This window comes from Sphaerisporangium rufum, from assembly GCF_016863395.1.
GTDB classification, from domain to species: domain Bacteria; phylum Actinomycetota; class Actinomycetes; order Streptosporangiales; family Streptosporangiaceae; genus Sphaerisporangium; species Sphaerisporangium rufum.
In genome coordinates this window covers 1-96,689 of record NZ_BOOU01000076.1, presented here as the reverse complement: position 1 = coordinate 96,689, position 96,689 = coordinate 1, and the positions used below count along the sequence as shown (strand labels likewise).

The 96,689-nt window shown below is 73.7% G+C and carries 86 protein-coding genes, 1 pseudogene and 1 riboswitch; of the genes and pseudogenes, 47 read left to right on the top strand and 40 right to left on the bottom strand.

Annotated elements, in window-relative coordinates:
- Both Sru01_RS28020 and Sru01_RS28015 read left to right on the top strand, forming a co-directional pair.
- Window positions 1–661: hypothetical protein (locus Sru01_RS28020; protein WP_373869549.1), on the top strand; the 661-nt coding region annotated here is incomplete at its 5' end.
- 148 nt (window positions 662–809) lie between these two features.
- Window positions 810–1,487: an ATP-binding protein gene (locus Sru01_RS28015; RefSeq protein WP_239137791.1), complete on the top strand. Its 678-nt coding sequence runs from the start codon at window positions 810–812 to the stop codon at window positions 1,485–1,487.
- Window positions 1,488–1,664: 177 nt separating this feature from the next.
- Here Sru01_RS28015 and Sru01_RS28010 read toward each other — a convergent pair whose 3' ends face one another.
- A complete protein-coding gene (locus Sru01_RS28010; protein WP_203991654.1) occupies window positions 1,665–2,789 on the bottom strand; it encodes a hypothetical protein in 1,125 nt (374 codons plus the stop codon).
- On the bottom strand, window positions 2,786–3,334 hold the full coding sequence (locus Sru01_RS28005; protein WP_239137790.1) for an RNA polymerase sigma factor: 549 nt from the start codon (window positions 3,332–3,334) through the stop codon (window positions 2,786–2,788). The genes Sru01_RS28010 and Sru01_RS28005 overlap by 4 nt, the downstream gene beginning before the upstream one ends.
- 113 nt (window positions 3,335–3,447) lie before the next feature.
- On the opposite strand from Sru01_RS28005, the gene Sru01_RS28000 reads away from it, so the two are divergent.
- Both Sru01_RS28000 and Sru01_RS27995 read left to right on the top strand, forming a co-directional pair.
- On the top strand, window positions 3,448–4,695 hold the full coding sequence (locus Sru01_RS28000) for a hypothetical protein (protein WP_203991652.1): 1,248 nt from the start codon (window positions 3,448–3,450) through the stop codon (window positions 4,693–4,695).
- Between the two features lie 254 nt (window positions 4,696–4,949).
- Window positions 4,950–5,555, top strand: coding sequence for a superoxide dismutase (locus Sru01_RS27995; protein WP_203991650.1), 606 nt, complete (start codon window positions 4,950–4,952; stop codon window positions 5,553–5,555).
- A gap of 183 nt (window positions 5,556–5,738) precedes the next feature.
- Here Sru01_RS27995 and Sru01_RS27990 read toward each other — a convergent pair whose 3' ends face one another.
- Window positions 5,739–6,191, bottom strand: coding sequence for a hypothetical protein (locus Sru01_RS27990; protein ID WP_203991649.1), 453 nt, complete (start codon window positions 6,189–6,191; stop codon window positions 5,739–5,741).
- A gap of 181 nt (window positions 6,192–6,372) precedes the next feature.
- Here Sru01_RS27990 and Sru01_RS27985 point away from each other — a divergent pair, with 181 nt between their 5' ends.
- A complete protein-coding gene (locus tag Sru01_RS27985) occupies window positions 6,373–6,651 on the top strand; it encodes a hypothetical protein (RefSeq protein WP_203991648.1) in 279 nt (92 codons plus the stop codon).
- Between the two features lie 70 nt (window positions 6,652–6,721).
- Here the strand turns inward: Sru01_RS27985 and Sru01_RS27980 are convergent, their stop codons facing one another.
- From Sru01_RS27980 to Sru01_RS27960, 5 genes are all read right to left on the bottom strand, one after another.
- On the bottom strand, window positions 6,722–7,225 hold the full coding sequence (locus Sru01_RS27980) for a GNAT family N-acetyltransferase (protein WP_203991647.1): 504 nt from the start codon (window positions 7,223–7,225) through the stop codon (window positions 6,722–6,724).
- A gap of 207 nt (window positions 7,226–7,432) precedes the next feature.
- Complete coding sequence (pip, locus tag Sru01_RS27975; RefSeq protein WP_203991646.1) at window positions 7,433–8,401, bottom strand: prolyl aminopeptidase; 969 nt, start codon at window positions 8,399–8,401, stop codon at window positions 7,433–7,435.
- Window positions 8,402–8,470: 69 nt separating this feature from the next.
- A complete protein-coding gene (locus tag Sru01_RS27970) occupies window positions 8,471–9,793 on the bottom strand; it encodes a hypothetical protein (protein WP_203991644.1) in 1,323 nt (440 codons plus the stop codon).
- Between the two features lie 309 nt (window positions 9,794–10,102).
- A complete protein-coding gene (locus Sru01_RS27965) occupies window positions 10,103–12,169 on the bottom strand; it encodes a hydantoinase B/oxoprolinase family protein (protein WP_275412220.1) in 2,067 nt (688 codons plus the stop codon).
- A 97-nt stretch (window positions 12,170–12,266) separates the two neighbouring features.
- Window positions 12,267–14,456, bottom strand: coding sequence for a hydantoinase/oxoprolinase family protein (locus Sru01_RS27960; protein ID WP_203991642.1), 2,190 nt, complete (start codon window positions 14,454–14,456; stop codon window positions 12,267–12,269).
- A gap of 277 nt (window positions 14,457–14,733) precedes the next feature.
- Between Sru01_RS27960 and Sru01_RS27955 the strand changes: the two genes are divergently transcribed.
- Window positions 14,734–15,177, top strand: coding sequence for an SRPBCC family protein (locus tag Sru01_RS27955; protein ID WP_203991639.1), 444 nt, complete (start codon window positions 14,734–14,736; stop codon window positions 15,175–15,177).
- Between the two features lie 61 nt (window positions 15,178–15,238).
- Window positions 15,239–16,183 carry a thymidine kinase gene (locus Sru01_RS36375; protein ID WP_275412219.1) on the top strand — a complete coding sequence of 315 codons (945 nt, stop codon included), beginning with the start codon at window positions 15,239–15,241 and terminating at the stop codon, window positions 16,181–16,183.
- A gap of 16 nt (window positions 16,184–16,199) precedes the next feature.
- On the opposite strand, the gene Sru01_RS27945 is transcribed toward Sru01_RS36375, so the two are convergent.
- Entirely contained in the window at window positions 16,200–17,072 is an 873-nt protein-coding gene (locus Sru01_RS27945; RefSeq protein ID WP_203991636.1) for a hypothetical protein, read from the bottom strand.
- Window positions 17,073–17,117: 45 nt separating this feature from the next.
- On the opposite strand from Sru01_RS27945, the gene Sru01_RS36370 reads away from it, so the two are divergent.
- On the top strand, window positions 17,118–17,243 hold the full coding sequence (locus Sru01_RS36370) for a hypothetical protein (RefSeq protein WP_275412218.1): 126 nt from the start codon (window positions 17,118–17,120) through the stop codon (window positions 17,241–17,243).
- A 293-nt stretch (window positions 17,244–17,536) separates the two neighbouring features.
- Here the strand turns inward: Sru01_RS36370 and Sru01_RS27940 are convergent, their stop codons facing one another.
- The 5 genes from Sru01_RS27940 to Sru01_RS27920 form a co-directional block, all read right to left on the bottom strand.
- Window positions 17,537–18,439, bottom strand: a complete 903-nt coding sequence (locus Sru01_RS27940) for a hypothetical protein (RefSeq protein ID WP_203991632.1) — start codon at window positions 18,437–18,439, stop codon at window positions 17,537–17,539.
- Window positions 18,440–18,530: 91 nt separating this feature from the next.
- Complete coding sequence (locus tag Sru01_RS27935) at window positions 18,531–19,268, bottom strand: SRPBCC family protein (RefSeq protein ID WP_203991629.1); 738 nt, start codon at window positions 19,266–19,268, stop codon at window positions 18,531–18,533.
- Between the two features lie 254 nt (window positions 19,269–19,522).
- Window positions 19,523–21,019 (bottom strand): tetratricopeptide repeat protein, encoded by a 1,497-nt coding sequence (locus Sru01_RS27930; RefSeq protein WP_203991626.1) that lies wholly within the window; start codon window positions 21,017–21,019, stop codon window positions 19,523–19,525.
- Window positions 21,020–21,099: 80 nt separating this feature from the next.
- Entirely contained in the window at window positions 21,100–21,831 is a 732-nt protein-coding gene (locus tag Sru01_RS27925; protein WP_203991623.1) for a hypothetical protein, read from the bottom strand.
- Between the two features lie 52 nt (window positions 21,832–21,883).
- A complete protein-coding gene (locus Sru01_RS27920; protein ID WP_203991620.1) occupies window positions 21,884–22,627 on the bottom strand; it encodes a Crp/Fnr family transcriptional regulator in 744 nt (247 codons plus the stop codon).
- A 338-nt stretch (window positions 22,628–22,965) separates the two neighbouring features.
- Between Sru01_RS27920 and Sru01_RS27915 the strand changes: the two genes are divergently transcribed.
- Complete coding sequence (locus Sru01_RS27915) at window positions 22,966–24,360, top strand: cytochrome ubiquinol oxidase subunit I (RefSeq protein WP_203991616.1); 1,395 nt, start codon at window positions 22,966–22,968, stop codon at window positions 24,358–24,360.
- Window positions 24,361–24,377: 17 nt separating this feature from the next.
- Window positions 24,378–25,310 (top strand): cytochrome d ubiquinol oxidase subunit II, encoded by a 933-nt coding sequence (gene cydB, locus Sru01_RS27910; protein ID WP_203991613.1) that lies wholly within the window; start codon window positions 24,378–24,380, stop codon window positions 25,308–25,310.
- 120 nt (window positions 25,311–25,430) lie between these two features.
- Here cydB and Sru01_RS27905 read toward each other — a convergent pair whose 3' ends face one another.
- The 8 genes from Sru01_RS27905 to Sru01_RS27870 form a co-directional block, all read right to left on the bottom strand.
- Window positions 25,431–26,888, bottom strand: coding sequence for a glycoside hydrolase family 16 protein (locus Sru01_RS27905; protein WP_203991610.1), 1,458 nt, complete (start codon window positions 26,886–26,888; stop codon window positions 25,431–25,433).
- A 41-nt stretch (window positions 26,889–26,929) separates the two neighbouring features.
- Entirely contained in the window at window positions 26,930–27,082 is a 153-nt protein-coding gene (locus Sru01_RS27900) for a hypothetical protein (protein ID WP_203991607.1), read from the bottom strand.
- 83 nt (window positions 27,083–27,165) lie between these two features.
- A complete protein-coding gene (locus tag Sru01_RS27895) occupies window positions 27,166–28,665 on the bottom strand; it encodes a glycoside hydrolase family 16 protein (RefSeq protein ID WP_203991605.1) in 1,500 nt (499 codons plus the stop codon).
- Window positions 28,666–28,788: 123 nt separating this feature from the next.
- Window positions 28,789–31,179 carry an aerobic carbon-monoxide dehydrogenase large subunit gene (gene cutA / locus Sru01_RS27890; protein WP_203991601.1) on the bottom strand — a complete coding sequence of 797 codons (2,391 nt, stop codon included), beginning with the start codon at window positions 31,177–31,179 and terminating at the stop codon, window positions 28,789–28,791.
- Window positions 31,176–31,700 carry a (2Fe-2S)-binding protein gene (locus Sru01_RS27885; protein ID WP_239137789.1) on the bottom strand — a complete coding sequence of 175 codons (525 nt, stop codon included), beginning with the start codon at window positions 31,698–31,700 and terminating at the stop codon, window positions 31,176–31,178. Before Sru01_RS27885 ends, cutA begins: the two co-directional genes overlap by 4 nt.
- Window positions 31,697–32,590 (bottom strand): FAD binding domain-containing protein, encoded by an 894-nt coding sequence (locus Sru01_RS27880; protein ID WP_203991598.1) that lies wholly within the window; start codon window positions 32,588–32,590, stop codon window positions 31,697–31,699. The genes Sru01_RS27885 and Sru01_RS27880 overlap by 4 nt, the downstream gene beginning before the upstream one ends.
- Window positions 32,587–33,975, bottom strand: a complete 1,389-nt coding sequence (locus Sru01_RS27875) for a uracil-xanthine permease family protein (RefSeq protein ID WP_203991595.1) — start codon at window positions 33,973–33,975, stop codon at window positions 32,587–32,589. Before Sru01_RS27875 ends, Sru01_RS27880 begins: the two co-directional genes overlap by 4 nt.
- Window positions 33,976–34,329: 354 nt before the next feature.
- Window positions 34,330–35,184: a LysR family transcriptional regulator gene (locus Sru01_RS27870; RefSeq protein ID WP_203991593.1), complete on the bottom strand. Its 855-nt coding sequence runs from the start codon at window positions 35,182–35,184 to the stop codon at window positions 34,330–34,332.
- A 70-nt stretch (window positions 35,185–35,254) separates the two neighbouring features.
- Between Sru01_RS27870 and Sru01_RS27865 the strand changes: the two genes are divergently transcribed.
- Window positions 35,255–35,980 (top strand): SDR family NAD(P)-dependent oxidoreductase, encoded by a 726-nt coding sequence (locus Sru01_RS27865; protein WP_203991590.1) that lies wholly within the window; start codon window positions 35,255–35,257, stop codon window positions 35,978–35,980.
- A gap of 150 nt (window positions 35,981–36,130) precedes the next feature.
- Here Sru01_RS27865 and Sru01_RS27860 read toward each other — a convergent pair whose 3' ends face one another.
- The gene (locus Sru01_RS27860) at window positions 36,131–36,766 is read right to left on the bottom strand and encodes an ATP-binding protein (RefSeq protein WP_239137788.1); all 636 of its coding nucleotides are present in this window, start codon (window positions 36,764–36,766) and stop codon (window positions 36,131–36,133) included.
- 136 nt (window positions 36,767–36,902) lie between these two features.
- Here Sru01_RS27860 and Sru01_RS27855 point away from each other — a divergent pair, with 136 nt between their 5' ends.
- The 3 genes from Sru01_RS27855 (at window position 36,903) to Sru01_RS27845 (ending at window position 40,328) form a co-directional block, all read left to right on the top strand.
- Window positions 36,903–38,480, top strand: a complete 1,578-nt coding sequence (locus Sru01_RS27855) for an NsdA family TPR-like regulatory protein (RefSeq protein WP_203991587.1) — start codon at window positions 36,903–36,905, stop codon at window positions 38,478–38,480.
- Window positions 38,481–38,637: 157 nt separating this feature from the next.
- Window positions 38,638–39,699, top strand: coding sequence for a biotin synthase BioB (bioB, locus tag Sru01_RS27850; RefSeq protein WP_203991584.1), 1,062 nt, complete (start codon window positions 38,638–38,640; stop codon window positions 39,697–39,699).
- Window positions 39,700–39,857: 158 nt separating this feature from the next.
- A complete protein-coding gene (locus Sru01_RS27845) occupies window positions 39,858–40,328 on the top strand; it encodes a hypothetical protein (RefSeq protein WP_203991581.1) in 471 nt (156 codons plus the stop codon).
- A gap of 100 nt (window positions 40,329–40,428) precedes the next feature.
- Here Sru01_RS27845 and Sru01_RS27840 read toward each other — a convergent pair whose 3' ends face one another.
- A complete protein-coding gene (locus Sru01_RS27840; RefSeq protein WP_203991578.1) occupies window positions 40,429–41,994 on the bottom strand; it encodes a PucR family transcriptional regulator in 1,566 nt (521 codons plus the stop codon).
- Between the two features lie 170 nt (window positions 41,995–42,164).
- Here Sru01_RS27840 and Sru01_RS27835 point away from each other — a divergent pair, with 170 nt between their 5' ends.
- The 4 genes from Sru01_RS27835 to Sru01_RS35950 all read left to right on the top strand — a co-directional run bounded on the left by Sru01_RS27835 (window position 42,165) and on the right by Sru01_RS35950 (window position 48,800).
- On the top strand, window positions 42,165–43,109 hold the full coding sequence (locus Sru01_RS27835; protein ID WP_203991575.1) for an oxamate carbamoyltransferase subunit AllH family protein: 945 nt from the start codon (window positions 42,165–42,167) through the stop codon (window positions 43,107–43,109).
- Window positions 43,110–43,171: 62 nt separating this feature from the next.
- Window positions 43,172–44,614: an AllF/FdrA family protein gene (locus tag Sru01_RS27830; protein ID WP_203991572.1), complete on the top strand. Its 1,443-nt coding sequence runs from the start codon at window positions 43,172–43,174 to the stop codon at window positions 44,612–44,614.
- Window positions 44,611–45,993, top strand: a complete 1,383-nt coding sequence (locus Sru01_RS27825) for a YlbE family protein (RefSeq protein WP_203991569.1) — start codon at window positions 44,611–44,613, stop codon at window positions 45,991–45,993. Before Sru01_RS27830 ends, Sru01_RS27825 begins: the two co-directional genes overlap by 4 nt.
- A gap of 140 nt (window positions 45,994–46,133) precedes the next feature.
- Window positions 46,134–48,800 carry a serine/threonine-protein kinase gene (locus Sru01_RS35950; RefSeq protein ID WP_239137787.1) on the top strand — a complete coding sequence of 889 codons (2,667 nt, stop codon included), beginning with the start codon at window positions 46,134–46,136 and terminating at the stop codon, window positions 48,798–48,800.
- A gap of 132 nt (window positions 48,801–48,932) precedes the next feature.
- On the opposite strand, the gene Sru01_RS27815 is transcribed toward Sru01_RS35950, so the two are convergent.
- Together Sru01_RS27815 and Sru01_RS27810 are read right to left on the bottom strand one after the other, a co-directional pair.
- Entirely contained in the window at window positions 48,933–50,561 is a 1,629-nt protein-coding gene (locus tag Sru01_RS27815) for a metallophosphoesterase family protein (protein WP_203991566.1), read from the bottom strand.
- A gap of 238 nt (window positions 50,562–50,799) precedes the next feature.
- Window positions 50,800–52,401, bottom strand: a complete 1,602-nt coding sequence (locus tag Sru01_RS27810) for an FAD-binding oxidoreductase (protein WP_203991665.1) — start codon at window positions 52,399–52,401, stop codon at window positions 50,800–50,802.
- 167 nt (window positions 52,402–52,568) lie between these two features.
- Between Sru01_RS27810 and Sru01_RS27805 the strand changes: the two genes are divergently transcribed.
- The 3 genes from Sru01_RS27805 to Sru01_RS27795 all read left to right on the top strand — a co-directional run bounded on the left by Sru01_RS27805 (window position 52,569) and on the right by Sru01_RS27795 (window position 55,807).
- A complete protein-coding gene (locus Sru01_RS27805) occupies window positions 52,569–54,152 on the top strand; it encodes a glycerol-3-phosphate dehydrogenase/oxidase (RefSeq protein ID WP_203991563.1) in 1,584 nt (527 codons plus the stop codon).
- Between the two features lie 306 nt (window positions 54,153–54,458).
- On the top strand, window positions 54,459–55,379 hold the full coding sequence (locus Sru01_RS27800; RefSeq protein WP_203991662.1) for a sucrase ferredoxin: 921 nt from the start codon (window positions 54,459–54,461) through the stop codon (window positions 55,377–55,379).
- A gap of 116 nt (window positions 55,380–55,495) precedes the next feature.
- Window positions 55,496–55,807, top strand: a complete 312-nt coding sequence (locus tag Sru01_RS27795; protein WP_093171423.1) for a WhiB family transcriptional regulator — start codon at window positions 55,496–55,498, stop codon at window positions 55,805–55,807.
- Window positions 55,808–56,019: 212 nt separating this feature from the next.
- Here the strand turns inward: Sru01_RS27795 and rsgA are convergent, their stop codons facing one another.
- The 4 genes from rsgA to Sru01_RS27775 form a co-directional block, all read right to left on the bottom strand.
- Window positions 56,020–57,120 (bottom strand): ribosome small subunit-dependent GTPase A, encoded by a 1,101-nt coding sequence (gene rsgA, locus Sru01_RS27790; RefSeq protein WP_203991560.1) that lies wholly within the window; start codon window positions 57,118–57,120, stop codon window positions 56,020–56,022.
- A gap of 220 nt (window positions 57,121–57,340) precedes the next feature.
- Complete coding sequence (glyA, locus tag Sru01_RS27785; protein WP_203991556.1) at window positions 57,341–58,594, bottom strand: serine hydroxymethyltransferase; 1,254 nt, start codon at window positions 58,592–58,594, stop codon at window positions 57,341–57,343.
- A gap of 22 nt (window positions 58,595–58,616) precedes the next feature.
- A riboswitch (ZMP/ZTP riboswitch) is annotated at window positions 58,617–58,697 on the bottom strand.
- Window positions 58,694–59,692 (bottom strand): YihY/virulence factor BrkB family protein, encoded by a 999-nt coding sequence (locus Sru01_RS27780; protein WP_203991555.1) that lies wholly within the window; start codon window positions 59,690–59,692, stop codon window positions 58,694–58,696. (Overlaps the previous riboswitch by 4 nt.)
- 145 nt (window positions 59,693–59,837) lie before the next feature.
- Window positions 59,838–60,635 (bottom strand): TIGR03084 family metal-binding protein, encoded by a 798-nt coding sequence (locus Sru01_RS27775; RefSeq protein WP_203991552.1) that lies wholly within the window; start codon window positions 60,633–60,635, stop codon window positions 59,838–59,840.
- Between the two features lie 64 nt (window positions 60,636–60,699).
- Here Sru01_RS27775 and Sru01_RS27770 point away from each other — a divergent pair, with 64 nt between their 5' ends.
- The 11 genes and pseudogenes from Sru01_RS27770 (at window position 60,700) to Sru01_RS27720 (ending at window position 70,636) form a co-directional block, all read left to right on the top strand.
- Complete coding sequence (locus tag Sru01_RS27770) at window positions 60,700–60,867, top strand: hypothetical protein (protein WP_203991549.1); 168 nt, start codon at window positions 60,700–60,702, stop codon at window positions 60,865–60,867.
- Window positions 60,868–61,238: 371 nt separating this feature from the next.
- Window positions 61,239–62,921 carry a nitrite/sulfite reductase gene (locus Sru01_RS27765; protein ID WP_203991546.1) on the top strand — a complete coding sequence of 561 codons (1,683 nt, stop codon included), beginning with the start codon at window positions 61,239–61,241 and terminating at the stop codon, window positions 62,919–62,921.
- A 19-nt stretch (window positions 62,922–62,940) separates the two neighbouring features.
- Window positions 62,941–63,084 (top strand): Insertion element protein, encoded by a 144-nt coding sequence (locus Sru01_RS27760; protein WP_203991544.1) that lies wholly within the window; start codon window positions 62,941–62,943, stop codon window positions 63,082–63,084.
- A 52-nt stretch (window positions 63,085–63,136) separates the two neighbouring features.
- A complete protein-coding gene (locus Sru01_RS27755; protein ID WP_203991542.1) occupies window positions 63,137–63,865 on the top strand; it encodes a phosphoadenylyl-sulfate reductase in 729 nt (242 codons plus the stop codon).
- 71 nt (window positions 63,866–63,936) lie between these two features.
- On the top strand, window positions 63,937–64,644 hold the full coding sequence (locus Sru01_RS27750) for a sirohydrochlorin chelatase (RefSeq protein WP_239137786.1): 708 nt from the start codon (window positions 63,937–63,939) through the stop codon (window positions 64,642–64,644).
- A 27-nt stretch (window positions 64,645–64,671) separates the two neighbouring features.
- Complete coding sequence (locus Sru01_RS27745; RefSeq protein ID WP_203991538.1) at window positions 64,672–65,088, top strand: hypothetical protein; 417 nt, start codon at window positions 64,672–64,674, stop codon at window positions 65,086–65,088.
- 2 nt (window positions 65,089–65,090) lie between these two features.
- A complete protein-coding gene (locus tag Sru01_RS27740; RefSeq protein WP_239137792.1) occupies window positions 65,091–67,817 on the top strand; it encodes a KGGVGR-motif variant AAA ATPase in 2,727 nt (908 codons plus the stop codon).
- 209 nt (window positions 67,818–68,026) lie between these two features.
- Window positions 68,027–68,587, top strand: coding sequence for a GNAT family N-acetyltransferase (locus Sru01_RS27735; RefSeq protein ID WP_203991534.1), 561 nt, complete (start codon window positions 68,027–68,029; stop codon window positions 68,585–68,587).
- A 146-nt stretch (window positions 68,588–68,733) separates the two neighbouring features.
- A complete protein-coding gene (locus Sru01_RS27730) occupies window positions 68,734–69,639 on the top strand; it encodes an SPFH domain-containing protein (protein ID WP_203991660.1) in 906 nt (301 codons plus the stop codon).
- A pseudogene (locus Sru01_RS27725) lies at window positions 69,636–69,827 on the top strand (type II toxin-antitoxin system antitoxin); the annotation flags it as partial. The gene Sru01_RS27730 and the pseudogene Sru01_RS27725, both read left to right, overlap by 4 nt.
- Before the next feature lie 176 nt (window positions 69,828–70,003).
- Window positions 70,004–70,636, top strand: coding sequence for a GOLPH3/VPS74 family protein (locus Sru01_RS27720; RefSeq protein ID WP_203991531.1), 633 nt, complete (start codon window positions 70,004–70,006; stop codon window positions 70,634–70,636).
- Between the two features lie 6 nt (window positions 70,637–70,642).
- Here the strand turns inward: Sru01_RS27720 and Sru01_RS27715 are convergent, their stop codons facing one another.
- The 3 genes from Sru01_RS27715 to Sru01_RS27705 form a co-directional block, all read right to left on the bottom strand.
- Complete coding sequence (locus Sru01_RS27715) at window positions 70,643–71,473, bottom strand: DUF1707 SHOCT-like domain-containing protein (protein WP_239137785.1); 831 nt, start codon at window positions 71,471–71,473, stop codon at window positions 70,643–70,645.
- 70 nt (window positions 71,474–71,543) lie between these two features.
- Window positions 71,544–72,485, bottom strand: a complete 942-nt coding sequence (locus Sru01_RS27710; protein WP_203991525.1) for a maleylpyruvate isomerase family mycothiol-dependent enzyme — start codon at window positions 72,483–72,485, stop codon at window positions 71,544–71,546.
- A 2-nt stretch (window positions 72,486–72,487) separates the two neighbouring features.
- Window positions 72,488–73,042, bottom strand: coding sequence for an RNA polymerase sigma factor (locus Sru01_RS27705; protein ID WP_203991523.1), 555 nt, complete (start codon window positions 73,040–73,042; stop codon window positions 72,488–72,490).
- A 327-nt stretch (window positions 73,043–73,369) separates the two neighbouring features.
- Here Sru01_RS27705 and Sru01_RS27700 point away from each other — a divergent pair, with 327 nt between their 5' ends.
- Entirely contained in the window at window positions 73,370–74,998 is a 1,629-nt protein-coding gene (locus tag Sru01_RS27700) for an isovaleryl-CoA dehydrogenase (protein WP_203991520.1), read from the top strand.
- Window positions 74,999–75,067: 69 nt separating this feature from the next.
- Here the strand turns inward: Sru01_RS27700 and Sru01_RS27695 are convergent, their stop codons facing one another.
- From Sru01_RS27695 to Sru01_RS27680, 4 genes are all read right to left on the bottom strand, one after another.
- Window positions 75,068–75,934 (bottom strand): carbohydrate ABC transporter permease, encoded by an 867-nt coding sequence (locus Sru01_RS27695; protein WP_203991519.1) that lies wholly within the window; start codon window positions 75,932–75,934, stop codon window positions 75,068–75,070.
- Entirely contained in the window at window positions 75,931–76,875 is a 945-nt protein-coding gene (locus tag Sru01_RS27690) for a carbohydrate ABC transporter permease (protein ID WP_203991518.1), read from the bottom strand. The genes Sru01_RS27695 and Sru01_RS27690 overlap by 4 nt, the downstream gene beginning before the upstream one ends.
- A gap of 66 nt (window positions 76,876–76,941) precedes the next feature.
- Window positions 76,942–78,303 (bottom strand): ABC transporter substrate-binding protein, encoded by a 1,362-nt coding sequence (locus Sru01_RS27685; protein ID WP_203991517.1) that lies wholly within the window; start codon window positions 78,301–78,303, stop codon window positions 76,942–76,944.
- Between the two features lie 174 nt (window positions 78,304–78,477).
- On the bottom strand, window positions 78,478–80,646 hold the full coding sequence (locus tag Sru01_RS27680; RefSeq protein WP_203991516.1) for an alpha/beta hydrolase: 2,169 nt from the start codon (window positions 80,644–80,646) through the stop codon (window positions 78,478–78,480).
- A 423-nt stretch (window positions 80,647–81,069) separates the two neighbouring features.
- On the opposite strand from Sru01_RS27680, the gene Sru01_RS27675 reads away from it, so the two are divergent.
- From Sru01_RS27675 to Sru01_RS27645, 7 genes are all read left to right on the top strand, one after another.
- Window positions 81,070–81,303, top strand: coding sequence for a hypothetical protein (locus Sru01_RS27675; RefSeq protein ID WP_203991514.1), 234 nt, complete (start codon window positions 81,070–81,072; stop codon window positions 81,301–81,303).
- 42 nt (window positions 81,304–81,345) lie between these two features.
- A complete protein-coding gene (locus tag Sru01_RS27670) occupies window positions 81,346–81,774 on the top strand; it encodes an OsmC family protein (RefSeq protein ID WP_203991512.1) in 429 nt (142 codons plus the stop codon).
- Between the two features lie 337 nt (window positions 81,775–82,111).
- Window positions 82,112–84,253: a glycogen debranching protein GlgX gene (gene glgX, locus Sru01_RS27665; RefSeq protein WP_203991510.1), complete on the top strand. Its 2,142-nt coding sequence runs from the start codon at window positions 82,112–82,114 to the stop codon at window positions 84,251–84,253.
- Between the two features lie 143 nt (window positions 84,254–84,396).
- Window positions 84,397–85,119, top strand: coding sequence for a pyrimidine reductase family protein (locus Sru01_RS27660; RefSeq protein WP_203991507.1), 723 nt, complete (start codon window positions 84,397–84,399; stop codon window positions 85,117–85,119).
- Window positions 85,116–86,258: an ATP-dependent DNA ligase gene (locus Sru01_RS27655; protein ID WP_239137784.1), complete on the top strand. Its 1,143-nt coding sequence runs from the start codon at window positions 85,116–85,118 to the stop codon at window positions 86,256–86,258. Before Sru01_RS27660 ends, Sru01_RS27655 begins: the two co-directional genes overlap by 4 nt.
- 52 nt (window positions 86,259–86,310) lie before the next feature.
- On the top strand, window positions 86,311–86,553 hold the full coding sequence (locus tag Sru01_RS27650; RefSeq protein WP_203991504.1) for a helix-turn-helix domain-containing protein: 243 nt from the start codon (window positions 86,311–86,313) through the stop codon (window positions 86,551–86,553).
- Window positions 86,550–87,104 (top strand): hypothetical protein, encoded by a 555-nt coding sequence (locus Sru01_RS27645; protein WP_203991502.1) that lies wholly within the window; start codon window positions 86,550–86,552, stop codon window positions 87,102–87,104. Before Sru01_RS27650 ends, Sru01_RS27645 begins: the two co-directional genes overlap by 4 nt.
- A 46-nt stretch (window positions 87,105–87,150) precedes the next feature.
- On the opposite strand, the gene Sru01_RS27640 is transcribed toward Sru01_RS27645, so the two are convergent.
- On the bottom strand, window positions 87,151–87,777 hold the full coding sequence (locus Sru01_RS27640) for a CGNR zinc finger domain-containing protein (protein WP_239137783.1): 627 nt from the start codon (window positions 87,775–87,777) through the stop codon (window positions 87,151–87,153).
- 92 nt (window positions 87,778–87,869) lie between these two features.
- Here Sru01_RS27640 and Sru01_RS27635 point away from each other — a divergent pair, with 92 nt between their 5' ends.
- The 3 genes from Sru01_RS27635 to Sru01_RS27625 all read left to right on the top strand — a co-directional run bounded on the left by Sru01_RS27635 (window position 87,870) and on the right by Sru01_RS27625 (window position 90,301).
- A complete protein-coding gene (locus Sru01_RS27635; protein WP_203991497.1) occupies window positions 87,870–88,616 on the top strand; it encodes a metallophosphoesterase in 747 nt (248 codons plus the stop codon).
- Between the two features lie 3 nt (window positions 88,617–88,619).
- Window positions 88,620–89,258, top strand: a complete 639-nt coding sequence (locus tag Sru01_RS27630) for a LysE family translocator (RefSeq protein ID WP_203991495.1) — start codon at window positions 88,620–88,622, stop codon at window positions 89,256–89,258.
- Window positions 89,259–89,386: 128 nt separating this feature from the next.
- Window positions 89,387–90,301 carry a hypothetical protein gene (locus Sru01_RS27625; RefSeq protein ID WP_203991493.1) on the top strand — a complete coding sequence of 305 codons (915 nt, stop codon included), beginning with the start codon at window positions 89,387–89,389 and terminating at the stop codon, window positions 90,299–90,301.
- Window positions 90,302–90,425: 124 nt separating this feature from the next.
- Here Sru01_RS27625 and Sru01_RS27620 read toward each other — a convergent pair whose 3' ends face one another.
- Together Sru01_RS27620 and Sru01_RS27615 are read right to left on the bottom strand one after the other, a co-directional pair.
- Window positions 90,426–91,775, bottom strand: coding sequence for a 6-phospho-beta-glucosidase (locus tag Sru01_RS27620; protein WP_203991491.1), 1,350 nt, complete (start codon window positions 91,773–91,775; stop codon window positions 90,426–90,428).
- Window positions 91,772–92,569, bottom strand: a complete 798-nt coding sequence (locus tag Sru01_RS27615) for a DeoR/GlpR family DNA-binding transcription regulator (protein WP_203991489.1) — start codon at window positions 92,567–92,569, stop codon at window positions 91,772–91,774. Before Sru01_RS27615 ends, Sru01_RS27620 begins: the two co-directional genes overlap by 4 nt.
- Before the next feature lie 134 nt (window positions 92,570–92,703).
- Between Sru01_RS27615 and Sru01_RS27610 the strand changes: the two genes are divergently transcribed.
- The 4 genes from Sru01_RS27610 to Sru01_RS27595 all read left to right on the top strand — a co-directional run.
- A complete protein-coding gene (locus Sru01_RS27610) occupies window positions 92,704–93,849 on the top strand; it encodes a PfkB family carbohydrate kinase (protein ID WP_203991487.1) in 1,146 nt (381 codons plus the stop codon).
- Window positions 93,850–93,854: 5 nt separating this feature from the next.
- Window positions 93,855–95,228 carry an extracellular solute-binding protein gene (locus tag Sru01_RS27605; protein WP_203991483.1) on the top strand — a complete coding sequence of 458 codons (1,374 nt, stop codon included), beginning with the start codon at window positions 93,855–93,857 and terminating at the stop codon, window positions 95,226–95,228.
- 3 nt (window positions 95,229–95,231) lie between these two features.
- Complete coding sequence (locus tag Sru01_RS27600) at window positions 95,232–96,185, top strand: carbohydrate ABC transporter permease (RefSeq protein ID WP_203991480.1); 954 nt, start codon at window positions 95,232–95,234, stop codon at window positions 96,183–96,185.
- The coding region (locus Sru01_RS27595; protein ID WP_203991477.1) for an ABC transporter permease family protein at window positions 96,182–96,689 on the top strand (508 nt) is incomplete at its 3' end. The genes Sru01_RS27600 and Sru01_RS27595, both read left to right, overlap by 4 nt.

Below are 96,689 nucleotides of genomic sequence, written 5' to 3'. Positions count from 1 at the left end.
CGCACAGACCGACGTCACCGGCGTCTGGGGCGTCCCCCGCCGGCGCCGCTACCGCGTCTACCTCGCCGGCATCGCCTGGGACCTCCTGCTCATGGCCGGGCTGATTCTGCTGGTCGCCTACCTCCCCCTCGCCGACCTCACCAAAGCCGTGCTGCAGGCCCTCATCGTGACGGTACTGCTGTCCATCCCGTTCCAGCTCCAGGTCTACATGCGCACCGACCTCTACTACGTGCTCCGCGACCTGCTCCGCAGCCACAACCTCTTCGACGACGGCCTCGCCTACTCCGCCTACCTCAAAGACCGCGCACTCGCCCGGCTGCGCCGCCGCCCCTTCAGCCGGCCGGACCCGACCGCCGGACTCGCCCCGCACGAGCGGCGCGCCACCCGGCTGTACGCCGTCTTCCTCATCGGCGGCGCCGCTATCAGCCTGGGCACGCTGGCCGGGTACGGCGTGCCCATCGCGCTCGGAGCGCTCGTCGGCTCGCTCGGCGCCATCGCCGGCGGGCTGAACGGCGGGCCGGTCCTCCCCGCCCTCGACTCGGCGCTGTTCCTGCTCATCGAAGCCGGCATCCAGCTGCTGTTCGCGGTCACCTTCGTCCGCACCCACCGGCATTGGTTCCGCCGCCAGGCCACCGGCGAATCGCCGCACACCTCGCGGTGACCGCACTGCCGGCCCGGCGGTGACCCGCCATGGCCCGGCCACGACACCGGCGCGGCGGTCGCCCACCGGCCCGGTCCCCGTGCCATCGCGGCACTCCAGTGACCGGCCACCCGGCAGGGCGAGAGGACGACACCGGCCAGGATGGCCGATGCCCACCCGGGACACCCCCGGGCGCTGGGACGGACCCGCCGGGGCGCCTAGCGTCGCCTCGCTGGAGACGGATGCGAGCGCGACGGAGGTCGCCTTGATGATGACCGGTGACGGCGGCCCCCGGCCGGCGGACGCGGACCGGGTGGACGACGCGGTCGGCGAACCCGCTGGAGGGGATACCGGCCGCGGCCCGCGGCCGGCGGGCGTGGAGTGGTACGAGCATGCGGCGGGCGGCGGGGACGCCGACCGGTGGCGGGTGCGGACGCTGGACCGGGCGGCGTTCCCCGCCACCGAGGCGGCGGTGGGCGAGGCGCGGCGCCGGCTGCGCACGCTGCTGGCCGGCCACCCGCGCCAGGACGACGCGGTGCTGCTGCTGTCGGAGACGTTCACCAACGCGGTGCTGCACACCCGCTCGGCGGCGATCGGCGTGGTGGTGCTGCTCGGGGTGGACGGGCACGTGCAGGTCGAGGTGGTCGACCAAGGCGCCGCCACCTCCCCCTGCGCCCGCCCGGACCCGGCCGGCGAGCCGGCCGAGTCGGGGCGCGGCATCCACCTGGTCCGGACGCTGGCCGCCCGCTGGGGCTTCTTCGCCGAACCCGGCCGGTGCGTCACCTGGTTCGCCCTCGACCGCCACCCCCTACGCCGCACCCCGCCCGGCACCGCTACCGAAGGTTGAGGGCCGCCACCTCGACCGGGGACCGCCACGCCCGGCTCTGACCCTCCCGGGCGCCCGGCCCGCCAGGGCGCGAGCAGCGGGGATGACCGGCCACCGGTTCCGCCGCCACCTCACACCGGTGATCTCGGGTGGTGGCGTCCGGGCGGGCCGCGGCGGGCGCCCGGCCCGTTCGACGGGTCACCATGCGGCCCGCAGGGCGTGCGGGCCGGGCTTGTCAACGAGATCGCCCAGCGGGCCGAGAGTGCCGCGCGTGAGGGAAAGGACCCCGAATGGACGATCGATTCCTCGCACCAGCGCCTGGCTTCCGCCGGCGTCGTACTGAAGGACGCCCAGCCACCCGGTGGTCCGGTGCAGCCTGATGGCGAACACGGACCGGATCCTCCGGCCACCGCCGGTGGTGGCGTACTCGTCGATGGAGTAGTCGAGCGCGTCCGGTGCCCGCATGGGGCCGGCGAGCACGCGGGCGCCGTCCGGGCTGATCGCCACCCCGCCCATCGTGGTCGGGATTCCGAGCACGCGCGCCTGGGACAGCAGCCCGCCCGGGCCGGACACGTCCAGCAGCCACGTCTTGTTGGCGTCCGACAGGGCGAGCGTGCGGCCGTCCGCCGTCAAGGACAGGTCGAAAATCGGATACGGGAGACCGGTGGTCCAGGTCCGGGTCACCTTGGTCGCCACGTCGACGACCGCGATCCGGCCGTCCACGCTGTAGGCGAGGTGGGTGCCGTCCGCGGACACGGCCATGGTCGCGACCTGGCCGAGGATGGGCGGAACGACGTCGCTCTCCCACTTGAAGCCCTTGCCCCGCTCGCTCACCTGGATGCGGTAGATCCGGCCGGTCGGCCGGGAACCTGGTTTCGCGCCGGAGCGGGCGACGTAGAACAGGGTGCCGGTGCCGTTGCCGGCCACCACGTACTCGTCCCCGCGCCGATGCTTCGGCAGCACCGGCGGGGCGACGTCGGTGACCACTGCGCCGGTGCGGGTGTCGCGGATCTTCACGCCGTCGTCGTCGGCGGTCATCATGAACCGGGGCGCGGGCCGCGGCGGCACGGACGGCGCGGCGGTGGCGGGGCCGGCGGGGATCGGGCCGGCGGGGATCGGGGCGGTGCGGCGGCCGGCGGTGGTGACGACCAGGCTGGTGAGCGCGACGAGCAGCGCGGCGGCCAGCGGGACCACCAGGGCGAGCCGGCGGCCGCGCGGGCCGCCCCTTACGGGCGAGGGCTCCGCCCGCAGCGAGCCGGGGGTGACCAGGTCGGCGCCGGCGGCGAAGGCGTCGCGCAGCCGGTCCTCGATCGGCGGGGTCATCGGGCTGCCTCCAGTTTCGTGGCCAGGGACGCGAGCGCCCGGGAGACGGTGGACTTGACCGTGCCGCGGCTGACGCCCATCACCTCGGCGATCTCCCCCTCCGGCAGGTCGAGGTAGTAGCGCAGCACCAGCGCCTCGCGCTGGCGGCGCGGCAGGGCGCGCACGGCCACGAACACCTCGCGGCGGGTCTCGCCGAGCAGCGCCGCCGCCTCCGCCGACCAGAACGGCTCCACCCGGTCGCCGATCAGCCGGCCGGCGATCGCCCGGCGGCGGTGCACCATCCGGCAGCCGTTCACCACACAGGTGCGCAGGTAGGGCAGCACCCGGCCGTGGTCGGCCAGCCGGTCCCAGCGCCGGTGCACCGCGGCGAACGCGTCCTGCACGACGTCCTCGGCGGTCTCCTGGTCGCCGAGCAGCAGGAATGCCAGCCGCACCAGGCCGAGCCGGTGCGCGTGGAACAGTTCGGCGATGCCGTCCGGGTCCGGTGCCAGGGGCGGCGGGGACGGCGGCGCGACGTCCGTCGCGCGTCGCGTCTCAGATCTCATGCCCTTTCCATGCGGAAGCGCCGGTTCCGGTTGCCTGGTGCCGGGCCGCCTTTCCGAACCGGAGCGGCCGCGGCGGCGTCACAGATCATGACGGTAACGGGACGGGAGGACGGGTGCGAGGAGAACGGGCCGGCGCCGGCCGGGTTGTGGGCTACTCGGTGGTGACGGCGGCGCTGGTGGCCGGCCTGGCCGCTGACCTCGCAGACCGCCCGGGCCAGGACCTCGGCGCCGGCCCGGCGGGTGACCTGGCAGCCGGCCCGCGGGTCGCCGCCGGGAGACCTGCCGGGGCGGCGGGTACCGAGGACGCCTGGCGGCTGGTGCATTCGGCGGACTACGGCGGGCTGGACGCGATCACCGGCGGGGTGATGTTCGGGCCGGCCGCCGGGTGGGCGGCCGGGCAGACCGAGGACGCCGATGACGGGCCGTCGGCGCCGGTGTTGCTGCGCTGGGACGGCCGGACGTTCCGGCGGGTCCGGGCGCCGCGCGGGCTGTCCGGCGGGATCGGCGCCGTCTCGGCCGCCGCCCCGGACGCGATCTGGGCGTCGGGCGACGACCAGACCGCCTCCTACCTGATCCGGTTCGACGGGCGCCGCTGGCGCCGGGTGCCCGGCGTGTCCCGGCAGGCGTACGGGCCGGCGGCCGTGGACCGGCGGCGGGTGCTGGTCATGGACGGGGGCGGCCCGCTGCTCCTGGACGGCGCCCGCCGGCACCGGTTGCCCCGGCCGGGCGGGGGCGCGGAGGTGCACTGGATGACCGCGGGTCCGGACGGGGACGTCTGGGCGTTCGGCGCGCTGCCCGGGAAGGGGGAGGAACCCCGGCCGCCGGTGTCGCTGCGCCTGGCGGGTGACCGGTGGCAGGTCCGGCCGTTCGCCGGCGGGCTGCCCCCGGACGCGGTGTCCTGGTCCACCGAGGTCGTCAGCATGTGCGTGCTCGCCGCCCGGGACGTGTGGGTGTTCGGCCTGCGGACCGGCGTCCAGCAGGGCCCGCCGGTCCAGCCGGGCGGGTCGGAACACCACAACGTGCGGTTCCCGGTGGCGGCGCGCTGGGACGGCCGGCGGTGGTCGCCGGTGCCGATGCCGGCCGGCTGGTGGCTGGGCGGGTGCGCCGGGGACGCCACCGGCCGGGTGCACGTGATCGCCACCCGGATGGGGCTGCGCACCCCGGGTTCGGACGCCGTGTTCAGCCGCTCCCCCGGCGGCGGCTGGCGGGTCCGGCCGCTGCCCGCGCTCCCCGGCGCGGAGATCCGGCTGCGCGCCCTGGCCACCGTCCCCGGCACCGGCCAGGTCTTCGCCTTCGGCGCGACCGAGTCGCTCGGTGACGATCCCGACGACCACTCGGTGATCTACACGAGCACCGGGTGACCGCCCGCCGGCCGGACACTCCTTCGGCCGTTAGCAGGGCTCACGGCCCCGGCCGCACCACCGTGTGGCGGGCGGCCCGCCGGGGAGCCGGCCCGGCCGGGTCCTGGGCACTACTGCACCTTTATAGTTGTTGCGAGTAGTGTGCAATAAGCTGCCGATGCGCGGCGGGTGTCTCGTCGCCGGGATGCCACCTCGCCCACGGGCGAGGCGTGAACGCACTTGTGACCATTTCGTCCCAGCACCGAGGAGACAGTGTGGGTCAGTACACGCTGCCGGATCTGCCCTACGATTACGCGGCCCTGGAGCCGGCGATCACCGGAGAGATCCTGGAGCTTCACCACGCCAAGCACCACGCCGCCTACGTCAAGGGCAGCAACGACACCCTGGAGCGGCTGGCGGAGGCCCGGGACAAGGGCGAGTTCGGCAACCTGGTGGGCTTGGAGAAGACATACGCGTTCAACCTCTCCGGCCACGTGCTGCACACGATCTTCTGGCAGAACCTCTCCCCGGACGGCGGCGACCGTCCCGACGGGGCGCTCGGCGACGCCATCACCGAGCACTTCGGATCGTTCGAGTCCTTCGCCAAGCAGCTGACCACCGCCACCAGCACGGTGCAGGGCTCCGGCTGGGGGGTGCTGGCGTGGGAACCGCTCGGACGGCGGCTGATCGTCGAGCAGATCTACGACCATCACGGGAACGTGGGCATGAACACCACGCCGCTGCTGGTGTTCGACGCCTGGGAGCACGCCTACTACCTGCAGTACCGCAACGTGCGCCCCGACTACGTCGAGAAGCTCTGGTCCCTGGTCGACTGGGACGACGTGGCCGCGCGCTACGCCCTGGCCCGCGGCACCGCCTGAGCGGTCCGCGCACCGGTGCACGTCCCGCGGGCCCCGTCTCCTTCCTTGAGACGCACTATCCGGTACCGGCCCGCGGGGCGTGCCCGATGAGCCGCGGGCGCGGGGGTGCTCACGGGCCCGGAACCTTGCCGGTGAGGATCCACCGGGCCGAGGACAATCCGCGCGCGCCGTCCAGGCCCCGGATCAGGCCGAAGGGACGAGGATCGGTGCCGGCAACCCCCGGAGTCCATGAGTGATCGCGGGAGTCGCCCCGAGCGCCGCCGCGACGACGGGATCGGTGTCGAGGAGTCGGGCCAGGTGCCACAGGGCATGCGCCACCACGTTCTCCAGGCGAAGGTGCTCAGGGGTCGGACCGGCCGGCACCGCCCCCCGGGCGATCCGCAACTCCGCCGGCGCCTCGGCGGGCTCATCGGGGTCCGGATCGGGACAGACCGCGTAGGTGAGCACCAGCCGGCCCCGCGGCTCGTAACGCCAGCTCGTGGAGTGCACCACCGTGACCTCGCTGCCGGCGTCGACCCCGGCCTGACGGCGCACGGCCGCGTCCGGCGTCTCGCCGTCGCGCAGCGCGGTCACCAGGCGGCGGTACCGCCAGCGACCGGCCTCGTCCACCCGCAGGACGAGAATCTCGATCGACAACGGCACGAGGCCGTGGCCGGGCCGGTCCTCCACGCACACCTGCCTCTCCGAACAATTGCGATCAGTATGCAGGAGCAGCAAGGTCGCGATAACACCGGGGCCTCGTTCGCCGCCGGAGCGACCGCATCGCCCGAGCCGCCGGTCCACGACCACCGTGCCGGCCCGACAAAGGGAGATTGGGATGAACGACGTCGAGACGGGCCGGCTTTTCGGGCACGCACAGCGAGCCGCCGGAGTCATCGCGGCCAAGCATCGCGGTGACCTGGCGGGCGCGGAGGCGCTGCTGTCCGCGTTCCCCGACGACGCCACCCGCGTCCGTGGATTCTGCCTGCTCGCCGAGCTGGCGCTGTCCCTCGTCCGTTCCCAGACCGGACAGAGCATGGACGAGCTGGTGCAGGAACTGTCGCTCACCATGGCCGCCGCCACCATGCAGGCGCCGCCGGACGCCGCGAGCCCCTGACCCGCCGTCCCGGCCGGGCGCGGCCGATGGCCGGCGGCCGGGCCGGGCGGCGGATGATGTGGCGGCGGAGTCAGCGAGGGCCGGCGGTGGTGAGGTCGGCCCAGGCGGTGACCTCGTCGCCGTGCACCTCCATGGTGGCGCCGAGCCGGGCGAGCAGGCTGCGGGCGGCCTGGTTGCCGGCGGTGGTGTCCGCGTGCAGGCGGGTGGCGCCGGCGGCGCGGGCCTCGGCGACCAGCAGGCCGAGCACCGCCCGGCCCACCCCGGTGCCGCGGCGCGGGCGGTCGATCCACACCCCGGTCTCCACCGCACCCGGCACGCCGTCGACCGGCCGCAGGCGGGCGGCGCCGGCCACGGTGCCGCCGGCCACGATGGCGTAGGTGGTCTCCACCGGCGTCGCCGACAGCGACCTGGCCCGGTGGAAGTCCAGGAACGCCTCGCGGCGCTCGGGCGTCCAGCCGGGCGGGCCGGCCACCGGCGGCATGACCTCCAGCGGGTCGGCGCCGGCCACTGCGGCGGCCAGCAGGTCGGCCAGCACGTCCTCGTCCAGCCGGCGCAGGGTCACGTCAGTTCGCATGCCCGCCATGCTCGCGCCGGCGGCGGCGCCGGCTCCACCCCTTTTCAGCCCGCTCTCAGCCGGTTCGCACGCCCGCCATGCTCGCGCCGGCGGCGGCTGCACCCTTTCTCAGCCCGCTCTCAGCCGGTTCGCATGCCCGCCGTACCGGCGCCGACTCCCCTTTCAGCCCGCTCTCGGCCGGACCAGGCGGCACCGGGGCGCGGCCCGTCACGGGGTCGGACCGGCGGCGAAGCGGTCGGTGGCCTCGATGAGGTGGTGCAGGATGCCGGGTTCAAGATAGGCGTGGCCGGCGTCGTCCACCAGGTGGAACTCGGCCTCCGGCCAGGCGCGGTGCAGGTCCCAGGCCGTCCGCGCCGGGGTGCACATGTCGTACCGGCCCTGGACGATGACGGCCGGGATGTGCCGGATCCGGTCCACGTCACGGAGCAGCTGGTCGCCGTCGAAGAAGCCGTTGTGGACGAAGTAGTGGCATTCGATCCGGGAGAAGGCCACCGCGTAGTCATCGGCGGCGTGCTGGGCGATGATGTCCGGGTTCGGCCGCAGGGTGACCGTGGAGCCCTCCCAGACGCTCCAGGCGTGCGCGGCCGGCAGGCGTACCGCCGGGTCAGGGTCGTTGAGGCGGCGGTGGAAGGCGCCGATGAGGTCGCCGCGCTCGCCCGGCGGGATCGGCGCGACGTACCGCTCCCACAGGTCCGGGTACACCAGCGAGGCGCCCTCCTGATAGAACCAGCGCAGCTCCAGCGGGCGCAGGGTGAAGATGCCGCGCAGCACCAGCTCGGTGACCCGGTCCGGGTGGGTCTGGGCGTAGGCCAGCGACAGCGCGCTGCCCCACGAGCCGCCGAACACCTGCCAGCGGTCGATGCCCAGGTGCTCGCGGAGGAGTTCCATGTCGGCCACCAGGTGCCAGGTGGTGTTGGCGGCCAGCGAGACGGCCGGGTCGGCGGCGTGCGGGCGGCTGCGGCCGCAATTGCGCTGGTCGAACAGCACGATGCGGTACGCCGCCGGGTCGAACTGGCGGCGGTGGTCGGGGGTGCAGCCGCCGCCCGGGCCGCCGTGCACCATGACCACGGGCTTTCCGGCGGGGTTGCCGCAGACCTCCCAGTAGATCTGCTCGCCGCCGCCCGCGTCGAGCAGGCCGGAGTCATGCGGTTCGATCGGCGGATACAGCGTTCTCATGACCAGCCATGGTGGCAGCACCGGCCGCGCCAGCCATCAGGGGCACGCCGCGACGCCGCGCGGGCACGATCAGATCAGGCTGAGATCCAGGACGGTGATCCGGCCGGGCGTGGCGGGGTCGGCCCAGCCCCACCAGGGACGAAGCTCGGCGCTCAGGTCCGCCGCCGGCACCCAGGCCGGCCTCCCGGTGACGAGGTCGACCACCACCTGGCCCGGCATTCCGGTGATCGGTGAATCCCCCGGCGCGCCGGCCTCGGGCGTGCGGAGCGGAGGCGGAGTGGGGTTGGGGGTGGGTGAGATGACGCCGGTCCCGGCATCGGGCGGCGGGTCCGCGAAGACGCCGGGCGCCGTCACGACCGCGAACCGGTCGAGCAGCAGGCCCGCGGGCAGGCCGGCGGTGCGCAGTGGCCGCTGCCCCGAGCCGTCGAGCCCGCGGGCGACCAGCCGTCCCAGCAGATCGGGCCGGCACCTGCTGATCACGTCGGCCGGTGGCGGTGACCCGGTCATGACATCGTGCGGCCGGTCCGGCTCGCCCCATTTCTGGCACACCGGGTCCCTCTCGGTGGACCTGCCGACGCACCGGGTCGGCCCGCAGAACGGCTCCTCCAGACCGGCCTCGCTGACCGGCCGGGTCGCACCGGTCTCCAGGTTCACCAGGCTCGGCGGCGGTTGCGGCGCCGCCTCAGGGGTGGCGCCGGAGCCACGGGTGGCGTGTTCGCCGAGCCCGTCGAAGGCGTCCCGCAGGTCCTCGGGGCGCTCGAGCATCGGCACGGTCCGGGTGGTGGCCCACGGCCAGTCCAGCAGGCGCAGCTTCTCGCTACCGGGCAGCACGGCGGGCCGGCCGCCGTCCAGCGGCACCCGCACCACCCCGCCGGTGGACAGGCCGAGCACCAGTCCGTCCCCGGCGAAGACCAGCCGCTCGGGCGCGGAGTAACGAAGCTCCACGGGTCCGAACCGGCCCAGCTCGACCGGCGTGCCGCCGGCCGGCGGAACCGTCCAGAACCGCACCCTGATCGAATCGTCGTCGATCCGCTCGGTGGCGGCCCAGGCGAGCCGGGTCCGGTCGGCGGCGGCGAGCGTCACGCCGGCGGCTCCGGCCGGCAGCCGGGCCACGGTGGTGAACTCGCCGGTGGCCCGGTCGTAGCGGTCGAGCCGGACGATCTTCTTGGTACCCGGCCGGCCGGCGCCGTGCACGGCGAGCACGACCCGGCCGGCACCGGCGGTGGCGACCAGCTCATGCGAGTGCCCGTCCGGAGTGCGGTCCGGCAGGTCGTACACCGCCTGCGGCCAGACGGCCCGGGCGTCCCCCGGCGGGCCGGTCACCGCCGCCCGGCCGGCCGGCGGCCGCGCCGGATCGGAGGCGGCGAGCCGGACGGCGGTCACGCCGGCCACGGCGAGCGCCACCACCGCGGCGGCGGCGATCAGCAGGAGCCGACCGCGCCGCGGCCGACCGCCCGGCTCCCCGCCTCCTTCCCCGTTCGCAGGCTCGGCCGGTACCCGCCGACCCGGCTCTCCGGTTCCGCTCCCGCCCCCGGGCCCGCCGGGCTCAGCCGGTAAGTGGACTTCCTGTCCATTGTCGATTTCGTCCCCCATGCTGTCATTGTGAGCGCCGATCCCGGTACGGCAACGGCGCCGCCCCGTTCGTGGCGCACCCGTTAGCCCGCCGAGACCGGCGTCGGCGGGAGACGCCCATCCTTGCCGTCAGAGCAGGTCGACGTCGGGGTGGGCGTGGCCGCCGGAGAGGGTGGGGTAGCCGGGGCCGCGGTCGAAGAAGGCGGGCGGGCCGGCCGCCCGCAGCTCGGCGCGCAGCGCCGCCGTCGCCCCGGCGTCCACCTCGGGCAGGCCCTCGGTCCAGACGAGCCCGGGCGGGTCGTCCGACGGTCCGGCCGGCGGCGCCTCCGGGCCGGCGGTCCCCGGCGACGCTCCCGGCCCACCCGCCGGCGGCAGATCCCGGCCGACGGCGCCCGGCGAGGTTGCCGGAGCACCCGCCGGCGGCGTCCCCGGGGTGGGGACGCCGGGCAGGGGTCCCGGGGCGGCGCCGGTCCCCTCCACCGGCGCCGCCCCGGGGCCATCGCCGCCGGGCCTCGTGGTGCGGAACACCACGCCGTAGTCGGCGCGGGCGCCGGCCGCCGACACCTTGCCGTCGCGGACGTCCGCCGCCACCAGGGCCGGGTCGCGGTCGTAAGGGGATCCCCAGCCGCCGCCCCCGGTGGTGCGGACCCGGACGATCTCGCCGGCCGCCACCGGGAAGTCGTCCACCAGCCCTTCCATGGCGCGATCGCCGACGGTGACCAGGAAGGGGCGGCCGGCCCGGCCGCCGTTCACCCCCCAGCAGGACAGGATGGACCGGTCGGCGATCGACATGAACGAGGCGTCGCGCAGCATCCGGATGTGCTTGTCGTAGCCGAGCCCGCCGCGGTGCAGGCCGGGACCGCCCGAATCGCGGGCCAGGCCGAGCCGCTCGACCCGCAGCGGCCAGCGCGACTCGGCGAACTCCACCGGGATGTTGCGCGAGTCCGGGACGACGTGGATGGTGTCCTCGCCGTCGGCGTACCAGCGGCCGCCCGAGCCGCCGCCGAGCACCTCGCGCATCAGGTACGGGCGCCCGTCGTGGTCGGTGCCGTGCACGCCGGTGTAGCGGATGGTCTCCTGGTCGGCGGGCATCCGGCCGCCGGTGGCCTTGGCCAGCACCCCGGCCAGCACGCCGAGCAGCCGCAGGATGACGAACGTGCGGGCGTTGGTCGGCGCGGGGAAGACCGGGGTGAGCAGCGTGCCCTTGCCGGGGAAGCGCATCTCGATCAGCGGGACGACGCCCTCGTTGACCTCCAGCTCGGCCATCCGCTCGGGGGTGTCGGCGAGGTTGCGCAGGATCGGCGCCAGCCACTTCTTCAGGAAGACGCCGCCGGCGTAGTCGCCGGCGTGGTTGATCGGGCCCTTGGCCTGCGGCGAGGTGCCGGTGAAGTCGATGACCAGCGGCCGGTCGGCGGCGTGGTCGACGGTGAGGGTGATGCGCTGGGCGTGCAGCCGGGGCGGGTCCACCCCGTCGTGCTCGGCGTAGTCCTCCCAGACGTGCACGCCCTCGGGGATGCGGGCCAGCAGCTCGCGGCGGAACGTCTCGGTCGTCTTGTCGATGATCGCGTCGAAGCAGGCCTCGACCGCCCCGCGGCCGTAGCGGGCGAACAGCTCGGCCAGCCGGCGGGCGCCCATCAGGCAGGCCGAGCACTCGGCGTCCAGGTCGCCGGCCAGCGAGTCGGGCATCCGGGAGTTGCGGGTCATGATGGTGAGGGCCGCCCGGTTGGGCACGCCGCGGTCCCACAGCTTGATCGGCGGGACCATCAGGCCCTCCTCGAAGGCGCTGCGCGCGTGGGAGGGCATCGAGCCGGGAACGGCGCCGCCGATGTCGTCGTGGTGGCCGAACGCCTGGACGAACGCCACCACCTCGCCGTCGTGGAACACCGGCACGGTGACGCACAGGTCGGGCAGGTGGCCGATGCCGCCCTCCGACAGGTAGACGTCGTTGTGGAAGAAGACGTCGCCGGGGTTCATCTCCTCGATGGGGAAGTCGCGGACGATCGGCTGGACCAGCGCGGAGTAGGAGCGGCCGGTGAGCTTGCGCAGCCGCACGTCGTGGATGCCGGCCCGGAAGTCGTGCGCGTCGCGGATCATCGGGGACCGGGCGGTGCGCGCGATGGCGGTCTCCACCTCGGCCTCCACCGAGGCCAGCGTGCCCTCGACGATCTCGACCAGCACCGGGTCCGCCGCGGTCATCCGGCCACTTCCCTTCCGCTCCCGCCGCCGGCCGGCTTCCCCGCGGTCTCGCCCGCCAGGCCCGGCTCGCGCCCGCCACCGGTCTTGGTGGCCTCCTTCACGATCCCACCCCCGGGTCCGGCTCGTGCCCCCCACCGGCGCGGGCCGCTTGACGCTCCTCGGCCGGCGGGCCGCCCGAACCCTGGTGGCCCGCACCTGAGCGGCGGATCACCAGGTTGCCGTGCGCGTCGGCCTCGGCGGTGAAGCCGGGGTGCAGCGGCAGCGTGGAACCGTACTCCTCGATCACCGCCGGCCCGGCCACCAGGTCACCGCGCCGCAGGTCGGCGCGGCGGTACACCGGGGCGGTCACCCAGCCGGCCTCGAAGCAGGCCCGCCGCTCCCCCACCGGCGCCGGCCCTCCGCCGTCGCGGGCCGGCAGCGCGGGGACGGCCGGGCGGGTGATCGGCCCGATGCCCGACACCCGGAGGTTGACCCATTCGACGGCGTGCCGGGGGTCGTCGCGGTAGGAGTAGCCGTACAGCCGGTGGTGGGCCTGGTGGAACCGGTCGAGCACCTCGGCGCGCCAGGCGCCGTCCACCGGCCCGGCCGGCGCGGGCACCCGCACCTCGTAGGCCTGGCCGTAGTAGCGCAGGTCGGCGCTGCGCGCGTGCACGTGCCGCCCGGCCGGGAAGCCCTCGCGGTCCAGCGCGGCGGTGGCCTGCTCCTCCAGGCCGGCCAGGACGGCCGCCGCGGCGGCCGGGTCCAGGTCGCGGGTGACGTGCGTGCGGACGTAGTCGTTGCGCACGTCCACGGTGAGCAGCCCGAACGCCGACAGGTTGCCCGGATCGGGCGGGATCAGCACGGCGGGCGGCGACAGGATGTCGGCCAGCCGGCAGGCCAGCAGCGGGCCGGAGCCGCCGAAGGCGACCATCGGGAAGTCGCGCACGTCCAGCCCGCGCCGCACGGTGATCCGGCGGATGGCGTTGGACTGGTTGAACGCGCTGATCTCCAGGATGCCGGTGGCCGCGCGCTCGGGGGTCAGGCCGAGCCTGCCGGCCAGCGCCTCGATGCCGGCCCGGGCGGCGGCCGCGTCCAGCGGGATCTCGCCGCCGAGCAGGTAGGGCGGCACCCGGCCGAGGAAGACGTGCGCGTCGGTGACGGTCACCTCGGTGCCGCCGCGGCCGTAGCACAGCGGCCCGGGGTCGGCGCCGGCCGAGCGCGGCCCGACCTTGAGGGTGCCCTCCGGCGAGATCCAGGCGACCGAGCCGCCGCCTGCGCCGACGGTGACGATGTCGATCATCGGGATCTTGCACGGGTACCGGCCGACCGACCCCTCGGTGGTGAGCGACGGCTCGCCGTCCACCACGACCGCCACGTCGGTGGAGGTGCCGCCGCCGTCCAGGGTGATCACCGACGGGTGGCCGGCGGTGCCGGCGACCAGCGCGGCGCCGAGCGCGCCGGCCGCCGGGCCGGACAGCACGGTGGTGATCGGCTGGTGGACGACCTCGGCGGCCGACATCACCCCGCCGTTGCTCTTCATCACCGAGAAGGGCCGGTCCAGGCGGGCCGACAGCCCGGCCAGGTAGCGGCGCATCGTGGGCTTGACCGCCGCGTCCACCAGGGTCGTCACCGACCGCTCGTACTCGCGGTACTCGCGCAGCACGTCGCTGGAGATCGACACGACCGCCTCGGGGTGCTCGCGGGCCAGCACCTCGCGCATCCGCCGCTCGTGCCCGGGGTCGGCGTAGGAGTGCAGGAAGCAGACGCCGATGGCGGTGATGCCCTGGTCGCGGAACCAGCGGGCCGCGCGCACCGCGCCGTCCTCGTCGAACGGCCGCACCTCGCGGCCGAGGTGGTCGAGCCGGCCGCCGACGGCGCGCACCCGGTGCACCGGGACGATGCGCGGGGGTTTGACCCAGAAGTAGGAGTTGCCGTAGCCGTCCGGGACGCTCTGCCGGGCGATCTCCAGGATGAACTCGAACCCCTCGGTGATGATGAAGCCCAGGTCGACCGGCCGGTCCTCCAGCAGCTGGTTGGTGGCCACCGTGGTGCCGTGCACGATGCCGGCGACCCCGGCGAGGCCGGCGCCGCCATCACCGTCCGCGCCGCCGGCGCCGTCCGGGCCGTCCGTGTCTTCGGTGAGGCCGGCCAGGGCGAGCACCTTGCGCACGCCGGCCAGGAACCCCTCCGCCGGGTCGGCCGGCGTCGAGGGGGTCTTGGTGGTGATGATCTCGCCGGTCCGCTCGTCCACCGCCACCACGTCGGTGAACGTGCCCCCGGTGTCCACCCCGATCCGGACGCTGCGCATGCCTCAAGTGTCTACTGAACCGCGCCCACCTCGGAAATCAGCAACTCCTGCCAAGGAAACCCCGCTCCCTCGACACATCCCGACCTACCCGCGCCCCACCGCCGGAGCGCTCCGAGACGCAACCCGACGGTTGCACCATCGGTGGGTGCCCGCTACAGTGATGCGCAACCAAAAGGTTGCACTTGAGAGGCCGGCCCGGGTGGCGTGGCCATCTCTCCGCCCGGCCCGCGCCCATCTCCATGGCCGCGCCGGGCACGACACGGAACGGGGATCGAAAATGGTGGACATCCTGCACAGGGTCGCGATGAAGGTGCCGGCGGCCGAGGTCTACCGGGCGCTGACCACCACCGAGGGGCTGGCCGGCTGGTGGACGACCGACACGCAGGCCGACGGCGACGGCGTCGGCGGCGTGCTCCGGTTCCGCTTCCAGGCCGGTGGGTTCGACATGAAGGTCCTGGAGCAGCATCCCGGCAAGCGGGTGCTCTGGGAGGTCGTCGAGGGCCCGGCCGAGTGGATCGGCACGCACGTGGACTGGGCGCTGAACCAGGACGGCGAGTACACCGTCATCCTGTTCAAGCACGAGGGCTGGCGGGAGCCGGTGGAGTTCATGCACCACTGCAGCACCAAGTGGGCGACCTTCCTGCTCAGCCTGAAGTCGCTGGTCGAGACCGGCAAGGGCATGCCGGAGCCGGACGACATCAAGATCGACAACTGGAACTGACACCCCGGGGCACCCCCGGGGCACCGCCAGGTGCCGGGCGGGGTCGCTAGGCTGGCGCGTCGTGACCGATCTGACCGTCCAGCCGCCCCGCGCGTCCGGCCCGGCCGCCGGGCCCGCCGCGCTCGCCCCCGCCGAGCCGCCGGTCGCCCCGGCCGAACCGCCGGTCGCGCCCGCCGGATCCTCGATCACGCCCGCCGAGCGCTCGGCCGACCTGGCTGGGCCGCCGGTCGCGCCCGGCGGGTCCTCGCTCCCCCCGGCCGCTCCCGCGGCCGCGTCCTCGCTTCCCGCGGCCACGTCCTCGCTCACTCCGGCCGGGTCGCCGGTCGCCCTCGCCGGGCCGGCGCCGCTCGCCGCGCCCGCCCCGGTGACCGTCGCGGGTTCCGGCACGCCCGCGGCGACGCTGAAGTTCTTCTATGGGCCGATGGACTGCGGCAAGTCCACCCTGGCGCTGCAGATGAACTACAACCACGCCCGGCAGGGCCGGCGCGGCCTGGTGCTCACCAAGCACGACCGGTCCGGCGGGCCGCGGGTCACCAGCCGGATCGGCCTCGGCCTGGACGCCGTCGAGGTGATGGACGACCTCGACCTGACCGGCCTGGTCCGGGCGCACGAGCGCATCGACTACCTGATCTGCGACGAGGCCTGCTTCTACACGGTGGCGCAGATCGAGCAGCTCGCCGACCTGGTGGACGAGCACGGGGTGGACGTCTACGCCTTCGGGCTGGCCTCGGACTTCCGGTCGCGGATGTTCCCGGCGGCGCAGCGGCTGTTCGAGCTGGCCGACGAGGTGTGCCGGTTGCAGGTCGAGGTGCTGTGCTGGTGCGGGCGGCCGGGCCGGCTGAACGCCCGGGTCGTGGACGGGGTGATGGCACGCACCGGCGAGCAGGTGGTCATCGCCGACACCGACGGCGCGCAGGTGCACTACCGCGTGCTGTGCCGCCGGCACCACCGCGCCGCCGAGCTGGGCGGCGAGCACCCGGCCGAGATCTCCCCGGTCCCGGCCTGACCCGCAGGTCGGCGCGTCAGCGGAGCGGGTGCGAGCGGCTGCGCCAGGCGAGCACCAGCATGCCGCCGATGGCGACGGCCAGCAGCCCGCCCGCGGCGGCCGCGAGGTCGCGGCCGGGCATGAGCTCGCCGCGCGCGATCGGCGCTGTCCTCGCCGCGCACGCGTCCCCGGCTCGCGCCGAGCACAGGTCGTCGACCGCCGCGACCGGCCGGACCAGCGGCAACCGCACCGGGATGCCACCGGCCGTCGCACCACCGGCCTGGACCTCGCTCCCGGCGACACCGCTCAGCCGCTCATCACTACTCGCGACGCCGGACATCGGGATGTCACCGGTCGGCACGGTGCTCACCGGGAGGCCGTTCCGGGCGGAATCGGCGGTGCGCAGCGCCGCGACGCGGGAGTCCATCCGCAAGGTCGAACCGGCGAGCCGCCGGGCCCCCTCGGCCACCCCCAGCGCGCCGGCCTGCAGCGGCCGGTCGTTCGTGGCGCGCGCCACCCCGAAGGCCAGCCGGCCGGCCAGCTCGGCCAGTCGCATGATCCGCGCGGCCAGCGCGTGCGTGTCATCGCCGGTCATGGCCTGGTCGGCGTGCGCCGTCCGGGACAGCAGCCCCGCGGCGTCCCCGGCGACGGCGCCGGCGTCCCGGGCATACGGCCACGACGGCCCGTAGAGCCGCCGGATGTCGCGGCGCAGTTTCCGCAGGTGCCCCTGAAGGTAATAGAGGTCATCGGCGATATCCGCGATATCGTCAAGAATGGCCTGGACAGCCGGCGGAACCGGCGGATAGGGCTGCGCGCGCACCGCGGCGGTGGCGGCGGGGATGCCCGGCGACAGCGGGCCTGCCGCGATCAGCAGCGCGACGAGCAGGCATTTCAGCGGTCTTCTGGTCATCACCGGCTCCGTGGGTTCGACGACAGGGCCGGTGCCGGCGCCGCGGTGGCCGACACCGTCATCGACGCTACCGACCGGCCGCCGGCGGAAATCTACGAAATCAGCAGCATCGACAACTGCTTGCCCAATTTTTCACCCTGGCCGCCCATCAATTCCCGCTATTTCCCGTGAAACTTAGGACCTGATTGTGAAATCCGGATATTCACCACACCTCCTACAGTAAGGGGCGACAGCCGGCTCCCACCGCCTTTCCGCAGGCCAGGATGGCGATACGCCCGACGGTGGCCGGCGTGGTGCCGGGGGCGTCGGCGGCATGGCGACAAAGCCGGAGTCCTCGACCGTGGACGGCAGCCGCTCGGCGGGCCGGCCGGAGGAGTACGCGCCGTCGTCGTCGATGGTCGACCGAGAACGCCGGCACCCTCCGGGAGACGGCTCGCCCGGTTGGACCGGCCAGGACCCGCGGGTCAGGAGGCGGCGGTGATGTCGTCCAGGCGGTTGGCCAGCTCCAGCGGGTCACCGCCGACCAGCGCGGCGGCGGCGCGCCACCAGGCGAACCACTCGCCGCTGCGCCACATCCAGTCCACCCGCTCGATCGCGGCGATCACGTCGCCGCGGTCGTGCCAGCGGTCGCCGGCCTGGGCGGGGGTGGCGCCGTGGCGCAGCGCCCAGCGGCGCAGCGTCTCGGCGCCGCGCGGGTCGACCGGGACGGCGTAGGGGTCGGGGTGCTCGCCGGGCAGCGGGTGCGGGCCGAGCCCGGCGGCGACCCCCCAGCTCCACTGGGCCTCGGCCGGGCCGGAGTAGCGCAGCGAGGCGAAGTCGAGATCGGTGCCGGGGGCGCCGTCCGGGCGCCGGGCCACGACGGCGTCCACCCGCCCGCCCGCGTCGAACGACACCACCAGCCGCCGGCCGGGCTCGGCGTCCGCGGGCGGCTCGACCCGGTCCTCGGCCTGCCAGGAGTTCAGGTCCACCGCCGCCGTCGCCGGGCCCCAGGCGGCGTCCGCGGTGTCGTCGGCGATCCAGGCGGCGAGGGTCTCCAGCAGGGTCAGGTCGGTCCACGGGTCGACGGCGGTGCCGGTGGCGAGCACCTCGTCCGGAGCGGGGATCTTGCCGCCGCGGCCGGCCGACCACCAGCCGGCACCGAGGGCGGCGGTGCCGACCACCAGACCGGCGACGGCCGCCAGCTCGCCGGCCCGCCGGGTCAGGTGAGCGCCGCGGGCCAGGTCGGCGCACCGCGCGGCGCGGGCGTCTCCGAGGACGTCGCCGGCCCGGCGCAGCAGCGACCCGGCCGTGGGCCGCTCCTCCCCCAGCAGGTCGCGGACGAGCCGCCGGGCCTCCGTTCGAGCGTCCTCCGCACGGAACTCTCGCATATGGCCAACGTTACGCCGGTAGATCCGCTTACGCGAGATTATGTAACGACCTCGGCATATAACACAATTGGTGTGGTCCGGTCACGGATCGTCAGCGGCGGCGGCCAAGCAGCCAGCCGATGACCGCGCTGCCGAGTGCGACGCCCGCGCCCATTCCGAAGGCCGTCAGCACCGGCCACACCGGGGTGCCGGCCCGGCGATCCGGGGCCGGCCGCTCGAAGACCTGGCCGGCCGCCACCCGCGTCGGGTCCGGCCCGGTGACCGCATCCGAGGGACGCACCACCTCGCCGCCCGCCACCTCGCCGCCCGCCACCACGCCGCCCGCGGCGCCGCCGGCGACGCCCGCCACCGCGAGCCCGCCGGCGCCCGGCAGGCCCGCTCCGGCGGCGGGGGCGGCCAGGTGGCGCTCCACGGCGGTGAAGAACTCGCCCGCGGTGCGCTTGGCGACCGAGCCCAGCATCCGCTGGCCCACCCCGCCGATCATGCCGCCCACCACGGCCTCGGCGTCGTAGTCCACCCGGGTGCCGCCGCCGTCGATCTCGCTGAGCCGGATGCGCACCGTGGCGTCCACGGTGCCGGGCGCGCCGGCGCCGCGGGCCCGCAGGGTGAACCGCTCGGGGGCCTCGGGGTCGGACAGCGCGACCTCGCCCTGGTAGACGCCCTTGATGGACGCCACCCCCGCGTTCACCGTCATCCGGTAGGTGTCCGCACCGGTCGCCTCCAGCCGCTCGCAGCCGGGAATGGTGCGGACCAGCACGGCCGGATCCCGCAGGGCCTCCCACACCCGTCCCCGGTCCACCCCGACCACCGCACTGCCGACGACCTTCATGGGCACCTCCGATGCCGAGAGACTAGGGACCCGCCCGCGGCGCGGATAAGGGCGACTTCTGCCCGCCGGCCCCGCCGGGCCTCGTCAGTTCTTGCCCGCCCCGGCCCGCAGCGATCACGCTAGCAGCAGGCGCCGGTGCCCGAGCGCGGAGTGCCCGCGACGGCCTGAGCGGGCGCGTACGGTCACCGGGGTGGACCTCGGGCCCGTCGCCCGCGCTCCCCCGGCGCCTTGATCCGGCCCGGACGGGCGAGAGGCTAGCCGCCGGGGGTGGTGGGAAGGCCGAGGGCGGCGGCCAGGGAGTCGACCTGGGCGGCGAGCGCCGGGTCGGCGGCGACCAGGGTCCGGACCCGGGCCAGCCGGTCGCGCACCTCGGCCCGGTCGAACCCGGGCCGGCCGCGCACCTCGTTGCGGATCTCGCCCAGCTCGGCGAGCGCCGCGCCCTGCCGGCCGCGGGGCAGGTCGCCCTCGCCGACCTCGCCGGCCAGGTCCTCCAGCCGGCCGACGATGTGCCCGTTGACCGACACGTGGTCGATGCGGGCGTTGTCGCCGGTGTTGATGTTGAGGGCGTGCCCGGTCCCGCGATGATCGTCGGCCATCTGGCGTCCTGTCCCGGCGACGCCGGCGGCGGGGGCGGCGTGCGCGGTGTAGGCGAAGTCGACGCCCGACACGCTGGCCCCGTGACCGGCGACGATGCCGTGGTAGAAGTGGTTGTTGACCGCCGGTCCGCGGTCGGCCCGCGCCTGCTGCCAGGTGGCCAGCCGGCGTCGCAGCTCGATCTGGTCGATCAGCCGGGCGTCGCGCATCACGGTCAGCAGGTGGCTGCCGTACTCGCTGGCCTGCGCGGCGGCGATCAGGTGGGCGATGAGGTGCTGGTCGGCTGGACGGATCCGGGCCATCGCCTCGCGGGCGTGCCGCTGGAAGGCGTTGAGGTCGCCCAGCTGCTCGTCGAGAGCCAGCTGGTTGACCGGCGGATAGGGACTCTCCGGGCAGAGCGCCGCGGCGGCGTCCAGGTAGTGCCGGGCCCGGTCGTACTCCCTGGGCGCGTCGAGCGCGATCAGCGCCGCCTCCACCAGCAGTGCCGCGGCGGCGGTCCGGGCGGCGAGGTCGGCCTGGCCGGGCGGGGCGAGCACGGCCCGGCCCTGTTCCAGCAGCCGGTAGGCGGCCGGCCGGTCGCGTTCGGCGAGCAGCCGGCCGAGGGCGAACCAGACGTGCACCAGTTGCGGCCGGTGGGCGAGCACGACGTGGAAGGCACGCTGAGCCCCCGCCTCGTCCCCCGTCTCCATCAGGCAGACGGCGAGGTAGTACCAGGCGCTCGGCCCGGGCTCGGCGCCGGGGTCGGGCAGCTCGCCGACGATCGCGGTCAGCGCGGCCACCGCCGCCGAGTAGCGTCCGGCCATCATGTCCAGCCGGGCCCGCAGCACGATCAGGTACGCGCGCACCCGCGGGTGGTTCCCGGCCGCGGCGGCGACCCGGTCCAGCGCCAGCGCCGCGTCCGACAGGTTGATCCCGTGGTCGATCCAGATCTGCGCGACGCCGATCAGCGCGGCCGGCTCGTCCGGCGCCACCTGCAGCAGCTCGCCGTACCCGTACAGCGCCGCGTCGAACCGGCCGGCGGCGTGGGCCCGGGTCGCCTCGGCCAGCTTCTCGGCGTGCTGCCGTCCCGCCTGCCGCAGCTGGGTGGACGCCCGGTACGCGCGCAGCGCCCGGACCGCGGCCAGGCCCGCCGCGGCCAGCAGCGGACCCGCGTTCACGGCCGTGCCCCCGCCGGCCGGAAGCCCATCATTCTCTTACCTCCCGAGGGATGGGGCGGGCCGCCGGGGGCGGCCGCCGGTCAGTACTCGTCGATGTTGACGATCGAGGGAAGCCGCACCCGGCGGCCCCGCCCGGCGGGCACCGCGGGCGCGCCGGGCACCGCGGCGGCCCCCGGGTCGGCGTCCGGGACGCTGATCCAGGCGGGCATCTCGATGTCCTTGGCGTGCACCAGCACCCGCTGGAACAGGTGCCTGCGCAGGTCGCGGTGCTCGTGCTCGATGACGTCCTCGAACAGCTGGGCCGAGACGATCACCGCCAGGTCGGCGTCGGGGTGGTGGGTGAGCGCGCCGCGCAGCTCGTCGCTGTCGCGCAGCCGGCAGACGGTGTTCACCGCCCGGCCGACGAACCCGTTGTCGCCCACCTGGGTCGGCCCCTGGTGGAAGGCGAGCCGCAGCCGCAGCCGCACCGGGGCGCCGGTGCCCAGGTGGCGGTTGTGCTGGTGCAGCGCGATGCGCAGCTCGCCGATCAGGCCGGCGATGACGCGCGCCTCGCTCACGCCGGCGGGCAGCAGCAGGAGCAGCCCGTCGCCCTGCTCCTGGCGGAACATGACGGTGGCCGGGCCGCCGCCGCCCGCGTGCGCGGCGCGCTCGGCGACCAGCAGCCGGTCGAGCCCGGCCTCCCGGCCGGCCGCGGCGACCACCTCGACCAGGCGGCGCTGGATCTCCCGCTGTTCGGGGTCGGTGCGCCTGCTGTACCGCTCGACGTCGAGCGCGACGCACAGCCGGCGTACCTCCCCGCTGAGGTCGTTCACCGGTCTTCTCCTTCCAGGCGGACGTCGGGACAGCTCAAGGGTCGGCGGCCGGTCAGGCGGGCACCTCGTAATCCAACGGGTTCTGGGCATAGGCCTGCAGCCGGCGCAGGTCGTGCACGACGATGCGCCGGTAGCCGGTGCCGAGCACGCCGGCCCGGCGCAGCAGGGTGAGGGCCTTGTGCACCGTCGGATCGGCGGCACCCACCAGGGCGGCCAGCTCCGGCTGGGTGAGCGACACGCCGATCACCAGCCCGCCGCCGGGCTTGGGCTCTCCGTAGGAGCAGGCCAGCTCGACCAGGACCCGGGCCAGCCGGGTGATCGCCGAGCAGGTGCCGAGCTCGACCCGGCGGCGGGTGGTCCAGCGCACCTTGTTGACCACCGCGCGGTTGACCGCGAGGGCGGCCTCCGGGCGGCGTCGCAGGAACGCCAGGAACGTCTGGCGCGGTATCACCCGGGCCAGGCAGGCGCCGGCCGCGACGACGGTGGCCGCGCGGGGCCGTCCGTCCAGCGCGGCGAACTCGCCGACCAGGTCGCCGCCGACCCGGATGCCGAGCAGGGCGACCCGGCCGTTCTCGGTGTGGGCCGTCACCTTCACGCAGGCGTCCAGCAGCAGGTAGGCATCGGTGGACCGGTCGCCCTCCACGATCAGGGTCTGGCCGGTGGTGAACTGCCGGGGCCGGCCGAGGCCGAGGAACTCTTCTCTGGCGGCGTCACCGAGGCCGCCCAGCAGGCTGCCCCGGGGCCACGCCCCCACCTTGCGGATCACGCGGCGACGCCCGGTCTCGTGGCCGGTCATGGTGGTCCCTCCCAGCGTGACGGCGGCGGTGCGCCGCCGGATCCGAACGCGGGCCCCCGCCCCGCCAGGTAAGTCGTCTCGTCGGCGCGGCGGGCCGGCGCGCGGTGCCGGCTCCCTCCGGACCCGCGCGGCCTGCCCACCACGGTGTTCGCCGCCGATTTGGTGCGCCTTTCAACTATGGGCCGGGCAGCTTGCGAAGAGCTTGCGGATCACATTCAGCGGCCGGGCGGTACCGGTGTGACGAAGATCGCAGCAGCTGCGCGCACATTGCTCTACAAGTCGTAGTACTACTAGAAGTAGAACTACAGCCTGTAGAGCTGAGGACGCGCGAGGGGGACATGGACGCACTGGACCTGGCACGGTGGCAGTTCGGAGTGACCACCGTGTACCACTTTCTCTTCGTGCCCCTGACGATCGGCCTCGGGGTGTTCGTCGCCGGGCTGCAGACGGCCTGGCACCGCACCGGCAAGGAGCACTACCTCCGGCTGACCAGGTTCTTCGGGAAGCTCTTTCTGATCAATTTCGCGATGGGCGTGGTCACCGGCATCGTGCAGGAGTTCCAGTTCGGGATGAACTGGAGCGAGTACTCGATCTTCGTCGGCGACGTGTTCGGCGCCCCGCTGGCGCTGGAGGCGCTGCTCGCCTTCTTCCTGGAGTCCACCTTCCTCGGCCTGTGGATCTTCGGCTGGGACCGGCTGCCCAAGCGGGTGCACCTGGCGTGCATCTGGGCCGCCGCCATCGGCTCCAACCTGTCGGCCTACTTCATCCTGGCCGCCAACGCCTGGATGAAGCACCCGGTGGGCTACGAGGTGGTGGCCGGCCGGGCCCGGATGACCGACGTGTGGGCGGTGCTGACCAACCCCACCGCGCTCGCCCAGGTCCCGCACGTCATCGCCGGCGCCTTCGTGGTGGCCGGCGGCTTCGTCGCCGCGGTCAGCGGCCACCGGATCCTGCGCGAGCGGCGCGCCGGGCGGACCGGCGAGCCCGCGATGTGGCGGGGCACGCTGCGCGCCGCGCTGGTGATGACCGCGATCGCCGGCGCGGTGGTCGCCGGCACCGGCGACCAGTCCGCCCGGCTGCTGTGGGAGCAGCAGCCGATGAAGCTGGCCGCGGCCGAAGGGCTGCGCCACGACGAGCGCGGCGCCGCGTTCTCCCCGGTGCCCGGCATCGAGGTGCCGAAGGCGCTCAGCCTGCTGGCCGCGCACGACCCGGACGCGCCGGTCCAGGGCGTGGAGGACATCCAGCGCCGGTACGAGGCCGCGTTCGGGCCGGGCGACTACCGGCCGAACGTGCCGGTCGTGTACTGGTCGTTCCGGGTCATGGTCGTGTTCGGGCTGTCGGCGGTGGCGCTGTCCATGCTCGGGCTGTGGGTCACCCGGCGCCGCCGGGCCGTCCCCCGGTGGCTGGCCCGCGCCACCCTGCTCGCGCTGCCGCTGCCCGCCACCGCGATGATCGCCGGCTGGCTGCTCAGCGAGATCGGCCGCCAGCCGTGGACCGTCCAGGGCGAGCTGCTCACCGCGGCGAGCGTCTCCCCCGGCGTGTCGCTGCGCGCGGTGGCGTTCTCGCTGGCGCTGTTCACCCTGCTGTACGGGGCGCTGGCGGTGGCCGAGGCACGGCTGCTGGTCAGGTACGTCAAGGCCGGCCCCGAACCGGCCCCGGCCCCGGCCGGCCGGCCCGGTCCCGACGACGCGGGGGCCGCGGCGCCCGCGCCCGCCCCCACCCTCATGTACTAGAGACCCGGGAGACCGCCGTGGAGCTCACCACCGTCTGGTTCGTGGCCATCGCGTTCCTGTGGACCGGCTACTTCGTGCTGGAAGGCTTCGACTTCGGGGTCGGCGTCCTGCTGCCCGCGCTGGCCCGGGGCGAGGCCGAACGGCGCCAGGCGCTAGCCACCATCGGCCCGGTCTGGGACGGCAACGAGGTATGGCTGATCACCGCGGTCGGTGCGATGTTCGCCGCCTTCCCCGCCTGGTACGCCGGCCTGCTGAGCGGTTACTATCTGCCGCTGGTCGCCGTGCTGGCCGCGCTGATCGTCCGCGGGGTGGCGCTGGAGTGGCGCGGCAAGGTCGAGGCCCGCGCCCGAGCCTGGTGCGACGCCGGGATCGTGGCCGGCAGCGCCATCGCCGCGTTCACCTGGGGTGCCGTCTTCGGGAACCTGCTGGCCGGCGGCCCGGCCGGCACCCTGGCCGGCGGGGCGCTCGCGCTGGCCCTGGCCGCGCTGCACGGCGCGGTCTTCCTGGCGCTGCGGACCGAGGGGCCGCTGCGCGCCCGGGCCCGGCGGGCGGTGCCGGCGCTCGCCGTCCCGGCGCTGCCGCTGGCCGCGGTCACGCTGCCGGCCATCCCCGGCGCGGCGGCCGGCGGCACCGGGGAGTGGACGGCGCACCCGGGCGCGTGGGCGGCGGCCGCCGCCGCGATGGCCGCGCTGGCCGCCGCCGTCGCGCTGGCCTGGCGCCGCCGGGAGGGCTGGGCGTTCGCCGCCACCGCCGCCGCCGTCGCGCTGCTGACCGCGTCGGTGTTCGGCGCGCTGTGGCGCGAGCCGCTGCCCGGGCTGACGGTGGCGGGCGCCGCCTCCGGCCCCTACACCCTGGGACTGCTCACCTGGATCGCCGGCGCGGCGCTGCCGGTCGTACTGGCCTACCAGGGCTGGACGTACTGGGTCTTCCGCCGGCGGGTCGCCGCCTGACCGGCCCGCGCGGGCCGGCCGGGGCCGTACCGGGCCGGACGGGTGGCGGGCCGGACCGGCCGGCGCCGGGCGCAGCGGCCCGCCCTCCCAGGAGGGCGGGCCGCGGGGGGTGAGCGGCGATCAGCGCTGGTAGATGCGCACGTAGTCCACCTTGAAGTCGGCCGGGAAGACCGTGGTGGCGTCCGGGTCGCCGAGCCAGCCGCCCACCTGGAAGTTCAGCCGCAGCTGGAACTTGCGGTTGTAGGTGTTGTCCTTGCCGAAGGTCGCCTCCAGCCAGGAGGTCGTCTCGCCGGTGCGGCGCCAGATCTCCTTGCCGTCGACGTACCAGCGGATGATGCCCGGCTCCCAGTCGGTGGTGTAGACGTGGTAGCCGTCACCGGCGTAACCGCTGGGGAAGGTGTACCGGAAGTCGTTCTTGGTCGGGGTGTAGTCGCGGAAGATCGCCGCGGTGGACGCCTTGTAGTAGGACGCGCCGCCGGGCAGCTCGGTCACGTCGATCTCGCCGTTGCCGCCGTCGTCCGGCCGCATCCAGAAGGCCGGCCACAGGCCCCGGGAGTTCGACGGTCCGTTCGGCGACTTGGCGCGGGTCTCGAACCGCCCGTAGGTGAACGATCCCTTGCCCTTGGAGTCGAGGTATCCGGTGGTGTACGGCCGGGTGCCGCCGGCGCAGTTGTAGTTCTCCTTGTGCGCGCGGATCGTCAGGGAGCCGTCGGAGACGAAGATGTTCTTGGCCCGGCTGGTGATGCACGCCTTGTCGAAGTCGAGCGAGGAATCCCGGGTGTTCCACTTGGTGGTGTCCAGCGCCGTGCCGTTGAACTCGTCGGCCCACACCAGCCGCCACCCGGCCGGCGCGGTCGGGGACGCGCTCGGCTTGGGCGAGGTGGACGCGCTCGGCTTGGGCGAGGTGGACGCGCTCGGCTTCGGCGAGGTGGACGCGCTCGGCTTGGGCGACGCGGTCGTGGTCGCGCTCGGGGCGGGCGAGGTGCCGGCGGTGTAGGTCACCACCAGGCGGGGCCGCAGGGTGGTGCCGGCATTGTCGTTCGAGGCCCAATAGGTGCGGGTGTTGCGGGTGGTCTGCCGGACCGCGAACGTCACCGCGCCGTTGCCGGTCACCGCACCGGACACATCCCAGGCGTTGTACCCCTTGACCACCGCCGCCGCCGAGTCCAGCGCGGTCCCGAGCGTCGGCCGGCTCGCCCAGGTGCCCGTGCCGGACGCGCCGCCGCTCGCCTTATGGACCGTGGTCGTCGTCGCGGCGTAGGCGTTCCACGAGTACAGCTCCAGCCGTGCCTTGATGCCGGTGGCACCGGCGGGCAGCCCCGCGACGGTGAACCCGACCACGGCCTGCCGCTCCCCGGCCTTGTTGCCGTCGCACAGCGCCGGGCACGTCGCCAGCGTCGTCTTCGCGCTGGTGTCACCGTCCTGGGTCACCTGGGTGTAGGTGGTGTCGCCGGACGCCTTCACCGTGACGGTCGCCGCCGCCGCCGTGGCGGCGCCGGCGCCCAGTACACCCAGTAGCACGCCCGCGGCGGCGACCGCCACGGTGACGCGTGTGATGGGGGTCGACCTCGTCGTCATCGTTCCCTCTCGCCGGGCCTGCCGACCCGTGTTCTTGCCGTTCAAAACTGTGAGTGGCACGCACAATAATCATGAACCGCACCGTCCGGCAGGATCTTCGAAAATTGGACGGTTCCACAGCCGAGATTTTCGATCATGCCGGTCCCGGCGCGGCCCGCACCGGCCGGTGCGGCGATCGGCAGGCGCGCGGCCACCGGGAGAAGGGTGCGGCCGGCGGCCGCACCCTTCCCTGCCGGCAGAGGGCGTGCCGCCTGGATCCGACGGCAGGCCGGTATGGTCAGCGCTGGTAGACGCGCACGTAGTCGACCACGAAGTCCGCCGGGAAGGTGGTGGCGGCGTCCGGGTCGCCGAGCCAGCCGCCCACCTGGAAGTTCAGCCGCAGGTGGAACTTGCGCTTGTAGGTGGCGTCCTTGCCGAAGGTGGCCTCCAGCCAGGAGGTCGTCTCGCCGGTGCGGCGCCAGATCTCCTTGCCGTCGATGTACCAGCGGATCACGCCCGGCTCCCACTCGGTGGCGTAGGTGTGGAAGCCGTCACCGGGGTGCCCGGTCGGCAGGGTGTACCGGAAGTCGTTCTTGGTGGGCGTGTAGTCGCGGAAGATGGCCGCGGTGGACCCCTTGTAGTAGGAGGCGCCGCCGGGCAGCTCTGTCACGTCGATCTCACCGTTGCCGCCGTCGTCGGGCCGCATCCAGTACGCCGGCCACAGGCCGCGCGAGTTCGCCGGGCCGTTCGGCGACTTGATCCGCGCCTCGAACCGCCCGTAGGTGAACGACGCCTTGCCCTTGGAGTCGAGGTAGCCGGTGGTGTACGGCCTGGTGCCGCCGGCGCAGCTGTAGTTCTCCTTCTGCGCCCGGATCGTCAGGTTGCCCCCCGAGACGAACACGTTCTTCGCCCGGCTGGTGATGCACGCCTTGTCGTAGTCGACCGAGGAGTCACGGGCGGACCACTTGGCGGTGTTCAGCGCGGTGCCGTCGAACTCGTCGGCCCACACCTGCCGCCACCCGGCCGGGGCGGTCGGCGTCGCGGTGGGCTTCGGCGAGGCGGTGGCGGTGGGCTTCGGCGTCGTGCTCGCGGTGGGCGTGGCGCTGGCCGTCGGCTTCGGCGAGGCGGTGGCCGTGGGCTTGGGCGTCGCGGTCGCGGTGGGCTTCGGCGAGGTGGTGGGGGCGGGCGACGCGCCGGTGGTGTAGGTGACGACCAGCCGGGGCCGGATGGTGGTGCCGGCATTGTCGGCCGAGGCCCAGTACGTCCGGGTGTTGCGGGTGGTCTGGCGGACCGCGAACGTCACCGCGCCGTTGCCGGTCACCGCGCCGGAGACGTCCCAGGCGTTGTACCCCTTGACCACCGCCGCGGCGGAGTCCAGCGCCGAACCGAGGTCCGGCCGGCCCGCCCAGGCGCCCGTGCCGGAGGCGCCGCCGCTCGCCTTGTGAACGGTGGTCGCCGTCGCGGCGTAGGCGTTCCACGAGTACAGCTCCAGCCGGGCCGTGATCCCGGTGGCGCCGGCAGGCAGCCCGGCCACGGTGAAGCCGACCACCGCCTGCCGCTCCCCGGCCTTGTTGCCGTCGCACAGCGCCGGGCAGGTCGCCAGGGTGGTCTTGGCGCTGGTGTTCCCGTCCTGGGTCACCTGGGTGTAGGTGGTGTCGGCGGCCGGCTTGACCGTGACGGTCGTGGCGACCGTCCGGGCCGCCGCACCGGCCACGCCCGCGCCGCACACGGCGAGCATCGCCGCCGCGCCGGCCACCGCGGCCACGGCGCGCGTCAGCGGTGTGAAGATGGTGCGCATGGTTCCCCTCATCGGCCCCGCGGGCCGGTTTCTTGATCGTTGATCACGAGTGGGAGCACCATACCGTCGGGTACGGCATCGCGGGGGTTCTTCCGGAATTGGACGGTTCCATCCGCCCAGATTTCAGCGTCTCGACGTACGCCGCAGTTCGTGCAGTTCGGAGGGGGAGATCGGCATGCGGTCCACCGGGATGCCCTCTGCGTCCTCCACCGCCGAGGCGATCACCGCCGACACCGGGATCACCCCGGCCTCCCCGGCGCCCTTGATGCCGAGCGGGTTCAACGGCGACGGCGTCTCCAGGTGCGCCGTCTGGATGTAGGGCACCTCGGTGGCGTACGGCATCAGGAAGTCCATGAACGAGGCGTTGAGCAGCTGCCCGTGCCCGTCGTAGACCATCCGCTCGTACAGCGCGCCGCCGACGCCCTGGGCCACCCCGCCGTGGATCTGGCCCTCCACGATCATCGGGTTGATCATCCGGCCGCAGTCGTGCACCACCGCGTACCGCAGGATGCGGATCTCCGCGGTGTCCGGGTCGGTCTCCACCACGGCGGCGTGCATGCCGGAGGCGAACGTGGACCGGACCGGCGAGTAGTAGTCGCGGCCCTCCAGCCCCGGCTCGTCGCCATCGTCCACCGGCGGCCGGGACAGGTCCGCGGTGCCGGCGAACTGGGTGGCCCGCACCGCCTCCTCGTCGAAGGCGTACCGCAGCGGATTGGACAGCACCGCCACCGTCGCCAGCGGGACGCCCGCGCCCGGGTTCCCGGCCACCCGCACCACGCCGTCCTCGATCTCCAGGTCCCGCGGGTCGGCCTCCAGCGCCTCGGCGGCCACCCGCAGCGCCTTCTCGCGCACCTTCCGGCAGGCCAGCGCGATCGCGTTGCCGCTCAGCACCGCCGCCCGGGAGGCGAAGGTGCCGACCGCGTACCCGAAGCGCCGGGTATCGCCGGTGACCACCGACACCCGGTCCAGCGGCACCCCGAGCTCGGTGGCGGCGATCTGCGCGAACACCGTCTCGTGGCCCTGCCCCTGCGAGGTCAGCCCGGTGGAGACGTGCACCCGGCCGTCCGAGGTCACCTGCACGTGGCCGCCCTCGTACGGGCCGACGCCGGTGCCCTCCACGTAGCAGCCGATGCCGATGCCGAGCCGGCGGCCGTGCCGGGCGGCCTCGGCCTTCACCTCGTGGAAATCGTCCCAGCCGACCAGCTCCTTGAGCAGGCGCAACGACTCGGGGTAGTCGCCGCTGTCGTAGATCAGCGGCCGGCCGTCCTGGAAGAGCAGGCCCTGGTCGTAGGGGAACTCGTCCGGCTGGATGAAGTTCGCCGCGCGCACCTGCGCCCGATCCCGGCCCAGATAGGCGGCGATCTTGTCCATGGTGCGCTCCATGCAGAACACCGCCTGCGGGCGCCCGGCGCCCCGGTACGGGGTGACCTGCACGGTGTTGGTGTAGATCGAGGAGAACTCCACCCGGTAGGCGCCGATCTTGTACGGGCCGAGCAGCTGGGTCGCCGTGATGATCGGCACGATGATGCCGTAGGGGGTGTAGGCGCCGTGGTCGTGCAGGATCGTCACCGACAGCCCGAGCACCCGGCCCTCGTCGTCGAACCCGACCCGCACCTGCTGCACCTGCGCGCGCTCGTGGGCGGAGGCGACGAAGTGCTCGCGGCGGTCCTCGGTCCACTTCACCTCGCGGCCGAGCAGCATCGCCGCCCAGGGCACCAGCACCTCCTCCGGCCACGGGTGCACGATCTTGACGCCGAAGCCGCCGCCCACGTCCGGCGCGATCACCTCCACCTTCGGCAGCGGCAGGCCCAGCTTGGCGGCCACCGCCATCCGCACGCTGGTGGAGGTCTGGGTGGAGCTGTACACCCGCAGCGAGCCGTCGTCGGCGTCCCACCGCGCGTACACCCCGCGCCCCTCCAGCGGCATGGACGCGCTGCGCTCGATGTCCAGCCGGAACGACAACCGGTGCGGCGCCGCGTCCACCTCCTGCTCCGCGCCGGCTCCGCCCGGCGACGGCACCTCCTGCACCAGGTGGGCGCCGACGTTGCCCGGCACGTCCTGGTGCACCAGGTGCGCGCCCTGCACGGCCTCCTCCACGCCGACCACCGGCTTGAGCTGCTCGTAGTCCACCTCGATCAGCGCGGCGGCGTCCTCGGCCAGGTAACGGTCCCGGGCCACCACCATGACCACCGGCTCGCCCACGTGCCGGACGACGTCGCGGGCCAGTGGATACGCCGTGCGGCCATGGGTGAGCGCCGGATGCGGGATGAGCAGCGGCAGCGGGTCGCGCACCCGCTCCGGCAGGTCCTCGTAGGTGTAGATCGCCACCAGGCCGTCCGCGTCCAGCGCGGCCGACACGTCGATGTCGCGGATCCGGGCGTGGGCGTGCGGCGAGCGCACGAACGCCGCGGCGAGCGCGTCGTGGCCCAGGTCGTCCAGGTAGCGGCCCTGGCCGGTGACCAGCCGCCCGTCCTCCCGGCGCGCGACCGGCTCGCCGAACAGCCTGGTGCTCACGCCGTGCCCTCCCCGCCCTCGCGGGCCAGCTCCGCCGCGCGGCCGACCGCCTTGACGATGTTCTGGTAGCCGGTGCACCGGCACAGGTTGCCGGAGATGCCCTCCACGATGTGCAGTTCGTCCGGCTCGGGGTTGTCGCGCAGCAGCGCGGTCACCGTGCACAGGAAGCCCGGCGTGCAGAAGCCGCACTGCAGCGCGTGGCACTCGGCGAACGCCCGCTGCACCGGCGACGGCTCGCCGTCCGGCCCGGCCAGCCCCTCCACGGTGGTGATCTCCTGACCGGCCACGGTCACCGCGAAGGTCAGGCAGGACCGCACCGGCGCCCCGTCCAGCAGCACCGTGCAGCACCCGCACACCCCGTGCTCGCAGCCGACGTGCGTGCCGGTCAGGCCCAGGTCGTGCCGCAGGAAGTCCGACAGCAGCCGCCGGGCCGGCACCCGGGCCTGCCGGACGACCCCGTTCACCGTCAACGACACCTCGTGCAGCGCCTCACCCACCGGCCACCCCCGCTTCCCGCTCACCGCTCGTCCGTCCAGCCGTACTCGCCCGCCGCCTCCGCCGCGGCGATCCGCAGCGCCCGGCGGGCCAGCACGCCGGTCAGGTGCCGGCGGTACCCGGCGGTGGCGTGGATGTCGCCGTCCGGGTCCACCCGGTCGCGCACCTCGGCGGCCACCGCCGCCCAGTCGGTGGACGCGGCCGGCCGCCGGCCGCAGGCCGCGGTCAGGTCCAGCACCACCGGGACCGGGCCGGCGCTGACGCAGGCCACCAGGGCGGCGGCGATCCGCTGGTCGTCGTCCAGGGTGACCACGGCGGCCACCCCGGCCATCGCGTAGTCGCCGTGCCGGCGCGCCACCTCCACGAAGGCGGTGCCGGTCCGCGGCGGCACCGCCGGGAAGAACGCCGAGACCGCCAGCTCGCCGGGGGCGAGCGCCGGTTCCAGCGGGCCGAGGAAGAACTCGCCGGCCGGCACGTCGCGCGGCGGCGCGCCGTGCCGGGCCACCCGCACCGAACCGCCGAGCACGGCCAGCACCGCGGGCAGCTCGGCGGACGGGTCGGCGTGCGCGAGGCTGCCGACCACGGTGCCCCGGTTGCGGATCACCGGGTGCGCCACATGGCCCAGCGCGGACCGCAGCAGCGGCTGGACCTGCGCCACCCGTTCCGACCGCTCCACCTCGGCGTGCCGGGCCAGCGCGCCGACCCGCACCCCGTCCGCACCCGCCTCGACGGTGGCCAGGCCGGCCAGCCGGTTGATGTCGACCAGGTGCGCCGGCGCGGCCAGCCGCATGTTCATCAGCGGGATCAGGCTCTGGCCGCCGGCCAGCACCTTTCCGTCCCCGCCCGTGCCGGCGAGGACCGCCAGGGCCTCGTCCAGGTCGTGCGGGGCGTGGTAGTCGAACGGGGGTGGCTTCACGCGTTGCCGTCTCTCCCCTCCGCCAGGGCCGGATCCGCCCCCGGATTCGCACCGGGCACCGCGGGCTCGCCCCGCCGCCGGGCGACCGCCCGCAGCAGGTGGTACCCGCCGAGGACCACGATGGTACCGAGCGCGATGCCGGCCAGGGAGAAATCCTTGGTGATCTGGTGGGACACCGGGCCGATGGCCAAAATGATGCCCGCCCCGGTGGGCACCATGTTGACCGGATCGGCGAAGTCCACCCGGTTCTCGATCCAGATCTTCGCGCCGAGCAGCCCGATCATCCCGTAGAGGATCACCGTGATGCCGCCGAGCACCCCGCCGGGGGTGGCGGCGATCAGCGCGCCGAACTTCGGGCACAGGCCGAACAGGATGGCCACCACCGCGGCGATGTAGTAGGCGGCCGTCGAGTAGACCCGGGTGGCCGCCATCACGCCGATGTTCTCGGCGTAGGTGGTGGTGGGCGAGCCGCCGACCGCGCTGGCCAGCGCGGTGCCCACGCCGTCCGCCATGATCGCCCGGCCCATGTACGGATCGACGTCGGTGCCGGTCATCTCGCCGACCGCCTTGACGTGCCCGACGTTCTCCGCGATCAGCGCGATCACCGCGGGCAAGACCAGCACGATCGCCGACACCGCGAAGGCGGGCGCGTGCATCTCGGGCAGGCCGAACCACGGCGCGTCGGCGACCGCCTGGAAGCTGACCCGCGGGTGGGTGTCCACCTTGCCGAGCGTGGCGTTGAAGGAGGTGATGTCGCCGAACAGCCGGTCGGCCAGCCAGGACAGCACGAAGCCGACCACCAGCCCGAGCAGCACGCCGATCCGGCCGACGAACCCGCGGAAGGCCACGATGATAAGGAACGTCGCCACCATGGTGATCAGCGCGATCCACGGGTCCTGCGGCCAGTAGACGTCGGCCACCACGTAGGCGAGTCCGAACCCGATCAGCATGACCACCGCGCCGGTAACCACCGGCGGGAACACCCGGTTGATGGTCCGCACGCCCAGGTAGTGGATGGCCACGCCGCACAGCGCCAGCACCACACCCGCCACCAGGATGGCCCCGGTGACCGTGGCGCTGTCCCCGCCGGCCGCGCGGATGGCCACCACCGCGCCGACGAACGACGCCGAGGTACCGAGATAGCTCGGGATCCGGCCCTGCACGATGAGCAGGAACAGGATGGTCGCGATACCCGACATCATGATGGCCAGATTGGCGTTCAGCCCCATGACCAGGGGAAATACGAACGTGGCGCCGAACATCGCGATGACGTGCTGGGCACCGAATCCGACCATGCGCGGCCAGCTCAGCCGCTCGTCCGGCTTGACCACCTCACCGGGGGCCAGGCCGCGCCCGTCCCCGTGCAACTTCCAGCCGAAGACCATGCGCGTCCCTTTCCTTACCGGCCCGAGGCCCGCCGGCCGCCGTCGCGGGCGTCCGCCGGCGCCGGGTCCGTCGTTCCTCGCCGTCCAACTCCGTACCGGGCCCTCGCCGGCGCCCGCCAGGACGCCGGGAAGGATCTCTTCCCGTTGCGGGCACACTAGACGCGCGCTCGCCACCGCACATGGTAAGGACTTGCCAAACGTGCCGCCCCCCGCCGCACTCCTCTCGCGCACCACCGCCTCCACCGGCCGGTTAGACACACCGCGCAGATCGGTCCGATGTCGCCCGCATCCCGGTGAGACCAGTGGTCAGGCGCCGCCGCACCCGCCGTAGGAGGGGGGCCGGCCGCACCGGCCTCAGGTCTGGCCGGTGAGGGCCGGGGCGAGGGCGGCGCGGGCGGCGGCGGTGAACTCCGCGACGTCCCGCGAGCGGCTCTCGGCGGGCCACGCCAGCACCAGCGTGGCCGGGGCCGCGTCGGTCACCGGCCGGTAGACCACCCCGCGGTACGGCCGCTCGGCCGCCGACTCGGTGACCAGCGCGACCGCCCGGCCGAGCACGACCAGTTGCCACATCTGGCCCGCCTCCTCGACCCGCGGCCCGTTCCCCCGCTCGGCGGCCTCGGGCCACTGCGCCATCGGCTCACCCGCCAGGTCGGCCAGTGAGAGCGTGGCGCGGGCGGCGAGCGGATGCCCCTCGGCGAGCGCCGCCACCCGCCGCTCGGTGCGCAGCGGCTCGGTGTCCAGGCCGGTGAGGTCGTTCTGCGGGTGGTGCAGCAGCCCGACGTCCGCGCGGCCGTCGCGCAGCATCGCGGCGCGCTCGCTCTGGGAGAAGACCAGGTCGACCGCGGCCGCACCGGGCCGCGCGGCGTACGCGGCGAGGATGGCGGGCAGCAGGCCGGCGTCACCGCCCGGCTTCATGACCAGCGTCAGGCTCCGGCGCGGCCGCCCGGCCCGCCGGGCTCGGCGCACCGCGGCCGACACCGCGTCGAGAGCGGCCCGCCCTTCGGCCAGCAGCACCTCACCGGCGGCGGTGAGGCGGACGCCGCGGCCGGTGCGGTCGAACAGTCGCGCGCCGACCCGGTGTTCCAGCCGGCGGATCGCCCGGGAGAGTGGCGGCTGCGCGATGCCGAGCCGGTCCGCCGCCCGGCCGAAGTGCAGTTCCTCGGCGACCGCGATGAAGTACCGCAGCTCCCGCGTATCCACCTCGGTCATACCGTCAGGGTATCGGCCCGGCTCGGATCGGTCATCGACTCCAGGCGGGCGGCGGTGATCGGATCGACTCATGACAGCAGAGAAGATCGTCCTGGTCACCGGGGCCAACAAAGGGATCGGCGCGGCGATCGCCGAGGGCCTGGCGGCCCGGGGCGCGACCGTGGTGGTGGCGGCCCGCGACCGGCGGCGCGGCGAGGAGACGGCGGCGCGGCTGGGCGCCCGCGCGGTGGTGCTGGACGTGACCGACGACGCCTCGGTGCGGGACGCGGCCGCCACGGTGGACGCCTGGTACGGCCGGCTGGACGTGCTGGTCAACAACGCCGGCATCTCCGGCGGCCGGGACGGCCAGCACCCCGGCGCCGTCGACCTGAACCTGATCAAAGCGGTGTTCGACACGAACCTGTACGGCGTCATCCGGGTCACCGAGGCGTTCCTGCCGCTGCTGCGCCGCTCCGCCGACGCCCGGATCATCAACGTCTCCAGCGGTACGGCGTCACTGGCCTGGATGACCGATCCAGACCACTACTTCGCCGCGCTTCCCGCAACGGCCGGCTACCCGACCGCCAAGGCCGCCCTCAACATGCTCACCGTCCAGTACGCCAAGGCGCTGGCGGGCGAGGACATCACCGTGACCGCGGTCGCGCCCGGGCCGTGTGACACCGACTTCGCCGCCGAACTCGGTCTCACCCTGCCCCGGACCGCGGCCCAGGGGGCGGCGATCGCCGTCCACCTGGCCACCACCGCCGACCGCCCCACCGCCGCCTTCCTCGCCGACGAAGGCATCGTGCCCTGGTGACCCGCCGATGCGGTAAGCCGGGGTCGGCACCCGGGGCAAACGGGGCCCACCCGTGGTGACCGGCCGATGGCCGTGGACGACAACGCCCCCCGGCGATCCGCCCTACGCACCACCAGGCGCCTGATGGGATCCGCCCACGATCAACCGGGGTCACCGCCCATGGCGTACCAGATACGCCCAGACGCGGTGGCCGCCCGCGGGTGTTCCTTGGACGCCCGCCCGCCTGGCGATCGCGGCCACGATGGCAAGCCCGCGACCGTTCTCCGCGAACGAGCCGCCCTGCGACGCGGGCCCCCCGAAGCGCGGGACATGGTGACCGCCCAGGTCGTGCACGGCGATCAGCAGGCTGTCCCCGACCGGCGTCTGGCCGGCCGGCAGATGGGTGATCTCTATGGTGAAGTGGCCGCCGGGACACCCGCTTCGGGTATGTCGTAGCGCGTTGCCCGCGAGTTCGCCGACGATCAGTTCGGCGTCGTCGGTGGACGGCGTGCCCTCCAGCAGGAAGCGGGCGAACCGCCGAGCCGCCGCCGCCTGGTCCGGCGTGCCGGGAAACACCCGCCGCCACAGCAGCGGTTCCGAACCCGGCAGGCCGGGCGCCGCTACTCGCGAACGACGATGCGAACGATCAGTGCCTGAAGGTGGCACGGCAAGGCGGGCTTGCCCGTTCTCGGGGTCGGAAGACATGGACATGGCCCAGAACCATGGCGGGCCGGTGACCATCTGCCGATCCCACCCGCCGGCGAACCGGCCATCCACCCCTGAGCCACCTCTGACCTTGGCGAACACCCGATCTCAGGTGGCCATCACCTGCCGGCCACCAGCCGAGACCCCTCAAGTTCGTCATTCTCGGTAGCCGATCGATCACTCATCGCATAACATCCGCTCATTCGGAAACGCGTTCGAGCCGGGAGGCGGGGCGGCCATGCCAGGCGAAGGTGCGCACACGCTGCTCGAATGCCGGCGGCGCAGCGCGGCACTGCGTGCGTTGGGGTATGACTTCGAGCAGATCGCCGACCTGTTCTCGGTATGCCACGACGCCAGCCCGCTGCGCGTCCATCGGTACGCCTACGGCTTCACCGCCGCCGAAGCCGCCGCGCGCTACAACGATCTGGACCCGGCCGGTACCGCCGCGCTGCGCGAGTCCCGGCTGTACGAGTTCGAGCATTGGCCGCAGCGCGGCATGCGGCCCACGGCGCACACCATCGCGCTGTTCGCCCGGGGCTACCGAACGGCGGCCCGCCGCCTGGTCAGCGATCAGGTCTATGCCTCCTACACCGTCCGGGACCGCGACCTCATCGACCGTACGGACCATCGTCCCCTTCCGGCACACCGGCCTGCCGGCGTCCCAGTCCGGCCGGTCGGCCATGCCACGATGGACGGGGAAGCAGCACGTCCGGCGTTCCCGGCCCCGGCGGCCAAGGAGTGCGCGGCACTGCTGCGCGCCCTCGGAGCCGAGGAGGCCGATGTGAAGCGCCGCGATCTGCTCTTCGAACTGGCCCTGGCGCTCGGTGGCACCCCCGCGTTGGTCTTGCTGCGCCATCTCTCGCCGCCCGAGCAGGACCGGCTGGCCGTCGCGGTGCGGGCCACCGCCCGGGTGGACGGCGCGACCGTGGAGGTCATCGAGAAGCTCGCCGCCCGGTGCCGCCGGCTGGACGACGACTTCGGCCCGGCGAAGGTGCTGCCGACCGTGGCCGGGCAGCGTGCCCTGGTCACCGACCTGCTACGCCGCGAGACCTTGCTGCCCGGCCTGCGCCACCGGTTGGTCCGCGCCTACGCCGAGCTGAGCCAGCTCGCCGGCTGGCTGCACCACGACCTGCTCGACCACGCCGGGGCCCGGAGCCGCTACCGGGAAGGGCTGGCGGCGGCGCACGAGATTCGCGACCCCACCTTGATCGCCTACCTGCACACCTGCCTGGCGAACATGGCGCGCTTCCAGGGACAGGGCGGGGAGGCCCTGGACCACATCTACGCCGCCCAGGGCTGGGCGACGCACAGCCCCAGTCCGCTGTTCCGCTCCCTGCACGCCGTCGACCTGGCGCGCATCCTGGCCATGAACGGCGACGCGGCGGGCAGCGAACGCGCGCTCTCTCGCTCGCTCCTGCTGGCCGGTCAGCCGCGTCACGAAGCCGACCCCGCCTACCTGTACTGGTGGACGGCCCACGGCGTGGAGCGGCACACCGCGTCCTGCATGCTCGCGCTGCGACGCCCCGACGAGGCGATCGCGTCCGCCGAACGGGCGTTGACCGGGCCGATGCGCAAGCCCGCCCGCGGCGGCACCCTCCTCCGGTACGCCGGTGCCCTGATCCAGAAGCGCGAGATACCCGGCGCGACCGAGAAGATTCGCGAGGCGGCCCGGATCACCGTCGCGCACAGCTCCGGCCGGCTGACCGACTCCGTACGCCAGTCCCACGCACGCCTGCGCCCATGGACGGACAACAAGCACGTCCAAGCCCTGGACGAGGAACTCCGCGCCCTGCGCCTCATCCCGGCCCGGCCATGATCCCCGCCAGTGGCGGTCCACCTGGACGGCCTTGAGAGCTTGGCCATAGGGGTCACGTGGCGGCCCGGCCGATGCCGATGGCGGAGCCGCCGGCCGTGGTCGAACGCGACCATTCTGTCCCGGTCCGGGCGTTCACCGCTGTGCCAGGATCGTTGGCATGAGCCCCTTCATGAAGCTGGCCGGCAAGGCCATCGCCCGCGAGTCCATCACCCGCGAGGAGGCGCTGTCGGTGCTGCGCAGCGACGACGGTGAGATCCTCGAGGTGATCGCCGCCGGGCACCGGGTCCGCCGCCACTACTTCGGCAACCGGGTGAAGCTGAACTACCTGGTGAACCTCAAGAGCGGCCTGTGCCCGGAGGACTGCGGATACTGCTCGCAGCGGTCGGGCTCGCAGGCGGACATCCTCAAGTACACCTGGCTCAAGCCGGACGAGGTCCTGTCGGTCACCGCGGCGGGCGTGGCCGGCGGCGCCAAGCGGGTCTGCCTGGTCGGCAGCGGCCGGGGGCCCACCGATGGCGACGTCGAGCGGGTGTCGCGCACCATCGAGGCGATCAAGGAGCGCCATCCGGATGTGGAGGTCTGCGCCTGCCTGGGGTTCCTCTCCGATGGCAAGGCCGAACGCTTACGCCAGGCGGGCGCCGACGCCTACAGCCACAACCTCAACACCGCGCGCGCCAACTACGGGAACATCTGCTCTACGCACGACTTCGACGATCGGGTGGACACGGTCACCCAGGCCAAGGCGGCGGGGATGTCCCCGTGTTCCGGGCTGATCGCCGGGATGGGCGAGCGCGACGAGGACCTGGCCGACGTCGCGCTGGCGCTACGGGAGCTCGACGTGGAATCGGTCCCGGTCAACTTCCTGATCCCGTTCCAGGGCACGCCGCTGGCCGGCGAGTGGCGGCTCACCCCGAATCGTTGCCTGCGCATCCTGGCCATGGTGCGACTGGTGCATCCGGACGTCGAGGTGCGGGTGGCCGGCGGCCGGGAGCTGCACCTGCGCACCCTGCAGCCGCTCGCCCTGTATCTGGCGAACTCCATCTTCCTGGGCGACTACCTGACCAGCGAAGGGCAGGAGGGGCATCTCGACCTGAAGATGATCGAGGACGCCGGCTTCGTCGTGGAGGGTGCCGGCGAACGGACGTTGCCCGAGCACCGGTTCGGCGACGTCCGGTCGCGCAAGCGCGGCGCCGGCACGGACCTGCCGGCCAACGCCTGAGCCGCGCCGCCGAGACCGCCGGGCCGCCGGGCCGCCGGGCAGATGCTGTGCCGGTACACCGGCCGGCCGGCGTCCAGGTCGACCGGCCATTGGATTACGAGTGGAGACCTGAGACGATCAGACGTTGATCAGAACGTGTTCTGAGATACGCTCGTGGAGTGAGCACCAGCCATGCTGACGCGGTGACCTTCTCTGACCTGTCCAGAAATCCTCGGGCGGTCGCCGAGCGCGCGGCGCGCCTGGGCCGGGTGCGGGTCACGCATCGCGACGCTCCCGACTTCTACCTGACCGCGGCGGACCGGGAGGAGGAACGCGAACGGACGCTGGCCACGGCATCCCGGCTGTTCCTTGCGTTGATCAAGCATGATCCGACCGCGCGTGCGCTGGTCATCGCCATGCCTGAAGTCTTTCCCTGGGTTCGCCACCTGTCCTCGGACGAACTTCGCGCCTTCACGCTGGAGCTGGTCGAAGCTCTCTCCGACGCGGCCGAACTGGAGGTCGACGCGACCCTCCAGGAGGTCATCGCGGGCTGGCGGGCCACCGCCCGGATCAAGGCCGATCCTGCTCGGTACGCCGAGGCTCGCCGGCCCACGAGCGGGGACTTCGGGCCGGTGCAGGTTTCACCATGAGCCCGAAGCGCGGAGATCGAGTGACGCTGCCGCCGTCCGATGACGAGTGGGACGTCCGGTTCGGCACCAGCGACGCGGTCAGAGGCTCGCTCATCCGCGGTCAGATGCCGCGCATGCGGAGGACGTGGAGGGCGAGGGTGAGGTTGAGGCGGAGGTGGGCGTCCTCGGTGAAGTTGCCGAGTAGGCGTTCCAGCTTGCCGATCCGGTAGCGCAGCGTGTTGTAGTGGAAGTGCAGGCGGCGGGCGGTCTCGGCGACGTTCAGGTTGGTCTCCAGCAGCACTTGCAGGGTGCGCCGCAGGTCGGCGTTCTCCGCGTCGTCGTCCAGCGCCAGCGGGCCCAGGGTCTCCCGGACGAAGGCGTGCAACTCGGCGGTGTCGTTGACCAGGGTCAGCAGCCGGTACACCCCGAGCTCGTCGAAGTGGGCCGCGGCGCCGGCGCCGTGCAGTTGCCGGCCCACGCGCGCGGCCTTGAGCGCCTGGCCGTAGGCGTCGCGGAGCGAGTCCGGGCCGTCGGCGACCCGGCTGATGCCGGTGGAGAAGCTGGCCGGGCCGCTGTCGGCGAACGCGGTCACCGCGTCCCGGGTCAGCCGGCCGAGATCCACCCCGGAGCCGACGATCGCGACGACCTCGTGGGAGAAACCGGCCAGCGCGCCGCGCGGGTCGTGCCGGCGCAGCGCGGCGATCCAGGCGTTGAGCAGCCGGTCGGGCGGCACCTCGTGGTCGGGGTCGATCTCGGCGACGACGACGTTGGACGGGCGTTCCAGGTCCCAGCCGAAGGCGCGGGCGCGGGCGGCGACGCGCGGGCCGCCGCGGCCGGTGATGACGTCGCGCAGGAAGTCGGCCCGGTACTTGCTCTCGACGGCGGTGACCGCCTCCTGCCGGGTGACCACCAGCGCGGCCACGGTCGCCGCGCGTTCCAGGATGCCGATGTCGCCCTCCTGGACGGCGCCGGCCGGGGTGCGGGCGACGATCCGCCCGTGGTGGTGCCCGCCGGCGACGACCGGGACGACGGTGTAGTCGCCGCCGGAGCGGGCCGGGACGGCGGCCGCCATCGGCGGGTCGCCGGCCGCGGCGAGCACCCGCCCGGCCGGGTCGAGCACCGCGACCGAGGTGGCGAGCAGCCCGGCGACCTCGGCCACCACCTCGCCGAGCCCGCCGCCGGCCAGCACGATCTGCACCAGCGCCCGGTGCGCCTCCTCGGCCCGGGCCAGCAGCGCGGCCTGCCGGTTGAGGATGTCGGTGAGCACCTGGTTGAGGATGTCGTCGAAGCCGACGTCGTTGGGCAGCAGGATGAGCGGGAAGCCGAGCCGGTCGGCCTGCTCGACCATCTCGGCGGGCAGCTCGTCGAGGTACCGGCCGAGCTTGATGCCGAGTGCGGCCAGGCCGCGCTCGTCGAGGTCGGCGACCAGCCGGCCGAGCGACTGGGGGGTGTTGCGCAGCGGGTAGCCGGTGGTCAGCAGCAGCTCGTGCGGCTTGACCCAGGCCAGGATGTCGGGGACCTCCATGACGTTGAGACGCTGGACGATGCGGCCTATCCCGCCGGCTCCGCCGATCAGGCGGGCCCCGGCCAGGGTGGAGACGCCGAGCACCTCCCCCACCGACAGCCCGTGGATGATGGTGCCGGTGGAGGACGCGCGCATCGCGGGGGGTGACGGATCAGCGGTCATGCCGGATGCTCCAGGGTGAAACGTCGTTTGAGTGATTCTGACGGAGCAACTGTCTGTCAACAAGAGCCAACTCCGCAGTGAACTGTTGGCATCTTTCTCCGTACGGCCGGTCCGCATGACCTGCCTACGGTCTCCGTGGACCGAGGGGGAGGCACGGAGTGACAACGGGCATGCGGACGGTACGGGCGCAGCGACCGCCGGCACGGAGGAAGGCGTTCGGCGCGGCGAGCGTGGCGCTGCGGCCGGTGCTGGAGGCGGCGCGGCAGCCGGCCCGAGTGCTCGCGGCCTTTCCGCAGGTGGTCTACCTGGAGGTCCGCACCGACCTTGAGCCGTCGGTCGTCGCGGTGGTGACCGGCGCGGCGACCCGGCTGCCGAACGCGGTCGTGGTGGACGCGCTGCCCGCGACCGGCGCCGGGGAGGACGCTGCGGTGGGCGACGGCGCGGTGGAGCTCGGCCGGGTGACGGTGGGGGTGCGCCGCTGGTGGGACCCGGCGCCGCCGCTCGGCCCGGTCCAGGCTCCCGCGCTGGCGGCGATGCTGCCCGCCTACGACGCGGCGTGCCGGGGGACCGGCCGCGGCACCGGCATCGACCCGGCGGGCGCCGGCGCGCTGCTGGCCGCCGGCTGCGCCCGCGGGTCGCTGCTGGATGCGATCACCGCCGCCGAGCGGCTGATGGGGCTCGGCCCCGGGCTCACCCCGAGCGGGGACGACATGCTGGCCGGGCTGCTGGTGGCGCTGCGGCACCTGGGTGCGGCGACCGGCGCCGGCCGCGCGGTGTGGGTCGCCGACTGGCTGGCCGCGACGGTCGCGTTCGACGCCGCCACCCGGACCACCATGATCTCGGCCGCGCTGCTGCGCTGCGCCGCCCGGGGCGAGGCCTGCGCGGAGGTGCTCGCGGTGCTGCGCGGCCTGGCCGGGCGCGGACCGCTGGAGCCGGCGGTGCGGCGGCTGCTCTGCGTCGGGCACACCTCGGGCGCCGACCTGGCCTGGGGGCTGCGGGCCGGCGCCGCGGCGGTGCTGGCCCTCGGCCGGCCGGCCCCGGGCCCGCCGCCCGGCCCGCCGGCGGGCCTCAAGCGGCTGGAACGCCCGGGCGCGGGGGTACCGACCAGCAGGTAGGCGGCCGGCGGGGCGGCCGCACGACGGGTGGAGGAAGGCATGGAACGAGCGGGGGCCGTCCGTTGACCGGCACCGATCTGGTGGAGGTCCGGGCGGGGGTGTACCACGACTCGGTGAGCCTCATGCGGCTGAGCCGGGCGCTGGGCGACCGGCCCGGCGTCGAGGTGGCGATGGTCGCGATGGCGACCGCGCTCAACGTCGGGCTGGCGCGCGACGCGGGGTTCGCGGTGCCGCAGGCCGGCCCGTCCGACCTGCTGGTGGCGGTGCGGGCGGACACGGCGTCGGCGCTGCGCGAGGCGGCCGCGGAGCTGGACCGGCAGTTCGCCGCGCTGGCCATGGCCGGCCGGTCGGCGGCGACGGCGGCCGAGCGGGCACCGCGCACCACCCGGGCCGCGACCCGGACGTTCGAGGCGACGCTGGCGCTGGTGTCGGTGCCCGGCGAGCACGCCTTCGCCGAGGCGCTGGACGCCGTCGAGGCCGGGCTGTCAGTGATGATCTTCAGTGACAACGTCCCGGTCGAGCAGGAGGTGCTACTCAAGGAGCGGGCCGGCGAGCGGGGCGTGCTGGTCATGGGGCCGGACTGCGGCACCGCCGTGGTCGGCGGCGCCGGGCTCGGCTTCGCCAACGTGCTGCGGCCCGGCCCGGTCGGCCTGGTGGCCGCCTCCGGCACCGGCGCCCAACAGATCACCTGCCTGCTGGACCACGCGGGCACCGGCGTCAGCCACGTCCTGGGGGTGGGCGGGCGTGACCTGTCGGCACAGGTGGGCGGGCGCTCCACGCTGGCCGCGCTGGACGCGCTGGACGCCGATCCGGCCACCGAGCTGATCGTGCTGGTGGGCAAGCCGCCCGCGCCCGAGGTGGCGGCCCGGGTGCGCGCGGCGGTCGCCGGACTGGCCACCCCGGTGGTGACCGCCATGCTGGGCGACGGCCCCGGCGATCTGACCACGGCCGCCGAGCGCGCGCTGGCGGCGCTGGGCCGCCCGGTGCCGGACTGGCCGTCGTGGCCGAACCCGGACCGCCCGAACCGAGACCGGCCGGACGCGGAGGACCGGCCGGACACGGACCGGCCGGACACGGACCGGCCGGGGGCGGTGGGGCTGTGCGGCCTGTACGCGGGCGGCACGCTGTGCGAGGAGGCGCGGCTGGTCGCCGGCACCGACACCTTCACCGACTTCGGCGCCGACGAGTACACCCTCGGCCGGGCGCACCCGATGATCGACCCGACCGTCCGGCTGGCCGCGCTGCGCCAGGCGTCGGGGGTGGTGCTGCTGGACGTGGTGCTCGGGCACGCCGCCGAGCCCGACCCGGCCGCCGCGCTGGTCCCGGCGGTCGAGGAGGTCCGCGCGCGGGGTACCGCCGTGGTGGTGGCGCTGGTCGGCACCGCCGCCGACCCGCAGGACCTGCACCGGCAGGCCGAGGCGCTGCGTTCGGCCGGCGCGTCGGTGTTCCTGTCCAACGCGGCCGCCGCCCGGCACGCCGCGCGCCTGACCGGGAGTGACTCGTGACGCTGCCCCTGCTCGACGGCGAGCCGCGGGTGATCACCGCGGGCGCCTCCGTACTCGCCGAGGCCCTGGACCGGCAGGCGGTGCCCCGGCTGGGCGTCGACTGGCGCCCGCCGCTGCCGGGCACCGTAGAGGCGCTGGCCCGGGTGCTGGCCGACCCGCGCCGCGCCCGTGCCAACGAGATCGCGGTGGGCCGCATGCTGTCGGCCCGGCCGCGGCTGTCCGGAGTGCGCCCGGCGCGCGAGGTCCTGGACCTGCCGCCGGGAACGTTCCTGCACGCCGGGCCGCCCATCGAGTGGGAGCGCGCCTCCGGGCCGCTGCGCGGCGCGCTCATCGGCGCCGCCGTGTTCGAGGGCCTGGCGGCCGACGCGCCGGAGGCGGAGCGGTTGCTGGCGTCGGGCGCGGTGGCGCTGGACTCCTGCCACCACCACCGCACGGTCGGCCCGATGGCCGGGGTGGTCAGCCCGTCCATGTGGATGTTCGAGGTCGTCGACGCCGAGCACGGCGGCACCGCGTACTGCTCGCTCAACGAGGGGCTGGGCAAGGTGCTGCGGTACGGCGCCTACGGCGCGGAGGTGATCGAGCGGCTGCGCTGGATGGGCGAGGTGCTCGGCCCGGTGCTGGCCGCGGCGCTGGCGATCAGCGGCCCGGTGGACCTGCGGTCGATGATCGCCCAGGCGCTGCAGATGGGCGACGAGCTGCACAACCGCAACCGCGCGGCCACCTCGCTACTGGTCCGCGAGCTGGCGCCGGCCATCGTCGACGCGGCGCCGCGGCACGCCGCCGAGGTGCTCCGGTTCATCAACGGAAACGATCATTTCTTCCTGAACGCCGGCATGGCCGCCGGGAAGGCGGGCGCGGACGCGGCCCGCGACGTGCCCGGCTCGTCGATGGTCGTGGCCATGGCCCGCAACGGCACCGATTTCGGCATCCAGGTCTCCGGGCTCGGCGACCGCTGGTTCACCGGGCCGGCCGGGGTTCCGGACGGGCTCTATCTCGGCGCCTTCGGCCCGGACGACGCCAATCCCGACATCGGCGACTCGACGATCACCGAGACCTCCGGGCTCGGCGGGTTCGCCATGGCGGCGGCGCCGGCGATCGTCCGCTTCGTCGGCGGTGACGTGGCGGACGCGGTGGCCGCCACCGGGTCGATGTACGAGATCACGCTGGCCGAGCATCCGGCGTACCAGATCCCCGGGCTGGGGTTCCGCGGCACGCCCACCGGGATCGACGTGGCGCTGGTGGCGCGGACCGGGTCGCTGCCGGTCGTGAACACCGGCATCGCCGGCCGGGTGGCCGGGACCGGGCAGGTCGGCGCGGGTCTGGTCAGCCCGCCCGCCGAGGCCTTCACCAGCGCCCTCGCCGCACTTGCGGACAGCTAAATATTCAACCAATACCTCTTGACCGGCTTTTGACCCTAATATCGGTGACCAGTCTCATTGTGCGATGTTGCTCACACACGCTGTACATGATCGAGAATTCGCCGGGATGCCGCGCACAGGCGTGAATTGGGGACCGAGGTATGACGAACGACCGGCCGATCGGGAGGGCGCCCTCGGCGAGTGCGGGCGAAGATCAGCTGGACCGGGCCGGGCAACCTCCCGCCGGGCAGGGACGCCTGGTGGGCCGCCGGTACCGGCTGGTGTCACCGGTGGGCCGCGGCGGCATGGGCATGGTGTGGCACGCCCACGACGTGCTGCTCGACCGGGACGTCGCGGTCAAGGAACTGATCCTGCCCTACGGTCTGGATCACGCCGGCAAGCAGGTGGCCCACCGCCGGATGCTGCGCGAGGCCCGTTCGGCGGCCCGGCTCAGCCACCCCGGCATCGTGACGGTGCACGACGTCGTCGAGGAGGACGGCCGGCCGTGGATCGTCATGGAGCTGGTGCGGGCCTGGTCGCTGGAGCAGGCCGTGCGGCAGAGCGGGCCGCTGCCGGTGGCTCAGGCCGCCGAGATCGGCGTGCGGGTGCTGGACGCGCTGCGCCACGCGCACGCGGCCGGCATCCTGCACCGGGACGTCAAGCCGGGCAACGTGCTGCTCACCGCGGACCGGGTGGTGCTCACCGACTTCGGCATCGCCGCCATCGAGGGTGACGTCACGATCACCCAGACCGGCCTGCTGATGGGCTCCCCCGCCTACATCCCGCCGGAGCGCCTGCAGGGCCGCCCGATCACGCACGCCGCCGACCTGTGGTCCTTCGGCGCGACGCTCTACGCCGCCGTGGAGGGCCGCCCGCCCTACGAGGGGCCGGACGCGGTGGCCGTGCTCGGCGCGGTGCTCACCCAGGAACCGAACCGCCCGCAGCGCGCCGGAGCCCTGCTGCCGGTCATCGAGGGCCTGCTGCGCAAGAACCCCGCCGACCGGATGCCGGCCGCCCAGGCCGCCGAGATGCTGGAGCGAGTGCTGCACGCGCACGGCGGCGGCACCGCCGGCCGGGCCGGCGACCGGCCGCCCGCCACGCCGCTGCCCACCCGGGCCGACCCGACGCCGATGGGCATGCTGCCGCCGCTGGACCCGCCGTCCGGGCCGCTGCCCTCCCGCATCGTCGAGACGCCGTCCGGCCCGGTGCGCGTCCCGTTCGACCTCGCCGCCGCGGGCACCTCGCCGGTGCACGACGTGCTCGCCGACCCACCCCGGCCGGTCGCCCCAGACGCGCCGAACGGCCCGGAGGGGCCGCGGACCGGCGTCCTGTACGACGCCCTCGGCGGCCCTTCGGGCCCGTACGGCGTCCCCGGCCCGGGGGCCGGGGTGGCCGGCGGGCCGGAGGGGCCGCAGACCGGGATGCTCTACAGCTCGTTCACCGGGCCCCAGCCCGCTCCCGGCCTCCAGCCCGCTCCCGGCCCGCGGACGGGGCCGCAGACCTGGGCGGGTACCGGACCCCAGGCCGGGCCGCACACAGGACCGCCCACAGGACCGCACACCGGTCCGCACACCGGTCCGCACACCGGACTAACCGCCGGGTCGCACGCGGGCGCGTACCCAGGACCTGCGGCCGGGCCGTACGCGGGTCCGCACACCGGACCGCACGCAGGAGCTCACGCCGGCGGCCCGCACACCGGGCCGCACACCGGGCCGCACGCAGCAACTCAAGCCGGCGGCCCGCACACCGGGCCGCACGCCGGGCCGTGGACCGGTCCGCAGGGCGCGCCGCAGGGCTGGGCCCGAACCGCGGGTGCCGCGCCGGCATCGGGCGAGGCCACCGGCGCGCGCGGCCCGGACGCCGGCCGCCCGGGCGGCGGGTCCGGCCAGCCCCTGGGCTCGACCGGAGAGTGGACCCGGCCGGTGCCCTCGCTGGCCGACGCGGTGACCGACCTGGGGGACGTCTCGGGCACCCCGTCCGGGCGGCTGATCCAGGCGCTCGGCGTCAGCCGGCCCTCCCCTGCCGGGCAGGCGGCCGGGTGGCCGGTCGCCGGACGACCCGCGTCCGGACCGGCGGAGACACCCGGCGACCGCGCGCGGCGCCGGCTCGCCGAGGAACCGGACGACGACGAGCGCGAGGGGCGCTCGCCGCTGCTGCTCACCGTGGCCGGAGTCGGCGTGGTCGGCGTGGCCGCCGCGCTGGCCTTCGTGCTGTGGCCGACCGGCTCCCCGCCCACCGATGACGTCGCGGCGCCGCCGGCCGCCGCCACCGCCCCGACCGCGCGGGCCCTGGCCGGTGCCACCGACCCGGGCGATCCCGGTGCCGCCGGGGACACCGGGGACGGCGCGGCGGGTGACCCGGCCGCCGAGACCCTCGCCGCGTCCGAGCCGCCCGCCGACTTCCGCGAGCACACCGAGGCGGGCGTCACCGTGGCGGTGCCCAAGGACTGGACGGTGTCCGCCTCGGCCCAGGCGGTCACCTACAACGGGCCGAAGGGGTCGGGCCGCCGCGTCCAGGTGCGCAAGGTGACGCCGACCACCGATGGCGGGCTCGCCACGCTGACCCGGGCCAAGGACGAGACGACGCTCGCCGACTACGCCCAGGTCCGGCTGGAGTCCTCGCCGTTCGGGAAGTTCCGTTCCAGCGTCTGGGAGTACACCTACTCCGCGTTGAACGGCTCGACCACCCACGCGGTCACCCGGCACATCACGGTCGGCTCCGACCGTGCCTACGAGGTCACCGTCACCGCGCCGGACGCCGAGTGGGATCAGGCGGAGAATCGGCGGCTGCTGTCGGTGCTGTGGAGCGACTTCAAGGTCAGCGGCTGACCCCTTCAGCGGCCGGACTCAGGTGGCTGCCCGTTCGGGGGCCGGGCTCCTTGGCGGCCGAGATTCTCGGCGACCGAATCCCGGTGGGGGCAGCGAGCACCTCGGACGCGAGTCCTTCGGTGGTGCCGCCGGTCAGCCGCCCGCGGCCGGCGGGGACAGCGGGATGGCCACCTCGTCCTCCATCGGCGGTTCGAGTTCCTGAGGGCGGCAGCCGGTGGCGGCGAAGCAGCGGATGCGCAGCGTGCCGTCCCGCACCGACAGGTGCAGGAAGTTCTTGAAGAACGGCGGGGTGTCCCAGTCGGACAGCTCGGAGAACCATCGGTGGAAGGTGCGCCCCACCGGCAGCCGGAACGGCATCGGCCGGCCGCCGAGGACGGCGGCGGCCAGCTTCAGCCGGGTGGTGATCCGGGCCGGCCGGGCGGCCGACCCGGGCGCCCCGCACCGCTCCGGCGGGGAGGCCGGGACCGGTCCGGGGGGCGTGGCGGGAGCGGCGGTCGTGCCGTGGGTGGCGGCGGTGCCGACCGGGCGCGGCGGGGTGTTGCCGATCCGCCGGGACATCAGCAGCAGCCCCTCGTCTGGGGTGATCTTCAGCCACGGCATGCGGAACCGGGTCGCGTAGAGTTGGCTGTAGAACGACAGCGAGTCGCCGCGCAGCGGGTAGCACTTGAAGTCGTCCTCGTGCACCCCGCCCGCGTCCACCCGCGGGATGGTGTGCGTGGCGTGCATGAACGCGCCGCCGCCGCCGGAGACGATGTACTGGATCACCCGGTCGCCGACCCGCACCGGGTAGCGCTGGTAGTTGTGGGTGTCGCCGCCGATGGCCGCCACGTAGTTGTGCGCCGGGTCGCGGACGATGTCGTCCACCGTGCCGCCGCCCTCGATCGGGCAAGGGTGGTACTCGTTGCGGTCGTAGATCGGCTTGCCGGTGATCAGGATCTTGGGCCGGGGGTCGGCGGAGACCCGGCGCAGCCAGGCCGCCTGGCCGGCGTCGATGGTGCCGCGGATGCCGGTGTCGATGCCCACCAGCAGCAGGCCCGGCAGGTCCATCACCCAGTACGGTCCGGGCTGGACGGCCCGCTGGCCGGGGCGGGCGCGCCGCTGCCCGGCCTTGGCCAGCCGGTCCTCGTCGATCGGCTCCGGCCGGCGCCACAGCAGCCCGCGCAGCCCGGCCGGGGAGAGCGAGAACCCCTGCCGCTCGGCCTGCAGCGCCGGCGCGTCGCAGAACACCCGCATGAAGCCGCCGAGGCCGTCGTACCAGTCGTGGTTGCCGGGAACGGCGTAGATGGGTGCGGGATAGTCCTGGTAGGGGCGGAAGAACTTGTCGTCGTAGTCGCCGGCCGCGCCGGTGGGGTAGATCACGTCGCTGGCGATGACCGCGAAGGCGGTGCCTTCGCCGATCTTCAGCAGGCCGGGCACCACCGCGTACTGCGAGGCGTCGCCCTCGCCGGTGTCGCCGATGACCAGGAAGTCGTACGCCTCTCCCACCTTGGGCCTGATCCGGAAGTCGGGGTCGGCGCCGGACTCGCGGCGGGCGGCCACCCAGCGCCGCCGTACCTGGTCGGAGGGGTCGCCGAACAGCTGGGCGAGGATCTCGTTGCGCGACCGCCACAGCACCTTCGGGCTCAGCCATGAGAAGCCGCGCCGGTCCGGGCGCAGTTCCTGGAACGTGCCCGGTTGCCGGCACGACCAGCCGGCCCCGCGCTCCGACACCCGGGACGAGGCCCGCCTCCCGCGTTCGGCGGCGTGTACGACATCGACCATGTCCCTATCTTTGCCGTGATCTTGGGGAATCGCACACGGTACGGCGGAATCGCCCAAGATCAAGGCCGGCCGGCACCGCATCCGGCGGCCCGCTGGGGCCGGTCGGCGACATTGTGGACAGGGACGCGCCACCGGATCCACGGGCCCATCGAGGTATCCCCCTTGGCTACCGGCGAGGGCACGTGACCGCGGGACTCGGAGTCCAGGGGATCGAAGCGCCCGCTCGCCGGCGGCACCGTCAGGGGATCAGCACGCCCGGGTTGAGGATGCCCGCCGGGTCCAGCCGCTCCTTGACGGCGCGCAGGATCTCCACGCCCAGCTCGCCGATCTCGGTGGCGTACGCGGCGCGGTGGTCGCGGCCCACCCCGTGGTGGTGGGAGATCGTGCCGCCGGCCTCGACGATCGCCGCGTTCACCCGCCGCTTGGCGTCCTCCCACTGGGCGACCGGGTCGGCCGCCTGGGCGGTGACCACGGTGAAGTAGAGCGACGCGCCGGCGGGGTACACGTGCGACACGTGGCACATCACCAGCGGCGCCGCGCCCGGCCCGTCGCCCGGCCCGTCGACTGGGCCGAGCGCCGCGCCGAGCGTCGTGCGCACCGCGTCGTACAGCCGGGGCAGCGCGGACCAGAAGCCGGCCGTCTCCAGCGTCTCCACCGTCGCCCCGGCCGCGAGCAGCGAATCACGCAGGTAGGGCGCCTGGTAGCGGCCGCGTGCCCACGCCTGGCCCGGCTCGGTGCCGAGCGGGACGCCGCCGAGCCCGGACAGCACGGCGGCCGCGCCCGCGCGCCGGTGGGCCACGTCCTGCGCGGTCCCCTCGTAGCCGGCGACGGCCAGGCAGCCCTGGCCGCCCGGGGCGCCACCGATCTCGGCCGGCCTGGCCAGGCCGACGAGCGTCTCGGTCTCGTCCGACAGGCGCAGCACCGTCGGCAGCGGTCCGTGCTGGGCCAGCCGGCGCAGCGCAGCGGTGCCGGCGGCGAAGTCGGGGAAGCGCCACCCCTCGTACACCCGCTCCGCCGGGGCCGGCCGCACCCGCAGGCGCAGCGAGGTGATCACTCCGAACGCGCCCTCCGAGCCGAGGACGAGCTGGCGCAGGTCCGGCCCGGCCGCCGATCTCGGCGCCCGGCCGAACTCCATGGTGCCGCGCGGGGTGGCCACCGTGACGCCCATCACCATGTCGTCGAAGCGGCCGTACCCGGCGGAGGCCTGGCCGCTGGAGCGAGCGGCGGCGAACCCGCCGAGGGTCGCGTACTCGTAGGACTGCGGGAAGTGGCCGAGGGTGAACCCGTGGCCGGCCAGCAGGTGCTCGGCCCGCGGGCCGCGCAGCCCGGGCTCGCAGTCGGCGACCATCGACTCGGGGTCCACCGAGAGCAGCCGGTCCAGCCGGGCCAGGTCCAGGGCGACGACGCCGGCGAAGCCGTCCCGGTCGGCGGCCAGGCCGCCGACCACCGAGGTGCCGCCGCCGAACGGCACCACCGCGACCCGGTGCCGCGCGCAGGCGTCCAGCACCGCCAGCACCTCCTGGTGCGAGCCGGGCAGCAGCACCGCGTCCGGGGCCGCCGACCCGTCGCCGGCGCGGATGCGCAGCAGGTCGGGGGTGGACTTGCCCCGGGTGTGCCGGACGCGGGCCTCGGCGTCGGAGCGCAGGTGATCGGGTCCGACGATCCCGCCCAGCTCGGCGAGCACCGGCTCGGCCAGCGTGACCGGCGCCAGCCGGACCTCGCCGAGGGCCGCCGCCGGGCGGGCCGGCTCGCGGACGCCGAGCAGGTCGCGCAGCAGCCCGCGGACCGGCTCGGGCAGGTCGGCGGCCAGGGCCGGGTCGCCCCACCCGGACCAGTTCATCTCTTGGGCGGCGATGTCGGGGATCTCCACGCCCTACACTTTGACACGCCGGGGCCGAACATTGTTCGGGGACCCCCATCGGAGAGCCGCGCCACTCCCTGGCAAAACAGGATCTCCGGCCGGGTCCTACGGTGTCCCGGCCGGCCTTCCGTTCGAGAGGACGCTCGATGACCTCCTCCGCCGATCCTTTCCCCGGCGGGCCCGTTCCGGGTTCGTCGCTGAACGCCGCCCGCCGGGCCCGCGAGCTGGCCGAGGCACGCCAGGAGGTGGCCGACCTGCTGGTCGTCGGGCTCGGCGCCACCGGCGCGGGCGTCGCGCTGGACGCCGCCGCCCGCGGGCTGTCGGTGGTGGCGGTCGACGCCCACGACCTGGCGTTCGGCACGTCGCGGTGGAGCTCCAAGATGATCCACGGCGGGCTGCGGTACCTGGCCAGGGGCCAGGTGGGGGTGGCGATGGAGAGCGCGGTGGAGCGCGACACGCTGCTGCGCCGCACCGCGCCGCACCTGGTGACCGCCCAGCCCTACCTGCTCCCGCTGACCTCCGGCGTCTCCCCGGCGCAGGCCGCGACCGTGATGGCCGGCTACCGGCTGGGCGACGCGCTGCGCGCCGCGGCGGGCACGCCGCGGCGGGCACTGCCCGGCCCGTCGCGGATCCCGGCGGCGCGGGCCCGCGCGCTCGCCCCGGCGCTGCGCGGCGCCGGGCTGCGCGGGGCGCTGGCCTCGTTCGACGCGCGGGTGGTGGACGACGCCCGGCTGGTGGTGGCGATCGCCCGCACCGCGGCCGCGCACGGCGCCCGGGTGCTCACCCGGGTGCGCGCCCTGGCGCTGGCCGGCGACGGCGCGGAGGCCCGCGACGAGCTGACCGGGGAGGTCTTCACGCTGCGCGCCCGCCGGGTGGTGAACGCCGCCGGGGTGTGGGCCGGCGGGCTGACCTCGTCGGTGTCGCTGCGGCCCTCGCGCGGCACGCATCTGGTGCTGCGGCCGGGGGCGCTGGGCGACCTGCGCGCCGGCCTGCACGTGCCGATCCCCGGGAAGGGCGCGCGGTTCGTGCTGGTGCTGCCGCAGCCGGACGGCCGGATCTACGTGGGCCTCACCGACGAGCCGGTGGACGGGCCGATCCCGGACGTGCCCGAGCCGCCGGCCGCGGACGTGGCCTTCCTGCTGGACGTGCTCGGCTCGGTGCTGGCCGAACCGCCCGGCCCCGCCGACGTGGCGGGCGCCTACGCGGGCCTGAGACCGCTGCCGGCCGGCGCGGGGAGCACCGCCGACCTCTCCCGCCGCCACCGGGTGGTGATCGCGCCGGACGGCGTGGTGACCGTCGTCGGCGGCAAGCTGACGACCTACCGGCGGATGGCGCAGGACGCGGTGGACGCCGCCTTTCCCGCCGCGCCCTCCAGCCGGACCGCGCGGCTGCCCCTGGTCGGCGCCCGGACACCGTCCGGGCCGTCCGGACCGTCCGGGCCGGACGTGCGGGGCGTGCCGGCCCGGCTGGTCGAGCGGTACGGCGCCGAGGCGGCCGCGGTGTACGCCCTCGGCCGTGAAGGCCTGGTGGGGGCCGTGGAGGCGCTGCCGCTCGGGGTGAGCGTGGCCGAGCTGGTGTGGGCGGTCCGCCACGAGGGCGCGCTGTCGGCCGGTGACCTGCTGGACCGGCGCACCCGGATCGGCCTGGTGGACGCGGACCGGGCCGCCGCGCTACCGGCCGCCGAGCGCGTCCTGCACGAGCACGGCCTGCCCGAGCACGGCCTGAGCTGAGCTCCTGGGTTGAGCTCCTGAGTCGAACTCCTGAGTCGAGCCGGGCCGGGCCGGCGATCCGGGCCGGGCCGGCGATCCGGGCCGTGCGTGCCACGACGGGTCCAGGCGGCCGGTTGCCGCCCGCCCCCCGTAGCGGCCGCGCGCGGTTGCCCGCAACCGGTCCGGCGGAATCGGCGGGTGAGAGATCTCACACCCCGGCGGCCGCATGACCGCCGCCGGAACGGACACTCCGCAAACCTGGATAACGCACACGTCGATGGAGGCCGTTAGGTTAGTCTTACCTAAGTGAGAGGGGAGGACAGCGTGATGATCGACCGGCGGCGCGGGTGTGAGCACCCCCCCGGATGCCATACCGGGCAGGCGCCCACCCTGGCCAGCGCCACGACCAAGGCGCGGCGCTGGCTGCTCGTCGAGCACGCCGGCCCCTGGGCGGCCGATGTGGCGGGCAGCGAGCTGCCGGCCACGGCGCGCGCGCTGGTCGACAGGGCGGCCTCGCTCGGGGTGCGGACCCAGCTGATCCGGCGGCCCGGGCACCGCGAGCGGGCGGGCCGGACGGCGGGCCGGCCGGTGCGCGTCATGGTCGCCGATACCACGGCCGAGATTCCGTGGATCGCCGAGGGGCACGTGGAGCACCCTGACGATCTTGACCTGGGCGCGCTCGTGCGCGGAGTGGTTCCCGAGTCCTGCATACTGATGAAGGAACCGGTGTTCCTGGTCTGCACGCATGCGAAGCGCAACGCGTGCTGTGCCCGACTCGGTCTTCCCATCGCGCGGGTTTTGGGTGAGAGCCTGCCGGGAAGAGTGTGGGAAACCACGCATGTTGGCGGCGATCGATACGCCGCCAACCTCGTATGCTTGCCACACGGGCTTTACTACGGCAGCATGTCTCAGGCTGCCGCGATCGCGGTGGCAAACGCGTACCGGAGCGGCGGGCTCGTTCTCGACCGCTACCGGGGGCGCGCGGGCATCCCTGAGCCATCGCAGGCCGCCGAGCATTTCGTCCGGGCACATACGGGCGAGCTCTCGGTCGGTGGAGTGGCCGTGGAATCCACCAGGTCGGAAGGTGATGTCACCGAGGCGGTCGTCCGTCACGGGGACGTGCGGTTCCGGATCGTGATCGAGCGGACGGCGTTCGCGCCGTGCGGCACGGCGTGCGCCGATTCGGTCATGACGTACCGGGCGCTCGCGCTGGAGCAGATCCAGTGCGGCACACCCGTTCTGACCTAGGGCTCCTCCCGGAGCCGGGAACACCACGGGCTATACCGGCGTTGGCATTAGGGACGTCACAAGCGTCCAAAGCGGCACAAACACCGGATTACCTATCTCACCTAAGGTGGTTTCTCATGTCTCAGGTACGTCGGCAGATCGCCCGCCCGCGGCCCAGCTGGGGTTGGCAGGATGACGCCGCGTGCCGGGGAGAGGACCTCGTGCTGTTCTTCGGGCCTGACGGCGAGCGTCAGCCGGAGCGGGACATCCGCGAGCGCAAGGCCAAGGCCATCTGCGCCCAGTGCCCGGTCCGCGCCGAGTGCCTGGACTACGCCCTGTCGCGGCCGGAGAAGTACGGCACCTGGGGCGGGCTCAACGAGGACGAGCGCGCGTCCGAGCGCCGCCGGCGCATGCGGCGGGCCGCCAGCGCCGGCATCAGCGCCGCCTGACCCTCCACCGGCACGCATCTTCGGGGATCGTGCGGCTTTTCCGCTCCTGTACGCCTCCAGGGCCGCAATTGCCGCACGATCGGCCGGGTGCCGTCCCTGCCGCGGACGGCACCCGACATTCCCCGGCCGGCAGAGATCTCCCTCCCCCGCACGCCCCGCCGCGATCCACCGGCCTCACCGCCCGCGGCGGGGCTTCGTCATGCCGCCCCCGGCTAGGGCCGGCTCTGGCCGCGCATCGACTTGTGGATCGTCTTCCACCGGCGCCGCTCCTCGGCGCGCAGCCGGGCGTCCGACCGCCGGGCGATCCACGCCGCCTCGCGCTGCAGCTTGCGCCAGCTGTCCAGCCGCCGCTCCGGCAGCTCGCCGGACTCCACCGCGGCCAGCACCGCGCAGCCCGGCTCCCCCGCGTGCCCGCAGTCGCCGAACCGGCAGCCGGCGGCCAGCTCCTCGATGTCGGAGAAGGCCAGGTCCACGCCCTGGCTCATCTCGTACATGCCGATCCGCCGGATGCCCGGGGTGTCGATGACGATGCCGCCGCCGGGCAGCGCGATCAGCTCGCGGTGCACCGTGGTGTGCCGGCCCCGGCCGTCGCCGGCCCGGACCTGCTGGGTCTCCATCACCTCCCGGCCGGCCAGCGCGTTGACCAGGGTGGACTTGCCGGCGCCGGACGCGCCGAGGATCACCGCGGTCCGGGTGCCGGCCAGATGGGAGCGCACCAGGTCGACGCCCTCCCCGCTGACCGAGCAGACGGCGTGCACGGCGGCGCCCGGCGCGGCGGCCGCCACGTCGTCGAGCAGCCCGGGCAGGTGCTCGCCGATGAGGTCGGCCTTGGTGACCAGCACCACCGGTTCGGCGCCGCTCTCCCAGGCCAGCGCGAGCAGCCGCTCGATCCGGCCCAGGTCGGCGAAGTCGGTGGCGTGCAGCGCCGGCTCGGCGATGAACACCACGTCGACGTTGGCGGCCAGCACCTGCCCCTGGGAGTCGCCGGACAGGCCGTGCCGGGACACCCGCCCGACGCCGCCGCGCACCAGGGAGGTGTGCCGGGGCAGGATCGCGGCCAGCTCGTGGCGGCCTTCGGGCAGGACGGTGAGCGCCGCCCAGTCGCCCACACAGGGCAGGTTCACCGGGTCGGCGGCGGCCGCGCGGCGCAGCGGCGCGGCGTACTGGGCGTGGTGGTGGCCGCCGGCCGCGATGACGTCGGCGGCGCCGCGGTCCACCCGGGCCACCCGGGCCGGGACGGCACCGGGCGGTAGATCGCCGGCACGGGACTCGTGCCAGCCGAGCAGGGACAGGTCGAGACCGGGAACGGTCACTGTCGGGCACCCTTCGGAGAAGGCCGGGTGCCGCGGCCTCAACGCCTGGCGGTCACCCGGAGGGAGAAAACGGACTTGGGCATGCTCAGAAAGGCCCGCATAGTCCTCACCTCCTCCGTCTCGGCCGCCTGTTCATGGCGGCGCCGGCCGGGCCACTGTATCGCGGCACCGGCCGGCGCGCGCAAGGCGTTTCACCCCCGGCGTGTCGCCGGTCCCGCCGTCAGCTCAGGCCGGGCGCGGGGAACTTGGCGGTCAGCTCGCTGACCTCGCCGTGCACCCGGGCGACGACCTCGTCGGCATCGCCCTTGGCCAGCGCGGTGACGACCTCGTCCATCCAGGCGCCGATCTGCCGCATCTCCGCCTCGCCCATGCCGCGGCTGGTGATCGACGGGGTGCCGATGCGCAGCCCGGACGGGTCGAACGGCTTGCGCGGGTCGAACGGCACGGTGTTGTAGTTGGTCTCCAGGCCGGCCAGGTCCAGGGCCTGCGCCGCGGGCTTGCCCGCCACGCCCTTGGAGGTCAGGTCGATCAGGATCAGGTGGTTGTCGGTGCCGCCGGACACCAGGTCGAAGCCGCGCCCGGCCAGCTCCTCGGCCAGGGCCTTGGCGTTGCGCACCACCTGGTGGGCGTAGGCCTTGAAGTCCTCGCCGGACGCCTCGCGCAGCGCCACCGCGATGGCGGCGGTGGTGTGGTTGTGCGGCCCGCCCTGCAGGCCGGGGAACACCGCCTTGTTCAGCGCCTTGGCGTGCTCCTCGTCGCCGGCCATCAGCATGGCGCCGCGCGGGCCGCGCAGCGTCTTGTGGGTGGTGGTGGAGATGACGTCGGCGTGGCCCACCGGGGTCGGGTGCGCGCCGCCGGCGACCAGGCCGGCGATGTGGGCGATGTCGGCGGCCAGCACCGCGCCCACCTCGCGGGCGATCTCCGCGAACGCCGGGAAGTCGATCGTCCGCGGGATGGCGGTGCCGCCGCAGAAGATCAGCTTGGGCCGGTGCTCCAGGGCCAGGGCGCGCACCTCGTCCATGTCGATGCGGCCGGTGTCGCGCCGCACGCCGTAGCGGACCGGGGTGAACCACTTGCCGGTGGCCGAGACCGACCAGCCGTGGGTGAGGTGCCCGCCGAACGGCAGGCCCATGCCCATGACGGTGTCGCCGGGGTTCAGGAAGGCGAGGTAGACGGCGAGGTTGGCCGGCGACCCCGAGTACGGCTGCACGTTGGCGAACGGCACGCCGAACAGCGCCTTGGCCCGCTCGATGGCGAGGGTCTCGATCTGGTCGATGACCTGCTGGCCCTCGTAGTACCGCTTGCCGGCGTAGCCCTCGGAGTATTTGTTGGTGAGGACGGTGCCGGTCGCTTCGAGCACGGCCCGCGAGACGTAGTTCTCCGAGGGGATCAGCTTGACGGTGTCGGCCTGCCGGCGCTCCTCCGCCCTGATCAGCTCGGCGAGCTGCGGGTCGACGTCCGCAAGAGAACTCATGGCCCTACCCTTCGTTGGCTGCTCCGTGGACCCAGGCGCACGGCCCCCGGCTGTTCGCTCCCTGGTGGTGGTCCACCCCGACGCGCCAGTCGCCTCAGGTCAGACGATAGCGGACTCGCCGTTGCGCCCCGATCCACCACGGGTCCAGAGGCGGTCGACCTCCGCGTTCAGCGTCGCGCCGATGAGCACCGCCAGCGCGGTGATGTAGAGCCACAGCAGCACCGCGATCGGCGCGGCCAGCGAGCCGTAGACCGACAGCGGGGTGAACCAGGCGGCCAGCACCGCGCGCAGCACCGCGGCGCAGGGGATCCAGATGACCAGGGCGAGCACCGCGCCGGGCAGCTCGCGCCACCACCGGGTCCGCAACGGCACGCTGACGTGGTAGAGCAGCGTCAGCACCAGCACCGAGCCGACGACCACCACCGGCCAGTAGAAGATCGCCACCAGGTCGGCGTAGGGGGGCAGCGTCTCCGACATCAGGGTCGGCCCCACCACCAGTACGGGGATCACGATCAGGCCCAGCAGCAGCGCGGCCAGGTACAGGCCGAAGGACAGGATGCGGGTGCGGACGATGTTGCGCGTCTCCCCCAGGCCGTAGGCGATGGAGATGAGGTCGACATAGACGAACAGCGCCCGCGACCCCGACCACAGCGACAGCAGGAAGCCGAGCGAGATCAGCGGGACCTGGCCGCCGCGCAGCACGTCGTCCAGCAGCGGGCGCACCACCCGGCCCACGGTGTCGTCGGTGAACAGCAGGTGGGCCTGCCGCAGCACCCAGCCGCGGGTCTCGGCGATGGTGTCCGGGCCGAGCACGCCGCTCAGGTGGCCGAGCAGGCCGATGATGCCGAGCACGAACGGCGGCAGCGACAGCAGCGCGAAGAACGCGGCCTCGCCGGCCAGCCCGGTGACCCGGAAGTTGAACCCGGCCACCGTGGTGCCCTTCACCACCTCCCAGGAGCGGGTGCCGGTGACGGCGTTCCACACGCGCGAGCGGCGCACCGCGGAGATGCGCCTGGCGGCGGTGGACCGGATCAGCCGCCGGCGTCGGCCGCGGACCCGCGCGGAGGAGGCCCCGCGCGGCGCGTCGGTGGACGTCATGGAACCCAACAGTATTCGCATCGCTGCTCGCTACCCGGTACGACCATGACCCCGCCCTGTGCCGATCTCCGTGAGCACCGCCTACCCCGAACCGGCTTGTCCTACCGGAACACCGTTCCCACCAGGGCGGACGGCGCCGCCAGGATCATGGTCGGGGCATCCCGGCGGGCCGGTCGGCCCCCGGCGGCCCGGCGAAGACCTGGGCGACCGACAGCCAGGCCTCGGCCGTGGCGCCGCGCACCTCCAGCGCGGTGTCATCGCGGTGCCGGCGCCGGGTGACCAGCAGGCAGAAGTCCAGCGCCGTCCCGCGCACCAGGTCGGCCGCACCGGCCGGGCCGTGCTCGAACCGGCCGCCGCCGGGCAGGGTCAGCTCGACGCGCACCGGCGCGGCCGGCGGCTCCAGCCCGCGCACCACGAAGCCGTAGGGCAGGGCCCGCGCGCCGAGCAGCGCGATGTGCCGCAGCCGGTCGGTCGGCACCCGGGTGATCTCCAGCGCGTCGGCGACGTCCTGGCCGTGCGCCCAGGTCTCCATGATCCGCGCGGTGGCGAACGACGCGGCCGACATGTCCGGCCCGTACCAGGGCAGCCGCGCCCGGGGGTCCACGGCCGCAAGGGCCGCCAGGCTGCGTGCGCGGGCGGCGCGGAACCAGTCGATCACCTGGCCGGGCGACAGGCCGCGGGCGGCCGCCGCGATCTCGTCCACCGCGCCCTCGCCGCGGGCGGCGAACGCCGGCAGCGCGGCCCGGAAGCCCTCGGGGTCGGTGGCCGCGGTGGTGGCCGCGTCGTCGAACCAGGCGAGGTGGCTGACCTGGTCGCGCACCGCCCAGCCCGCGGCCGGGGTGGGGCGCTCCCACTCCGCCGGCCCGAGCGGTTCGAGCACGGCCAGCAGCTCGTCGCCCTCGGCGCGCAGGTCGGCCAGCAGGTCGGGCATGGAGACGGCCATGGCACCTCACGATTCGACGGACGTGCCGCCAGCGTAACCAGTGCCCACGGGGAACAATGACAGGATGATCTGCGAGGACTGCAAGGATCACCGGCACGAGGAGTGCCAGGGCGGGTCCTGGTGCGACTGCCAGCACAAGCCACCGACCGGCCAGGAGCAGGAGTCCGGCGACTCCGAGCAGGACGGGGACCGCGCGCCCGAGCCGCCCACGAACTGGCTGAGGCAGGGGTGACCCCCTGCCGGGCGGCGCAGGGCCGGCCGGCGGCCTTCGAGGGCCGGGCGCTCCGGAGGTACGGACGCCGCCGAGCGGTGTCGCGAATGTCCAGACTGTGGACCTGATATTGGACATCCGACCGGCGGCGGGTATCGTAGCGGACATGCCAGCGGACCCGCTCCTCGTCGTGCGACGCCACGTCGACTTCCTGCGTGTCCGCAGTGCCATCTGTTGTGACGCCCGTTGATCATCGCCCCCTGTTGACTCTCGGCAGCACGGGCGCGTGAACCGGCGTCTTTTTTCATGCCCTCCGGAGTGAGCTCCAGACGGCCATGCCCGCCGCGCGCGCGTCCCGCCTGACCTGATCACTTCTCGGCAAAGGACGCCACATGACCAGCCCGCCCAGGCCGGCGAGCCGCCACCACAAGCGCCCTAAAGGCGAAGGCCAATGGGCTCTCGGTTACCGTGAGCCGCTCAACAAGAACGAGGAGAACAAGAAGAACGATGACGGGCTGAACGTCCGTCAGCGGATCATCGACGTCTACTCCAAGCGCGGCTTCGACTCGATCGACCCGGCCGACCTGCGCGGCCGGTTCCGGTGGTTCGGCCTGTACACCCAGCGCAAGCCCGGCATCGACGGCGGCAAGACCGCGATCCTGGAGCCGGAGGAGCTGGACGACCGCTACTTCATGCTGCGGGTCCGGATCGACGGCGGGCAGCTCGACCTGCGGCAGCTGCGCACCATCGGCGAGATCGCCAACACCTACGCCCGGGGCACCGCCGACGTCACCGACCGGCAGAACATCCAGCTGCACTGGGTGGAGGTGGAGTCGGTCCCGGCCATCTGGGAGGCCCTGGAGGCGGTCGGGCTGTCCACCACCGAGGCCTGCGGCGACACCCCGCGCGTCATGCTGGGCTGCCCGCTGGCCGGCATCGACGCCGAAGAGATCATCGACGCCTCGCCGCAGATCGCCGAGACCGTCGAGCGGTACATCGGCGACCCGGCGTTCTCCAACCTGCCGCGCAAGTTCAAGACCGCCATGAGCGGCTGCCCGGCGCACTGCACGGTGCACGAGATCAACGACATCGCGTTCGTCGGCGTCGAGGACGAGAACGGCGAGCGGGGCTTCGACCTGTGGGTGGGCGGCGGGCTGTCCACCAACCCGATGTTCGCCAAGCGCCTCGGGGTGTTCGTCCGTCCCGACCAGGTGAGCGAGGTCTGGGCCGGGGTCACCGGCATCTTCCGCGACTACGGCTACCGGCGGCTGCGCCACCGGGCCCGCATCAAGTTCCTGGTCAACGACTGGGGCGTCGAGCGCTTCCGCGAGGTGCTGGAGAAGGAGTACCTCGGCCACACCCTGCCCGACGGCCCGGCGCCGCAGCCGGCGCGCGGCGGGCGGCGCGACCACGTCGGCGTTTTCCCGCAGCAGGACGGCAACCGCTACGTCGGCTTCGCGCCGCGGGTGGGCCGGCTGGACGGTGACAAGCTCCTCGCCATCGCCGACCTCGCCGAGCGGTACGGCTCGGGCCGGGTGCGCACGACCGTCGAGCAGAAGATGGTCATCCTGGACGTGCCGCCGGACCGGGTGGAGGCGCTGGTGGCCGAGCTGGAGGCGGCCGACCTGCAGGTCCGGCCGAGCACCTTCCGCCGGCAGACCATGGCCTGCACCGGCATCGAGTACTGCAAGCTGGCGATCGTGGAGACCAAGGCGCTGGCCTCCGACCTGATCGACGAGCTGGAGCGGCGGCTGCCCGGCTTCACCGACCCGCTGACCATCAACGTCAACGGCTGCCCCAACTCCTGCGCGCGCATCCAGGTCGCCGACATCGGGCTGAAGGGCCAGCTCGTCACGGACGCGACCGGCGCCCAGGTCGAGGGGTTCCAGATCCACCTCGGCGGCTCCATGGGCGACTCCCCCGGGTTCGGCCGCAAGGTGCGCGGGCTGAAGGCCACCGCCGCCGAGCTGCCGGACTACGTCGAGCGGGTGCTGAAGAACTTCCAGGGCCAGAAGAACGAGGGCGAGACCTTCGCCGAGTGGGTACGGCGCGCCGACGAGGCGGACCTGTCGTGACCGGGCCGGGCGGGCGGGCATGAGCGAGCGAGCGGTCCCCTTCCACTGCCCCTACTGCGGCGACGAGGACCTGGAGCCGTACGAGGGCGACGGCTGCTGGTACTGCCGGTCCTGTGCCCGCGCCTTCCGGCTCAAGTTCCTCGGTATCGGCGTGCGGTCGTGACCCCCGGCGCACGGTCCCGCACAACTGACGGACGAGAAGTGGTGAGCGTGTCATGACATTGCTGGACATAGAAATCGGACTGGAGCGGCAGCGCGGGGTCCTGGACCTGCGTGCCATCGTGGAGTCGGCCGCGGAGTTCCTAGAGGACGCCCCGGCGCGGGAGATCATCCGCTGGGCGGCGGCGACGTTCGGCGACCGGTTGTGCCTCACCTCCTCGATGAGCGACGCGCTGCTGGTCGACCTGGTCAGCCGGGTGAAGCCGGGCGTGGACGTGCTGTTCATCGACACCGGCTACCACTTCGCCGAGACCATCGGCACCCGGGACGCCGTGCAGCAGGTCTACGACGTGAACGTGATCAACGTGGCGCCGTCCCGGACGGTCGCCGAGCAGGAGCGCGACCTCGGGCCACGCCTGAACGGCCGCAACCCCGACCTGTGCTGCTACCTGCGCAAGGTCGAGCCGCTGAACCGCGCGCTGGAGCCGTACGCTGCGTGGATCTCCGGCATTCGCCGCGACGAGTCGCCGACCCGGGCCGGCACCCGGGTGGTCGAGTGGGACGCCAAGCGCCAGATGGTCAAGGTCAACCCGATCGCCCGCTGGACCCAGGACGACGTCGACAACTACATGGCCGACAACGGCGTGATCATCAATCCGCTGCACTACGACGGGTATCCGTCCATCGGCTGCGCGCCGTGCACCCGCCGGGTCGCCCCCGGCGAGGACCCGCGCAGCGGCCGGTGGGCCGGTCTGGGCAAGACCGAATGCGGAATCCACCTCTGACGCCGCTTCCAGGGCGCCATGCCGGCGACGGCCCCGTGCCGCCGCCGGCGGCGGCCCCCATCGAACGGCCGGTGCCGTTGGTCGCGGTGGCGCACGGGTCGCGCGACCCGCGGGCCGCGGCCACCGTGGAGGCCGTGCTGGACCAGGTGCGGCAGGCCCGCCCGGACCTGCCGGTCCGGGTCGCCTACCTCGACCACTGCCGCCCGACCCTGGCCGAGGCACTGGCCGGCCTGGACGAGGCCGTCGTGCTGCCGCTGCTGCTCACCGAGGCTTACCACAGCCGGGTCGACATCCCCTCCGGGCTCCGCGAGATCCAGGCCGCCCGCCCGACGCTGCGCGTCCGCCAGGGCGGCACGCTCGGCCCGCACCCGCTGATGTTCGCCGCCCTGGAGCGCCGGCTGGCCGAGGCCGGGGTGCCCGCCGGCGACCCGGACACCGCGGTGGTGCTCGTCTCGGCCGGCTCCAGCGACCCCGCCGCCAACGCCACGATCACCGCCATGGCCGCCGAATGGGCCCGGACCGGCTGGCATTCGGTGACCGCCGCCTACGCCTCGGCCGCCGACCCCACCCCCGAGCAGGCCGTCCAGGCCCTCCTCGGCGCCGACCCCGCCGGCCGGCCGCGGCGGGTGGCGGTCGCGCTGTACCTCCTCGCCCCCGGCCACTTCGCCGACAAGGCACGCCGCACCGCACTGGCCGCCGGCGCCCACACCGTAACCGCCCCCCTCGGCCCCACCCCCGAACTGGCGAGCATCCTGCTGGAGCGCTACGCCACTACGTAACGCAAAGAGATGGTAACGTCACTCCGCGTGACCATAGACGTCGGGCGCAATCAACTTCGTGCCAGCCTTTCCCGACACCAGGCGGCGGCCGCCGTGCTCGACTCGGGCGCCTCGGCCGCGCTGTTGCTCTTCTACGGGGCTGAATGCGGGCTCAAGTCCTCCCTGCTCGAGCGGCACGGGTTGCGGTCCACCTCGCAGCTGCCGGAGCATCTCCGTGCTCATCACGATCTGAAACTGCTGGCCAAGGAGTTACGGCTGCCCCGCAGTCTCTGCGACCAGATCCACTCATGTACGAGTCAGCAGGATCGCCGGCAACGCGTAGAGTTCCGCGACCTCCACCAAGCATGGCGATACGGACATTCGCTGAGAAAAGAGCACGAGGAGCAGGCACTTGTCGTGTTGCACGACCTCCTGGACTGGTGTCGGCAAGAATTGCGTGTGTGATCATGCCAGATGAGGAGCTCGGAACTCCGGGGCACATCTTCACCTGGGTCGACGTCGATGCCCACCTCGCGGCGTTGGCGGCGGCCGGCCGCTGGCCGGAGTGGGTGCTGGAGTGCGATGCCTTCTGGGACGGCCTGGAAGTGACCGTCGCTCCGGACGCGTCCCAGGTGAGTGCCCTGTCCTGGCTGAGCGAGGTGTTCGGTGTCGGCTCGTTGTTCCAGGATGAGCAGCCGCTGCTGCGGCTGGACGACGTTCCCGGGCGCCCTTCGACGCGGTTGCTGCCGATCGCGGTACATCGGCGGGATGTGGAGAAACCACGGCGAGAGCCTCGCTGGCGAGAGCGGCGCATCGTGGCCTCCCTCAGCGAGCCGCTGCCACGGCCCGGTGCGCCATTTGCCGGTGATGTGCGGGTAGCCGCCCTGCACTCGTTCAAAGGAGGGGTCGGCCGCACTCTGCACGGAGTCGCCCTCGCCGAGGCGCTCGCCCAACGTGGCGGCCGGGTACTGCTGGTGGACGCCGATTTAGAAGCGCCGGGAATCACCTGGATGTTCGGTGCACATGGACGCCGGGTCGATTTCGGCTACGAGGATTTCCTCGCACTCCTGCACTCCTCCGAGAACGGGCGCCCGGATGACGCGGTGCGACTCGGAGCCGCCTACCTTCCGAACCAGATGATGGGAAATGTGATCGTCATGCCGACCCGACGGTCGTTGTATGACATCGCCCCTCCGCGGCTGGAACCCACCGACCTGCTGACGCCCGACCGGTCGATCTACTACCTGACGGAGTCTCTTGCCGAACTCGCCGACCGGCTCGGCGCACGGACGGTTCTCATCGATCTCCGCGCGGGGAGCAGCGAACTCGCCGCTCCCATCCTGCTCGACCCCAGGATCCAGCGGATCTTCGTCACCACGGTCAGCAGCCAGTCGTTGCACGGCACCGTCCGCACCATCCAGCAACTCGGCCGCCGCGCTCCGTCGGGTGCCGACGACCCGGCGAGCGTCGCGGTCATCACCCAGTTCCGTGAGGACGGACACCGGGAGCTGGCGATGTCGGCCGCGACCCGCCTCCGGGACGCGATCTCCGGCACCCTCGAACGGCTCTCGCCCGGAAGGGATGATCTGATCACCGACCGGGACGTGACCCTGGAACCGATCTTCAGCGTCTTCCAGGACCGCCTTCTCGCCCTCCCCGAATCCTGGGAGGCGGTCACCGATCTGGTGCGTCGTCAGCACCTCTCCGAGACGCTGGCTTCGCTCGCAGACGAACTTCTGCCGGCCCCGGAACAGGTTCGCCAGGATCATCCGTCGGACGGCGGTGCGATCACCATCGCCGTGCAACCTGACGAACTGGCGATCAGGCGCAACCACCTGACCGAATTCGCCCAGCGGCTGGTGTACGCCGAGACGGCGGAAGACGCCGACTTCCTGCCGACCGAATCGCTGCGCAACATCCTCACGTCGCATCGGACCGAACCACCGCTGTGTGTGGTCACCGGAGCCAAGGGCTCCGGAAAGACGTTCACCCAACTGCAAATGTGCTTCCGCCATACCTGGCGCCGCTACGCGGACGATGTCGGCGTGTCCGGCGTGACCCTTGACGCGCCCCTCGCACCGGTGCTGGTGTCCAAGCATCTCAGTGACTCCGCACGCGAGCGGATCGACGAGATCCAGCAGGGCGCCACCACCGATGGGGGCCCCGGAGTCGCCACGCAACTGGCACTGCACGACCTGGTGGACGGCGCCCTGCGTTCCGAGCTCACCAACGTCGAATGGAGACGGGTGTGGCTGACCTGCATGGCCCGAGTCGTGGGCATCGACGCCACTCCTGCCGATGTCGAGCACAGGTTGATCGAGTTCGCCGCCGAGAACACCCGGATCTTCCTCTTCGACGGGCTGGAGGATCTCCTTCAAGATCTTCTCGGCAATGAGATCCAGCGTCAGGCGCTCCGGGTCCTGCTGATCGACTGCATCGACTGGCTGCGCAGCCTGCGCGGACGACCCCTCGGTTTGATCATTTTTGTCCGGCGTGACCTCGTGCAGTCGGCCATCAGGCAGAACCACCAGCAGTTCTTCGCCCGGTACAGCGACTATGAACTCAAGTGGAATCACTTCGAGGCGCTGCGCTTGGCCCTTTGGGTGACGCAGCGCTCTGGAGCATTGCCGGAACTCACGGCCGACCAGGTGGCGGCGGCCAGGAACCAGTCCCTGAGCACGATGCTGCATCCGTTGTGGGGCGAGAAAATGGGCTCCCCAAGGTCGAGGGAGGCGCGTTCCGACGGCTGGTTCCTGGCCGCGCTGTCCGACTTCAACGACCAGATCCAGGCGCGTGACATCGTGACGTTCCTCAAGGAGTCGGCGGCTCATTCCGCCGAGGACGTGCGCTCTTCGACCCGCCTGCTGACACCCGCCGCCATGAGGAAGGCCCTCGTCCAGTGCAGCCTGGACAAGATCCGCGCCATTACCGAGGAGAGTCCTCAGGTAGGCGCCATCCTCCAGCATCTGCAGAGCCTGCCGGCCGAACGGAAGAGAATCCCCTTCAGCCCGGAGGCGGTAGAACTGACCACCGCCCAGCTCGAAGTCCTCGCCGCGAACGGAGTCGTCTTCCGGGAGGAGGACGAATACTGGATTCCCGAGATCTTCCGGCACGGCCTCGCGTTCAAGGCGACCGGCCGCCCGAAGATCCTGGCGATCGCGAATCTGGTTCGCCAACGGAACAACCTCGACTGAAGCACCCGCTACACCAAGACCGCCCACCATCACTCACCCGCCGCTGACGACGATCAGGTGACCGCGCCGGCGGCATTCAGCGGCGAACCGGTCACCGACTCGGCGCATCGTCGGTCCCGGCGAACGGCCGTCGCGTGCCTGTGATGTCATCGACCGGGCGGTGGGATAACCAGGTGTGCCGCCGGACCCTGACCGTTACCGTCCCACCCATGGCGAGCACGAATCTGCGCACCGAACGCCTAGAGCTTCGGCCGGTGCGCGACGAGGACATCGACCGGATCATGCAGTACCGCAACCTGCCGGAGGTCACCCGCTGGCTCCTGCGCACGGAGGTCGACGCCGCGTCGTTGCGCGCGGTGTGGCGGCGCGCGGCGGCAAACCCCGACGATCACAGCGTGGCGGTCGTCCTCGACGGCATGGTGATCGGGACCGTCTCGCTCGACGTGGCCGATGGCATGGGCCAACCGGGAATGCCGCCGCGGACGGAGGCCGAACTCGGCTACATCTTCGACCCGGCGTACGGCGGCCACGGGTATGCGACCGAGGCCGTCACCGCGATGGTGGCATACGCGTTCGACCGGCTGGGCGTTCGCAGGATCACCGCGGGCTGCTTCGCGGACAACCTGCCCTCGGTGCGGCTCCTGGAGAAGGTCGGCATGCGTCGTGAGCAGCACGGCGTGGGCGACTCCTGGCACGCCGAACTAGGTTGGGTGGACGGCTACACCTACGCCCTGCTCGCCGAGGCCTGGCGCCAGGGGACGGCCCCGTAGGTCGATCGACGAGAGGTCAGGGCTCGAGGGCCGACGCGAGCCGAGTCTTCTTCGGCTGCAATCGGGCAATCGGGGGTTAAAAAAGTGATATCACTTTGCTATGGTTGTGCCATCGAGACCGACCCCCCGGAGGAACGATGGCGCAGATGGTGGACGAGGCCGCGGTGGAGATGCCGGCGTCGCGGGTGAGCGAGAAGCGGCCGTTCGAGATGTCGGGATGGCCGGTGCTGGCCATCGTCCTGGTAGTGCTGGCCGCGGGCGGCTGGCTGCTGAACCGGGGGGTGACCGAGCAGGTCGCCGGCCTGGCGGGCGCCGGGGTGGTCCTGCTGGTGGTGGGGGTGATCCCGCTCACCAGCCTGATAGCCATCGCGCCCGGCGAGGCCCGGGTCGTGCAGCTGCTCGGCCGCTACCTCGGCACCACCCGCACCGACGGCCTGCGCTGGGTGCTCCCCTTCACCGTGCGCCGCCGGGTCTCCACCCGGATCCGCAACCACGAGACCGACGTCGCCAAGGTCAACGACGCGGACGGCAACCCGATCCAGATGGCCGCCGTCGTCGTCTGGCAGGTGGAGGACACCGCCAAGGCGACGTTCGAGGTGGACGACTTCGTGGAGTTCGTCGCCATCCAGACCGAGACCGCGGTCCGGCACATCGCCGGCAACTACCCCTACGACTCGCACGACGGCGCCGGTCTGTCCCTGCGGGAGAACGCCGACGAGATCACCGGCAGGCTGTCCACCGAGATCGCCGCCCGGGTGGCCTCGGCCGGGGTGCGGGTCATCGAGTCGCGCATCACCCAGCTGTCCTACGCGCCGGAGATCGCCCAGGCCATGCTGCGCCGCCAGCAGGCCGGCGCGGTGGTCGCCGCCCGGCGGCAGATCGTCGAGGGCGCGGTCGGCATGGTGGAGGCCGCGCTGCACCGGCTGGACGTCGCCGACGTCGTCGACCTGGACGACGAGCGCAAGGCCGCGATGGTGAGCAACCTGCTGGTGGTGCTGTGCGGCGACCGGGACGTCCAGCCCGTCGTGAACACCGGCTCCCTGTACCAGTGAGCGAACGCAAGAAGATCCTGTTGAGGCTCGACCCGGCCGTGCACGACGCGCTCGCCCGGTGGGCCGGGGACGAGTTGCGCAGCACCAACGCCCAGATCGAGTTCCTGCTCCGCCGGGCACTGGCCGACGCCGGGCGGCTGCCCGGCGAGGCGGGCGGCATCCCCCGCCGCGGCCGCCCGCGCAAGGCACCGGCCCAAGGTGCCTCCGCGGGCGCCCCGGCCGGCGGCACGGCCGGGCGTACGGACGGCGACGCGACCGGGCGTACGGACGGCGGCACGGCCGGCGACGCGAACGGCGGCACGACCGGCAGGACCGGCGGCGGCGAGGACGGCGCCCCCGGGTGACCAGCGAGGAGACGAGTGAGATGAACCTGCCCGAGACGCTGCCCGAGCGGCTCTACCTGCTCGCCTACGACCCACGGCGCGGACGCCCGGTCGCCGGGTTCCGGCTCGGCTACCTGCTGCGCGCCGGGATCCTGGCCGAGTTGCTGCTGCGCGGCGACCTCACCGACACCGGCGGGCGGCCGAAGGCGGCTCGCGCCCACTCCGCGGATCCGCTGCTGGACCCGGTGCTCCAGCAGATCGCAGCGGCCCGGCCCCGTTCCTGGCAGCGCTGGGTGAGCCGGGCGACCGGCGCCGCCGTCCGCGACGTGCGTGCCCGGCTGGCCGCCGGCGGCTGGATCCGGCTGGAGACCCACCGGGTGCTCGGCATCTTCCCCTACACCAAGGTGACGGTCCGCGACCCGCGGGTGCCGAAGCAGCTGGCGAGCACGGCCGCGTCCGCGCTGAAGGGCGGCCGGCCGGTGGAGCGCCTGGCACCGGCGGACGCCGCGCTCGCCGCGCTGGCCGCGGCCGTCCGGCTGCGGACCGTGTTGCCCCGGGCCGAATGGCGCGGGGTACGCCACCGCGCCGAAGAGCTGGGCGACCCGATCCACCCGGTCCCCGGCGCGCTCAAGAAGGCCGTCCAGCAGGCCGAGGCCGCCGCGGCCGCCGGTTGACCGAAGTCAGTATCCCGGCGGGGACGGCGGCGCCGGAGGCGGCGGGCCGGGCCGCCGGTAGGGGTCGGCGTGCTCGGGGGCCTCGCCCCCGTGCCAGGCACCGTGACCGTGGTCCCAGCCGCCCGGCGCGGCGCCGTACAGCTCGCGCCGGTCCCGGTAGCGGCCACGGCCGCGGCGCTCGTCGCGCAGCTCGCGCCGCATACCCCGCATGTCCTCGCGGAACTCGGCACGCCGCTCGGCCCACCAGCCGCTCCAGGCGTACCAGTCCCGTTTGATCGGCTTGGCGTGCGAGTCGCCGATCACCTTCACGTCGCCCATCAGCACGTACGCGCGGACCCGGACGATCGGCACGTTCTGCCCGGGCGGCGCCTCGATGACCCTGGTGCTCTTGTCCCCCATGACCACGACGCCGGTCAGGTCGACGTCCACCCCGTCCGGCACGATGATCTTGATGTCGCCCATGACCACGGTGGCGACGATGTCGATCTCGTTGGACCGCACCTCGGCCTCGCGCAGGTCGATCGTCACGTCCCCCATCACCGCGACCGCGCCGATCTCCCCGTCGATCCGCCACTTGCCATGCCGCTTGGTGTCGCCCATGACCGCGACCAGCCACCGGCGGGCCCGCCCGCCGGTCCGCGGGGCGGCCGGCGGCCGGTACGCCTGCGGCGGCCCGCCCGGCAGGTCGGCGGTGACCTGGGCCAGCTCGGCGTGCGTGGCGGCCAGGTAGGCGGCCTCGGTGCGCTCGGTCAGCTCGGCCAGCGTCAGCCGGCCCTCGACCGACGCCTCCCGGAGCCGCTCGACCACCGCTTCCCGCTCGGCATCCGAAGCCCGCATGCCACCCGATTCATCCATGCCCCGAATGTAGCCCCAAACCGCCCCAACCGCGATATGTCGCAACCCGATCTCAAGGCCCGGAGAGGGCGGGGGCTGCGTGCAGGATGTCACGGGCCAGGGCGTGGTCGCCGTGGACGTCGGCAGGGAAGGCGTCCGGGGAGCCGCGGCCGCCGAGGAGGAAGCAGAAGGCGACGGCGTCACAGCTGATCTCGGTGTCCGCCGGCGTGCCGGCCGGCGGCTCGGCGGGCTCCTGCGGGGCGAGGGGAAGGTGCCAGGTGCCGCCGCCGTCACCGGTCAGGGTCAGGCGCAGCGTGCGGCCGGGGGCGGCCAGCCCGGACAGCGCCATCGTCACCGGGACCAGCCGGGCGCACAGGTCGGCGGTCGGCCGGATGTGCTCGGTGATCGGGCGGGGCAGGGCGAGACCGAGCACGGCGGCGGCGTCGGCGGTGTGGATCCAGGTCTCCAGCGCGCGGGCGAGCAGGTGGTCGGCCAGCGGCAGCGTCATGCCGGAGGCGGTGACCGGGGTGCCCGGATCGGTCGCGGCGGCGCGCTCGGCGAGCGCGGCGGCCTGGTCGAGCCATTCGGCGCGGACGCGGTCGGCGGGCAGGTCGCGGATGTGGGCGTGCAGTTCGGCGGTGCGGGCGATCGGGTCGTCGGCGCCGGGTGGCGGGCCGGCGACCGGGGTGCCCAGCGCCGCCGCGACCAGGCCGTCGACGGCGGCGAGGTGGGCGACCAGTTCCGTCAGCGTCCAGCCCTCCACGATGCGGCGGGACAGGTCGGCGGGCGCGGCCGAGGCGAGCAGGGCGTCCATGGCGGCCACCCGGGCCGCGTACGGGGCGGGGTGGCCGGCGGCGCCGGCCGGCCGGCGGGCGGCCCGGGCGGCGGCCAGCAGCCGGGACCGGGCGGCGGCCGGCGGCGGGCCGAGGCGCTCGGCGGCGGCGTCCACGGCCAGGCGGGTGATGGGGTCGGAGGGTCCGGGGATCCCGGCGCCGGAGCGCGGCTGGCGATCCACCGTCACACCTCCTCTTCGGAGAGCTCGTCGGCGATCTTCCGCAGGCCGAGTCTGATCCGGGATTTGACCGTCCCCTCGGGCAGGCCGAGCTCTTCGGCCGCCTGGCGGTAGGTACGGCCACCGTAGTAGGCGAGTTCGATGGCCTGGCGCACCTCGCCGGGCAACCGGCTGACGGCGCGCCGGACGCGGGCGGCCTCGTCGGCGGCGAGCACGCCCTCCTCGGGAGGGCCGGCGGCGGGCTCGGGCAGCAGCGGGGCGCGCGCGGTGCGGTGCCGTTCCTCGGTGCGGACGTGGTCCACCGCGCGCCGGTGGGCGATGGTGGCCAGCCAGGACCGCAGGGTGCCCCGGTCGGGGTCGAAGGACAGCGGGCGCTGCCAGAAGGTGACGAAGACCTCCTGGACGATGTCCTCGGCGACGGACCGGTCCCGGGTCACCCGCAGCGCGAGCGCCAGCACCAGCGGGTAGAGGCGGTCGTGCAGCTCGCCGAGGGCGGCCTCGTCGCCGCCCACGACACGCTGGTGGAGCACCCGGTCATCGGTCTTGTCAGGCCCGTCCACCGGTCCCACCCCTCCTCGTCCACGCCCCCGAGCATCCCACTGTTCCCGGGAAATGTTGAGCCGAGCCCGCGGCCGCCGGGTGCGGCACGCGGCGACCGGCCCGCGCCGTACGCGGACATGCGACGCCTTCACCCCGGGCTCCCCCGATCGCCGGTCCGTTCGTCCCCCGTCGCGCCACCCCTGCCCGAGCGGCGGGCACCGAATCCACCAGGGCCGCGCTCCGGTGGAACGTTCTTCCGGAAATGATGATGTGATGGAAAGCGGAGTGTGCACGAACGAACGCTTCGCGTCCCTGCCCGCACGCATCGGATCGCCCGGAGGCTTCCTTTGACGCACGACGTCTTCAACCAGGCCCCCCCGCTCACCGGCCACGATGTGTCCGCCGATCCCGCCCTGGTGGAGGGGGTGCGGCGCGAGGAGGCGGACTGGGCCCTCGGCGAGTTGCGGATGCTCGGCACCCTGGCGGGCTCGGCGCGGGCGCAGGAGTGGGGGCGGCTGGCCAACGAGCACCCGCCGGTGCTGCGCACCCACGACCGGTACGGCAACCGGCTGGACGAGGTCGAGTTCCACCCGGCCTGGCACGAGTTGATGTCGGTGGCGGTGACGCACGGCCTGCACGCCTCGCCGTGGGTGTCGCGGCGGCCGGGCGCGCATGTGGCGCGGGCCGCCAAGTTCTACGTGTGGTCGCAGGTGGAGGCGGGGCACGGCTGCCCGATCTCGATGACCTACGCCAGCGTGGCGGCATTGCGGCACCGCCCGGCGCTGGCCGCCGAGTGGGAACCGCTGCTCGCCTCGCGCGCCTACGAGCCCGGCCTACGCCCGCCCGCCACCAAGCGGGGGGTGCTGGCCGGGATGGCCATGACCGAGAAGCAGGGCGGCTCGGACGTGCGGGCGAACACCACCCGGGCCGAGCCGCTGGCCGACGGCACGTACGCGATCACCGGCCACAAGTGGTTCAACTCGGCGCCGATGTGCGATGTGTTCCTGGTGCTGGCGCAGGCCCCGGGCGGCCTGTCGTGCTTCCTGCTGCCGCGGGTGCTGCCGGACGGCTCCCGCAACGCGCTGCGCCTGGTGCGGCTGAAGGACAAGCTCGGCAACCGGTCCAACGCCTCGGCGGAGGTCGAGTACGACGGCGCGCGGGCGCACCTGGTCGGCGAGGAGGGCCGGGGGGTGCGCACCATCATCGAGATGGTCAACATGACCCGGCTGGACTGCGTGCTCGGCTCGGCGGCGGGCATGCGGGCCGGCGTGCGGCAGGCCGTGCACCACGCGCTGCACCGGTCGGCGTTCGGCAAGCCGCTCGCCGACCAGCCGCTGATGCGCAACGTGCTGGCCGACCTGGTGCTGGAGTCGGAGGCGGCGACCACGCTGGCGCTGCGGCTGGCCGGGGCGACCGACCGGGCGATCCGCGGCGACACCGGCCAGGGGGCGCTGCGCCGGGTGGCGCTGGCCGCGGCCAAGTACTGGGTGTGCAAGCGGGCCCCGGGGCACGCGGCCGAGTCGCTGGAGTGCCTGGGCGGCAACGGCTACGTGGAGGATTCGCAGCTGCCGCGGCTGTTCCGCGAGTCGCCGCTGAACGGGATCTGGGAGGGCTCGGGCAACGTCGCCGCGCTGGACCTGCTCCGGTCGGTCGGCAAGGAACCGGAGAACCTGGACGCGTTCTTCGGCGAGGTGGACCTCGCCAAGGGCGCCGACGCCGACCTGGACGCCGCAGTCCGCGCGGCCAAGGACGCGCTCGCCGACCCGGCCGGCCTCGAATACCGCGCTCGCCAGGTCGTGGAGCGCCTCGCCCTGGTACTGCAGGCGTCCCTGCTGGTCCGGCACGGCCCGCCCGCCGTCGCCGACGCCTTCTGCGCGGCCCGGCTGGGCCCGGAGCGGAGCCTGGCCTACGGCGGGCTGCCCTCTGGGGCGGACCTGGACGCCATCATCGACCGGGTGAACGTGAAGCCCGCCTGAGGAGATCGTCCGGGCGATCGTCCGGGCGGCCGCGGGCGGCCCGGTCACGCGGTGCGCGCGGTCGGCGGCCTATCTCAGGCCGCCGGCCGACAGGCCGCCACGCCAGTGCCGCTGGAGGGTGAAGAAGGCGACGACGAGCGGGATCACCGACACCAGCGCGCCCAGGATGATGAGGCTCCACAGCGAGGTGCCGCCCGAATTGTTCGCCGCGGCGATCCCCTGCCAGACGCCGAGGCCGACGGTGACCGGGAACAGGCGGTTGTCGGAGAGCATGGCGAGCGGCAGGAAGTAGTTGTTCCAGGAGGCCACCGCGGACAGCAGCAGCACCGTCACCACCGCCGGGCGCATCAGCGGCAGCGCGACCTGGAAGAACGTCCGCAACTCGCCGGCGCCGTCGGCGCGTGCCGCGTCGAGGATCTCGCCGGGGACGGCGTCGCGCGCGTACACGTGCATCAGGTAGACGCCGAACGGGTTGAGCAGCGACGGGAGGATCACCGCCCAGACGGTGTTCGTCAGGCCGAGCCGGGAGAACATGATGAAGGTCGGGATGACCAGTGCCGTCGCGGGCACCATCAGCGCGCCGAGCATGACGGAGAAGGTGAAGCGCCGGCCGGCGAACCGGTATCTGGCGAAACCGTAGCCGGCCATGACGGAGAGGACGGTGGCGCCGACCCCGCCGGCCAGCGCGTACAGCGTGGAGTTGAGGATCCATCTCCCGTAGATGCCGCCGTCGTAGGTGAACAGCCGGGTGAGGTTGCCGGCGTAGTCGACGCGGCCGGCGAACCACATGGTGTTGCCGCCGCCGAACAGGCCGGAGGCGTCCTTGGATCCGTTGACGATGACCCACCAGAACGGCACGAGGAAGTACACGACCAGGAAGCCGAGGAGCACCTGGACGGGCAGGTGGCGCCCGGCGGTGCGGGAGCGGGCGGTCATCGAAGGAAGCTCCTGCGCTTGCGGGTGAGGAACAGGAAGGCGTAGACGCAGACGAAGACGATCCCGCCGAGCGCGAAGGAGATCGCCGATCCGTAGTTGAAGTTGGCCAGCGCGAACGCCTGCTGGTAGGCGTACATGTTGGGGGTGAAGTCCGGTCCGATCGTGCCGGCCGCCAGGTGGCGCAGGATCTGCGGCTCGTTGAAGAACTGCAGGGTGCCGATGAGCGAGAAGACCAGGATGAGCAGCAGCGCGGGAGTGATCAGCGGGATCTTGATCCGCAGCGCGACCTGCCATCGGCCGGCGCCGTCGATGCGGCCGGCCTCGTACAGCGCCGGGTCGATGCCCTGCAGCGCCGCGTACAGGATGATCATGTAATAGCCGGCCCACTGCCAGGTGACGATGTTCGTCAGGCCGTAGAAGATCAGGTCGCCGCCGAGGAGGTCGGGCGCGGTGCCGCCGAACCACCCGAAGACGTCGGTGAGCGGCCCGAAACTCCTGCTGTACAGGAAACCCCACATGACCGCGCCGATGACGGTGGGGATCGCGTAGGGCAGGAAGATCATCAGCCGGGAGAAGCGGGCGAACAGCGAGGTCACCGCGTCCAGGATCAGGGCGATGGCGAGGGCGACGGCGATCTGCAGCGGGATGGCCACCAGCGAGAAGCGGACGACGAACCACACCCCGGACCGGAAGCTCGGGTCGGTGAACGCCTTGGCGTAGTTGTCGAACAGCACGAAGCCGGTGCCGCCGATCAGCTGCCTGCGGAAGAGGCTGAGGTACAGCGCGTACCCGAGCGGCGCGATGAGGAGGGCCAGGAAGACGAGCGCGAACGGCCCGACGAAGAGCCACCCCATCAGATGCTCGCGCGGGCGCGCCCGGCCGCGGGCCGTGGGGGCCGTCACCTGAGCGCGCGGTGCGCTCTCTTCGGTCAGGAATGTCATCGTGGCTCCGGGAGGTCGACGCCGGGGAGTCGCGGGTGGGCCGGGACGCCCGGCCCACCCTGGTCGTCACTGGACGGTGAAGCCCTGCTCCTCGGCGTAGGCCGCCACGTCCTGCTGGAGCCGGTCGGCCGCCTGCGCGCCGGTGACCGATCCCTTGATCAGCGCGCTGAGCTGCTTGGTCATCGCGTCGTAGTAGTACTGGCCGAACGGGCTGTAGGTGACGCCCCGGTAACCGTCCGCCGCCGGGACGTACACCTCCTTGTTCACCTGCCGGCCGCCGAAGAACGCCACCTTGGCGGCCACGAACTCGGGGTCCTTCAGCACCTTGAGGTTCAGCGGGAAGATGATCTGATTGGTCCAGCCGTCGGCGAGCGAGGCGTCGTCGGCGTACAGACCGTAGGCCACCTTCGCCGCCAGCGCGGGGTCCTTGGCCTGGCCGGTCACCGCGAAGGCCGAGCCGCCCCAGTTCACCTGCACCGGGCGGGCCGGGTCCCACTGCGGGAGCGGCGCCACCGCGAACCTGCCGGTGTCCTTGCCCTTGCCGACGCCGGCGCCGGTGAGATACCCGGGCGCCCAGGCCGCCGAGATGTACGTGGCGTACTTACCGTTGATCACACCGGAGATGTACTCGGGGGTGAACTGGTTCTGCGTGCCGACCAGGCCCTGCCTGGCCAGGCCGCCCCAGTAGTCGAGCACGTCCTTGGACGCCTGGTCGTCGAGCCGGACGCCGATCGCCTTCGGCCGCGCCGGGTCGTAGGTGAACGGGGTGGCGCCCTTCTGGATCTGCAGCGCCATCATCAGGGCCGGCACGTTGGCGCCGAGGTCGCCGAAGTGCGGGCCTCCGGCGTCCTTGACCTTCCGCGCGGCCTGCTCGTACTCGGCCCACGTCTTCGGCGGGGTGATCCGGTACTTGTCGAAGACGTCCTTGCGGTAGATCATCGCCAGCGGGCCGCCGTCGACCGGCACCCCGTAGACGGCGCCGCCGACCGAGACGTCCTTCCAGGCGCCCGCGCCGTAGTCGGCCTTGACGGCGTCGAAGCCGTACTTCTTGATGTCGACCAGCGCGTTCTGGATCTGGAAGGTCGGGATCCGGTCCATCTCGACCATGATCACGTCGGGGGCGCCGGTGCCCGCCGAGATGGCGGTCTGGAACTTCTGGTACTCGTCGTTGCCCTGGCCGACGTTGGTCCAGCAGACCTGCACGTCGTCGTGCCGCTTGTTGAAGTTGTCCACCACGAGTCGCATGTTGGGATACCAGCCCCACATCGTCACGACCGGCAGGTTCTGCTTGGTGATCGTGTTGGTGCAGCTGCTCGCGTCGTTCCCGCCCGCCGCGGCCGTGCTCTTCCCCTGGTCGGGAGAGCAGGCGGCCAGCCCGCCCGCGGCGGCGAGCAGCGCCGCGGCGATCATGAAATTCGTTCGCTTCATCGGCATGGTCTCCCTCGGGGTCGCAAAGGTCCACGCGCCACCTCCGGGGCGACCGGCGGCACCGGGCACGGGTCGATACGCCCCGTGCCCGGTCCCTCCCGCCGGTCGCCGGCCGCCCGCCACGCCCGGACGCGGGCGGGCGGTGTCCCGGCGGTGCCGCCTCGGCCGGGCCGGTCAGCGCCTGAACAGGCGCGGCGCCAGGTCGATGAGGTTCTTCTGCCACACGTCCCAGCCGTGCGGCCCAGGGGTGATCCCGTCGAACTCGTAGCGGACGCCGAGCTCGTCCATCGTGGCCAGTCCCGCCGCGAACCACGGGTAGGCGAAGTCGGTGACGTCGCCGACGTACATGCGCAGCATCTTGGTCCCGTCGTTGACGGCCGCCGCGTCGACGCCGGTGCCGGCGCCGAACCCGGCGGAGAACGCCGCGACGTAGGCGAACCGGCCCGGATGGGCCTTGAGCACGCCGAGCGCCTGGGCGCCGCCCATCGACAGGCCGGCCAGGGCCTGCCCGCCGGGATCGCCGGAGATGTTGTAGCGGGCCCGGGCCGCCGGGACGATGTTCTCCAGCAGTTCCCGGGTGAAGTCGGTGGAGTTGCCGTTGCCCATCACCACGACCATCGGCACCAGGTCACCGTCGAGGTACTGGTGGTCGAGGATCTGCCTGGCGCGTCCCATCTCGGTCCAGTCGGTGTAGTTCTGCCCGCTGCCGTGCTGGAGGTAGAGGACGGGATACTTCTCGGCGCGGCCGGGGTCGTAGCCGGGCGGGGTCCACACCAGCGCGGTCCGCTCCGCGCCGGCCACGGTGCTCTGGTAGGTCAGGCTCTCGACCTTCCCGCCCCGGCCGGCGGGGACGTCGGACAGCAGCCGCGCGCGCTTGCCGGGAAGCAGGAACCAGCTCCAGGCCGGCTCGGAGGTGACCTTCGTCGGGTTGGCGGTGTCCTTGGTGCCCACCCGGTCCACGATCCACTGGTAGTAGTAGAACCACGGTTCCAGCGGGCCCACGGTCACCCGCCAGCGGTCGCCGGTGCGCGCCATCGGGACGCGCAGCCAGCTCCCGCCGGGCGCGATGTTCGCCCAGACGGTGACGTGCCGGGCGCCGGTGAAGGCGGTCGTGGTCTCGAACGTGACGAAGCCGTCCTTGGTCACCGCCGGCGTGGGGGTGGTGCCGGGCGCCGGCGGCTCGAACCGGCCCCGCAGCGGCCCGTGGCCGGCGCTCGGGCCGTGGCCGGCGACCTTGCGGAACAGCCGCGGCAGGAAGTCGATCAGGTTCCGGCGCCAGGCGGCCCAGTTCCCGCCCCCGCGGGGGTCGACGCCGTCGAACTCGTACCTGACGTGGGCGCGGTCCAGCGCCCTGGTCAGCTCGACGGTCGCGTTGTAGGCGGGGTCGGTCACGTTCCCGGTGTACAGGCGCAGCAGCTTGAGCCCGTGACCGGCGGCGGGGCCCAGGTCCGGGATCTGGGCCGGGCGGCCGGAGAAGGAGCCGGCGTAGGCGAACTCGCCCGGGCCGGTCAGCACGGCGCGCAGTGCCTGCGACCCGCCCTCGGCCACGCCGGCGACGGCCTGGTGCTCCCGGTCGCGGTGCACACGGTAGGCGTCCCCGGCCGCCTTGCGGAGGTCCGCCAGCCCTGGGTCGCCGTCCCGGCCGTCGGCGATCACCACCACCATCGGCTCGACGGCGTTCCCGGCCGACAGGTTGTCGAGGATCTGCCCGGCCCGGCCGAGGTCGAGCCAGTCGGTGGCGGCGCGGTCCGGGCCGGATCGCAGGTACAGCACGGGGTAGGGGCGGCCGCCCCGGGCGGAGTACCCTGGCGGGGTCCACACCAGGGCCGTCCGCTGCTCCTTCCCGGTGCGGTAGGCCAGCGGCTCCACCGTGCCACGCCGCCCGTCGGGCGCGTCGGCCAGCAGGCGCGCCGAGTCGCCCGGCACCAGGAAGGTGCTCAGCAGCGGCCGGGAGGCCACGCCGGCGCCGTTGGTCGGGTCCTTGAGGGTCTTGGTGTCGTCGGCGGTGACCTGGTAGTGGTACAGGCCCGGCTCCAGCGGCCCGAGTACGCCCGACCAGAGGTCGCCCCGGCGGGTCAGCCCGTACTCCACCCAGGCGGCGGAGGGGCCGAAGTCGCCCTCGATGTGCACCTGCGAGACCTCGCCCAGGTTCGCCTGGATGTAGGCGGCCGGGACGCTGAACGCGGCGAAGCGGTCCGCCGAGACGGTCAGCCAGGGCGGATCCGCCGCCTCCGCCGGCCGTGGCGCGAGCATCATGGTCGCGATCGCCAGCACCCCGGCGGCGATCACCGCGGGGAGGCGGCGTACGCCGCCGCGGCGTAAGCTCCCATCGGAATCCTGCATTGCGGGCACCCTTCCTTCAATGGCCGGCGGCGGACGCGCCTCGCCGGCCGGTCCGGCTCTTCAGCGGGTGTGCCGTGATCTCCCGGTGTCACCTCCGTCCCGAGCGGGGATGCTCGCCCGGTGCGTCCCGATGTGGTCGCCATGATGCGCGGGTGGCTGGTGCGGTCGGCCCGGCCGGCGCCGGTCGCGGAATGCCGCCGAGGCCGTTGCGAAGGTTTTCGATCACATTTCCGGCGCTTAACGTAACTCTGAATGTTTGCGCACACAAGGGCCGTTTCGGCATTGCGGGGGCGCGCCGACGGACCAGGCAGGGTGGTCCGGACCGGCCCGGAAGGCAGCACCACCAGCACGGATCCCGGGCCCGCGATTCCGTAGCGGCAAAGGGGGACCCCGGCCGGCACCGCCGGTGATGTGAGCGTGCGCATGAAATCGTGCACGCCGTGCGAACCACGTCACCGATCCGCTACGGACGGATACGCGCCGGCACCCGGCCGTCGCCCGTTCAGCGACCCCGCGCACCTCGCCGGGGACGTCACCGTCGGGCCGCCCGGCGAGCGGCCGCTGACCATCAAGCGCTCGGCGGAGTTCCTCGCGCTGCGGGCCGAAGTGGAGGATCTGGTCCGTGCCGAGCACCGGGCGCACCGGTCGCGCGTGTAGGTTCGGCATGCAACCACCTCTAGGCAGTGAAGGGAAGATCGCATGGCGACGACTCGTACCGCGACCACCCAGTGGAAGGGCGCGCTGCTGGACGGCTCCGGCACCGTGACGCTGGACAGCTCGGGGGTGGGCACGTTCGACGTGTCCTGGCCGTCGCGCGCCGAGCAGGCCAACGGCAAGACCAGCCCGGAGGAGCTCATCGCCGCGGCGCACTCCTCGTGCTTCTCGATGGCGCTGTCGCACGGGCTCGCCCAGGCCGGCACCCCGCCGCAGCAGGTGGAGACGAAGGCCGACGTGACCTTCCAGCCGGGTGAGGGCATCACCGGCATCGTCATCTCGGTGCGCGCCCAGGTGCCCGGCCTGTCGGCCGAGGACTTCCAGGCGGCGGCCGAGACCGCCAAGGCGAACTGCCCGGTGAGCAAGGCGCTGTCCGGCACCACCATCACGCTGAACGCCGAACTGATCGGCTGACCGGCGTCCCCGGCCCCCGCGCGTACCCCCGCGCGGGGGCCACACCATGTCAGGCGCGCCCGATAAGCGGCTTTTAGGATAGTTTGAGAGACGCCGCGGCGGCGGCCGGCGCATGCGCACCCCGGCGGTCGCCCAGGACAGGCCCGCATAGCGGGAAATGGTCTGGTAAATCAGCCTCCCGCCCGTAATATCAACGGTAGTGGCGAGACGCAGTCAGGTACGCGGCAACGGGGCCCTGGACCGGATGAGGAGGCGACCGGGCACCCCCGACAGGTGATCGATACGAACGCGCGCGAACGCGCCCCCCGCGGACCGTTTCCGACCACAATGAGGCTACATGCGTGAGGTCTGGCCTGGAGAGCCATATCCCCTCGGCGCCACCTGGGACGGCGTCGGCACGAGCTTCTCGCTCTTCTCCGAGGTCGCCGAGCGGGTCGAGCTCTGCCTGTTCGACGACGCCGGCACCGAGACCCGGGTCGACCTGCCGGAGGTCGACGGGTTCGTCTGGCACGGCTACCTGCCCGGGATCATGCCCGGCCAGCGGTACGGCTACCGGGTGCACGGGCCCTACCGGCCGGAGGCCGGCCACCGCTGCGACCCCGCCAAGCTGCTGCTCGACCCCTACGCCAAGGCGGTCGAAGGTGAGGTGCGCTGGGACCGCTCGCTGTTCTCCTACCGGTTCACCGACCCCGGCCGGCGCAACACCGCCGACAGCGCGGCGCACATGCCGAAGAACGTGGTGGTCAACCCGTTCTTCGACTGGGGCGGCGACCGCCGGCCGCGCACCCCGTACCACGAGACGGTGATCTACGAGGCGCACGTGCGCGGGCTGACCATGCGCCATCCCGACGTGCCCGAAGAGCAGCGCGGTACCTACGCGGGCCTGGCGCACCCGGCGGTGATCTCCCACCTGCGCGCGCTCGGCGTGACCGCGGTGGAGCTCATGCCGGTGCACCAGTTCGTCCCCGAGCACGCGATGGTGGCGCGCGGCCTGACGAACTACTGGGGCTACAACACCATCTCGTTCCTCGCCCCGCACAACGCCTACTCCAGCAGCGGGCAGCGCGGCGAGCAGGTGCCGGAGTTCAAGGCGATGGTGAAGGCGCTGCACGAGGCCGGCATCGAGGTGATCCTCGACGTGGTCTACAACCACACCGCCGAGGGCGACCACATGGGGCCCACGCTGTCGTTCCGCGGCATCGACAACGCCTCCTACTACCGGCTGATCGACTCCGACCGCCGGCTGCTGCTGGACTACACCGGCTGCGGCAACTCCCTCAACGTGCGCTCCCCGCACGCGCTGCAGCTGATCATGGATTCGCTGCGCTACTGGGTCATGGAGATGCACGTCGACGGGTTCCGCTTCGACCTGGCCGCCGCGCTGGCCCGCGAGCTGCACGACGTGGACCGGCTGTCGGCGTTCTTCGACCTGATCCAGCAGGACCCGGTGATCTCCCAGGTGAAGCTGATCGCCGAGCCGTGGGACGTCGGGCCCGGCGGCTACCAGGTGGGCAACTTCCCGCCGCTGTGGACCGAGTGGAACGGCAAGTACCGCGACAGCGTGCGCGACTTCTGGCGGGGCGGCCCCCCGGTGCTGCCGGAGTTCGCCTCCCGGCTGGCCGGCTCCTCGGACCTGTACGCCACCAGCGGGCGGCGGCCGGTGGCGTCCATCAACTTCGTCACCTGCCACGACGGGTTCCCCCTCACCGACCTGGTCTCCTACGACCGCAAGCACAACGAGGCCAACGGCGAGGACAACCGGGACGGCACCGACGACAACCGCTCGTGGAACTGCGGCGCCGAGGGGCCGACCGATGACCCGCAGATCCTCGCCCTGCGCCGCCGGCAACGCCGCAACCTCCTGACCACCCTGTTCGTCTCGCAGGGCGTGCCGATGCTGCTGCACGGCGACGAGATCGGCCGTAGCCAGGGCGGCAACAACAACGCCTACTGCCAGGACAACGAGGTGTCCTGGGTGGACTGGTCGCTGCTCGACGAGGAGCGGGAGCTGCTGGAGTTCGTCCGGGCGCTGGCCCGGTTCCGCCGCGAGCACCCGGTCTTCCGGCGGCGCCGGTTCTTCCTCGGCCGGGTGCCCGAGGGCGACGTGCGGGACATCGTCTGGCTCACCCCGTCGGGCAAGGAGATGACCGACGGCGACTGGCACAGCGGTTTCGGCAAGGCGATGGCGGTGTTCCTCAACGGCGAGGCGATCAGCGAGCCCGGGCCGCGCGGCGAGCGCATCACCGACGACTCGTTCCTGCTGCTGGTGAACGCCCACCACGAGAACATCTCGTTCTCGCTGCCGGGCGCGGAGTTCGGCGCCGGGTGGCACCCGGTGCTCGACACCGCCGAGGAGACCCCGCGCGACGGGCACGCCCCCGGCGATCCCCTGCCGCCCGGCGCGGGGATCACCGTGACCAGCCGCTCGATGCAGATCCTGCGCCGCTCCACCGCCGAAGGAAGCCTGCCGGCCGGCTGACCGGACGGGCCGGGCCGCCGGCGGCGACCACCTCGGCCGTGGCCACCCGCCGGGCGGAGTCGCCGGCCGGACGGTGGCCGGCCCGGCCGGTCGCGGTACCGGCGGGAGCGGAAGCGTCGGAGGCGTGTGCCAAGGTAGGAGACGTGCGACGCATCCTGCCCGAACCGGCCGGCGAGGCCGACCTCGCCGCGGCCTACGCCTACCCGCCGGCGCCCTGGCTGCGGCTGAACATGGTGGCCGGCGCCGACGGCGGCGCCTGGCTGGCCGGGGTGTCCGAAGGCCTGTCCGGCAAGGCCGACCGCCGGGTGTTCGGCGTGCTGCGCGGGCTGGCCGACGTGATCGTGGCCGGCGCCTCGACCGTCCGCGGCGAGGGGTACGGCCCGGTCCGCCCGCGCCGGTCCTGGGCGGCGCTGCGCGAGGGCCGCCCGCCGACCCCGCCGATCGCGGTGGTCACCGGCCGGCTCGACCTCGACCTGGCCGGCCCGCTGTTCACCGACCCCGAACCGGGCGTCCGGCCCATCGTGATCACCACCGAGGCGGCGCCGGCCGAGCGGCGGGCCGCGGCGGCCCGGCACGCCGACGTGGTGGTGGCCGGCGAGCGGCGGGCCGACCCGGCGGTGGCGCTGGCGGCGCTGCACGAGCGGGGCCTGACCCGGGTGCTGTGCGAGGGCGGGCCGCACCTCAACGGCGAGCTGCTGGCGGCCGGCCTGGTGGACGAGCTGTGCCTGACGATCAGCCCGCTGCTCACCGGCGGCGACGCCGCGCGCATCGTCGCCGGCCCGGACGCCCCGACCCCGATGCGGCTGTCCCACGTTCTGGCCGAGGACGGCTTCCTGTTCTGCAAGTACACCCGGGAGGCGCCATGACCTCGCCCGACCCGTCCGCGCCGCCCGCCCCCGCCCGGCGCGGGGCGCCGGTGGAGGCGCCGCCGGAGATGAACCTGCCGGTGCCGCCCCCGCTCGCGCCGATGCTGGCCAAGGCGGTCAAGGAGCTGCCGCCGCAGGACGGCACGCTGCTCTACGAGCCCAAGTGGGACGGCTTCCGCTGCATCGTGTTCCGCGACGGCGACCAGGTCTACCTGGGCAGCCGCAACGAGCGGCCGTTCAACCGCTACTTCCCCGAGCTGGTCGAGGCGGTGCGCCGCGAGCTGCCCGAGCGGTGCGTCCTCGACGGCGAGATCGTGCTGCGGCAGGGCCAGATCCTCGACTTCGACGCGCTGCAGCAGCGCATCCACCCGGCCGCCTCCCGGGTCCGGCTGCTGGCCGAGACGACCCCGGCGTCGTTCGTCGCCTTCGACCTGCTCGCCCTCGGCGACGAGAGCCTGCTGGACACGCCGTTCGGCACCCGCCGCGACCGGCTGGTGACCGCACTGGCCGGCGCGGGCGACCGCGTCCGGCTCACCCCGGTCACCGCCGACGACGAGCGCGCCGCCGAGTGGTTCGAGATGTTCGAGGGCGCCGGCCTGGACGGCATCATCGTCAAGCCCACCGACCGGCCGTACGAGCCGGACCGGCGCACCATGTTCAAGGTCAAGCACGAGCGCACCGCCGACTGCGTGGTGGCCGGCTACCGCGAGCACAAGTCCGGCCCGATCGTCGGGTCGCTGCTGCTCGGGCTGTACGACCCGGCGGGCGTGCTGCACCACGTCGGGGTGTCGGCGTCGTTCCCGATGAAGCGCCGGGCCGAGCTGGTCGACGAGCTGCGCCCCTACCTGCTGGCGGACCTGGCGCAGCACCCCTGGGCGTCGTGGATGTCGCAGGACGAGAACACCAGGCAGCGGATGCCGGGCGCCATCTCGCGGTGGAGCGCCGGCAAGGACCTGTCGTTCATCCCGCTGGAGCCGTCGCTGGTGGTGGAGGTGGCCTACGACCACATGGAGGGCGACCGGTTCCGGCACACCGCCCGGTTCCGCCGCTGGCGCACCGACCGCACCCCGCGGTCGTGCACCTACGAGCAGCTGGAACGGCCCATCCACTACGACCTCGACGACATCCTGGCCCGGTGAAAGTGTCAGCATGGGCTGACAAACCGGGGGTTGTCAGCTTATGCTGACAGGCATGGGCGACACCGCGAGCGATCTCGCCGAGGCCGCGACCGGCGGCGATCCGGCCACCGGGCTGGCCGCCGTCGCCGCGCTGCGCCGGCTGCTGGAGGAACTGGAGGCGGCGCACGTGGACGAGGCGCGCGCCCGGGGCTGGTCCTGGGAGGCGATCGCGGCCGCCCTCGGCGTCAAGCGGCAGACCGCGCACCGCAAGCACGCCCACCGGATCGTCGAGAGCGCGGCCGGGAGCCGACGATGAGCATGTTCACCCGCTACACCCCCGCCGCCCGTGCCGCCGTGGTCCGGGCCGGCCTGCTGTCCCTGGCGGCCGGCCGGCACGTCCTGGACGAGGACGCCGTCCTGGTGGCACTGGCCGAGACCCGCCCGTTCGACCGCCCGCTCGCGGCGTTCGAGGTCTCCGTCGCGGCGGTCCACGCGGCCGTGCTCCCCGGCGGTGCCGCCGACGCCGCGCTGCTGGCCACCTTGGGCATCGATCTGGCCGAGGTGCGCCGCCGCATGCCGCGTCCGGTGGACGACCCGGCGCGCTGGGAGCTGCGCCGGTCCCGGTCCCGCCCGCTACGGGTGACGCTGCGCGGCCCGGCCGCCGCGCTGCGGCTCACCGCCCGGGCGCGCAAGGTGGTCGAGGTGGCCCGGCACCGGCCCGGCCCGGACGGCCGGGTCACCGGGGAGGCGCTGCTGCGCGGCCTGCTCGCCGACGGGAGCAACCGCAGCGTCCGCGTGCTGGCCGGCCTCGGCGTCCCGCTCCGCCCGCTGGCCGCCGAACTCGACTGCCTCCGCCACGCCGCCTGAGGTCCGGGCCGCCCGCGCCGGGCGCGGCCGCCCCGGGCGGCCCTGATCACCGCGGGCGGCGTGCCGGGTCGGCGGCGGCGTGCCGCCGGTAGTGGCGGGCGACCCGGGCCCGGTTGCCGCAGGAGGGTTTGCACCACTCCTGGCGCGGGTGCTCCTGGACGAAGTACCGCACGCAGCGCGGCGCCGGGCAGGCGCGCAACCGCTCGCGGTCCGGGCCGGCCAGGAACTCCATCGCGGCCCGGGCGAGCCCGGCCAGTAGCCGCCGCCGGTCGTCGGCGGCCCCGGCCACCCAGACGACGGCCGGGACGGCACCGGCCGGCCAGGCCAGCACCGGGCGCACCGGGACCGCGGCGGCGACCCGGTTGAGCAGCTCGACCGCGTCCCGCGGCGACAGCAGCGAGGCGGAGTCGGCCCGGCTGGGCGGCCCGGGCCGGACCGCCTCGGCGAACAGGGTGCGCACCGCGCGGCGCAGCGCCACGACCTCCCGCCGCGTCTGCTCGTCGGCCAGGCCACCGGGGTCGGCGGCGTACTCCCGCAGCGGCGCGGCATACTCGGCGAGCCAGCCGGCCAGCCCGCGCACGTCGGCCAGGTCGTCGGCGACCCCGCCGTCGCCGTCGTGCCGGATCGTCCCGGCCAGGGCCAGAGGCAGGGCCAAGGCGAGCTGCTGTGACACGTTCTCCCTCCGATACCGGCTTGCCGGGCCGGCCCGGCCGAGTGTAGCGTCCCTAATGGTTTGCTGCATTTTTGCCATTAGTGAGGGGATCAATGCTCGTCATCGCGCATCTCAGCGACACCCACATCGACGACCATCCCCGCTCGGCGGAACGCACCGCCCGGGTCATGGAGCACCTGAACGCCCTACCCCGGCCGGTCGACGCGATCCTGATCACCGGGGACATCGCCGATCACGGCGAGGTGGCCGAGTACCAGACCGCCGCCCGGCTCTTCGCCGCGCCGGTGCCGGTCATGGTCTGCCCGGGGAACCACGACGTGCGCGAGGCCTACCGCAAGGTGCTGCTCGACGACGGCTCGGGCGACACCGGCCCGATCAACGCCCGCCACGACGTCGCCGGCGCGGTCTTCCTGCTCGCCGACTCCACCATCCCGGGTGAGGACGCCGGGCGCCTGGACGCCGAGACGCTGGACTGGCTGGCCGCCGAGCTGGCCTCGATCCCGTCCGGCACCCCGGCCTTCGTCGCCTTCCACCACCCGCCGACCGTGCTGCACCACCCGTTCGTCGACTCGATCCGGCTGCTGGACGCCGGCCCGCTGGCCGAGCTGATCAACGCCCACCCGCAGGTCGTCGCGGTGCTGACCGGCCACTACCACACCGCCGCCGCCGCCACGTTCGCCGGCCGCCCGCTGCGCATCGCCCCCGGCGTCGTCTCCACCCTGCGGATGCCGTGGGAAGGCGACGGCCCGCTGGCGACCCAGGCCCAGCCGCCCGGGGTGGCGTTCCACGTGTTCGACGACACCGGCCTGCTGACCACCCACTACCGGGTGGTGGTCTGACAGGTGCGCGAGCTCGCCGTGCTCGGTTTCCTGGCCGCCGTCGCCCCCATCACCGCCACGCCGGGCACCAGCCTGGCGCTGGTCGTCTCCCGGGTGACCGCGGGCGGGCGGCGGCAGGGCTGGTGGGTGATCCTGGGCACGGTGACCGGCCTCTACACGCATGCCGTCTTGGCGGCCGCCGGGCTCGCCGCGCTGGTGCTCCACTCGTCCCAGGCGTTCCTGGCCGTGAAGCTGGCCGGCGCGGCGTACCTGGCCGGGCTGGGGCTCTGGCTGCTCCGCCCGGCTACCCGCCGCCCCGCCCCGGGCCGCACTTCCCCGCCGGAGGCCCCGCCCAGGCGCCGGCTGTGGCGGGCGCACCATCCCTACCTGCAGGGACTGCTCGGCAACGTGCTGAACCCCAAGGCGGCCTCGATCTACCTCACTCTCGCGCCGCAGTTCCTGCAGCCCGGCCGGCCGGTGCTGGTACCCATGCTGCTGCTCGCCACCGCGCACGCCGCCCTGCACACCTGCTGGCTGGCCGGCTGGACCGCGGCCTCCGGCGCCGCCGCCGGACGGCTGCGCTCGGCCGCCGTCCGCCGCCGGATCGACCGGCTGGCCGGCGCGGTGCTCGTGGCGGTCGGCGTCCGCACCGCACTCACCTGACCGAGCCGATCCGACAAGGGCTTGCATCGCCAAGGCGGCAGAGAGCGTCCGCTCCGCCACGAGGTAGATCAAGCCCGGACCAGGCGACTGCGCTACGTGAGCAAGCGAATACATGTAGTGTTCACGTCATGCCCAAACGAGAGCATGAGATCTGGCTCGAACTCCTCAAGGAACGACCATCGCTGGCCGCCGACCTGGTCGCATGTGTTCAGCCGAACGCGGTGCCCGCCTTCGCCAAGGCACGGCTGGAGTCGGCCGACCTCAGCGACTACCAGCCCACCGAATACCGCGCCGACAGCGTGGTCAGGCTGCTCACCGGCGACCAGACCGTGATGGCCGTCATCGTGGAGATCCAGCTCAGCCGAGACAAGAAGAAGCCGTGGAGTTGGCCCGCCTACCTGGCCGGCCTGCGTGCCCGGCTGGAATGCCCGGTCGTCCTGCTGGTCATCAGCCCGGACGATGCCATCGCCCGCTGGTGTGCCCATCCCATCGTGCTCGGACACCCCGGGTTGGTGCTCACACCTTTGGTGCTCGGGCCCGTACAAATGCCGAAGATCATCGATCCGGCGCACGCGCAGGACAACCCCGAGCTGGCCGTGTTATCGGCGATCATCCATGGCGACGGCGGCGACGGTGAGAAGGTACTGGCCGCGATGCTCCAAGGGCTCGAACACGTCGAACTCGACCAGGCCAAAGGTTATATTGACCAGGTGCTGGCCATGCTTCCAGCAGCGGCCGGACAGATTCTGGAGGCGATGATGAGCACGGGCACCCGCGAGTACAAGAGCGACTTCGCCCGCCACTATTACGGCCAGGGAAAGGCGGAAGGCCTGGCCGAAGGCGAGGCCAAGGGCGAGGCCAGGGGCGAGGCCAAGGGCGAGGCCAAGATGCTGCTGCTCGTGCTGGCCGGGCGGGGCATCGCGGTCCCGGCCGGCGCCCGGGCCCGCATTCTCGACTGTACCGATCTGGCGCAGATCGAGGAGTGGGGCGGCCGCGCGGGCACGATCGACACCATCGACGATCTGTTCGACGAGCACCGGTAACCGTCCGCCCATTGCGGCTCCGCGCCGCCGTGGCCGCGCCTCCCGGCACTCCGGTTCAGAAAGATGGCCGGTGGCCGGCCCGGTGACATCCTCCTGGGGCGGTGGCGCCTGGCCGCCGGCGCCGTCAGGCGGGGCGGATGGCGGTGGCGAGGTCGGGGATGCGGGACTGGTAGCCGGCCAGCAGATCGCGGGCCACGGTGACCGAGTCGACCAGCGGATGGGCGGCGAACGCGCGCACCGCGGCCGCCGGTGAGCCGGTGACCGCGGCCTCGATGGTGAGCCGCTCCACCTCCTTGACCTGCTGTACCAGGCCGAGGAAGTCCAGCGGCAGCGGCCGGGTGGCCAGCGGGCGCACCCCGCCGGCGTCGACCAGGCAGGGCACCTCGACAACGGCGTCGGCCGGCAGGCCGGGCACCGCCGAGCCGCCGGCCACGTTCAGGATCATGGTCTCCCTCCCGCCGCGGCCGAGCGTGGTCATCAGCGCCAGCGCGATGCCCTCGTATCCCCCGGCGGCCAGGTCGGCCTCCTCGCGTTCCCCGGCGCCCGCGGTGTCGCGGGTCTCGGCCATGTAGGAGGCGTCCCGCTCCCGGCGCACCCGCCGCCACTCGGTCAGCGCGTCACCGGGCGCGCCGAGCACCTCCTGGTAGAACCGTTCCTGCTGCTCCAGCAGGGCTTCTCCCCTGGTCCGCGCGGCACCGCCGATGGCGGCCACCGCCTCCCGGGTGAAGTAGTAGTAGTACAGGTACTCGTTGGGCAGCGCGCCGAGCGACCGCACCCATTCCGTGCCGAACAGCCGCGCCTCCTCCACCCGGGCCAGGGCGGCGTCGTCGGCGAGCAGGTCCGGCAGCAGGTCGCGGCCCTGGTACGCCAGCCCGCGCAGCCAGCCCAGATGGTTCAGCCCCACGTAGTCGGGCGCGGCCCGGCCGGGTTCCAGCCCGAGCGCGGTCTCGGCCCGGCGGACCAGCCCGGCCGGCGAGTCGCAGATGCCGATCACCCGGTCGCCGAGCACCGCCCGCATCGCCTCGGTGATCATGCCGGCCGGGTTGGTGAAGTTGATGACCCACGCCCGGGGCGCGAGCGCGGCGATCCGCTCGGCGACGCGCAGCGCCACCGGGATGGTGCGCAGGCCGAACGCGACGCCGCCCGGCCCGACGGTCTCCTGGCCGAGCAGCCCGAGGTCCAGGGCGACCCGCTCGTCGGCGGTGCGGCCGGCCAGGCCGCCGACCCGGACGGCCGAGAAGACGAACGCGGCGTCGCGCAGCGCCTCGTCCAGGTCGGTGGTGGCGCGCACCCGCGGCGGGTCGTCGTGCCCGGCGGCCAGGGCGGCCAGCACGTGCCCGATCGCCGCCAGCCGCTCGGCGGACACGTCGTACAGCACGACCTCCTCGACCCGGGGCCGGCCGGTGTCGCGCAGCAGCGCCCCGTACACCAGCGGGACGCGGAACCCGCCGCCGCCGAGGATGGTCAGCCTCATGCCTGCTCCTTGCCCGCGGCCCGGCGGGTCTGGCCGCCGGCCGCCAGTACGGTGGTGCCCGCCGCCGCCAGGGCGTCCAGCGTGGCGGGGTCGGCGCCCTGGTTGGTGACCACGACGTCCAGCTCTTCGGGCCCGCACACCCGCAGCGCCCCGGTGCCGGGGAACTTCTGCCGGTCGACCAGCAGCACCACCTGCTCGCCGGCGGCCATCATGGCGCGCTTCAGCGGCACCTCGGCCAGCGTCGAGTCGGTCACCTGCCCGTCGGGACGCACCCCGCTGGCGCTGAGGAAGACGTGGTCGGCGCACACCTGACGCAGCGCCTGCTCGGTGAGCACGCCGACCAGGGAGTGGTAGGCGCGGCGCACCATGCCGCCGAGCAGCAGCAGCTCCACCTCCGGGTCGCCGCGCAGCGCGTCGAGGACCGCCAGGCTGGAGGTGACCACGGTGACCCGGCGGCCGGCCAGCCGGCGGGCCAGCCGGACGGTGGTGGTGCCGATGTCCAGCAGCACCACGTCGCCGTCGTCGACCAGGTCTGCGGCCCGGCGCGCCACCGCGTCCTTGTCCTCCTCGTCGACCGAGGCGACCGTCGCGAACGGCCGGTCGCCGTCGGCGTCCAGGTTGGCGAGCGCGCCGCCGCGCACCCGGGTGAGCGTGCCGTCCCGGTTCAGCACCTCCAGATCGCGGCGGATCGTGGAAGGGCTGACGCCCAGCTGGGCGGCCAGGTCACGGACGCTGGTCGCGCCCGCCAGGCGGACGCGTTGCATGATCGCGGCGTGCCGGATGTGCTGCAACACGGGAGGATCGTACCAGTCACCCGCACGCATGAACGCGCAAAAATGAGCAGACAGCGCAAGCCGGCCCTTGATATGGATAACCAAATCGTGCAAGAGTGCGCACATCTTCTCAGCGTCGAGGAGGACTCTCTCCGGTGTCTGCCCAGGCCTACGATCCACTAGCCACCATCCGCGCGCCCGGCGGGCCGGAGTTCGACGTCTTCACCGCGGGCACCGTCTTCCTGGACATCGTCTTCACCGGCCTGCCCGCGATGCCCGAGGCCGGCACCGAGGTGTGGGCGGACGGCATGGGCTCCTGCCCCGGCGGCATCGCCAACCTCGCCATCGCCACCAGCCGCCTCGGCCTGCGCACCTCGATGGCCGCCGCGTTCGGCGACGACGACTACGCCGACTTCAACTGGCGCATCCTGTCGGAGCAGGAGTCGGTCGACCTGTCGCGGTCCCGGCGCTTCAAGCACTGGCACTCCCCGGTGACCGTCTCGATGGCCGTCGACCGCGACCGCAGCATGGTCACCCACGGCCACCCGCCGCCGATGCCGGCCACCGAGATGATCGGCCACCCGCCGCGGGCCGGGGCGGTCATCGTGTCGCTGACCGAGGAGGAGCCGCTCGGCGGCGGCACCTGGGCCGACCTGGCCCGCAAGGACGGCGCCCTGGTCTTCGCCGACGTGGGCTGGGACCCCTCCGAGACCTGGCCCCCCACCCTGCTGGACCAGCTCGCGCACTGCCACGCCTTCATGCCCAACGCGGTGGAGGCCATGGCCTACACCGGCGCCGACACCCCGCGCGAGGCGCTGTACGCGCTGGCCGACCGGGTGCCGCTCGCCGTGGTCACCGACGGCGCCAACGGGGCGATGGCCATCGACTCGATCTCCGGCGAGGAGGCCTTCGTGCCGGCACTGCGGGTGCGGGCGCTGGACCCGACCGGCGCCGGGGACGTGTTCGGCGCCGGCCTGGTGCTCGGCACCCTGTGCCGCTGGCCGCTGGCCGACCGGCTGGCCTTCGCCGGGGTATGCTCGGCGCTGGCCGTGCAGCAGTTCGGCGGATCCCTGGCCGCCCCCGGCTGGGGTGACATCGCCGACTGGTGGCACCAGGTGCGTGCCGCCGCCGGCCACAGCGGCGCCTACATCGACTCGCTGGCCCGCCGGTACGCCTTCCTGGAGCAGCTCGTCCCCGCCGTGCCCGTGGGCGCGGTGCGCCGCGCCGCCGCCACGATGTCGCGGCACGCCGACGTGGCGACCGGCGCCGCGGAACTCACGGACACCGACAGCAAGGGGTGAACCACATGCCCGTCACCATCCGCCCGCGGCCGGCCGCCGCGCTCGCCGCCGGCCTGCTGGTGCTGGCGGCCACGGCGTGCGCGCCGGGGTCCTCGGCGCCCGCCGCCGCGCCGACGCCGGTGCCGACCACATCGGTGCGCACCGACCCGGCGGCGCTCGGCGACGTCACGCTGACCGTCTGGGACCAGGAGGTGCGCGGCGGGCAGGACGCCCAGATGAAGAAGCTCAACGCCGCCTTCATGGCCAAGTACCCCAACATCAAGATCAAGCGGGTGTCCCGCTCGTTCGACGACCTGAAGACCACCCTGAAGCTCGCGCTGAGCGGCAACGAGCCGCCCGACGTCGTCGAGGCCAACAACGGGCGCTCCGACATGGGCGCCTTCGTCAAGGCCGGCCAGCTCCTCCCGCTGAACGCCTACGCCGCCGCCTACAAGTGGGCCGACCGCTACCCCGAGTCGGTGCGCCGCTATTCCAGCTACACCCCGGACGGCAAGATCTTCGGCGAGGGCAACCTCTACGGGCTGCCGCAGGTCGGCGAGGTCGTCGGCGTCTTCTACAACGCCGCCAAGCTGAAGAAGCTCGGCATCGAGCCCCCGGCCACCTGGGCGGAGTTCGAGGCGGCGCTGGACAAGGCCAAGCAGGGCGGCGAGGTGCCGCTGCAGCTGGGCAACCTCGACAAGTGGCCCGCCATCCACGTCTTCGGCACCGTCCAGGGCCGCTCGGTGGCGCCGGACGCCATCCGCACCCTCGCCTTCGGCCGCCAGGGCGGCTCGTGGGGCACCCCGGAGAACACCCACGCCGCCGAGCAGCTGGTGTCCTGGGTGGACAAGGGCTACTTCAACAAGGACTTCAACGGGCAGGGCTACGACCCGGCCTGGCAGGACTTCGGCAAGGGCAAGGGCGTCTTCCTCATCGCCGGCACCTGGCTGCTGGCCGACCTGTCCAAGGCGCTCGGCGGCGACCTCGGCTTCATGCTGCCGCCCCCCTCGCACGCCGGCGCCCCGCCGGTGGCCACCGGCGGCACCGGGCTGCCGTTCGCGGTGACCGCCAAGAGCCCCAACCCCGACGCCGCCGCCGCGTACATCGACTTCATCACCGGCACCGAGGCGATGAAGACGCTCACCGAGACCGGCAACCTGCCGGTCGCCGACACCGCCCTCCAGACCGTCAAGAAGGGGGCGCAGAAGGACGTGTTCACCGCGTTCGGCACCGCCGCCAAGGCCGACGGCCTGGTCCCCTACCTCGACTACGCCACCCCCACGATGTACGACACGCTCGGCGCGGCGCTGCAGGACCTGCTGGCCAAGAAGACCACCCCGGCGCAGTTCCTGGAGCGCGTCCAGAAGGACTACCAGGACTTCGCCCAGGGCAACGGATAACCGATGACCGCCACCTCCGCGCGACCCGGCCGGACCACCGCACCGGCCCGGGCCGCGCGGCGCCCCCGGCCGGCCGGCGGCGCGCCACCCGGCGAGCCGCGCCGGGTGGCCTACCTGTACATCCTCCCGGCGTTCGCGATCTACGCGGCGTTCCTGCTCTTCCCGATCGGGCGCGCGGTGCAGCTGTCGCTGTACGACTGGGACGGGCTGTCGCTCGGCCGCTGGGCCGGCCTTTCCAACTACGCCGACCTGCTCGCCGACGAGCGGCTGCGCGCGGCGTTCGGGCACGCGGCCGTGCTGCTGGTGTTCTACGCGGTGCTGCCGCTCGCCGTCGGGCTGGCGCTGGCGGCGGTGCTCAACCACGCCAAGGTGCGCGGCCTCGGCTTCTTCCGCACCGTCATCTTCCTGCCCCAGGTGATCGCGATGGTGGTCGTCGCGGTGGCCTGGCGCCGCGTCTACGCCCCCGACGGCAGCCTGAACGACCTGCTGCGCGCCGTCGGGCTGGACGGGCTCGCCCGCGGCTGGCTCGGCGACTACGCCTTCGCGCTGCCCGCGGTCGGCGTGGTCGGCACCTGGTTCGAGAGCGGCCTGGTCACCGTGCTGCTGCTCGCCGGGATGAGCCGGGTGCCACAGCAGCTGTACGAGGCGGCCCGGCTGGAGGGCGCCAGCGCGGTCCGCGAGTTCTTCGCCATCACCCTGCCCGCGGTGCGCGGCGAGATCGCCGTCGCGCTCACGTTGACCATGATCGCCGCGCTGCGCACCTTCGACCTGGTGTACGTCACCACCCGGGGCGGGCCGGGCGACTCCACCACGGTGCCGTCCTTCGAGGTGTACCGGCGGGCGTTCGAGAACGGCCAGGTCGGCTCGGCCGCCGCCATCGGGGTGACGCTGACCGCGATCATCTTCGTGGTCTCCTTCGCGGTCAACCGCCTCACCGACCGGGCCACCGCCCCATGAGGATCTCCCGCGCCGAGCGCGCCGCCAACTACGCGATCCTGATCGTCTTCGCCGCCTTCGCGCTGTTCCCGGTGCTCACCATTCTGACCGCCGCCCTCGGCCCGGACGACAGCGCGGGCGCCGCGCCCGGCGGCTCGTTCGCCGGGGTGTACCCGGGCAACTTCGCCAAGGCCTGGGAGGTCGGCCGGTTCGGCGACTACCTGCGCACCAGCTTCGCGGTCTCCGGCTTCGTGGTCGTGGTGTCGGTGGCGCTGTCGGTGCTCAGCGGCTACGCGTTCGGCACCATGCGCTTCCGCGGGCAGCAGGTGCTGTTCTACCTGTTCCTGCTCGGCATCATGATGCCCACCGAGGCGATCGCGGTGCCGCTGTTCTTCGACCTGCGCCTGCTCGGCCTGACCGACACCTTCTGGGCGGTCGCGCTGCCACAGGTCGCCATGTCGGTCGCCTTCGGCACCTTCTGGATGCGCACCTACTTCCGCGCCACCGGCCGCGCCCTGGTCGAGG

Excerpts from the sequence above, each read along its gene's own strand:
- Sru01_RS27635 (WP_203991497.1), top strand. The coding sequence starts at position 87,870 with ATGCTCGTCATCGCGCATCTCAGCGACACCCACATCGACGACCATCCC.
- pip (WP_203991646.1), bottom strand. The coding sequence starts at position 8,401 with ATGAGAACGCTGTATCCGCCGATCGAACCGCATGACTCCGGCCTGCTC.
- Sru01_RS27865 (WP_203991590.1), top strand. The coding sequence starts at position 35,255 with ATGACAGCAGAGAAGATCGTCCTGGTCACCGGGGCCAACAAAGGGATC.
- Sru01_RS27715 (WP_239137785.1), bottom strand. The coding sequence starts at position 71,473 with ATGCGGGCTTCGGATGCCGAGCGGGAAGCGGTGGTCGAGCGGCTCCGG.
- Sru01_RS27770 (WP_203991549.1), top strand. The coding sequence starts at position 60,700 with ATGATCTGCGAGGACTGCAAGGATCACCGGCACGAGGAGTGCCAGGGC.
- Sru01_RS27735 (WP_203991534.1), top strand. The coding sequence starts at position 68,027 with ATGGCGAGCACGAATCTGCGCACCGAACGCCTAGAGCTTCGGCCGGTG.
- Sru01_RS27720 (WP_203991531.1), top strand. The coding sequence starts at position 70,004 with ATGAACCTGCCCGAGACGCTGCCCGAGCGGCTCTACCTGCTCGCCTAC.
- Sru01_RS27870 (WP_203991593.1), bottom strand. The coding sequence starts at position 35,184 with ATGACCGAGGTGGATACGCGGGAGCTGCGGTACTTCATCGCGGTCGCC.
- Sru01_RS35950 (WP_239137787.1), top strand. The coding sequence starts at position 46,134 with ATGACGAACGACCGGCCGATCGGGAGGGCGCCCTCGGCGAGTGCGGGC.
- Sru01_RS27740 (WP_239137792.1), top strand. The coding sequence starts at position 65,091 with ATGCCAGATGAGGAGCTCGGAACTCCGGGGCACATCTTCACCTGGGTC.
- Sru01_RS27795 (WP_093171423.1), top strand. The coding sequence starts at position 55,496 with ATGTCTCAGGTACGTCGGCAGATCGCCCGCCCGCGGCCCAGCTGGGGT.
- Sru01_RS27940 (WP_203991632.1), bottom strand. The coding sequence starts at position 18,439 with ATGCGAGAGTTCCGTGCGGAGGACGCTCGAACGGAGGCCCGGCGGCTC.
- Sru01_RS27960 (WP_203991642.1), bottom strand. The coding sequence starts at position 14,456 with ATGCGCAGCGTCCGGATCGGGGTGGACACCGGGGGCACGTTCACCGAC.
- Sru01_RS27605 (WP_203991483.1), top strand. The coding sequence starts at position 93,855 with ATGCCCGTCACCATCCGCCCGCGGCCGGCCGCCGCGCTCGCCGCCGGC.
- Sru01_RS27965 (WP_275412220.1), bottom strand. The coding sequence starts at position 12,169 with ATGACCGCGGCGGACCCGGTGCTGGTCGAGATCGTCGAGGGCACGCTG.
- Sru01_RS27680 (WP_203991516.1), bottom strand. The coding sequence starts at position 80,646 with ATGCAGGATTCCGATGGGAGCTTACGCCGCGGCGGCGTACGCCGCCTC.
- Sru01_RS27955 (WP_203991639.1), top strand. The coding sequence starts at position 14,734 with ATGGTGGACATCCTGCACAGGGTCGCGATGAAGGTGCCGGCGGCCGAG.
- Sru01_RS28005 (WP_239137790.1), bottom strand. The coding sequence starts at position 3,334 with ATGAGATCTGAGACGCGACGCGCGACGGACGTCGCGCCGCCGTCCCCG.
- Sru01_RS27755 (WP_203991542.1), top strand. The coding sequence starts at position 63,137 with ATGACATTGCTGGACATAGAAATCGGACTGGAGCGGCAGCGCGGGGTC.
- Sru01_RS27905 (WP_203991610.1), bottom strand. The coding sequence starts at position 26,888 with ATGACGACGAGGTCGACCCCCATCACACGCGTCACCGTGGCGGTCGCC.
- Sru01_RS27810 (WP_203991665.1), bottom strand. The coding sequence starts at position 52,401 with ATGAACTGGTCCGGGTGGGGCGACCCGGCCCTGGCCGCCGACCTGCCC.
- Sru01_RS28015 (WP_239137791.1), top strand. The coding sequence starts at position 810 with ATGCCCACCCGGGACACCCCCGGGCGCTGGGACGGACCCGCCGGGGCG.
- Sru01_RS27645 (WP_203991502.1), top strand. The coding sequence starts at position 86,550 with ATGAGCATGTTCACCCGCTACACCCCCGCCGCCCGTGCCGCCGTGGTC.
- Sru01_RS27620 (WP_203991491.1), bottom strand. The coding sequence starts at position 91,775 with ATGAGGCTGACCATCCTCGGCGGCGGCGGGTTCCGCGTCCCGCTGGTG.
- Sru01_RS27775 (WP_203991552.1), bottom strand. The coding sequence starts at position 60,635 with ATGGCCGTCTCCATGCCCGACCTGCTGGCCGACCTGCGCGCCGAGGGC.
- Sru01_RS27895 (WP_203991605.1), bottom strand. The coding sequence starts at position 28,665 with ATGCGCACCATCTTCACACCGCTGACGCGCGCCGTGGCCGCGGTGGCC.
- Sru01_RS27805 (WP_203991563.1), top strand. The coding sequence starts at position 52,569 with ATGACCTCCTCCGCCGATCCTTTCCCCGGCGGGCCCGTTCCGGGTTCG.
- Sru01_RS27915 (WP_203991616.1), top strand. The coding sequence starts at position 22,966 with ATGGACGCACTGGACCTGGCACGGTGGCAGTTCGGAGTGACCACCGTG.
- Sru01_RS27835 (WP_203991575.1), top strand. The coding sequence starts at position 42,165 with ATGCGGACGGTACGGGCGCAGCGACCGCCGGCACGGAGGAAGGCGTTC.
- Sru01_RS27675 (WP_203991514.1), top strand. The coding sequence starts at position 81,070 with ATGAAATCGTGCACGCCGTGCGAACCACGTCACCGATCCGCTACGGAC.
- Sru01_RS27650 (WP_203991504.1), top strand. The coding sequence starts at position 86,311 with ATGGGCGACACCGCGAGCGATCTCGCCGAGGCCGCGACCGGCGGCGAT.
- Sru01_RS27800 (WP_203991662.1), top strand. The coding sequence starts at position 54,459 with ATGATCGACCGGCGGCGCGGGTGTGAGCACCCCCCCGGATGCCATACC.
- Sru01_RS27655 (WP_239137784.1), top strand. The coding sequence starts at position 85,116 with ATGACCTCGCCCGACCCGTCCGCGCCGCCCGCCCCCGCCCGGCGCGGG.
- glyA (WP_203991556.1), bottom strand. The coding sequence starts at position 58,594 with ATGAGTTCTCTTGCGGACGTCGACCCGCAGCTCGCCGAGCTGATCAGG.
- Sru01_RS27695 (WP_203991519.1), bottom strand. The coding sequence starts at position 75,934 with ATGACCGCCCGCTCCCGCACCGCCGGGCGCCACCTGCCCGTCCAGGTG.
- Sru01_RS27840 (WP_203991578.1), bottom strand. The coding sequence starts at position 41,994 with ATGACCGCTGATCCGTCACCCCCCGCGATGCGCGCGTCCTCCACCGGC.
- Sru01_RS27600 (WP_203991480.1), top strand. The coding sequence starts at position 95,232 with ATGACCGCCACCTCCGCGCGACCCGGCCGGACCACCGCACCGGCCCGG.
- glgX (WP_203991510.1), top strand. The coding sequence starts at position 82,112 with ATGCGTGAGGTCTGGCCTGGAGAGCCATATCCCCTCGGCGCCACCTGG.
- Sru01_RS27625 (WP_203991493.1), top strand. The coding sequence starts at position 89,387 with ATGCCCAAACGAGAGCATGAGATCTGGCTCGAACTCCTCAAGGAACGA.
- Sru01_RS27780 (WP_203991555.1), bottom strand. The coding sequence starts at position 59,692 with ATGACGTCCACCGACGCGCCGCGCGGGGCCTCCTCCGCGCGGGTCCGC.
- Sru01_RS27935 (WP_203991629.1), bottom strand. The coding sequence starts at position 19,268 with ATGAAGGTCGTCGGCAGTGCGGTGGTCGGGGTGGACCGGGGACGGGTG.
- Sru01_RS27685 (WP_203991517.1), bottom strand. The coding sequence starts at position 78,303 with ATGAAGCGAACGAATTTCATGATCGCCGCGGCGCTGCTCGCCGCCGCG.
- Sru01_RS27985 (WP_203991648.1), top strand. The coding sequence starts at position 6,373 with ATGAACGACGTCGAGACGGGCCGGCTTTTCGGGCACGCACAGCGAGCC.
- bioB (WP_203991584.1), top strand. The coding sequence starts at position 38,638 with ATGAGCCCCTTCATGAAGCTGGCCGGCAAGGCCATCGCCCGCGAGTCC.
- Sru01_RS27855 (WP_203991587.1), top strand. The coding sequence starts at position 36,903 with ATGCCAGGCGAAGGTGCGCACACGCTGCTCGAATGCCGGCGGCGCAGC.
- Sru01_RS27875 (WP_203991595.1), bottom strand. The coding sequence starts at position 33,975 with ATGGTCTTCGGCTGGAAGTTGCACGGGGACGGGCGCGGCCTGGCCCCC.
- Sru01_RS28010 (WP_203991654.1), bottom strand. The coding sequence starts at position 2,789 with ATGACCCCGCCGATCGAGGACCGGCTGCGCGACGCCTTCGCCGCCGGC.
- Sru01_RS27760 (WP_203991544.1), top strand. The coding sequence starts at position 62,941 with ATGAGCGAGCGAGCGGTCCCCTTCCACTGCCCCTACTGCGGCGACGAG.
- Sru01_RS27980 (WP_203991647.1), bottom strand. The coding sequence starts at position 7,225 with ATGCGAACTGACGTGACCCTGCGCCGGCTGGACGAGGACGTGCTGGCC.
- Sru01_RS27690 (WP_203991518.1), bottom strand. The coding sequence starts at position 76,875 with ATGACATTCCTGACCGAAGAGAGCGCACCGCGCGCTCAGGTGACGGCC.
- Sru01_RS27765 (WP_203991546.1), top strand. The coding sequence starts at position 61,239 with ATGACCAGCCCGCCCAGGCCGGCGAGCCGCCACCACAAGCGCCCTAAA.
- Sru01_RS27730 (WP_203991660.1), top strand. The coding sequence starts at position 68,734 with ATGGTGGACGAGGCCGCGGTGGAGATGCCGGCGTCGCGGGTGAGCGAG.
- Sru01_RS27920 (WP_203991620.1), bottom strand. The coding sequence starts at position 22,627 with ATGACCGGCCACGAGACCGGGCGTCGCCGCGTGATCCGCAAGGTGGGG.
- Sru01_RS27670 (WP_203991512.1), top strand. The coding sequence starts at position 81,346 with ATGGCGACGACTCGTACCGCGACCACCCAGTGGAAGGGCGCGCTGCTG.
- Sru01_RS27945 (WP_203991636.1), bottom strand. The coding sequence starts at position 17,072 with ATGACCAGAAGACCGCTGAAATGCCTGCTCGTCGCGCTGCTGATCGCG.
- Sru01_RS27815 (WP_203991566.1), bottom strand. The coding sequence starts at position 50,561 with ATGGTCGATGTCGTACACGCCGCCGAACGCGGGAGGCGGGCCTCGTCC.